At 39.5% G+C, this 115,343-nt stretch carries 112 protein-coding genes, 2 tRNA genes, 1 rRNA gene, 1 other RNA gene and 19 pseudogenes (2 of these 135 only partly in view); 45 read left to right on the forward strand and 90 right to left on the reverse strand.

Translation table 11 applies throughout. The annotated features are described in order from the left end of the window. The 9 genes and pseudogenes from V8V91_RS07955 to V8V91_RS07995 all read right to left on the reverse strand — a co-directional run. A 16S ribosomal RNA gene (locus tag V8V91_RS07955) occupies positions 1-5 on the reverse strand (it extends 1,496 nt beyond the left edge of the window). 625 nt (positions 6-630) lie between these two features. Beyond that, positions 631-1,650 carry a type IX secretion system membrane protein PorP/SprF gene (locus V8V91_RS07960; RefSeq protein ID WP_373399615.1) on the reverse strand — a complete coding sequence of 340 codons (1,020 nt, stop codon included), beginning with the start codon at positions 1,648-1,650 and terminating at the stop codon, positions 631-633. Continuing rightward, positions 1,647-1,811 (reverse strand): hypothetical protein, encoded by a 165-nt coding sequence (locus V8V91_RS07965; protein WP_373399616.1) that lies wholly within the window; start codon positions 1,809-1,811, stop codon positions 1,647-1,649. Before V8V91_RS07965 ends, V8V91_RS07960 begins: the two co-directional genes overlap by 4 nt. Beyond that, positions 1,799-3,298: a PKD domain-containing protein gene (locus tag V8V91_RS07970; RefSeq protein ID WP_373399617.1), complete on the reverse strand. Its 1,500-nt coding sequence runs from the start codon at positions 3,296-3,298 to the stop codon at positions 1,799-1,801. The genes V8V91_RS07965 and V8V91_RS07970 overlap by 13 nt, the downstream gene beginning before the upstream one ends. A gap of 37 nt (positions 3,299-3,335) precedes the next feature. Next, positions 3,336-3,923 (reverse strand): hypothetical protein, encoded by a 588-nt coding sequence (locus V8V91_RS07975; RefSeq protein WP_373399618.1) that lies wholly within the window; start codon positions 3,921-3,923, stop codon positions 3,336-3,338. Between the two features lie 147 nt (positions 3,924-4,070). After that, a pseudogene (locus tag V8V91_RS07980) lies at positions 4,071-5,341 on the reverse strand (adenylosuccinate synthase). Between the two features lie 155 nt (positions 5,342-5,496). Then, positions 5,497-5,844 (reverse strand): STAS domain-containing protein, encoded by a 348-nt coding sequence (locus tag V8V91_RS07985; protein ID WP_373399619.1) that lies wholly within the window; start codon positions 5,842-5,844, stop codon positions 5,497-5,499. Further along, complete coding sequence (locus V8V91_RS07990; protein ID WP_074226581.1) at positions 5,841-6,311, reverse strand: Fur family transcriptional regulator; 471 nt, start codon at positions 6,309-6,311, stop codon at positions 5,841-5,843. The genes V8V91_RS07985 and V8V91_RS07990 overlap by 4 nt, the downstream gene beginning before the upstream one ends. Before the next feature lie 54 nt (positions 6,312-6,365). After that, positions 6,366-8,585, reverse strand: a pseudogene (locus tag V8V91_RS07995) (bifunctional (p)ppGpp synthetase/guanosine-3',5'-bis(diphosphate) 3'-pyrophosphohydrolase). Between the two features lie 165 nt (positions 8,586-8,750). On the opposite strand from V8V91_RS07995, the gene V8V91_RS08000 reads away from it, so the two are divergent. The 4 genes and pseudogenes from V8V91_RS08000 (at position 8,751) to clpX (ending at position 12,225) form a co-directional block, all read left to right on the forward strand. Continuing rightward, positions 8,751-8,835 (forward strand) — tRNA-Leu (locus V8V91_RS08000). An 86-nt stretch (positions 8,836-8,921) separates the two neighbouring features. Further along, on the forward strand, positions 8,922-10,250 hold the full coding sequence (tig, locus tag V8V91_RS08005) for a trigger factor (RefSeq protein ID WP_373399620.1): 1,329 nt from the start codon (positions 8,922-8,924) through the stop codon (positions 10,248-10,250). A 75-nt stretch (positions 10,251-10,325) separates the two neighbouring features. Then, positions 10,326-10,997, forward strand: a complete 672-nt coding sequence (locus tag V8V91_RS08010; protein WP_074226578.1) for a ClpP family protease — start codon at positions 10,326-10,328, stop codon at positions 10,995-10,997. Positions 10,998-11,000: 3 nt separating this feature from the next. Then, positions 11,001-12,225 (forward strand): annotated as a pseudogene (clpX, locus tag V8V91_RS08015) (ATP-dependent Clp protease ATP-binding subunit ClpX). Positions 12,226-12,317: 92 nt separating this feature from the next. On the opposite strand, the gene V8V91_RS08020 reads toward clpX, so the two are convergent. The 11 genes and pseudogenes from V8V91_RS08020 to V8V91_RS08070 form a co-directional block, all read right to left on the reverse strand. Then, positions 12,318-12,620, reverse strand: coding sequence for a glycoside hydrolase family 30 beta sandwich domain-containing protein (locus V8V91_RS08020; protein WP_373400643.1), 303 nt, complete (start codon positions 12,618-12,620; stop codon positions 12,318-12,320). Positions 12,621-12,722: 102 nt separating this feature from the next. Further along, a pseudogene (locus tag V8V91_RS08025) lies at positions 12,723-13,845 on the reverse strand (glycoside hydrolase); the annotation flags it as partial. A 41-nt stretch (positions 13,846-13,886) separates the two neighbouring features. Then, positions 13,887-14,426, reverse strand: a complete 540-nt coding sequence (locus V8V91_RS08030; RefSeq protein WP_373399621.1) for a hypothetical protein — start codon at positions 14,424-14,426, stop codon at positions 13,887-13,889. After that, a complete protein-coding gene (locus tag V8V91_RS08035; protein WP_373399622.1) occupies positions 14,396-15,001 on the reverse strand; it encodes a hypothetical protein in 606 nt (201 codons plus the stop codon). Before V8V91_RS08035 ends, V8V91_RS08030 begins: the two co-directional genes overlap by 31 nt. Positions 15,002-15,085: 84 nt before the next feature. Then, positions 15,086-15,505, reverse strand: a complete 420-nt coding sequence (locus V8V91_RS08040; protein ID WP_074226575.1) for a 6-carboxytetrahydropterin synthase — start codon at positions 15,503-15,505, stop codon at positions 15,086-15,088. Positions 15,506-15,737: 232 nt separating this feature from the next. Then, the gene (locus V8V91_RS08045) at positions 15,738-17,165 is read right to left on the reverse strand and encodes a SusD/RagB family nutrient-binding outer membrane lipoprotein (RefSeq protein WP_373399623.1); all 1,428 of its coding nucleotides are present in this window, start codon (positions 17,163-17,165) and stop codon (positions 15,738-15,740) included. Positions 17,166-17,178: 13 nt separating this feature from the next. After that, complete coding sequence (locus V8V91_RS08050; protein WP_373399624.1) at positions 17,179-20,367, reverse strand: SusC/RagA family TonB-linked outer membrane protein; 3,189 nt, start codon at positions 20,365-20,367, stop codon at positions 17,179-17,181. A gap of 1,006 nt (positions 20,368-21,373) precedes the next feature. Continuing rightward, the gene (locus tag V8V91_RS08055; protein ID WP_373399625.1) at positions 21,374-23,296 is read right to left on the reverse strand and encodes an OmpA family protein; all 1,923 of its coding nucleotides are present in this window, start codon (positions 23,294-23,296) and stop codon (positions 21,374-21,376) included. Positions 23,297-23,300: 4 nt separating this feature from the next. Continuing rightward, complete coding sequence (locus V8V91_RS08060) at positions 23,301-23,927, reverse strand: 7-carboxy-7-deazaguanine synthase QueE (protein WP_373399626.1); 627 nt, start codon at positions 23,925-23,927, stop codon at positions 23,301-23,303. Between the two features lie 111 nt (positions 23,928-24,038). Beyond that, the gene (locus tag V8V91_RS08065; protein WP_373399627.1) at positions 24,039-24,476 is read right to left on the reverse strand and encodes an N-acetyltransferase family protein; all 438 of its coding nucleotides are present in this window, start codon (positions 24,474-24,476) and stop codon (positions 24,039-24,041) included. Between the two features lie 97 nt (positions 24,477-24,573). Next, entirely contained in the window at positions 24,574-26,175 is a 1,602-nt protein-coding gene (locus tag V8V91_RS08070) for an amidohydrolase (protein ID WP_373399628.1), read from the reverse strand. A gap of 173 nt (positions 26,176-26,348) precedes the next feature. Here V8V91_RS08070 and leuS point away from each other — a divergent pair. The 3 genes and pseudogenes from leuS (at position 26,349) to V8V91_RS08085 (ending at position 30,966) form a co-directional block, all read left to right on the forward strand. Continuing rightward, a pseudogene (gene leuS / locus V8V91_RS08075) lies at positions 26,349-29,122 on the forward strand (leucine--tRNA ligase). 102 nt (positions 29,123-29,224) lie between these two features. After that, positions 29,225-30,112, forward strand: a complete 888-nt coding sequence (locus tag V8V91_RS08080) for a glycosyltransferase family 4 protein (RefSeq protein WP_373399629.1) — start codon at positions 29,225-29,227, stop codon at positions 30,110-30,112. 248 nt (positions 30,113-30,360) lie between these two features. Then, positions 30,361-30,966, forward strand: coding sequence for a DUF2202 domain-containing protein (locus V8V91_RS08085; RefSeq protein ID WP_373399630.1), 606 nt, complete (start codon positions 30,361-30,363; stop codon positions 30,964-30,966). 715 nt (positions 30,967-31,681) lie between these two features. Here the strand turns inward: V8V91_RS08085 and V8V91_RS08090 are convergent. Further along, positions 31,682-32,605, reverse strand: coding sequence for a helix-turn-helix domain-containing protein (locus V8V91_RS08090; RefSeq protein ID WP_373399631.1), 924 nt, complete (start codon positions 32,603-32,605; stop codon positions 31,682-31,684). A gap of 177 nt (positions 32,606-32,782) precedes the next feature. Between V8V91_RS08090 and V8V91_RS08095 the strand changes: the two genes are divergently transcribed. From V8V91_RS08095 to V8V91_RS08115, 5 genes and pseudogenes are all read left to right on the forward strand, one after another. Next, positions 32,783-34,309 carry an aldehyde dehydrogenase family protein gene (locus V8V91_RS08095; protein WP_373399632.1) on the forward strand — a complete coding sequence of 509 codons (1,527 nt, stop codon included), beginning with the start codon at positions 32,783-32,785 and terminating at the stop codon, positions 34,307-34,309. Between the two features lie 78 nt (positions 34,310-34,387). Next, positions 34,388-34,786: a DUF779 domain-containing protein gene (locus tag V8V91_RS08100; RefSeq protein ID WP_373399633.1), complete on the forward strand. Its 399-nt coding sequence runs from the start codon at positions 34,388-34,390 to the stop codon at positions 34,784-34,786. Positions 34,787-34,967: 181 nt separating this feature from the next. Then, complete coding sequence (locus V8V91_RS08105; protein ID WP_373399634.1) at positions 34,968-36,011, forward strand: dipeptidase; 1,044 nt, start codon at positions 34,968-34,970, stop codon at positions 36,009-36,011. Beyond that, positions 36,011-36,736, forward strand: a complete 726-nt coding sequence (locus tag V8V91_RS08110) for a VIT1/CCC1 transporter family protein (protein ID WP_373399635.1) — start codon at positions 36,011-36,013, stop codon at positions 36,734-36,736. The genes V8V91_RS08105 and V8V91_RS08110 overlap by 1 nt, the downstream gene beginning before the upstream one ends. Positions 36,737-36,768: 32 nt before the next feature. Beyond that, positions 36,769-37,493 (forward strand): annotated as a pseudogene (locus tag V8V91_RS08115) (DUF5995 family protein). Between the two features lie 33 nt (positions 37,494-37,526). On the opposite strand, the gene V8V91_RS08120 reads toward V8V91_RS08115, so the two are convergent. Further along, complete coding sequence (locus tag V8V91_RS08120; RefSeq protein ID WP_373399636.1) at positions 37,527-38,588, reverse strand: DUF4407 domain-containing protein; 1,062 nt, start codon at positions 38,586-38,588, stop codon at positions 37,527-37,529. A gap of 295 nt (positions 38,589-38,883) precedes the next feature. Here V8V91_RS08120 and V8V91_RS08125 point away from each other — a divergent pair, with 295 nt between their 5' ends. Next, the gene (locus tag V8V91_RS08125; protein ID WP_373399637.1) at positions 38,884-39,546 is read left to right on the forward strand and encodes a GDSL-type esterase/lipase family protein; all 663 of its coding nucleotides are present in this window, start codon (positions 38,884-38,886) and stop codon (positions 39,544-39,546) included. Here V8V91_RS08125 and V8V91_RS08130 read toward each other — a convergent pair. Then, positions 39,501-40,484, reverse strand: a complete 984-nt coding sequence (locus tag V8V91_RS08130) for a glutaminase (RefSeq protein ID WP_373399638.1) — start codon at positions 40,482-40,484, stop codon at positions 39,501-39,503. The two genes, V8V91_RS08125 and V8V91_RS08130, sit on opposite strands and share 46 nt — an antisense overlap. Before the next feature lie 238 nt (positions 40,485-40,722). Here V8V91_RS08130 and typA point away from each other — a divergent pair. Further along, a pseudogene (gene typA / locus V8V91_RS08135) lies at positions 40,723-42,527 on the forward strand (translational GTPase TypA). A gap of 187 nt (positions 42,528-42,714) precedes the next feature. Here the strand turns inward: typA and V8V91_RS08140 are convergent. Further along, the gene (locus V8V91_RS08140) at positions 42,715-43,701 is read right to left on the reverse strand and encodes an aldo/keto reductase (protein WP_373399639.1); all 987 of its coding nucleotides are present in this window, start codon (positions 43,699-43,701) and stop codon (positions 42,715-42,717) included. A 157-nt stretch (positions 43,702-43,858) separates the two neighbouring features. On the opposite strand from V8V91_RS08140, the pseudogene V8V91_RS08145 reads away from it, so the two are divergent. The 4 genes and pseudogenes from V8V91_RS08145 to V8V91_RS08160 all read left to right on the forward strand — a co-directional run. Then, positions 43,859-43,921 (forward strand): annotated as a pseudogene (locus V8V91_RS08145) (twin-arginine translocation signal domain-containing protein); the annotation flags it as partial. Positions 43,922-43,942: 21 nt separating this feature from the next. Next, entirely contained in the window at positions 43,943-44,251 is a 309-nt protein-coding gene (locus tag V8V91_RS08150; protein WP_373400644.1) for a Dabb family protein, read from the forward strand. A gap of 58 nt (positions 44,252-44,309) precedes the next feature. Next, positions 44,310-44,957 carry a hypothetical protein gene (locus V8V91_RS08155; RefSeq protein WP_373399640.1) on the forward strand — a complete coding sequence of 216 codons (648 nt, stop codon included), beginning with the start codon at positions 44,310-44,312 and terminating at the stop codon, positions 44,955-44,957. Next, on the forward strand, positions 44,912-45,628 hold the full coding sequence (locus V8V91_RS08160) for a S41 family peptidase (protein ID WP_373400645.1): 717 nt from the start codon (positions 44,912-44,914) through the stop codon (positions 45,626-45,628). Before V8V91_RS08155 ends, V8V91_RS08160 begins: the two co-directional genes overlap by 46 nt. Positions 45,629-45,704: 76 nt before the next feature. Here V8V91_RS08160 and hisIE read toward each other — a convergent pair whose 3' ends face one another. The 13 genes and pseudogenes from hisIE to V8V91_RS08225 form a co-directional block, all read right to left on the reverse strand. After that, on the reverse strand, positions 45,705-46,301 hold the full coding sequence (hisIE, locus tag V8V91_RS08165; protein ID WP_373399641.1) for a bifunctional phosphoribosyl-AMP cyclohydrolase/phosphoribosyl-ATP diphosphatase HisIE: 597 nt from the start codon (positions 46,299-46,301) through the stop codon (positions 45,705-45,707). Positions 46,302-46,477: 176 nt separating this feature from the next. Beyond that, the gene (hisF, locus tag V8V91_RS08170; protein ID WP_373399642.1) at positions 46,478-47,233 is read right to left on the reverse strand and encodes an imidazole glycerol phosphate synthase subunit HisF; all 756 of its coding nucleotides are present in this window, start codon (positions 47,231-47,233) and stop codon (positions 46,478-46,480) included. Positions 47,234-47,435: 202 nt separating this feature from the next. Continuing rightward, positions 47,436-48,151, reverse strand: a pseudogene (gene hisA / locus V8V91_RS08175) (1-(5-phosphoribosyl)-5-[(5-phosphoribosylamino)methylideneamino]imidazole-4-carboxamide isomerase). Between the two features lie 178 nt (positions 48,152-48,329). Beyond that, positions 48,330-48,926 (reverse strand): imidazole glycerol phosphate synthase subunit HisH, encoded by a 597-nt coding sequence (gene hisH / locus V8V91_RS08180; RefSeq protein WP_373399643.1) that lies wholly within the window; start codon positions 48,924-48,926, stop codon positions 48,330-48,332. A gap of 127 nt (positions 48,927-49,053) precedes the next feature. Continuing rightward, positions 49,054-49,829, reverse strand: a pseudogene (locus tag V8V91_RS08185) (phenylalanine 4-monooxygenase). 348 nt (positions 49,830-50,177) lie between these two features. Then, positions 50,178-51,196: pseudogene (locus V8V91_RS08190) on the reverse strand (bifunctional 3-deoxy-7-phosphoheptulonate synthase/chorismate mutase). 70 nt (positions 51,197-51,266) lie between these two features. After that, positions 51,267-52,040 carry a tryptophan synthase subunit alpha gene (gene trpA, locus V8V91_RS08195; RefSeq protein ID WP_373399644.1) on the reverse strand — a complete coding sequence of 258 codons (774 nt, stop codon included), beginning with the start codon at positions 52,038-52,040 and terminating at the stop codon, positions 51,267-51,269. Positions 52,041-52,124: 84 nt separating this feature from the next. Then, a complete protein-coding gene (gene trpB / locus V8V91_RS08200; RefSeq protein ID WP_373399645.1) occupies positions 52,125-53,303 on the reverse strand; it encodes a tryptophan synthase subunit beta in 1,179 nt (392 codons plus the stop codon). A gap of 22 nt (positions 53,304-53,325) precedes the next feature. After that, positions 53,326-53,957 (reverse strand): annotated as a pseudogene (locus V8V91_RS08205) (phosphoribosylanthranilate isomerase). Then, positions 53,957-54,775, reverse strand: coding sequence for an indole-3-glycerol phosphate synthase TrpC (trpC, locus tag V8V91_RS08210; protein WP_373399646.1), 819 nt, complete (start codon positions 54,773-54,775; stop codon positions 53,957-53,959). Before trpC ends, V8V91_RS08205 begins: the two are co-directional and overlap by 1 nt. A gap of 6 nt (positions 54,776-54,781) precedes the next feature. Next, positions 54,782-55,792 (reverse strand): anthranilate phosphoribosyltransferase, encoded by a 1,011-nt coding sequence (gene trpD / locus V8V91_RS08215; RefSeq protein WP_373399647.1) that lies wholly within the window; start codon positions 55,790-55,792, stop codon positions 54,782-54,784. A 29-nt stretch (positions 55,793-55,821) separates the two neighbouring features. After that, positions 55,822-56,389, reverse strand: a pseudogene (locus V8V91_RS08220) (aminodeoxychorismate/anthranilate synthase component II). 45 nt (positions 56,390-56,434) lie between these two features. Continuing rightward, positions 56,435-57,847, reverse strand: a complete 1,413-nt coding sequence (locus tag V8V91_RS08225; RefSeq protein WP_373399648.1) for an anthranilate synthase component I family protein — start codon at positions 57,845-57,847, stop codon at positions 56,435-56,437. A 242-nt stretch (positions 57,848-58,089) separates the two neighbouring features. Here V8V91_RS08225 and V8V91_RS08230 point away from each other — a divergent pair, with 242 nt between their 5' ends. The 8 genes from V8V91_RS08230 (at position 58,090) to V8V91_RS08265 (ending at position 63,162) form a co-directional block, all read left to right on the forward strand. Next, complete coding sequence (locus V8V91_RS08230) at positions 58,090-58,317, forward strand: hypothetical protein (protein ID WP_074226540.1); 228 nt, start codon at positions 58,090-58,092, stop codon at positions 58,315-58,317. 115 nt (positions 58,318-58,432) lie between these two features. Next, positions 58,433-58,519, forward strand: an RNA gene (gene ffs / locus V8V91_RS08235) — signal recognition particle sRNA small type. 181 nt (positions 58,520-58,700) lie between these two features. Next, entirely contained in the window at positions 58,701-59,360 is a 660-nt protein-coding gene (gene fsa / locus V8V91_RS08240) for a fructose-6-phosphate aldolase (RefSeq protein WP_373399649.1), read from the forward strand. 46 nt (positions 59,361-59,406) lie between these two features. Next, positions 59,407-59,610, forward strand: a complete 204-nt coding sequence (locus V8V91_RS08245; RefSeq protein WP_074226538.1) for a fructose-6-phosphate aldolase — start codon at positions 59,407-59,409, stop codon at positions 59,608-59,610. Positions 59,611-59,613: 3 nt separating this feature from the next. Next, positions 59,614-60,324, forward strand: a complete 711-nt coding sequence (locus tag V8V91_RS08250) for a cell division ATP-binding protein FtsE (protein ID WP_373399650.1) — start codon at positions 59,614-59,616, stop codon at positions 60,322-60,324. Positions 60,325-60,383: 59 nt separating this feature from the next. Continuing rightward, positions 60,384-61,778, forward strand: a complete 1,395-nt coding sequence (locus tag V8V91_RS08255; protein WP_373399651.1) for a S41 family peptidase — start codon at positions 60,384-60,386, stop codon at positions 61,776-61,778. A gap of 158 nt (positions 61,779-61,936) precedes the next feature. After that, the gene (locus V8V91_RS08260) at positions 61,937-62,506 is read left to right on the forward strand and encodes a protease inhibitor I9 family protein (protein ID WP_373399652.1); all 570 of its coding nucleotides are present in this window, start codon (positions 61,937-61,939) and stop codon (positions 62,504-62,506) included. Continuing rightward, complete coding sequence (locus V8V91_RS08265; protein ID WP_373399653.1) at positions 62,503-63,162, forward strand: S8 family serine peptidase; 660 nt, start codon at positions 62,503-62,505, stop codon at positions 63,160-63,162. The genes V8V91_RS08260 and V8V91_RS08265 overlap by 4 nt, the downstream gene beginning before the upstream one ends. A gap of 411 nt (positions 63,163-63,573) precedes the next feature. Here V8V91_RS08265 and V8V91_RS08270 read toward each other — a convergent pair whose 3' ends face one another. The 4 genes and pseudogenes from V8V91_RS08270 to V8V91_RS08285 form a co-directional block, all read right to left on the reverse strand. Next, positions 63,574-64,278 (reverse strand): lipopolysaccharide assembly protein LapB, encoded by a 705-nt coding sequence (locus V8V91_RS08270; RefSeq protein ID WP_074226533.1) that lies wholly within the window; start codon positions 64,276-64,278, stop codon positions 63,574-63,576. A gap of 12 nt (positions 64,279-64,290) precedes the next feature. Beyond that, positions 64,291-65,741 (reverse strand): annotated as a pseudogene (locus V8V91_RS08275) (CCA tRNA nucleotidyltransferase). Continuing rightward, positions 65,738-66,226: a hypothetical protein gene (locus tag V8V91_RS08280; RefSeq protein ID WP_373399654.1), complete on the reverse strand. Its 489-nt coding sequence runs from the start codon at positions 66,224-66,226 to the stop codon at positions 65,738-65,740. The pseudogene V8V91_RS08275 and the gene V8V91_RS08280 overlap by 4 nt, the downstream one beginning before the upstream one ends. Positions 66,227-66,322: 96 nt before the next feature. Further along, entirely contained in the window at positions 66,323-66,667 is a 345-nt protein-coding gene (locus V8V91_RS08285) for a DUF6249 domain-containing protein (protein WP_074226530.1), read from the reverse strand. A gap of 112 nt (positions 66,668-66,779) precedes the next feature. Between V8V91_RS08285 and V8V91_RS08290 the strand changes: the two genes are divergently transcribed. Together V8V91_RS08290 and V8V91_RS08295 are read left to right on the forward strand one after the other, a co-directional pair. Continuing rightward, positions 66,780-67,355, forward strand: coding sequence for an RNA polymerase sigma factor (locus V8V91_RS08290; RefSeq protein ID WP_373399655.1), 576 nt, complete (start codon positions 66,780-66,782; stop codon positions 67,353-67,355). A gap of 70 nt (positions 67,356-67,425) precedes the next feature. Next, the gene (locus tag V8V91_RS08295) at positions 67,426-67,758 is read left to right on the forward strand and encodes a hypothetical protein (protein WP_373399656.1); all 333 of its coding nucleotides are present in this window, start codon (positions 67,426-67,428) and stop codon (positions 67,756-67,758) included. A 47-nt stretch (positions 67,759-67,805) separates the two neighbouring features. On the opposite strand, the gene V8V91_RS08300 is transcribed toward V8V91_RS08295, so the two are convergent. Next, positions 67,806-68,213 (reverse strand): hypothetical protein, encoded by a 408-nt coding sequence (locus tag V8V91_RS08300; RefSeq protein ID WP_074226527.1) that lies wholly within the window; start codon positions 68,211-68,213, stop codon positions 67,806-67,808. A gap of 772 nt (positions 68,214-68,985) precedes the next feature. Here V8V91_RS08300 and V8V91_RS08305 point away from each other — a divergent pair. The 7 genes and pseudogenes from V8V91_RS08305 to lepB all read left to right on the forward strand — a co-directional run bounded on the left by V8V91_RS08305 (position 68,986) and on the right by lepB (position 76,877). Further along, positions 68,986-70,604: pseudogene (locus V8V91_RS08305) on the forward strand (CTP synthase). A 45-nt stretch (positions 70,605-70,649) separates the two neighbouring features. Then, positions 70,650-72,452 (forward strand): membrane protein insertase YidC, encoded by a 1,803-nt coding sequence (gene yidC / locus V8V91_RS08310; RefSeq protein ID WP_373399657.1) that lies wholly within the window; start codon positions 70,650-70,652, stop codon positions 72,450-72,452. 309 nt (positions 72,453-72,761) lie between these two features. Next, entirely contained in the window at positions 72,762-73,544 is a 783-nt protein-coding gene (locus V8V91_RS08315; RefSeq protein WP_373399658.1) for a ParA family protein, read from the forward strand. A gap of 2 nt (positions 73,545-73,546) precedes the next feature. Next, a pseudogene (locus tag V8V91_RS08320) lies at positions 73,547-74,457 on the forward strand (ParB/RepB/Spo0J family partition protein). A 3-nt stretch (positions 74,458-74,460) separates the two neighbouring features. Next, positions 74,461-75,060, forward strand: a complete 600-nt coding sequence (locus V8V91_RS08325; protein WP_373399659.1) for a DUF5683 domain-containing protein — start codon at positions 74,461-74,463, stop codon at positions 75,058-75,060. Between the two features lies 1 nt (position 75,061). Next, entirely contained in the window at positions 75,062-75,784 is a 723-nt protein-coding gene (dapB, locus tag V8V91_RS08330) for a 4-hydroxy-tetrahydrodipicolinate reductase (RefSeq protein ID WP_373399660.1), read from the forward strand. Between the two features lie 16 nt (positions 75,785-75,800). Further along, on the forward strand, positions 75,801-76,877 hold the full coding sequence (gene lepB / locus V8V91_RS08335) for a signal peptidase I (protein WP_373399661.1): 1,077 nt from the start codon (positions 75,801-75,803) through the stop codon (positions 76,875-76,877). Positions 76,878-76,916: 39 nt separating this feature from the next. Here the strand turns inward: lepB and ung are convergent. After that, positions 76,917-77,577: pseudogene (ung, locus tag V8V91_RS08340) on the reverse strand (uracil-DNA glycosylase). Positions 77,578-77,641: 64 nt separating this feature from the next. Between ung and apaG the strand changes: the two are divergent. Together apaG and V8V91_RS08350 are read left to right on the forward strand one after the other, a co-directional pair. Continuing rightward, positions 77,642-78,028 (forward strand): Co2+/Mg2+ efflux protein ApaG, encoded by a 387-nt coding sequence (gene apaG, locus V8V91_RS08345; RefSeq protein WP_074226519.1) that lies wholly within the window; start codon positions 77,642-77,644, stop codon positions 78,026-78,028. Positions 78,029-78,361: 333 nt separating this feature from the next. Continuing rightward, positions 78,362-78,778: an O-methyltransferase gene (locus tag V8V91_RS08350; protein WP_373399662.1), complete on the forward strand. Its 417-nt coding sequence runs from the start codon at positions 78,362-78,364 to the stop codon at positions 78,776-78,778. A 196-nt stretch (positions 78,779-78,974) separates the two neighbouring features. Here the strand turns inward: V8V91_RS08350 and V8V91_RS08355 are convergent, their stop codons facing one another. Further along, positions 78,975-79,385, reverse strand: a complete 411-nt coding sequence (locus V8V91_RS08355; protein ID WP_373399663.1) for a methyltransferase — start codon at positions 79,383-79,385, stop codon at positions 78,975-78,977. Between the two features lie 25 nt (positions 79,386-79,410). Here V8V91_RS08355 and V8V91_RS08360 point away from each other — a divergent pair. From V8V91_RS08360 to rplI, 4 genes and pseudogenes are all read left to right on the forward strand, one after another. After that, positions 79,411-80,339 (forward strand): annotated as a pseudogene (locus tag V8V91_RS08360) (hypothetical protein). Between the two features lie 125 nt (positions 80,340-80,464). After that, complete coding sequence (gene rpsF, locus V8V91_RS08365) at positions 80,465-80,836, forward strand: 30S ribosomal protein S6 (protein WP_074226516.1); 372 nt, start codon at positions 80,465-80,467, stop codon at positions 80,834-80,836. Continuing rightward, positions 80,833-81,083 (forward strand): annotated as a pseudogene (rpsR, locus tag V8V91_RS08370) (30S ribosomal protein S18). The gene rpsF and the pseudogene rpsR overlap by 4 nt, the downstream one beginning before the upstream one ends. Positions 81,084-81,122: 39 nt before the next feature. After that, on the forward strand, positions 81,123-81,566 hold the full coding sequence (gene rplI / locus V8V91_RS08375; RefSeq protein WP_074226514.1) for a 50S ribosomal protein L9: 444 nt from the start codon (positions 81,123-81,125) through the stop codon (positions 81,564-81,566). 54 nt (positions 81,567-81,620) lie between these two features. Here rplI and V8V91_RS08380 read toward each other — a convergent pair whose 3' ends face one another. Further along, positions 81,621-81,866, reverse strand: a complete 246-nt coding sequence (locus tag V8V91_RS08380; protein WP_373399664.1) for a hypothetical protein — start codon at positions 81,864-81,866, stop codon at positions 81,621-81,623. A gap of 314 nt (positions 81,867-82,180) precedes the next feature. Between V8V91_RS08380 and V8V91_RS08385 the strand changes: the two genes are divergently transcribed. Together V8V91_RS08385 and V8V91_RS08390 are read left to right on the forward strand one after the other, a co-directional pair. Beyond that, positions 82,181-82,253 (forward strand) — tRNA-Gln (locus V8V91_RS08385). Between the two features lie 119 nt (positions 82,254-82,372). Then, positions 82,373-83,560: a tyrosine-type recombinase/integrase gene (locus V8V91_RS08390; RefSeq protein ID WP_373399665.1), complete on the forward strand. Its 1,188-nt coding sequence runs from the start codon at positions 82,373-82,375 to the stop codon at positions 83,558-83,560. Between the two features lie 6 nt (positions 83,561-83,566). Here the strand turns inward: V8V91_RS08390 and V8V91_RS08395 are convergent, their stop codons facing one another. From V8V91_RS08395 to V8V91_RS08405, 3 genes are all read right to left on the reverse strand, one after another. Then, a complete protein-coding gene (locus tag V8V91_RS08395) occupies positions 83,567-83,836 on the reverse strand; it encodes a hypothetical protein (RefSeq protein ID WP_373399666.1) in 270 nt (89 codons plus the stop codon). 183 nt (positions 83,837-84,019) lie between these two features. Continuing rightward, positions 84,020-84,538 (reverse strand): hypothetical protein, encoded by a 519-nt coding sequence (locus tag V8V91_RS08400; protein WP_373399667.1) that lies wholly within the window; start codon positions 84,536-84,538, stop codon positions 84,020-84,022. Next, complete coding sequence (locus tag V8V91_RS08405; protein ID WP_373399668.1) at positions 84,499-84,798, reverse strand: KilA-N domain-containing protein; 300 nt, start codon at positions 84,796-84,798, stop codon at positions 84,499-84,501. The genes V8V91_RS08400 and V8V91_RS08405 overlap by 40 nt, the downstream gene beginning before the upstream one ends. 105 nt (positions 84,799-84,903) lie before the next feature. On the opposite strand from V8V91_RS08405, the gene V8V91_RS08410 reads away from it, so the two are divergent. Next, complete coding sequence (locus V8V91_RS08410; protein WP_373399669.1) at positions 84,904-85,068, forward strand: hypothetical protein; 165 nt, start codon at positions 84,904-84,906, stop codon at positions 85,066-85,068. A 181-nt stretch (positions 85,069-85,249) separates the two neighbouring features. Here V8V91_RS08410 and V8V91_RS08415 read toward each other — a convergent pair whose 3' ends face one another. The 38 genes from V8V91_RS08415 to V8V91_RS08600 all read right to left on the reverse strand — a co-directional run bounded on the left by V8V91_RS08415 (position 85,250) and on the right by V8V91_RS08600 (position 112,013). Further along, positions 85,250-85,831, reverse strand: coding sequence for an exonuclease domain-containing protein (locus tag V8V91_RS08415; RefSeq protein WP_373399670.1), 582 nt, complete (start codon positions 85,829-85,831; stop codon positions 85,250-85,252). 58 nt (positions 85,832-85,889) lie between these two features. Then, on the reverse strand, positions 85,890-86,063 hold the full coding sequence (locus V8V91_RS08420) for a hypothetical protein (RefSeq protein WP_373399671.1): 174 nt from the start codon (positions 86,061-86,063) through the stop codon (positions 85,890-85,892). Continuing rightward, positions 86,050-86,727 (reverse strand): hypothetical protein, encoded by a 678-nt coding sequence (locus tag V8V91_RS08425; RefSeq protein ID WP_373399672.1) that lies wholly within the window; start codon positions 86,725-86,727, stop codon positions 86,050-86,052. The genes V8V91_RS08420 and V8V91_RS08425 overlap by 14 nt, the downstream gene beginning before the upstream one ends. Continuing rightward, entirely contained in the window at positions 86,679-88,199 is a 1,521-nt protein-coding gene (locus V8V91_RS08430) for a hypothetical protein (RefSeq protein WP_373399673.1), read from the reverse strand. Before V8V91_RS08430 ends, V8V91_RS08425 begins: the two co-directional genes overlap by 49 nt. Then, positions 88,196-88,576 (reverse strand): hypothetical protein, encoded by a 381-nt coding sequence (locus V8V91_RS08435; RefSeq protein ID WP_373399674.1) that lies wholly within the window; start codon positions 88,574-88,576, stop codon positions 88,196-88,198. The genes V8V91_RS08430 and V8V91_RS08435 overlap by 4 nt, the downstream gene beginning before the upstream one ends. Then, complete coding sequence (locus tag V8V91_RS08440) at positions 88,573-88,830, reverse strand: hypothetical protein (protein WP_373399675.1); 258 nt, start codon at positions 88,828-88,830, stop codon at positions 88,573-88,575. The genes V8V91_RS08435 and V8V91_RS08440 overlap by 4 nt, the downstream gene beginning before the upstream one ends. Before the next feature lie 105 nt (positions 88,831-88,935). Then, the gene (locus V8V91_RS08445; RefSeq protein ID WP_373399676.1) at positions 88,936-91,308 is read right to left on the reverse strand and encodes a hypothetical protein; all 2,373 of its coding nucleotides are present in this window, start codon (positions 91,306-91,308) and stop codon (positions 88,936-88,938) included. A gap of 67 nt (positions 91,309-91,375) precedes the next feature. Beyond that, complete coding sequence (locus V8V91_RS08450) at positions 91,376-92,521, reverse strand: hypothetical protein (protein WP_373399677.1); 1,146 nt, start codon at positions 92,519-92,521, stop codon at positions 91,376-91,378. Positions 92,522-92,568: 47 nt separating this feature from the next. Beyond that, positions 92,569-92,772, reverse strand: a complete 204-nt coding sequence (locus V8V91_RS08455; protein WP_373399678.1) for a hypothetical protein — start codon at positions 92,770-92,772, stop codon at positions 92,569-92,571. A 40-nt stretch (positions 92,773-92,812) separates the two neighbouring features. Then, positions 92,813-93,277 carry a hypothetical protein gene (locus tag V8V91_RS08460; protein WP_373399679.1) on the reverse strand — a complete coding sequence of 155 codons (465 nt, stop codon included), beginning with the start codon at positions 93,275-93,277 and terminating at the stop codon, positions 92,813-92,815. A 40-nt stretch (positions 93,278-93,317) separates the two neighbouring features. Beyond that, on the reverse strand, positions 93,318-93,923 hold the full coding sequence (locus tag V8V91_RS08465) for a hypothetical protein (RefSeq protein WP_373399680.1): 606 nt from the start codon (positions 93,921-93,923) through the stop codon (positions 93,318-93,320). Continuing rightward, the gene (locus tag V8V91_RS08470) at positions 93,841-94,119 is read right to left on the reverse strand and encodes a hypothetical protein (RefSeq protein WP_373399681.1); all 279 of its coding nucleotides are present in this window, start codon (positions 94,117-94,119) and stop codon (positions 93,841-93,843) included. Before V8V91_RS08470 ends, V8V91_RS08465 begins: the two co-directional genes overlap by 83 nt. 154 nt (positions 94,120-94,273) lie before the next feature. Then, positions 94,274-94,987 carry a hypothetical protein gene (locus V8V91_RS08475; RefSeq protein WP_373399682.1) on the reverse strand — a complete coding sequence of 238 codons (714 nt, stop codon included), beginning with the start codon at positions 94,985-94,987 and terminating at the stop codon, positions 94,274-94,276. Positions 94,988-95,344: 357 nt separating this feature from the next. After that, positions 95,345-95,620 carry a hypothetical protein gene (locus tag V8V91_RS08480; RefSeq protein WP_373399683.1) on the reverse strand — a complete coding sequence of 92 codons (276 nt, stop codon included), beginning with the start codon at positions 95,618-95,620 and terminating at the stop codon, positions 95,345-95,347. Further along, positions 95,610-95,762 (reverse strand): hypothetical protein, encoded by a 153-nt coding sequence (locus tag V8V91_RS08485; protein WP_373399684.1) that lies wholly within the window; start codon positions 95,760-95,762, stop codon positions 95,610-95,612. The genes V8V91_RS08480 and V8V91_RS08485 overlap by 11 nt, the downstream gene beginning before the upstream one ends. A 36-nt stretch (positions 95,763-95,798) precedes the next feature. Continuing rightward, positions 95,799-96,236: a hypothetical protein gene (locus V8V91_RS08490; RefSeq protein WP_373399685.1), complete on the reverse strand. Its 438-nt coding sequence runs from the start codon at positions 96,234-96,236 to the stop codon at positions 95,799-95,801. Positions 96,237-96,244: 8 nt separating this feature from the next. Then, on the reverse strand, positions 96,245-96,907 hold the full coding sequence (locus V8V91_RS08495; protein ID WP_373399686.1) for a hypothetical protein: 663 nt from the start codon (positions 96,905-96,907) through the stop codon (positions 96,245-96,247). Continuing rightward, entirely contained in the window at positions 96,904-97,536 is a 633-nt protein-coding gene (locus tag V8V91_RS08500) for a hypothetical protein (RefSeq protein ID WP_373399687.1), read from the reverse strand. Before V8V91_RS08500 ends, V8V91_RS08495 begins: the two co-directional genes overlap by 4 nt. Before the next feature lie 293 nt (positions 97,537-97,829). Then, positions 97,830-98,984: a hypothetical protein gene (locus V8V91_RS08505; protein WP_373399688.1), complete on the reverse strand. Its 1,155-nt coding sequence runs from the start codon at positions 98,982-98,984 to the stop codon at positions 97,830-97,832. A 75-nt stretch (positions 98,985-99,059) separates the two neighbouring features. Continuing rightward, positions 99,060-99,617: a hypothetical protein gene (locus tag V8V91_RS08510; protein WP_373399689.1), complete on the reverse strand. Its 558-nt coding sequence runs from the start codon at positions 99,615-99,617 to the stop codon at positions 99,060-99,062. After that, a complete protein-coding gene (locus tag V8V91_RS08515) occupies positions 99,614-100,021 on the reverse strand; it encodes a DUF5675 family protein (RefSeq protein ID WP_373399690.1) in 408 nt (135 codons plus the stop codon). Before V8V91_RS08515 ends, V8V91_RS08510 begins: the two co-directional genes overlap by 4 nt. Next, entirely contained in the window at positions 100,018-100,500 is a 483-nt protein-coding gene (locus V8V91_RS08520) for a phage holin family protein (protein ID WP_373399691.1), read from the reverse strand. The genes V8V91_RS08515 and V8V91_RS08520 overlap by 4 nt, the downstream gene beginning before the upstream one ends. Next, complete coding sequence (locus V8V91_RS08525; protein ID WP_373399692.1) at positions 100,500-101,489, reverse strand: DUF6712 family protein; 990 nt, start codon at positions 101,487-101,489, stop codon at positions 100,500-100,502. The genes V8V91_RS08520 and V8V91_RS08525 overlap by 1 nt, the downstream gene beginning before the upstream one ends. After that, on the reverse strand, positions 101,486-102,631 hold the full coding sequence (locus V8V91_RS08530; RefSeq protein ID WP_373399693.1) for a hypothetical protein: 1,146 nt from the start codon (positions 102,629-102,631) through the stop codon (positions 101,486-101,488). The genes V8V91_RS08525 and V8V91_RS08530 overlap by 4 nt, the downstream gene beginning before the upstream one ends. Positions 102,632-103,372: 741 nt before the next feature. Then, a complete protein-coding gene (locus tag V8V91_RS08535; RefSeq protein ID WP_373399694.1) occupies positions 103,373-104,146 on the reverse strand; it encodes a hypothetical protein in 774 nt (257 codons plus the stop codon). A 107-nt stretch (positions 104,147-104,253) separates the two neighbouring features. Continuing rightward, positions 104,254-104,841: a hypothetical protein gene (locus tag V8V91_RS08540; protein ID WP_373399695.1), complete on the reverse strand. Its 588-nt coding sequence runs from the start codon at positions 104,839-104,841 to the stop codon at positions 104,254-104,256. Then, the gene (locus V8V91_RS08545) at positions 104,816-105,409 is read right to left on the reverse strand and encodes a hypothetical protein (RefSeq protein ID WP_373399696.1); all 594 of its coding nucleotides are present in this window, start codon (positions 105,407-105,409) and stop codon (positions 104,816-104,818) included. Before V8V91_RS08545 ends, V8V91_RS08540 begins: the two co-directional genes overlap by 26 nt. After that, positions 105,390-105,989: a hypothetical protein gene (locus V8V91_RS08550; protein ID WP_373399697.1), complete on the reverse strand. Its 600-nt coding sequence runs from the start codon at positions 105,987-105,989 to the stop codon at positions 105,390-105,392. Before V8V91_RS08550 ends, V8V91_RS08545 begins: the two co-directional genes overlap by 20 nt. Before the next feature lie 107 nt (positions 105,990-106,096). After that, on the reverse strand, positions 106,097-106,279 hold the full coding sequence (locus V8V91_RS08555; RefSeq protein WP_373399698.1) for a hypothetical protein: 183 nt from the start codon (positions 106,277-106,279) through the stop codon (positions 106,097-106,099). A gap of 3 nt (positions 106,280-106,282) precedes the next feature. Next, on the reverse strand, positions 106,283-106,873 hold the full coding sequence (locus V8V91_RS08560; RefSeq protein WP_373399699.1) for a hypothetical protein: 591 nt from the start codon (positions 106,871-106,873) through the stop codon (positions 106,283-106,285). Beyond that, positions 106,873-107,331: a hypothetical protein gene (locus V8V91_RS08565; RefSeq protein ID WP_373399700.1), complete on the reverse strand. Its 459-nt coding sequence runs from the start codon at positions 107,329-107,331 to the stop codon at positions 106,873-106,875. Before V8V91_RS08565 ends, V8V91_RS08560 begins: the two co-directional genes overlap by 1 nt. A gap of 58 nt (positions 107,332-107,389) precedes the next feature. Next, a complete protein-coding gene (locus tag V8V91_RS08570) occupies positions 107,390-108,517 on the reverse strand; it encodes a hypothetical protein (protein ID WP_373399701.1) in 1,128 nt (375 codons plus the stop codon). Between the two features lie 30 nt (positions 108,518-108,547). Continuing rightward, positions 108,548-108,970, reverse strand: coding sequence for a hypothetical protein (locus V8V91_RS08575; RefSeq protein ID WP_373399702.1), 423 nt, complete (start codon positions 108,968-108,970; stop codon positions 108,548-108,550). Between the two features lies 1 nt (position 108,971). After that, the gene (locus V8V91_RS08580; RefSeq protein WP_373399703.1) at positions 108,972-109,880 is read right to left on the reverse strand and encodes a S49 family peptidase; all 909 of its coding nucleotides are present in this window, start codon (positions 109,878-109,880) and stop codon (positions 108,972-108,974) included. Between the two features lie 114 nt (positions 109,881-109,994). Then, on the reverse strand, positions 109,995-110,213 hold the full coding sequence (locus V8V91_RS08585) for a hypothetical protein (RefSeq protein WP_373399704.1): 219 nt from the start codon (positions 110,211-110,213) through the stop codon (positions 109,995-109,997). Between the two features lie 3 nt (positions 110,214-110,216). Continuing rightward, a complete protein-coding gene (locus V8V91_RS08590; protein WP_373399705.1) occupies positions 110,217-110,396 on the reverse strand; it encodes a hypothetical protein in 180 nt (59 codons plus the stop codon). A 220-nt stretch (positions 110,397-110,616) separates the two neighbouring features. Next, positions 110,617-111,153: a hypothetical protein gene (locus tag V8V91_RS08595; RefSeq protein ID WP_373399706.1), complete on the reverse strand. Its 537-nt coding sequence runs from the start codon at positions 111,151-111,153 to the stop codon at positions 110,617-110,619. 629 nt (positions 111,154-111,782) lie between these two features. Next, entirely contained in the window at positions 111,783-112,013 is a 231-nt protein-coding gene (locus tag V8V91_RS08600) for a hypothetical protein (protein ID WP_373399707.1), read from the reverse strand. Between the two features lie 243 nt (positions 112,014-112,256). Between V8V91_RS08600 and V8V91_RS08605 the strand changes: the two genes are divergently transcribed. Further along, positions 112,257-112,691: a hypothetical protein gene (locus V8V91_RS08605; RefSeq protein WP_373399708.1), complete on the forward strand. Its 435-nt coding sequence runs from the start codon at positions 112,257-112,259 to the stop codon at positions 112,689-112,691. Between the two features lie 49 nt (positions 112,692-112,740). Here V8V91_RS08605 and V8V91_RS08610 read toward each other — a convergent pair whose 3' ends face one another. The 4 genes in view from V8V91_RS08610 to V8V91_RS08625 are tightly spaced (at most 38 nt apart) and all read right to left on the reverse strand, a layout consistent with a single transcriptional unit that may run on beyond the window. After that, positions 112,741-113,109, reverse strand: coding sequence for a DNA cytosine methyltransferase (locus tag V8V91_RS08610; RefSeq protein WP_373399709.1), 369 nt, complete (start codon positions 113,107-113,109; stop codon positions 112,741-112,743). A 38-nt stretch (positions 113,110-113,147) separates the two neighbouring features. Beyond that, complete coding sequence (locus tag V8V91_RS08615; protein ID WP_373399710.1) at positions 113,148-114,305, reverse strand: DNA cytosine methyltransferase; 1,158 nt, start codon at positions 114,303-114,305, stop codon at positions 113,148-113,150. A gap of 24 nt (positions 114,306-114,329) precedes the next feature. After that, positions 114,330-115,325 (reverse strand): hypothetical protein, encoded by a 996-nt coding sequence (locus V8V91_RS08620; protein WP_373399711.1) that lies wholly within the window; start codon positions 115,323-115,325, stop codon positions 114,330-114,332. After that, positions 115,322-115,343, reverse strand: partial view of a hypothetical protein gene (locus V8V91_RS08625; RefSeq protein WP_373399712.1) — the end only. It continues 773 nt past the right edge of the window; 22 of the gene's 795 nt are visible here — the last part of the coding sequence; the start codon falls outside the window, past its right edge — the gene reads right to left on this strand; it ends in the stop codon at positions 115,322-115,324. Before V8V91_RS08625 ends, V8V91_RS08620 begins: the two co-directional genes overlap by 4 nt.

Genomic DNA, 115,343 nt, shown 5'->3' on the forward strand with positions numbered 1-115,343 from the left:
ATTGTAAATTATCATTATATACACTGTCAGGCAAACACGCACTAAGCAATGTCCATCAACCTTCCTCGTCTTTCTCAGGTTATTATTTTTTTCGCCTTACATCGCTTCCGAAAAGAACTGATACCACACCTTTTGTGGCCTCTGTCGATCACTCAAAGCTCCCGTTTCGACCTCAAATTTTTCCCTTCCTTGCTGAAGGGAGTGCAAAATAAGAAGCTTTTTTAATCCGCAACACTCTTTGACTTTTTTATTTTTTAAAAGTTTCAGGAACCTCAATCCCTTCCGCTTTTAACCCCTTCGCTGCCGAAGGGTGCGCAAAGGTAAGTGATCTTTTTTGACTTCCTAACTCTTTTGCAAAATTTTATTTCCTTTCAATTTTCAGACCTCTCAGCCTCCCCGTTTCTTCCGCCGTTCGCGTCGTTTGGGAGTGCAAATATCCTACTTTTATCCGTAACAACAATATCAGATCACAAAAAATATCCCTACTCATCATAAACCCCTGAAACAGAAGAATAAAAATTTTAGGAAAAGATTCTATTGCATTAGAATAAAATAAATAGGCTTGATTTATGTTTTATTTCGAATTTTATCGATAAACCAGATTTAAATTTTATTTGCACCACCTATCAACTAATATCTGAAGGTAGGAAGCTCTGGATAGTACTTTTTAGATGGGTCTTTACTGGAAAAAACATATCTGATCGAAATTTCATGGGCTCCTCCGGAATATTTTTGTCCCAGCTTTGAAATAGAGAAATCAAAGCTGTATCCAAACTCCATTCTATTATCTAACCGAACCCCTATTAAAGAAATTATCGACTCATTATTCGGCAAACTGTACTTTGTCGGAAGACCTCTATACCAAATTCCGAGAACCAAGGGTTCAAAATAAAATTCAGTTCCTATATCCAATTGTGAAAATTGTCCCTGCTTTTTATAATTAAAAGCAAAAGAGAGAGAACGCTCCTGGTCTGTATTATTAAAATAATCATTGATATCCCCAGGAGCCATATCAAATTTCACTCCACCCTGAAGAGAATATTTTATTGGAAGTTTATTTCCATCCATCTCAAGGTAACTGATTTCCGGCCTCAACAAATGAAATGCAGAAATTCCAAACCAAAATTTGTCATCATAATACAGGAGACCAGTATGAAGATCAACATCTCTTAACCTACTATCTCCTTCAAAACCATCTCCGGGAGAACCAAGGATCACTCCTCGATCGATATCCAATTGGGTGCCTAATACCACTTGATCAAATAGTGCGTCTCTGGCTACAAAAGATCCCTGAAAGCCTGCGTGTAAAAACCTACGTTCTCCAAGACGAAGTCTATAACTATATAAAAGCCCAATTTCATGTACTTGGCTTTGCGTGTAGGATTCCCTTGCTCCCGAAATACTAATTCCAATCCCAGAATTATATTTTTCAACGAAATGATCAGCATACGCAGTATATGCAATAAAGCTTTGGTCTAAAGAAGGCCATTGACTTCTAAAGTTTACACCAAGCCTCGTGAACCCTGTACTTCCAACAAATGCAGGGTTCAGATAAAGTGGATTTGCATAAAACTGACTATACTGAACATCCTGCCCCCATGCAGAAGTTATTTGTAAAGCCAAAAGTAAAAAAAGTAACCTTCTCATCATCGGATTAATCTGAATTTACCTGCCTTCGTTACTTTTTCGCCATCGATGGCTACTCCATTAAATCTATATATAAAGATGCCAGCATCTAGCAATTCACCATCTAGTTTTCCATCCCAACCCTCGGTTTCGATAGCATCTGTTTCAAAAATCAATTCCCCCAAGTATTGAATATTAAAAGCTCCATGCTTACGATGCCCTTAAATTTGGGCACAAAAGTGATGTTTTCTGTCTCATTGGGAGTAAAGCCTGAGGGAAACATCACTCTATAACTTCTGGTAATTGAAAGTCTTTTTGTGGAAGTAGCTAAACAACCCAATTCATTTTCTACGGTCAAAACAATATCGTACTCCCCTTTTTCTCCATATATATGCGTTGGGTTTTCTAGGTTACTGGTACTTCCGTCACCAAAATCCCAATTCCAACTTACCGAAGAATCATCTGACAGATTATTAAATTGGATTACATCATCTGGGAAAATCCCTCCATCCATATCCCCTGTTATTCCGGACCCTTGGACTTCAAACTCAAAATCCGAAAGAAGCTCTTCTTCCAATAGGATGATCTCTATTTGTATAGGATTAGAATAACATTCCAGACTTTTTGGCTTTACGGTTAAATCAAAGTTTCCGGAAACTGCAACTTCCTTCAATTGTTCATTTATTAAGGAAACCCCACTTCCAGTAAGCAAATAATCATAGGTCAAAAGATCAAAACCCTCCAAGTAAGATGTCAAGTCAATTGGTTCACCCGGCGTACACCCGACAATTGGATTTTCGATATCATAGGAAGGTGCTTCGGGATAAGTAACTTCAATTTCATTGGAAGAAATAAAACAGCCTCTTTCGTTAAAACCTACAATGGTATAAATTCCTGATTCTTTAACAGTATACTCCAATCCTTCAGCACCAGGAATTTTAACTCCGTCTTTCCTCCACTCTATTTGTGAATAATCAATTTCATTGATCCCCTTCAATAAAACAGTCTCTCCTCCACAAAGAAAAATATCTTCAACAGGCTCCTCTCCTTCTGCCTGAACCAATTCCATTGGAGGTGGAGAATCAAGAATTTTGATGGTCAAAGAATTCCCTTGGGATCGTTTTCCATAATTATCAGTTACGGTATAATAAATAGAAACCTCTTCTCCGACATATTCTAAATTAGGAGTAAATAAAAATCCACCTGGTTCATCAGTTGCCTGAAAAATCCCTTCAGGCATCACAAGCAACCTATTTTCTTCATCGCATTTTGCTTGTTCACAGATATCCTCCGAAATACCTTCTATTTCTTCCATGGTCCTAAAAAATTGCAGACAGGAAATCGAAGCATTTTCATTTAACAATTCTACTTCTTCCTCGGTGATATAAAATGTATTTTCAGTCGCTGCACATGACTCCCAATTTGAAATATCAGAACCTTCTGGGTTCAACAAATCTTCGTCATTTGCCACTTCCACAATTAAGTTTCTTATTTCATGAAAATTTGTAAACCCACCAGTGGAAGCAGAAAAACCTAGTTTCAAATTCTGAGGCGCTTGATAGGGAAAGGGGACATCCTGAAAAATAGTAATGGTCCGATGCTTATTTTGTTCGACGGTATAATCCATCACTAAAGTGATTAAATATCCTACCCCACTTGGATTTGGGGTCAAGGTGATGTTTGCTTTTCTATATCCAGGCTGATTTAAATCAGTTACTCTGCTTGTACCTATTCCACCCGAACTGATCGGAAAAACTGATCTGCAGCCAATCCATCCGGTCCAGATTCCATAGTTCTTTTCCCTTTGATAAATTCATATCCGGAAAATCCATTCCCAGGTCCTCGTATGACAATGCTATTGGGAACATAACTTGTCCCAGCTCCTGGAAAACCACCTGTTTTTCCTTCTGCAGTATTTCCAAAATTGCCAAACTCATCAAAACCCACCCCCATGTAAGCACCTGCAAGCCCTGGCTCTTGTAATCTTTTGGAATAGCCCAGAGACCCCCAAAGCCTCCGATTGAAAAACTAGGAACATTTGCATCAAATAAGAAAAAGGCCAAACCATCCGCTCCGTCCCCTCCATAACTAAAAAATTCAAAGGAAGTCTTAATTCCATAAGCTGAAGAAAAAGGAATATCTATATAGACATAACCTCTTTGGTCGACCTGATTATTGGTAAGTCTCAAAGCCCCATCTACTAGTTGAGCATCTGCTCCAAAAATAGTAGTAGGCTGTGTGGTTTTTGAATCAAACGTCTCACAATACGGAAATCCCGATTGTGCAAAGACATTCATCTTGGCTACAAGTAATAAAAGAGTAAAAAAAGCAATTTTGGTTCTCAAAACACGACTATTTGTGTTTCTAAAATAGGATTAAAAAATCTCAGAAATAAAAAAGCCTTCAGTTTTAAACCGAAGGCTTCCAAATCTTTATTTGAATGGCTATTTAAGGATGGTCTGACTTCTGTCTGGACCAACTGAAACTAAATTAATTGGAACATTTAGTTCCTTCTCTAGATAGCTCACATATTCTTTTAATTCTGCTGGAAACTTTTCATAAGAATCAATTCCTTCCAAAGAACAGTTCCAACCCTTTAGGATTTTATAAATAGGTTTCACTTCTTGTTCCGAGATCTCAAAACTTAGACGATCGATTTTCTCCCCAGATATCAATTCATAATGGGTACAAACTTGAATCTCTTCAAAGATATTCAGGACATCAGCTTTCATCATGAATAACTGAGTCACCCCATTGATCATGATGGAATATTTTAAGGCAGGAAGGTCTAACCAACCGCATCTCCTAGGTCTTCCTGTAGTACTTCCAAACTCATTCCCTTCTTTTCTCATGGCTTCACCCGTCTGATCAAATAGTTCAGTTGGGAAAGGACCACTTCCTACTCTAGTACAGTATGCTTTGAAAATACCGAATACCTCTCCGATTTTTGAAGGAGAAACTCCCAAACCAGTACATGCACCAGCAGTCATCGTGCTACTGCTAGTCACAAAAGGATAAGACCAAAATCAATATCCAATAGTGACCCTTGAGCGCCTTCAGCCAAAATCTTCTTATTCTCTGCAAATGCATCATTAACTACATACTCACTATCAATCAAATTCAAGGTTTTGAAGAATTCAATCGCTGCAAAGAATTGTTCCTCCATTTCTGCCAATGCATCAAGAGGGTAATTAAAATGGGAAAGTGTGTTTTTGTGCTTTTCTACTAAAGCTGCATATTTTTCATTGAAATCAGCACTCATGATATCTCCTACTCGTAGAGCAGATCTTCCAATTTTATCTTGATAAGTCGGACCAATACCCTTCAAGGTAGACCCGATTTTCTTATCGCCTTTGGATTGCTCATAGGCTGCATCCAACAGTTTATGAGTAGGGATAATGATGGTTGCCTTTTTGGAGATTACTAAATTCTTCTTGTAATCAATATTGAATTTGGCCAATCCATCAATTTCTTTCTTGAGAACAATTGGGTCGAGAACAACCCCATTGCCAATAATATTTAATATCTGGGAACGGAAAATGCCAGAAGGGATCTGGTGTAAAACATGCTTTATTCCATCAAATTCAAGTGTATGACCTGCATTAGGTCCTCCTTGGAATCTAGCTACTATTTCATATTGTGGCGCGAGAACGTCTACTACTTTTCCTTTACCTTCGTCTCCCCATTGGAGCCCCAGAAGTACATCCATCTTCATTTGATGTGCGGTCTATCGTTTATGCTAAAACTTTTTGAGGCGTGAAATTTGCAATAAGCCCATAGAAAACCAAGACTTAGACTCAATTTATTATTGCGACCTCTCACATTTGAAGAAATTTCAATTCAAATCTTCTTATTTCAAAAGTAAATGACTTAAGAAGCTTTCTCCTTTCTAAAGGTTTCAACCGAATCATACACTGTAAAAATATTGTTCAGCTTGGTAATGATCAGCAATTTTTTGACATGCTCAGAAGGTGCCGCTAAATATACTTCTCCTCCCACATTCCTCATTTTGGTAAGCATGGTGATCAATAAACCAATTCCGCTGGAAGATATATATCTCACTTCACTTAGGTCTACTACAAAGGTTTTTACTCCATCCTCAATAGCATCCGAAACCACTTCCACTAATTGAGGCCCCGTTTCATCCCCAATTAAATCACCTTTGATAAAGAGGTAAGTTGCAAGATCATCCTTGCTGGTTGTATAGGTTAATTTCATTCTTCAGCTTTTTTATTTTCGCAATTGACCTTTTTACAATTGCCATATAGAATCAGTGAGTGGTGTAAAACCTGAAAATCTAAAATATCAGCAACGGTATTTTGAATGTTTTGGATGCGTGGATCACAAAATTCCAACACTTTATTACATTCAACACAAATCAAATGGTCATGCTGCTTATACCCGTATGATTTTTCAAATTGAGCCAGGTTTTTTCCAAACTGATGCTTGGTCACTAAATCACATTCAACCAACAAATCCAAGGTGTTATAAACAGTGGCTCTACTTACGCGATAATTCTTATTCTTCATACTGATATAGAGTGACTCTACATCAAAGTGTCCCGTTCGGGTGTAAATTTCTTCGAGGATCGCATATCTTTCCGGTGTCTTACGGAGTTTTTGATTTTCCAGATACGCGGTAAATATTTTCTTCACCTCTTCGAAATGCGTGGTATTCAAAGGCATTTTGAGCTATTTTTTTCAAATATAACTTTTGTACGGTAGAAATAATTCAATTGCCTAATCAAACCTTGAAACCTTATGGATTCCTTCTACTTGAGACAAGTTTTTCATAAGCTGGTCTAAATGCTCGGTACTATGCACATATAACTTGATGGTTCCTTCAAAAATCCCGGCGTCAGAATCAACCGTAATAGACCTCATATTAACTTTCAATTCATTGGAAATCACCTTGGTAACGTCATTGATCAATCCTACTCTATCTGTTCCAATAATCCTGAGACCTGCAAGGAAAGCGATTTCTTGTTGGCTGGTCCATCTAGCTTTGATGACTCGATTCCCATGATTGGACAAAAGTTCCAATGCATTTGGGCAAGAGGTTCTATGAATTTTTATTCCTTCATTAACAGTCACAAACCCAAAAACGTCATCTCCAGGGATTGGATTACAGCATTTCGCAAGGATATAGTCTACTACATCCATGTCTTCTCCTATCAGTAACTGATCATGATCAGGCCCTTTCAGACTCTTGATTTCTTTGGTGAAAGTGGATTCATCTTTCACCTTTTCTTGAATCGCTTTACTCTTAAGTTTTTGGTTTTCTTTAAAAGTTTTGAAGGACTTAATTGATTTTGGATCTATGATTCCTTTCCCTAACCTGTAATAAAATTCATTGGCAGTTTTCAATTCAAAATAAGCTCGCAGTTTATCTACCGCCTCAGAATTGAATTCCATTTTCATCTGTTTCAACTTCCGCTGCACAATTTCTTTCCCATCCAAAATTGCTGATTTCTTTTCTTCCCTCAGAGCATCTTTGATCTTTGCCTTTGCTCTGGAAGTAACTACCGTATTTAGCCAGTCCTCGGTAGGCCGCTGTTTATTGGATGTTAAAATCTCTACCTGGTCACCATTTTTAAGTTTATGGGAGATAGGCACCAGTTTCTGGTTCACTTTCGCTCCAATACATTTCGCGCCGATCTCCGTATGGATTTCAAAGGCAAAATCTAAGGCAGTTGAACCAAAAGGCAATACTTTCAAATCTCCTTTAGGGGTAAATACAAAGACTTCTTCATGAAAGAGATTTCCCCGGAAAATCATCCATGAATTCGATAGCCGAACCATCATTGGACTCCAACAAACCTCTCACTTGAGAAATCCAATCATCCAAACCAGCAGTCGATTTGGAACTGCTGTCTTTTTCCTTGTATTTCCAATGGGCTGCATATCCTCTTTCAGCAATCTCATCCATTCTCGTGGACCGGATCTGAACTTCCACCCATTGACCGGTATTACTCATCACAGTAGTGTGCAAAGACTCATATCCATTGGAGCGGGAGGTACTGATCCAATCTCTCAGCCTATCTGGATTTGGGTGATAAAAATCGGTCACGATGGAATAAACCTGCCAACAATCTGCTTTCTCATTCTCTAGGTCACTATCCAAAATAATCCGGATGGCAAACAAGTCATACACTTCTTCAAAGGGAATCCCTTGCTTCTTCATTTTGCTGTAAATGGAATAAACAGATTTAGGCCTTCCTTTGATAACAAAATTAAACTTCTGCCTAATCAACTCATCCTCAATAGGTTGAATAAAGGATTTAATGAATTTATTCCGAATACTTTTAGACTCATTAATTTTCTGAACAATGTCCATATAGGTTTCAGTATCGGTATATTTCAGATACAAGTCTTCCAGTTCAGACTTAATGGAATACAAACCCAGACGGTGCGCCAAAGGTGCATAGAGATACATGGTCTCTGAAGCAATCTTCAACTGTTTGTGTCGAGGCATGCTCTGAAGCGTCCTCATATTATTGAGTCGATCAGCCAATTTGATTAGGATAACCCGTACATCATCAGATAGAGTCAACAGCATTTTCCTGAAATTCTCAGCTTGCTGCGAGCTTCCGTAATCAAAGACTCCTGAGATTTTGGTTAACCCATCAATAATGGACATCACTTTCGGACCAAACTCCCTTTCAATATCCTCCAATTCCCAATCCGTATCTTCTACTACATCATGTAGGAGTGCAGCAACGATTGAGGTGGTACCAAGCCCAATTTCTTCTACGCATACCAAGGCTACCTCTAAGGGATGATATATATAAGGCTCACCCGATTTCCGTCTCATCTCCTTATGCGCTTCTTGGGATACATTAAAAGCTTTTTGATGATTTTTGTATCCCCAGGCTTGAGCACAGGTTTAGCTTGCCTCAACAAACGTCGATAGCGCTTTAGAATCTCTTTTCGTTCTTCTTCTACATCCACTTGGATCATACAAACCTATTTTTAATTCAAAAATGTATGCTATGAAATTATTTGCCTAATTCTTTTATTTTTTTTTCGAGACTTATTGCATTTTGAAAATTACTATTTACCTTTGCATCCACAATCAGGAAACGGAATGAAAATTCCATGATTTTCGCTCCTGTTGTACCATTAGCGGATGTGGCGAAATTGGTAGACGCACTAGACTTAGGATCTAGCGCCGCAAGGCATGGGGGTTCGAGTCCCTCTATCCGCACCAATACCGAACCCTCAATCACTCTACTGTTTCACAACAGGAAGGAGATTGAGGGTTTTTAGTTAATCATCATAATAAATTCAAACGCCTTGGAAATCTCAATAGACAAGCATTCAGCAAATCAAGCTTTAATTAAAATTAAACTAAACGAAGCAGATTACCAACCAAAGGTAGATGCGAAACTGAAAGACTATGCCAAGAAAGCCAATATCAAAGGTTTTAGACCTGGCAAAGCACCGGTTTCCATGGTGAAAAACATCTATGGTACTTCTGTTTTGGTTGAGGAAATCAATTCAATTTTAGGAGAGTCATTAAACAACTACCTGAAAGAGCAAACTTTTAAAGTTCTTGGAGAGCCACTTCCAGTAGAAAAAGAAGACAATTCTATTGACTGGAAAACTCAAAAAGAATTTGATTTTGATTATAAAATCGGTTTTGTAGAAAGCATCAAAGTGCCATTGGACAAAAAGTTCAAGGCTACCAAATATTCCATCAAAGTAGATGACAAGTTAGTAGAAGAAACAATCGAAAACTTGAAATCTCAGTCTGGAAAAAGTACCAACCCTGAGGTAAGCGAAGCAGGTGATCACATCTATGGTGACTTGACTGCCGCAGAAAGCGGTTTCACTAAAACTCTTTCTTTGGACTTATCAAAAATTACTAAAAAGCTTGCTGGCAAATTCATTGGCATCAGCAAAGATACAGTAGTGGAATTTGATTCTAAAGATGTGAAGAAAGCACAATGGAAAGATGCTTTTGATATGTCCGATGAAGAAGTTGAATCTGCACAGGGTGCTCTTACTTTCACCGTAAAAAACATCAATAGAACTGAAACTGCAGAAATGAATCAAGAATTTTTCGATAAAGTTTTTGGTCCAGATGTAGTGAAGTCTGAAGAAGAGTTTGTTGCCAAAGTAAAGGAAACTCTTCAAGGTAATTACGATAGAGAATCTAAAGTATTCACTGAAGAAGAATTGAAGAAAGCGTTAACTGAGTCTGCGAAAGTTGAATTGCCAGAGGAGTTTTTGAAAGAATGGTTAATTCGAGCTAATGAAGGAAAAGTTTCTGTAGAAGACGTTGAGAAAGAATTCCCAATGTACGCAAAACAACTTGTATGGTCATTGATTTCCAATCAATTAGCTACTGAAAACAAAATTCAGGCTGAGCATGAAGATGTGATTGCTAAAACCAAAGAAATGATCCGTGAGCAATTTGCCTCTTCTGGATTAGGTTCTCAAATGGAAGACAGCATGGACATGTTTGTTGACAATTACCTTAAAGGTGAAGAAGGACAAAACTACATGAATATGCTTACTTCAGTTCAGAATGATAAAGTACTTGCTTTTGTTCAAGAAACTGTGGACATGAAAGAAAAAGAAATTTCTATCGATCAGTTTAAGGAACTTTTAGAAAACTAATTTGATTATTGCTATCATAAAAAAGCCCTTATTTAAGGGCTTTTTTTATTTTTGTTTACCACAACAAACTCGAATATGATCAATAAAGAAGAATTCAGAAAATACGCCATCCATAATCAAGGCGTAAATGGTACAGCTTTTGACCAATACACACAGCATATTGAAAACATGACTCGATCTGTGATCGAGGAGCGTCCACAGAATTTCCGTGAAATTGATGTCTTCTCTAGATTGATTATGGATCGTATAATTTTCCTTGGGACAGGTATCGACGATCACATTGCAAATATCATTGTTGCTCAGCTTTTGTTCTTGGAATCGGTAGACTCCAAAAAGGATGTGTTGCTTTATGTCAATAGTCCAGGGGGCTCTGTAACAGCAGGTTTGGGAATTTATGACACGATGCAGTACATTGGACCTGATGTAGCGACTATCTGTACAGGTATCGCAGCATCCATGGGTGCTGTTTTATTAGCCGGAGGAGCAAAAGATAAGAGATCTGCTTTGAAACATTCTAGAGTAATGATTCACCAGCCTTCCGGTGGAATGCAAGGACAATCTAGAGACATGGAAATTTCCTTGAAATTGATTCTTTCCATGAGACAAGAATTGTATCAGATTTTAGCTAATCATACCGGTAAATCCTTTGAAGAGATCGAAAGAGATTCAGATAGAGATTATTGGTTGAAAGCTCCAGAGGCCAAGGAATATGGCCTGATTGATGAAGTATTAGTAAAAAAACCTTAAGTAATGGCTCAAGTTACCTGCTCTTTTTGCGGTAGAAATAAGAAAGATGTAGACCTGATGGTTTCGGGTATATCTGCCCATATCTGTAATTTCTGCATCGAACAAGCTCATTTGATTCTTGGTGAAGAAGATAAAACCAAAAAATCAGAAGGAGCTCAACCTAAATTCAAATTAAAAAGCCTAAGGAACTAACTTCCTTCTTGGATCAATTTGTAATTGGTCAAGACGAGGCAAAAAAGTGCTGACCGTAGCGGTATACAATCACTATAAAAGACTTTCTCAGAAAGACGAAAAGGATGATGTGAAAATTGAGAAATCAAATATCATCATGGTGGGAGATACAGGTACCGGGAAGACTTATTTAGCTAAAACTTTGGCAAAAATTCTTGAAGTACCCTTTTGTATTGCTGATGCTACAGTATTGACTGAAGCTGGTTATGTAGGAGAAGATGTAGAAAGCATCCTGACTAGATTATTGCAGGCAGCAGATTACAATGTGGAAGCGGCTGAGCGAGGTATCGTTTACATTGATGAACTGGATAAAATTTCCAGAAAATCAGACAATCCTTCCATTACAAGAGATGTCAGCGGAGAAGGTGTACAACAAGCCATGTTGAAACTTCTAGAAGGAACGGTAGTAAATGTGCCGCCTCAAGGGGGCAGGAAACACCCAGACCAAAAGATGATAGCCGTAAACACGGAAAACATCTTATTTATTTGTGGTGGTGCTTTTGATGGGATAGCCAGACATATTGGTAAAAGGCTCAATACTCAGCCGATGGGATTTAGTAAGAACAATGCTGGCCCCTCTGCAGACAGAGAGAACTTATTGCAATATGTTACTGCACAGGATTTAAAGGCTTTTGGATTGATCCCCGAATTAATCGGAAGACTTCCTGTACTGACTCACTTAGATCCATTACATAAAGATTCCCTGAAAAGAATTCTTACCGAACCTAAAAATGTCTTGGTAAAACAATATTCAAAACTACTCGCAATGGAGGGAGTGAATATTGTTTTTGAGGATAGTGCCATCGACTTCATTGTGGACAAAGCTGTAGAATACAATTTGGGAGCAAGAGGATTGCGATCCATTTGTGAGGCAATAGTCACCGATGCGATGTATGAAATTCCTTCTGATGATTCTATCAAAGAATTGATCATTGATGGAAAATATGCACAAAGCAAGTTTGACAAGTCGAAATTCAAACGACTTCAAGTTGCTTAATCATTGAATCTTAAAATGAACAAAAGCCCTGCGATGAACTTTGCAGGGCTTTTCTTTTCTCAATTCTTTTTAAATATTGTCAATCCCCATCTTTAATTAAACACTAAGGTCATTACCGATTTTGCTGGCATTTGAAAAATACTCGAAACTGTTAAAGGGGATAAACTTGACTGCTCATTAGTTAGATAGCATTGAATCGAAGTATTTTCGGATCCTTCCCCACCCAAAGAGACCTGTATATCCTTAGCTTCTGGATTCACCAAAACAACCACCTTTTGTTTACTTAATGGATCTATGTAAGCTGATCCCATCAACTTATCCGAATTGATGGAAGCTTCTATCCTCACAAATCCAGGTCTAACAAACCGACTATAATTCCCTAAAGTCCATAGCATTTTACTTTCATAAAATGCCCCATCCTCCTTATTCTTATCAATATAAACCAATCCATCCTTATAATTATAAGGCGAAACGGCCAACCACCAATTCCATGCGGAAGCATTGGATATGGTTAAATCCTGATGAATCACTCTAGCCAAATAAAGGGCTGACTCCATTCCAAGATCCCGTCCATTTCCATTTATTTCACCCTCATTTCCTCCGAGGATGCAATATTCTGTCATCCAATAGTTGAGTCCGGGAATTGACTCCACTTCAGACAAAACTTGAACTCTCAACTTTTCAGATACAGTGGATGGGCTGGTGGTGAAATAACTATGAGCAGAGATCACATTTGAAACATGTCTTAAATTACCCAAATAATTCTCAGAAGATGGGTCAAAAAAGCTTTCACCTGTTCACCTCGCCTTGGCTTATCTGCCAATTCAAAAAGGTAGTTTATTTTACCAGCCTCCGCCACATCAATTTTGGCATTAAACTCATTTTCAGAAAAACTTTGATCCAGGATTTTAACAAAAGATGCTAGTTCATCATTGGTAGCGGGATTTCCTTCTTGCCCACCATCTGACCAGTCCCATTGAGGCTCATTGACAGGACTAATATAGTTAGGATGAAGACCAATATTTTGAAGACCAATTCCGACAGAACTTATATAATCCGCAAAATCCTTTGCCTTATCTTGATCAAGATTGGACTTCCCATCGCTGGAGAATGCTTTCCCATTTTTAGTATATTGAACTAATGGACTATTGGAGAAAAGAAGCAATTTATCCACTCCCCGATCTTTAGCTGCCTGGGCAAACCAAACTTGGCCTTTTGCTTTGGACATGTCAATTTCTCCTTCTGAATTCAGGAAGGACTCTGCCCTTCTCCACTCGTCTTTGATTCCACTTTCCTTTCCTTGCTCTGCACTGCCGGCACCTAAATTGAAACGCCACATGGACAAGCCAATACCTTTGGGCCTTCCATTAACCGCCTCCATACTAAAAAGCAAATCCGCTATTCCATTCTTTTTTCATCTGGCCAAAGTCCTACAAATTGAATGGACCAGGCATCGGAAGCCCCAAAATGATCAATTGTTTGAAATTGATTATTTGAATTTATGCTAAGAATAAGGGATACCTCCTCTTGAGCAAAACTACCATTGCTTAAATATAAGCTGCCAATACTAGTGAGGACAAATAAACAGAGATATCGAGATAAGAGTAAAAGTTGATGCATTTTTAAAAATACAACATACCTTACAAATTCCTTTACAGGAGTTAATTAAGTGTATTCAAAATCAAATCCGCGGTATTCTCAGACGCACTAGTTTCCCCTAATCGCTCTTTAATCAAATCATATCCTTGCAACATATGACCTTTATAAACTGGATTCGACAAGATTAAATTGAGTTCCTTTTTCAAATTTTCGATTGAAAAATCATCTTGAATCAATTCTTTGACCACTTCTTTTTCAGCAATCAAATTCACTAAGGAAATAAAATCAATTTTCACCAGGCGTTTCGCAAAGAAATAAGTCACGGGACTGGTTTCATACACTACAATTTGAGGTACTCTAAATAAGGCTGTCTCCAAGGTGGCCGTCCCTGAAGTCACCACTGCTGCAACTGCATGAGAAAGTAAATCATACGTTTGATTGTACACCACCTTCAATCCGGCACGAATTGCAGGTGTATAAACGGATTCTTCTAAACTATCCACAGCTGCAATGACAAATTGAGCTTGAGGAAATGAGGAAGATAGTTTGATCATTTTATCCAACATGGCTTTTACTTCTTGGGTCCTACTCCCAGGAAGCAATGCAATGATTGGCTGATAATTAATTTCATTTTTTTGAAAGAAAAATCGTGGGGAGTAAACTTTTTGATCTCGTCAAATAGGGGATTCCCTACATAGTTGACATCCATCTCATAAGACTTAAAAAAAGCTGGTTCGAAGGGTAATATTGAATACACATGATCCGTAAACTTTTTTAACTTGAAAGCCCTCTTTTGATTCCAGGCCCAGACTTTAGGCGGAATATAATAATGAACAGGAATCCCATGCCCCTTAGCAAATTCGGCAATTTTCATGTTGAATCCACCATAATCCACCAAAACAATGCCGTCTGGACGGTATTCTAGGATATCTTTTTTCACCAAGTTTAGGTACTTGAGTACTTTTCTAAACCCTAAAACCACCTCAAGGAAACCCATGAGCGCCACTTGGCCATAGTCTACTGCCAACTGCACACCAGCTTCTTTGGAAAACTTCCCCCTGCCTCTTACTTCTATCCTTGGTTCCTTGGCTTTAAGAGCCAACACCAAATTGGAGGCATGCATATCTCCTGACCGCTCTCCTGATATGATGTACAGTTTCAATGATTTCCCGGGCATTTCAGCTATCTCTAAATTTTATCTAAAAAAGAAAAGTAGGTCTTCGAAACCTACTTTTCTACTTACTATTTATTACGAATGAATTCAATCCCCATAATACTCCACAAAATTCCGCGGTGTTTCGTACAAAGTCAATTTATGTAAACCTCCTTCATTGGTGATTTCTTTCACTGCTGGTTCCAAAATCTTCCAAAACTCCATCACTAGATTTTCACAACTAGCCAACTTCCCTTCCATAAAATCCACGTCTACGTTCAGGTTTTTATGGTCCACCTTTTCGATTACAAGCTTTCTAATGATGGTACTTAATTTCTTTAAATCCACTACAAACCCAGTATCGGGATCGGGCAACCCTTTCACCATCACAATTAATTCAAAGTTGTGGCCATGCCAATTCACATTGGCACAAGGCCCAAAAACCTCCACATTTTTCTCATCAGTCCACTTTGGATTCCACAGTTTGTGGGCAGCATTAAAGTGTTCTTTTCGGCAAACGTAAATCATAGCTTTCTTAAATAGGACGCAAAGGTAGCTAAAAGAAAGAAAATAATAGAATTCATAAGAATTTACAAGTCAAAAAGGATCATGAATCCTTCTTAGCTGTAGACTCCCTTGCGACCATCCTAATCTTTTTACAATAAAAAAACCTTCCAGACCAGTTTTTAAATAAAACTAGATCCAGAAGGCTTTCAAGAAAATTAAGGATGATTAATTATCGAACCCTCAAGGAAAGAAATTAATTTACATCCCACCAAAGTTTCGTATCCAATCCATCTTCTCCTTGACGAGCAACAGCTTCCAAATAACTTTCGGAGTTGATATCTCTTTCAGTAGTAGGGTAAGCTTGTCTCACAGGGATCATTTTACTATCGTTCATTGCATCCACCGCTGGAGTTAATTCAGGGTAATCCAACCTTCTCCATTCTGCCCAAGCTTCATATCCTTGAAGAAATAGCGCTACCCATTTTTGAGCGGCAATTTTCTCCATGGCATTAGAAGAATTGAATGCTACTTCTGGTTGAGCTAAATAAGCATCATATGCCGCTTGATCAAATACACCAAATTGTCTGAAAGAAGCTTCAATTCCACTCCTGTAATGAGACTCAGCGCTTTCAGAGATCCAACCTTTCACGGCAGCCTCAGCTAAAGAGAAATGAATCTGTGCCAAAGTAACAATTGGAAGTTCTGCATTTTGCTTTCTTAAACTTGAACCAAGGTAAGAAACCGATGCATTGGTAATACCACCAGCTACTGTGTTAGAAACACCATAAGGCATTGGAGCAATTTCCCCAGTATTTGCTGCAGGATCTGCATACACAGCTAATCTAGGGTCATTCAATGGGTTCATATAGTCATACATGGTGTCAGAAATCGCATAATCTACACGAGTCAAATACCTTGCATACCATGGATTTTGGTTATTTGCTTCTGCCAAATACGGGTACATGAAATCCCCAGTCAGGGCACCATTGCTATATGCTTCCTTGAAATTGGACTCAGCTAATCCTGGTGCAACGTCACTTATACGAAGAGACATCACCATTCTAAGAGAATTGGCAAATCTTCTCCACTGCTCCATATCACCGTTAAACAACAAATCACCCTCTACACCTGCCGTTTCAAAATTAATCTGATCAGCAGATTCTTTCAGCTCTTTCAATAAATCTGTGTAAATGAACTCTTGAGTATCATAAGTAGGTGAAAATTCAACTTCTCCTTGTAATGCTTGAGAATATGGAAGCTCTCCCCATCTATCAGTCATCACACCAAAGAAATAAGCCCTAAGGATTCTTGCTACAGCAATCTGGTTTTCATTGCTACCAGAGCTCAATACATCATCCTTAGTCTCCTCATTTGTATTTAAGTCAATGATTCTTTGTAGGTTCATCAAAGGACCTGTGTAAAAACCATTAAAGTCAAAGTAGATATCCTGATATCTTGAGGATTCAGTGTATTGCTTTTCAGAAAGGTGCTGAACATACAATACACCTGTCGCGTTTCCAACGATGCCGGATACGCTTCTTTCAGCTCCCGTCAACAATCCAGAAGTCAAAGGAGAGGAAGGTCTGTTTGGATCCACATTGATGTCTCCAAATTCTGAACAGGCACTTAGCAAAAGTGTACCTGCTACCAAACCTAAAACTGTATTTTTTATATTTTTCATCTTTTAATTTCTATTATAGTCCAAGTCTCACATTGAATCCTAGGGATCTTACACCTGGTAACTGTCCACTTTCGAAATACGCATATCCATTTGCTCCTGACCCAAATTCACTTGGATCAAGTCCTGGTACATTGGTATGGATCAACCAAAGGTTTTTCGCAATGAATGCCACGTTTACTGTGTGGAATGGAGATCTATCAACCAATCTCGCAGGAAGAGAGTATCCTAATCTGATCTCTCTCAATTTCACATAAGAAGCATCATAGATCCAGTTCTCATGCAATCCGAACATTCCTGAGAAATGATCATAAGCATCCACATAAACAGTGGTAGGAGTTCCGTCCTCCAAAGCACCGTCTACACGTACTCCTCCACCATCTTCAACTGGATCTCTTAAAGGATTGCCTTTGTCATTTAGACCCGCAGTTTCTAAACCAAGACCAGAGTAAGCATTAAACATTTTGGTAACTGAGTAGAATTGACCTCCAGCTTGGAATTCAATAAATGCAGTCAAATCAAAGTTTTTGTATCTGAAAGTGTTGGTAAAACCACCAGTAGCAGTAGGAAGAGTAGTTCCTAAATCTATGTTTCTCTCTTTTACATAAGAACCATCTTCATTGATGATTGGAAGACCATTGTCAGCATATTTGAATCCGGTACCAATCAAAGTACCCCACTCTTCACCAACTTTGGCATTGATACTCATCCCCCAGTATGCAGACTGCAATTGTCTATTGTCTAGACCAGCAGCTAATTCAATTACTTTAGAGGTGTTATGAGCCAAGTTCAAGCTAACATCCCAAGTGAAGTCACGCTTTTGGATTGGAGTTCCACCTATAGAAAGTTCAACACCTTCAGATCTGATGTTACCTGCGTTGACCAAAGCACCAGAGAATCCACTAGAACCAGGAACGGTTAAGTTTAGGATTTGATCTTTGTTGTCATTTCTATAGAAGGTAAGATCAAAGTTCACCTTACCATTCCAGAATCTTAAATCAACCCCAGCTTCATAAGAAGAAGATAGCGCAGGTCTTAAGTTAGGGTTTGCTGCAGTATTCGGGACTTGAAGGTTCGGGAATGAACCGTAAGGAGTAGATACGTTATAAATCTGAGCGATTCTGTAAGGACCGATATCTGATCCTACTTGTGCATAACTTGCTCTTAATTTACCAAAGCTTAGGAAATTTCCTCCTCCACCCATTAGTTCAGTAAAGACGAAACTAGATGTAATTGATGGATATAAGTAGCTATTGTTTGCTTTAGGAAGAGCAGAAGACCAGTCATTTCTCAAAGTAGCATCCAAGAAAATCGTGTTTTGATAACCTAAAGAAACGTTACCATAGACAGAGCGAACTGTTTTGTTACTCTTATAGCTATCTGTAGCAGGTCTGTCTACAGAAGCATCGATGTTGTAATAATCAGGAACAGCCAATCCCCCTACAGTACCTTGGTACATGTAGCTATAAAGATTTCTTCTGATGTTACCACCTGCATTGGCAGTCACAGAGAATTCGCCAAACATCTTATCATACTGGAATAAGATTTCATAGTTATCCTCCCGTCCAATTCTTTGGCTTACAGAATAGGAATCTAAGTCCAAACCACCTGAAGCGATTCTTTCTTCAATTTTTTGATTGTAGAAGTCAGATCTAATAAAACCTGAAACCTTCAATGCATCAGTCAACTTGTAAGTCAAGTTGAAGTTACCAAATACACGGTCACGGCTATCTTCTGGAGCATTTTCATATGCTTCATAATATGGATTGTTCCAGTAAAGTGGTCTTGCATTGGTTGGGCTTCTTAAGTTCCAAGATCTGTAAGTTCCGTCAGGATTTCTGTACTGTGCCAGTCTATCCATATCAATTTGACGCTGGAACCACTGGTTGAACGAGTTTACTGGGTTTCTACCAGTATATCCTGATGCAGGACGACCATTTGCTTTGGTCCCAGTGAAGTTGAAGTTCAATCCAACAGACAATCTATCATTTAACTCCTGAGAGCCATTGAAACTTACATTGTTTTTAGTCAATTCAGATCCTGGCATTACCCCTTTTTGGTTGATGTTGTTCAGGGAAACTCTGAAGTTTGATTTTTCATCACCTGCAGAAAATGCAACACCGGTGTTAGCTGTAACCCCAGTTTCAAAGAAATTTCTTACGTTATCAGGATTTGGATTCAATGCTCTCAATTCACCAAACTGAGGTCCTTCTAACCAAGAATCCCAATGTCTGATCAAGGTTCCATCCATTCTAGGACCCCAAGACTCATCAGCTGCATAGTTCAACATTTTTTGACCATCAAAGCTAGACCAAGACTCTGGGTGGATAGCTGGGTCATATTCAAAAGTCAAGAAATCCTGTGTATAACCACCTGCATACTCATTCTGGTACTCAGGAAGCACATAGACATTCTCTAGTGTAGTACTTTGGTTGATTTCAATACCAAGACCTTTTTTCTTGTTTCCTTTTTTAGTAGTAATGATAATTACCCCGTTAGCAGCTCTATTACCATAAAGAGCAGCAGCAGAAGGACCTTTCAATACAGAAACACTTTCGATATCATCTGGGTTAATGTCCGCAGCAAGGTTACCATAATCACGTCCTGCGTAGTCACCACTAGGTGAAAAAGAACTATTGGAAATAGGTGTTCCGTCTACAACGAATAAAGGAGAACCTCCACCTAAAGTATTGATCCCTCTTAAACGGATATTTTGAGTACCACCGATAGCAGCACCAGAAGATCCAATTACTTGTACACCGGCTACTTTACCAGCTAGGTTACCCACTACATTGGAATTTCTGGTAGCGGTAAGGTCTTCACCTTTTACGGATTGAATGGCAGCCCCAACAGAGCGATCATCTCTAGATACACCCAATGCGGTTACAATTACTTCATTTAGTGCTTTTACATCTGGGTCCAGCACTACATCAATGGTGGATTCATTACCTACAGTAACTTCTACAGATCTCATCCCCACGAATGAAAACTGAAGGACATCCCTACCAGCAGGTAGTTGAATTGTATACTCACCATCAATACCAGTAATGGTACCATTCGTAGTCCCTTTGACCAGAACACTTACCCCTGGCAGTCCTAATCCGTCTTCCGAGGAAGTCACCGTTCCGCTAATAGACTTACTCTGTGCAAAAACACCTTGAGCAAAGAATATCATTAGCAAGAACGCTAGCAAATTTTTCTTCATTATTAATTTGGTTGATTTTAATTAATCGACAATGTTATTTTATTAAATTATATTATCGAAGTAATAGGAGGGAAAATATGATAAACGGTTAGTCAATACATAAAAAATAAAACATACACATAAACAGTTTTATCAAAATTATATTTTACATTTTATTAAATTATAAAAAGCAGATTGAAAAATCATAGTGTTATCGTAGTGTTAACAAAAGTTAATTTTTTTGAACAATTATTCTTAAGGGGAATATATTGACATATATCAAATTCAATATTTTATACTATTAAATAGATATATACCAATACAAAATCTAAGTAATATTATCTAACATCTAATCATTCAATTTCTTTTAAATAATAATACACGCGATTTGTTCTTATTGAATCACCACTGAGGCGTGTTGGGAGCAAAAACTAAAAAATATAGTTTTTCACGCCTTTGATTGGCTTTTTGGTGAATCTTGTCTTTTTCAAATCAAAAAAACGGATATAAATCTGAAATCAATTGATTCAAAACATTCAGAAATACATTTTTTCTCTACAAAACAATTATAAACTATTGATCAATAGAAACAACTTACTATATATCAATAAATTAAATAATTAAAATCTATAATTATAATAGAATATCAAAATGAATTGACATGAAGATATTTACAATTAAATAAAAGAGAATCATTAATATGTAGATCCACTAGCAAAAAGAATAAAATTCTGAAATAGGCAAATCAAAAAATATATTATACACATAAAATCAACTAAATCTACTATTTTAAGCAACTATAGAGAAATAATACATAAAAATAGAGCATACACAACTCCATATTAATTGTTCAAAGGCTATCCTTATAAATAAATTAAAGTTAATCTTACAATAATTAAATTTTATTTATGCTAGCTTCTAATATTAAAAACCAAATAATAAATCATTAATGGAAGTTAGAAGTCCATACATCTAACCTTTTCAAGCATTAAAAAATCCATTTTGGCAAACCTATGCCCGGCAATACTTAAAGCACTTTAATGGTAATCCTTCTGTTTAAAGCTTGGTTTTCTGCCGTCGTATTGGGGACTACAGGCTCTTTATCTCCTTTACCTTCTACCATCACTCTACCTGGGTGCATTCCAGCCTCCACAAGGTATTGCTGTACGCTTTCAGCTCTTTGAAGGCTTAACTGAAGGTTATATCCTGGAGAACCTACGTTATCCGTATGGCCAGTTATTAAAATATTGACATTTGGATTCTCCTCTAAAAATTTAATAAGCCTTTTCAAGGAGGACATGGACTGAGGCTTCAGTTCGTATTTATCAAAGTCAAAAAATATGTTTTCAAAAACGAACTCTTCTCCAGAGGCCACAGGAACTAACTCTACATTCAAATCCTTGACATTTTGAAGCTTATCACGCTCTACATTATAAATCTTTGGCAAGAACCCTTTTTTCTCCACATATAAGCCTGAAATTCCTTTATTGGGATAGAGCATCATGAATTCACCGTTCTTCCCATCGGATTTAAATTCATAAAGCGTACTATCATTGGTCAATGAAACCAAAGACAAGGTTGCATCAATAGGCTCTCCAGTCTTTTCATTAAAAACTTTCCCTCCTGTTACCGTTAAGTTTTCCCCTAAATAGATTTCTTGAGGAAACCTGAATCGGTATAATATAGAGCGATCATTTCCATTGTCACCTGAAGTAAGTTCCGTGAAATAAGCATAATCTTTCTGAGCTGTAATAAATAGAGCTACTTGATCCAAATGATCATTAATCGGTAATCCTAGATTTTCCGGCTCCGAAAACTCCCCATTTTTCACCCTAGAAAGAAAAATATCCATGCCCCCAAAACCTTGATGACCGTCTGAGGCAAAAAACAAGATTTCATTATTAAAAAACATAAAAGGAGAAATCTCATCCTTCGCTGTATTCACCACGCTTCCCAAATTTTTCGCTTCTGCCCAGGACCCATCCGATTGACGAACACTATACCAAATATCATTTCCTCCATATCCTCCTCTTCGATTGGAGGAGAAGAATAAAATTCTTCCATCTGCTGATAAGGAAGGTTGGGAGTCCCAAGATCTCGAGTTCACTTCTTTACCCATATTTTTAGGGCGCTGCCAGTTGCCATTGACTTTATAAGCGATGTAAAGATCACAACTGCCTTGAGAGTCCGGAGCATCGCAAGAAGTATAAATCAGAATATTTCCATCCGCAGTAACAGAGCAGGTTCCTTCGTTGTATTGAGAGTTGATCGTTTGAGCGATACTTACAGGTTTGGTCCAAGTGCCATCTGGTTCCGCGTAAGAAGTATAAATATCCTCTTTATCATAATTTCCAGTTCCATCTCTTTTTGTAAAGAGGATTTGTTCCCCATCCGCAGTGAGCACTGGAAAGTATTGCAATTGAAAATTATTGAGTGGGTCTTCCAGCTTTTCTTTTTCTATAGCCATGGACTTATCTAATTGTGCTGTCAGAAAATCCATGCTTGCCTTCATTTGAACATAGTACATGCTCTTTTTGAAAGTCTCATCGAATAGAGGGTCTGCTTCTTGAAAAGTCTCATAGGCTTCTTGGAACCTTCCTTGAGCCATGTATAGATTGGTAAATAACCATCCAAAATCCGCCTTATTTTTTAGTGTCGCATTTTTCCCTGCTAATCTTTTCTTCCCTGCTAAGGCAACTTCTTCGGCCTGATCTAATTTTCCTTGGGTAATGTAGAGCTGGGACATTTTAATATAAGCTTCCAAAAAAGAAGCCTCTCTATTGATGGCCGCCTTATATTTTGCAATTGCCAAATCATATTGTCTGGAAAGTGTAAGCTCCTCTCCTTCCTGATACAATTTGATCGCCTTTCCATCGATAATGGAATAGGTTTGAGCTTGGCTCAAGCTAAAAACAAAGAAAAAGGTTATTCCTAATAGAAAACGGCACATAAACCTATGGGATGTCCATAAATTTATGAGTTTGAAGCGAAATTTTCCAATTTGGATGGTTTTTCGAGTAATTAATAATCAAAGGAGTGAATTTTTCGGCTTTACTCCATTCTGGCTGAAGTCGTAATTCACAACTTTTTTTCACCTTAAGCGCATGATTTTCAGCAAAGTCAAAATCACTTGCATGAAAAATTACAACTTTCAATTCATCTGCATTATCGTATATGGAAGGATGTGGGGCTTTAAACTTTTTCGGTGAAAAACAAACCCAATCAAAATCTCCAGAGAAAGGATGTGCACCTGAAGTTTCAATATTGGTTGAAAATCCTTTTTGCTTGAGCAAAGCTGTCAAAGGCCCCAAGTCGTACATCAAAGGTTCTCCTCCTGTGATCACTACCAGTTTCCCTGGATATTTTTCTACTTCTGCGACTATTTCTTCTATGGATAAAACCGGCCATTTCCCAACTTCCCAGGACTCTTTGACATCGCACCAAACACAGCCCACATCACAGCCCCCAAGCCGAATAAAATAAGCAGGATGTCCAGTAAATCTCCCCTCTCCCTGAATGGTATAAAATGCTTCCATTACTGGAAGCGAAACGCCTTTTGCAATTAATTCTTTTGTCTTCATGAATTTTTGTTGAAGCGGGCAATTGAACCGCTGGTGAAAATCAAGTGCAAAGGTACGTCTTTGTATTGGAATTTAGAAAGAATATCAAAAGCTTCGCTTAAGGGAGCTTTTTCATAACTTTTTAACCATCACAATCCTAAAATCTTCTACACGATCCTTTCGAATCACCTCCACTATTTTAAAACCCCTACCCAAACCAAATTTGATCATATCAGGAAACCTGTTCCGAGTTTTAAAAAACACTTTCTTAAACCCATTCTTTGTAGCCCAATCTTCTTGAAAATCTGCCAAAGCTGTCGCTGCACCACTTTTCCTGAATGTAGGCCTTACCCCTCCCATCCAAGAGTATAAGACCTCCGGTTTCTGACTTTGATATCCCACTTTAAACCCTATTAGCTCTCCATTTTGCTCTGCAACTAAGGCTAAAAACAGGCGGCCTTTTAGCCGCTCTTTATAGAATTCTATGGCTACCTCTTCATAAAATTCAGGAATCCCCTGATGAACCTGAAAAATCTCTTCGATGCTTCCTTCTCTAACTACAATTTCCATAGGAAAATAAATTCAATCATCCTTAAAAACACAAAAGTGGCAAAAACCGGGGATTATACCGATTCCTGCCACTTGAATAAAACGAAACGTAAAATGTTTACTTTTTCACTGTAGGATAGGTCACTCCTAATTGTTCCAAATAGGTATCATACTTGGTTTCGTCAAAGTAATATTTCTCCAACATCGGACGATATAAATCCATAATCTGTTTGTTAAGATATATAGGAGCCTCATCGGTATCAGAAATCATGGGCTTGTACTGCTCTTCTTTGGTTTGTACATTTTTAAAGTAATCCCAAGCTTCATCCACTAATTCAGGATTTAACAAGAAATCCAAAATGGTCATTGCTTCCGCTTTTGCTCCTGCGGTTACGCCCTTATGGGCAATTGGAGTGGCCATCGCAATGGCATTTGCCCAATGGTGTCCCGGAAGTCCAGGGATATTTGAAGGAAATCTCAAGGTAACAGTAGGCAACACCCAAGACACATCTCCAATATCATCAGAGCCTCCAGAGCGAGGGGTAGTCACAGGCAATCCCAAGGTATCCAATTTGGTAGGAAGACCTTCTACTCTGGTAGAATTTACTTCTTCTTGCACCGCTTTAGCCAAAGTCTGATCTTCTTCAGACCATTCAGGCAAACCTACTTTCAAGATATTGGCATACATTTTTTCTGCAATTACTTTATTAAAGTGTCTAGGCCAAGCGGTTCCTAAAATTTTGGAAGTCATTTCAGTATCAGTCATCAAAGCTGCACCGGCTGCCATTTTATTGGCAACTTCATACATTTCCATTATTCCATCGTATTTCACATCTCTGAAATAGTACCAAATGGATGCTTTGGATGGAACTACATTGGGTTGGTCTCCACCATCAGTAAAAATGGAATGTGATCTTTTCAGAGGATCTAAATGCTCTCTTCTATAATTCCAGCCCACATTCATTAATTCTGCGGCATCCAAGGCACTTCTCCCTCTCCAAGGAGCACCAGCAGCATGAGCTGCCTCTCCACTAAATGTATATTCTACAGAGATCAAGCCGGTACCAGATGCCTGGCCATAGCTTACTCCCAAATTATTTCCCACGTGGGTAAAAATACAGATGTCTATATCATCAAATAGGCCATCTCTTACAAACCATGCTTTGGAAGCTACCAGCTCCTCTGCAATTCCCGGCCATAAGATCAAAGTCCCTCCAATATTTTCTCTTTCCATAATCTCCTTCACCGCCAAAGCCGCAGTGATGTTCAAAGGAATTCCGGCATTGTGACCTTCCCCATGACCTGGAGCTCCTTCAACAATAGGCTTATGATAAGCTACTCCTGGATATTGAGAAGCTTTTGGGATATCATCTACATCTGAGCCTAAAGCGATAACAGGTCCTTCTCCATTACTCCAAGTGGCAAACCATGCTGTGGGGATACCAGATACTCCCATTTTAATTTCAAAACCATTTTCTGCCAAGACCCCGGTTAAGTACTTCGAGGATTCGATTTCTTGGAACCCCAATTCTGCAAAGCTGAAAATCTTATCAACCATCACTTGGCTCAGTTTTGCATTCTCTTGTACAAGATCCAGGGCTTCTTCTTTTAAAGCTTCTTTTTGTTTGGCAGAATATTTTTTCTGCCCAAAAGCAAATTGAGAGATCAACAAGGCAGCACAAACCGATAGGACCGGCCGCCATAGGGTAGAAATTTTCATAGGATTGGTGGTTTGGTTAAGTTGGAAAATACTAAAAAGTAATGAGTTGATTTAAAAAAAATGACCAGTGGATATAATTTATAGACAAGAGGAATTACAGATTTTCATTCCAAACCCAGTCAATTTTTCTATTTTTGCAGGCGTTTAGCTAAAAAAACACGAATATTTCAATCATGGCGGAATACACATTTAAGGAAATTGAGAAAAAATGGCAGGCATACTGGGAAAAGAACCAAACTTTCCTAGCCAAAGTAAATCCTGACAAACCAAAGTTTTATTCCTTGGACATGTTCCCCTATCCATCTGGAGCTGGACTTCATGTGGGCCACCCGCTAGGATATATTGCTTCGGACATCGTTTCCCGTTTCAAAAGTTAAAAGGATTCAATGTATTGCATCCCATGGGCTACGATAGCTTTGGGCTACCAGCAGAACAATATGCCATCCAAACAGGCCAACATCCTGCTATCACTACGGAACAAAACATTGCTCGCTATACCGAGCAACTTAAAAATATTGGCTTTGCGTTTGACTGGAGTAAAGAAGTGAGAACTTCCGATCCCTCCTATTATAAATGGACTCAGTGGATTTTCATGCAACTATTTAATAGCTATTATGATCAAGATGCTGACAAAGCGCTTTCTATTGATTCTCTAATTGAAAGATTTGAAGCGGAAGGAAACGGTCAAGTAAAAGCAGTCTGTGACGATGAAACTCCTATTTTTTCTGCAAATGACTGGCATGCCTTTTCGGAAAAGGAAAAGCAGGAAATACTTTTGAAGTATCGATTGACTTTTCTTGCAGAAACTACTGTCAATTGGTGTGCGGCCTTGGGTACTGTCCTTTCCAATGATGAGGTGAAAGACGGATTTTCCGAAAGAGGCGGGCATCCCGTGGAACGCAAGAAAATGATGCAATGGTCCATGCGAATCACTGCCTACGCAGACCGACTATTGAAAGGTTTGGATAAAATAGATTGGCCTGAACCGGTTAAGGAGATGCAACGAAACTGGATTGGAAAATCCATCGGAGCGGAGGTTATTTTTAAAGTCAAAGACTCTGAAGAAACAATAAAAGTGTTTACGACTCGAGTTGACACCATTTACGGTGTGACTTATTTGGCTTTGGCTCCTGAATCTGAATTAGCAGCTTCTTTGATTACAGAAGATCAAAGAGAAACTGCGGAAGCCTATATTGAAGTTGCTAAAAACCGTTCTGAAAGAGAACGGATGAGTGATGTGAAAACAATCTCAGGAGCATTCACAGGTTCATACGCTATTAACCCTTTCAATGGAGAAGAAATCCAAATATGGGTAGCTGATTATGTGTTGGCAGGGTATGGTACAGGCGCTGTCATGGCTGTACCGGCACACGATGAAAGAGATTACAATTTTGCCAAACATTTTGGTCTGGAGATCAGACAAGTGATCGAAGGATCCATGGAAGAAGGTCTTTTCCCTGGCAAGGATGGATTCATCATCAATTCGGGTTTCATTTCCAACATGTATATGAAGGAAGCCATGATCAAGGCGATCGAGTTTCTGGAGGAAAAAGGTATTGGAAAGGGAAAAATCCAATATAGAATGCGGGATGCAATTTTCACTCGTCAACGCTATTGGGGTGAGCCACTTCCTGTTTATTTCAAAGATGGACTTCCCTATTTGATAGATGAAAAAGATCTTCCTTTGGTATTGCCTGAAGTAGACAAATACCTACCAACTGAAGATGGTGAACCACCATTGGGTCGAGCAAAAGACTGGACCTACAAAACTTCTGAAGGAGAATATCCATTGGAGCTTAGCACTATGCCAGGTTGGGCAGGATCAAGCTGGTATTTCTTCAGGTATACGGATTCTCAAAATGACTCCGAGTTTGCAGACAAGGCAAAAACTGATTATTGGGGTGCGGTAGATTTATACATTGGCGGATCCGAGCATGCAACAGGACACTTATTGTATTCTAGGTTCTGGACCAAATTCCTTTATGATATGGGAGTGGTAAGTATCGATGAACCTTTCCAAAAGATGATCAATCAAGGTATGATCCAAGGAAGATCCAATTTTGTATACAGAGTCAAAGGCACCAATCAATTTGTAAGCAAAGGGTTGAAAGATCAATATGACACCTTTGAAATGCATGTTGATGTCAATATCGTTTACAACGATCAATTAAACCTTGAAAAATTCAAAGCTTGGAGACCAGATTTGGCAGATGCAGATTTCATTTTGGAAGATGGAAAGTATATCTGCGGCGCAGAGGTAGAAAAAATGTCTAAATCCAAATACAATGTGGTCAACCCAGATGACATCATTGAAAAGTATGGAGCAGACACCTTAAGATTGTATGAAATGTTCTTAGGTCCTTTGGAGCAATTCAAGCCTTGGAACACCAACGGAATCGACGGTGTTTTCAAATTCTTGAGAAAACTTTGGAACCTATACCATACCAACAAAGGTGAATTCCAAGTTTCAGATGCAGAACCAAGTAAAGAGGAATACAAAGCCCTTCATAAAGCCATCAAAAAGATGGAGGAAGACATGGCTAATTTCTCCTTCAACACTTCGGTTTCTAGTTTTATGATTTGTGTGAACGAATTAAGTGGGTTAAAATCCAATAAGCGTAAGATTCTTGAACCATTGGCGGTGTTAGTTTCTCCTTACGCTCCTCATATTGCAGAGGAACTTTGGAGTCTATTGGGACATACTACTTCTATCACTGAATCCGCTTTCCCTGCTTTCGATGAACGCTATTTAAAAGAAAGTGCTTTTGAATATCCTGTGATGATCAATGGTAAAATGAGAGCTAAGATCAATTTAGACCTTTCACTTTCCAAAGAGGAAATAGAAAAAGCAGCCTTGGCCGACGAGATCGTTCAAAAATGGCTGGATGGAAAATCTCCAAAGAAAATGATCGTTGTACCAGGGAAAATTGTCAATGTGGTCATATAAATTTTAATGAGTACAAAAGAAAGGAGCAAAGAAACAATTCCTCGGTTTTCTTTGCTCCTTTTCTTTTTAAGGCCTATTTTTAGTTTTGATTCAACCCTTTCTATGATCATCTACACCTATCCTGTACGTACTGCTTTCACAGACCGAGACCTGGAGATGATCCGCCCAGAAAGAAAAATCAAGGCCTTGGAATTCACCCAGAATCCAATCCACCTTCCACTTTTCTACGTTCTACAGTTTTTTCAATTACTTTGGTATTTGCCCAAAACCTCCCAATACCTCTGTTTCTTCGGAGGATATCATTCAGTATTACCTGTTTGGTTTGGTAAAATATTCGGAAAGAAATGTATTATTCAAGCTGGGGGGATGGACTGCATCAATATGCCTGAAATTGGTTATGGAAACTTTAGAAAAAAATGGCTTCGAAAAGCCACCATCTTTAGTTTTAAAAATTGCACATTAATTCTCCCTGTTGCCCAAGCATTGATCAAGCAGCATTACCAGTATGATGGATTGATTTCCCCAAATCAGGGATTGATCAATTTAATCCCAGACTTGACTACTCCTATACAGGTAATTCCAAATGGTTTTGATACTGATTTTTGGAAAAACCTTCAATTAAAAAGAGTCCCCTTATCTTTCATCTCAGTTGCCACCGGTACCTCAAACCCTTCCAGAGCAAAGGTGAAAGGCTATGATCTTATTGAGGAATTGGCTGCAAATCATCCAGACTGGAAGTTCACCTTGGTGGGAGATTCGAGCTATCAATCTAAAAATCCAAACGTATCCATATTAGGAAAAAAAACAGCCTCTGAACTTTTAACTCTTTACAATACCCATCAATTTTATCTGCAATTATCTACTTCAGAAGGATTCCCTAACTCGCTCGGAGAAGCTATGTCTTGTGGCTGCATTCCAATTGGTTCTGCTGTAGGGGCAATTCCAGAAATTATAGAAAAAAGAATTCATATTGGTTCAAAAAGATATTAAAGAGCTTGAGCATTTATTAAGCAAAATCCTTTCAAGCGATTATCTAATGATGCAGGATTTATTTTCTCAAAGAATCCAAACTGTGTACTCTTATTCCAGAAGAAAAACGGAGCTCCTTTCAGTACTTTCACGATAATTATATACTTCTTAGTAAAGGATAAAATTTGAAGTGGCTTTTTTTGAGTGATACATATCACTGAATTACAAGGATTTTTAAAAGACCTTTCTGAAGATAAAACTTCAAGGTCATGAAAAACTTCATGTTTTTTCTAATGCTGATGATTGGTTTTTCTTCCTGTCAGGAAGATCAAAAGCCTTTGATCAACAATTCGATTAATGAGCAAGAAGAGAACTCATTGTTGTACATGAGAGAAGAAGAGAAACTAGCTCAAGATGTATACATGCACGCATATTCCAAATATGGTATTCTGGCTTTTCAAAACATTGCCGAGAGCGAAAACCAACACGTAAACGCTATATTAAATTTGATGGAGATTCATCAAATCCAAGACCCACTCATTGGTTCTGAAACTCCTGGAAAGTTTACCCTTCCTGAAATCCAGACTCTATATCAGGATTTAATAACTAAAGTCAATCTTTCACTGGAAGATGCATTGCTTGCAGGAATGCTTATCGAAGACTTCGATATTTATGATTTGGAAAATGCATTGAAGGATATTGGTAATGCATCCATTCAACGCATTTATCAAAGCCTTCAATGTGGCTCTATGAATCATCTCAGGGCCTTTGAGAACCTGATTCGTTCATCAAACATTTCTTATACACCAGTATATATTAGTCAATCCGATTATGAAGACATCATCAATTCCACCCAATTAAGTTGCAACAATTAATCAAGTTTCAAGAAATAGATCATTACCAAGCTAGACAGTAAACACTTGTCAGCTATTCAAAAGCTCCGTTAGTTGAATTTCAATAAAACTACTAAAGAACATAAGTGGACTTTTTTAGGTTGTTGAAAAGGGTTAATAGACCAGAAAGACCTTCTTAATTTTAGGAAGGTTTTTCTTTGTGCTTGGGTCATATTCTCTCTTTTAATCAATAAGGATTACTAAAATGTTTGATTAATCCCATCCTAAATAAGTCTTTTCTGATTTGACACAAATCAAAAAAGGAATAGAAAATCATTGAATTTCTTTGAAAATAAATTTTCACTCATCATTCTTTTTAGAGCGATTTTGAAAAACCGAAATATTAAAGAAGAATTCAGTCATTTTTCAAAAGAAAAGAGTCATCCGTGATAATTTGGCAGATTTAAAAAATAATAACCTGTTTTTCCATTTTTTACAGTTTCTAAGGCAAAAATCCTGATTTTTTAAACCAGATTTTTTAGATTTTACATTTTATCTATTTAACCGCTTCAAAAAAAAGGGGGCTTTAAAAAAAGCCCCCGCAGTGGGTCTATTGTCAATCGTCTAAAACCAAATAATCTTTGGCAAAGATGCCTGTTGATCTGTTTTTATGACTTATATAATTCCTTAAACTTAATAAAAATGAATTAAATCACACAAAAACAGACAAATATTTTTTAAATATTTTTTCTTGATTTTAACCTACCGAAGATTGAAAGACTTTAGGTGTCAGGCCATATTCTTGCTTAAAAGCTCGAATGAAATAGGTAATGTTCCGAAAACCTGCCATGTAGCAGACCTCTTGAATTTGGAATTGACCAAGTTGAAGGTATTGTTTGGCTAGTTTTAACCTTTCATGTAGTACAAATTCCATGGGAGTTAATCCCATATCTTGTTTAAAGGTTCTTAAAAAATGGGCTTTGCTCATACAAGCCTCTTTTGCTAATTCATCTAGAGAAATCGTTTCTCTTATATTCTTCTTAATGAAATCTACTACATGAGCCATTCGATTTCCTGTAGCAAGCTCTTTGTAGGTTTTTTCCATCATATCTCTCGCCTGAGTCTGGCTTAACCGAATAAGTAATTCTTTCAGTGCTAAGGTGGCAATCAGATCTTTTTCCTTGGAGCCATCTTTAACACCTATTCGTATGAAACGATTAATAATTTCAGAGAGATCCTTGGTATTAATCAAATGAAAATAGCTTAAATCAAGCCCCCAATCTTTTGAAATCATTTTATCTGGAAACTTTTCATTCAATAAATTGAACGTGGCTTCAATCATTTCCTTTGAAATTGAAAGAGCAATGCATTGAGTAGGGTTATCTAACTTTGCTTCAGGAAAATCAATTTTCATCACCTCATTTGGTGGAACAATGACAGATTCCCCAGGAAGGTAATCGAAGCCTGGTTTATCGAACAGGTGCATCACTTTTTTGCCTTTCAACATAGTAGTCAAGACCAAGTCGCCAAAAACCAAATTCACATCATCTGCTTGTTGATGTGTTTCAAAAATATTCAACTCACAATTCTCCAGGGTGTAAGTAGTTCGGTTCTCCACCAGTGTTTTCAAATCTCTTGTATTTCTCCAAGGCACTCCTGCTATAAAGTTATTTTGGGTCATGACTATAAAAATACTAAATATTCAACGCTTCTAATTAAGTAAAGTTTATAGTTCTTAGAATGAATGAATTTCAAAATCCAAGAGAATATCAATTCAGGTGGATGAGATGATGATCCAGTGTAATTTTTTAGAATATAAAATGATGAGATTTGATTTTAACCAAAATAACCGTCTATTATGACAACGCAAACATTATCTCAATCAAAGCCTGTAGACCGCCCATCTGTCAAGGCAAAATATGATCACTTTATAGGAGGAAAATGGGTAGCTCCTGCATCAGGCGAATATTTTGACAATATTTCACCGATTGATGGAAAACCTTTTACCAAAGCTGCAAGAGGAAACAAAGAAGACGTTGAAAAAGCAATTGATGCAGCTCATGCAGCATTTAAAACCTGGTCTAAAACCTCAGCCGCCGAAAGAAGTAGAGTGTTAAACAAAATTGCTGACATTATTGAAGACAATCTTGAAATGTTGGCAAGATTGGAAACCGTCGATAATGGTAAAGCGCTCAGAGAAACCAGAGCTGCAGACTTGCCATTATGTGTGGACCATTTCAGATATTTTGCCGGCGTGATTCGTGCAGATGAAAGTACGATTTCTGAGCATGATGAACACACAGTGAGTATTGCATTACACGAACCCCTAGGAGTAGTTGCTCAAATCATCCCCTGGAATTTCCCACTTTTGATGGCGACTTGGAAAATCGCACCAGCATTGGCAGCAGGATGCTGTACCGTTGTAAAACCTGCAGAACAAACTCCCACCAGCATCATGGTTTTGATGGAATTAATTGCAGATGTTTTACCTCCAGGAGTAATTAATGTAGTAACAGGATTTGGTGTTGAAGCTGGAAAGCCTTTAGCCACATCCAAAAGAGTAGCAAAAGTTGCTTTCACCGGAGAAACTACCACAGGTAGATTAATTATGCAGTATGCATCTGAGAACCTGATTCCAGTAACGATGGAACTAGGCGGTAAATCACCAAATATTTTCATGAAGTCGGTAGCAGATGCTGATGATGAGTTTTTTGACAAAGCTGTAGAGGGTGCTGTGATGTTTGCTTTAAATCAAGGCGAAGTTTGTACTTGTCCATCCAGAATCTTGGTACATGAGGATATATTTGACAAGTTTATGGAGCGTGTAATTGAGCGAACTAAAGCCATTAAAATGGGGCACCCCCTAGCTGAGGACACCATGATGGGAGCTCAAGCATCCAACGATCAATACGAGAAAATTCTTTCTTACCTAGACATTGGCAAGCAAGAAGGAGCCATCACGCTATGCGGAGGAGAAAAAGCAGGATTGAATAGTGGACTGGAAACAGGGTACTATATCAAACCGACCATTTTTAAAGGAAATAACAAAATGCGTGTTTTCCAGGAAGAAATTTTCGGTCCAGTAACCTGTGTAACCACCTTTAAAACTACAGAAGAGGCCATTGCAATTGCCAATGATACCATGTATGGACTTGGAGCAGGCTTATGGTCAAGAGATGCTCATGAGCTGTATCAAGTTCCAAGAGCAATTCAAGCAGGTCGTGTTTGGGTCAACTGCTATCATGCTTATCCAGCTCATGCTCCATTTGGAGGATACAAAAAATCTGGATTTGGCAGAGAAAATCATTTAATGATGCTAGACCATTACAGACAAACCAAAAACATGCTGATCTCCTATAGTAAGGAGAAACTTGGATTCTTTTAATTGTCAATCTAAACAAACCAGAAAAGGCAGAGGAAATATCTTCTGCCTTTCTTCACTTTATTCAAAACCCAAAATAACATGGAATCTATCAAAAGAGTCTTAGTTACAGAACAAGCAAAGGAAGTAATTGACACCCTTCGGAAAAGATTTGGATCTGAGTTGATGTTTCATCAAAGCGGTGGATGCTGTGATGGATCTTCTCCTATGTGCTTCGAAAAAGGTGACTTTAAAGTAGGCAGTCAAGATGTATGGCTAGGGGAAGTTTATGGCTGCGATTTTTTCATGAGTGCTGATCAATTTGAATACTGGAAACATACCCAGCTCACCTTGGACGTGACGCCAGGAAGAGGAAGTAGCTTCTCCATTGAAATCCCAATGGGAATTCGGTTTATGATTCGTTCCAAACTTTTTACTGAAGAAGAGTTAAAGAATCTTAGCCCTACCAAAAGTGGAGAAGAACTTGTAAAAGAAAACTAAACTTATTTGGGGTTCAGGTGGCATTACATTTTTCGCTATCTTCATATGCATAACCCATCGCTATGAAGAAATTATTGTTTGCCCTAGGAATAATCACGATCCTATATTTTATAGCCACTTTTTCGTCCCTCCCTATATTGAAGAACAACGGAACCCGGTAAAATCTCCACCTCCTTATTCGGTGTCCACTGAAGCACAGGAAATTTATGATCGATTGGATTTTATCTCAGACCTTCATTGCGACGCATTATTATGGGGTAGGGATTTAACACAAAAAGGCAGTATTGGACATGTAGATTTCCCAAGGATGAGGGAAGCAAATGTGGGTTTGGAAATGTTTACGATTGTTTCAAAATCCCCTTCGGGACAAAACATGAAAAGCAATAGTGCAGATACTTTCGACAATATCACTCCGCTGACCATTGCGAAGGGAGTAGCCCCCAACCAATGGTTTAGCCTATTAAATAGAACACTTGGTCAAGCTGAAAGTCTCCATCAATTTATCAAAGAAGAGAATGGAAAAGTAATTTTTGTTCATGACAAAAAAAGCTTTGAAGAATTAATCTCTGCCCGAAACACGGATAAGACAGTAGTTGGTGCCATGTTGGGTATAGAGGGGGCCCATGCCTTGGAGGGATCATTGGAAAACTTGGGAAAAGTTTACGAAGCTGGAATTCGAATGATCGGCCCTACCCACTTCTTTGACAACGAACTTGGAGGCTCAGCCCATGGAGAAAATGGTGCTGGTTTGACTGACTTTGGGAAATCAGTCATTAAAAGAATGAATGAGCTAAACATATTTGTAGACTTAGCTCATTGCTCACCTGCCATCGTGGAAGATGTATTGGAAATAACTACCAAGCCAGTCATGGTTTCTCATATTGGCGTACAAAGCGTGCTAAACTCTCAAAGAAATCTGAGTGACGATCAAATCAGGAAAATCGCCGCTAACGGAGGCATTATCGGGGTTGCATTTTTTGATATGGCTATAGGAGTACCAGAAATCGATGGAATTGTAGCAACAATGAAACATATCCGGGATTTGGTAGGAGTCGAGTACATAGCACTTGGTTCTGATTATGATGGAGCAGTAGAAGTACCTTTTGACATCACTGGCTTACCTCTCATTGTAGAAGCACTACTGAAAGAAGGGTTTACGGAAGAAGAAATTCGAGCAATAATGGGAGAAAATGTAAAGCGGTTTTTTCTTAAAAATTTGATCTAATGAACGAATCTCAAATTCATCAGGAGAGTAAGTACTTTCGAAAACTTCAAGAGTATTTAAGTGAGTTTGTATACGGGGGAATCGATGGGGCAGTTACCACATTTGCAGTAGTAGCGGGAGGATTTGGAGCAGATTTAGATGCTGGCATCATCATCATTTTAGGTTTTGCCAATCTATTTGCTGATGGCTTCTCTATGTCCGTAGGAGCTTATCTTTCGGCAAAAAGCAGCAAAGAAAACTTCAAAAAACATGAAGCCATTGAATATTGGGAAATCGAAAATCTCCCAGAAGTAGAACGAGAAGAAATTGTTGAAATTTATAAAGCGAAAGGATTTAAAGGAGAGCTATTAAAGCAAGTAGTGGATCAGATCACTTCCAACAAAAAACTATGGGTTGCTGAAATGATGAAAGACGAACTTAACCTTATGCAGGAATCCAAAAGCCCATTTAAAATTGGTTTGGCCACATTTATTTCATTCTTATCGGTGGGATTTATTCCTTTATTGGTTTACTTATGGACCTATTTTAATCCCTCCGAAATAAACATATTTCTATGGACAAGTATTCTTACCGGAATAGCTTTTATCATCATAGGCTGGCTAAAATCTATCGTCAATCAGACCTCAGAGTTTAAAAGTATTGCCGAAACGGTTGCTCTGGGAGTGTTGGCTGCTGTAGTTGCCTACTATGTGGGTGATATATTAGAAAACTTTTTTCTCAAGTAATCATGAAAACAATCAACGAGGTTTTGTCACACATGGATGAGATTGTGGCGGAATGCGAGCAAAAAAATTCAAGAATTGGCTATTTCGCCATATTGTATAGGCAAGTAACTCGAAGGATTAAAAAGGAATTGAACTCCAGGAGTTTGAAGACAACCCAAGAATGGAGCGACTCGACGTTCTTTTTGCTGGTCGATTTATTGATGCCTATGATACCTGGAAATCTGGACAGGAACCTACCAAAAGTTGGGATATTGCATTTGAAGCTAGTAAATCAAGCTCTCACTTAGTTTTACAGCACTTGTTTTTGGGCATCAATGCCCATATCAATCTAGACCTAGGTATTTCTGCTGCAGAAACTGTGGGCAGCGAACCCTTAGAGGGAATACAAAAAGACTTTAATCAAATCAATTCCATCTTGGCAGAACTGGTAGATGGCGTAAAAGCAAATATTAGTAAAGTATCTCCTGTTTTTGGCTTATTGATCCCTTTGGCAAAAGGACGTGATGAAATGCTCTTGAATTTCAGTATCCAACTAGCTAGAGATGGCGCTTGGAAGTATGCAGGAGAGTACTATTCAGGTGTAGACCGGGAGGCTTTGATCAAGGATCGGGATTTGAATATTTCAAGCTTGGCCAATAAACTGATTCGCCCAGGGAAATTTCTTTCATTTATCGTAAAAGTCATCGGTTTCGCAGAATGGAAATCTGTGAGCAACACCATGAATCAACTAGATATTGTAGCTAAAAAATCGATCTAAAAAAGGGCAGCAACCTGCACTGCCCTATTCAAACTAAATTTTATATTTTGATTCCAATTCTGAAATTTCAGACTCGGTCATCACCTCATTTTTCCGGTTGGTTTTCTTCTTTTTCAAATCGGTTGCATAAAAATGTGTTTCCTGGAAGTAATCAACCCTCGCATTGGATTCACCCATAGCTTTGGTCCATTTTTCACTCTTAAATAGCCTTACTTTGTCTTCATGCAATTCTAGATATTCGTCATAAGGACCTCTTGGAGAAATTAATTTCACAAAAATCGGAGCAGTTTCAATTGCAATAAAAAGAAGCATAATGAAAACATTGGCCATGGCCATGGCTGCACTTTCTTCTGTCAAACTAGACAAGGCATCCATTCTTGCAGCAAGTCCATCAAACCCTTCTATCCCAGGTTGCTGCTTCTCGAATTCCGCTTGCCTCAAGGCCATAAAATCCCTGATTTGAGCTTCTACTCTATCTATCCTCACTTGGTTTCTGGCTCTTAAATCATCCAATGCCAATTGAGCGGCATCTAATTGTTGTTCCTTTTTCTTTGCATTGGTACCAATCCCTACTATTCCACTGGTACTGGCAGTCTTTTCACCAAAACGTTCAGCATCATACTCTTTTTGAACCTGATCCCTAAAAGCTTCTGCATCCAAGATCTCTGCTTTCAAAGTCTCTATTTTCAATTCCAGCTCCTGGATTTCTGGAAATCCTTTCGCTAGGTTTGCTTTCGATTTAGCGATGAATTCGGTTCGTTTCTCATCAATTTTACGATTGATTTCACGCTCAAACATTTTTAGCTCCAGAGGTTTTGAAATGACTAGTGCAAGCAATACAGCCAACACCAATCTAGGTATTGCCAATTTCCATTCTCCCCAGGCACTTTTCCTCTTCCTCATGCTGGAGACGATAAATCGGTCTAGGTTGAAGATCATAAATCCCCATAAAAGACCAAATAACATAGCCGGCCAGACAGATTGGAATACGGTATACAAGGCATAACCTGCTGCCAAAGCTGCGAGGACTCCTGTAAAGAAAACAGTAGCACCAATTCCTATATATTTATTCGATTCAGTGGGCGATCTTTTCAATAATGAAAAATTCGCCCCACTGCAAAACCAGAAAAAACGAGTGAGTTGCTCCATGAAAAGGGTATTTGGAATGATTTGCCTTTATAACGCTAAAACTCCTCCAAAAAACCTGATTCAACAGATTCAAATTTTGAAATGTGACGAAATCATTAAAAAATGGCGTTTAAAGGCCTTTTTCTCTAGAAAAATGTGACGAAATTCAATACGAACAAACCATAAATATGTCCGAAGTGTACGAGAATGAGCATGTTATGGACGGTTTTGACCATTCCCAAAAAGCGAATATCTTTAGTTTATGAAAACAAATCCCCTTTTAGCCTCTATACTTTTTACCCTCTTTATAGGGGTAAATCAACTCTTTGCCCAAGCCAATCGTTTTGATCAAGAAGTTGAAAGCATCAGCCATAAAATAGACAGCATAGGTTGGTCAAAAGGTGAAGTAGTTTTCACAGGAAGTTCCAGCGTAAGAATGTGGAAAAACTTACAAGAACAATTTCCCGATGTGCCAATTATTAATACTGGGTTTGGGGGATCCACAGCCTTGGATTTATCGGAGCAGTTATTTCCCTTGGTTTTAAGGTTGGAACCATCCAAAGTTTTTATTTATGAAGGGGACAATGATATCAATGGAGGCAATACTGCAGCAGAGATTATGGCCACCTTGGATGATATTGTCACCAGAATCCAAAAACAACTCCCAAACACTACGGTTAACTTGATTTCCGCCAAGCCAAGTCCTTCCAGATGGGAATTAAAAAATTCGTATTTGGTCTTAAATGATCTGATGAGGCAATATTGCACTACGCATGAGAATGTCAACTTTGTAAATGTTTGGGATATTATGTTAGATAAAAGCGGAGTTCCCAGAGCTGATATTTTTATAGGCGATAACCTACACATGAACGAAAAAGGTTATGACCTTTGGAAAGAGATATTCACTCCTTTCTTAGAGAAGTAATTTCTATTCAATAAAGTAGAACAATTAAAAAGTGAAAAAGCCAATTTATCTGTCAGCAGCTCCAAAGCCCTGATTGATTTAACGGAATTGCCTTTTTCATTGAGTTCAGGGCTCCAAACAGCAATGCTAAATTTATGAGGCATGACTGCTGCCACTCCTCCCCCTACTCCACTTTTCCCAGGCAAACCTACTTTATATGCAAATTCTCCCGCTTCATCGTAAAAACCACAAGTCAACATCAGGGCATTGACTCTTCGGGCATGGCTTTCTGATAAGATTTCTCTATTGGCATAGATAGAATAACCGTCATTGGCTAAAAAGGAAAAGGTTTTTGCAAGCTCCACACAACTCATTTCCATGGCGCAATGGGAAAAGTAAACATCTAACACCTCTTCAATGGAGTTTTCAAAATTATTATAGGACTTCAGAAAATAAGCTAATGCTGTATTTCTAGCAGCATTGTCTTTTTCAGAATTCATCACCGCTTGGTTAATTCTAACACAATCACAGCCTGCAATCTCGTTGATAAATGCGGATATCTGCTCTAAGGGGTTTTCGAATTTACTGCATAAGGCATCAGTTATCACCAATGCCCCAGCATTGATAAAAGGATTTCTCGGTATTCCATTTTCATACTCCAACTGGGCAATGGAATTAAAAGGATTACCACTTGGCTCGACATTTACCCTTGACCATAATTTTGAATTAAAACGGTGAAATACCATGGTAAGCGTATGAACTTTACTGATACTTTGAATAGAAAAAGGGGTTAGGTAATCCCCAACTCCATAGAGATTCCCTTTAAGATCTACCAAAGCAATACCAAATTGATCGGGGTCTACAGTAGCAATTTCTGGAATATAGTCTGCGACTTTGCCTTTTAGGTTCTCTGCTTGTACCTCTTGATATACTTCCTCTATTAATTGCTGGTAATCCATGTTACAAAAATTAAAAATTAAATAGAGATAAATAGCTTTTGACCAAACAATCTACCTGTCATCAAATAAAAGTGAATATAAATATGGATTTTGCTTAATCACTTTCAAGCTAAGACCAATCTAACCTTAGCGGGAGAAGATTTTTCCAAGGATTTCAGCATTAAGATTTCATCATTAATATTTCCATAACCTAATTCCCAAATTTTATTCGTACTTTTGCGGCTCAATTAGGCAAACCATGCAGAATATTCGGAATATCGCGATCATCGCACACGTTGACCACGGCAAGACAACTTTGGTTGACAAAATCATTCATGCTTCAAAGATCTTCAGAGAGAACCAGCAGTTCGATGACCTGATTTTGGATAATAACGATTTGGAACGTGAAAGAGGGATTACAATTCTTTCAAAAACGTATCTGTTCGTTATAGAGATACTAAAATCAACATCATTGATACTCCTGGTCACGCAGACTTTGGTGGTGAAGTAGAACGTGTATTGAAGATGGCTGATGGAGTTATTCTATTGGTAGATGCTTTTGAAGGCCCAATGCCACAAACAAGATTTGTTCTTGGAAAAGCATTGGACCTAGGATTAACTCCAATTGTAGTAGTAAACAAAGTTGATAAAGAGAATTGTCGTCCTGATGAGGTACATGAGGCAGTTTTTGATTTGATGTTCAACTTGGATGCAACTGAGGAGCAATTGGATTTCCAAACGCTTTATGGATCAGCTAAACAAAACTGGATGGGACCAGATTGGCAAAAACCAACGGATTCCATTATTCCTTTGCTTGATGCAATTGTTGACCATATTCCAGCTCCAAAAATTGACGAAGGATCTCTTCAGATGCAAGTTACTTCATTGGATTACTCCAATTTCGTAGGCCGTATCGCTATCGGAAGAGTAAAAAGAGGGACCATCAAAGAGGGAGCTCAAGTGACGCTTTGCAAAGCTGACGGAGTATTCAAAAAGGTGAAGGTAAAAGAACTTCACACGTTTGAAGGACTTGGAAAAGCTAAAGTGACTGAAGTTGTAGCTGGAGATATTTGTGCAGTTACCGGTATTGAAGATTTTGAAATCGGAGACACTATTGCTGCTGCAGAAAACCCTGAGCCTCTTCCAAGAATTGCTATTGATGAGCCTACGATGAATATGCTCTTCACCATCAACAATTCTCCTTTCTTTGGTAAAGAAGGTAAATTTGTGACTTCCCGTCACTTGAGAGATCGTTTGATGAAAGAGACCGAGAAGAACTTGGCTCTTAGAGTAGAATCGACGGATTCTGAAGATAAGTTCTTGGTTTATGGACGTGGTATTCTTCACTTGTCAGTTTTGATCGAAACAATGAGAAGAGAAGGATATGAATTACAGGTAGGGCAGCCTCAGGTAATATATAGAGAAATCGATGGAGTACATTGTGAACCTATCGAAACCTTGGTTGTAGACGTTCCTGCTGAATCTTCTGGAAAAGTAATTGAATTGGCTACCCAGAGAAAAGGTGAATTGTTGATCATGGAGCCAAAAGGTGATTTACAGCACCTTGAATTCAAAATCCCTTCCAGAGGTTTGATTGGTTTGAGAAACAATGTATTGACCGCTACTCAAGGTGAAGCGATCATGAACCATAGATTTACAGCTTACGAACCATTCAAAGGAGCTATTCCGGAAAGAAATACAGGATCTATCATTTCTATGGAAGGTGGTCCATGTACTGCTTATGCAATTGATAAGCTTCAGGATAGAGGAACCTTCTTTGTAAATCCAGGGGAAGAACTATACGGAGGTCAGGTTATTGGAGCTCACAACCGAGACAATGACATCGTGGTAAACGTTCAAAAGGGTAAGAAATTGACAAACATGAGAGCTTCTGGTTCTGATGATAATACCAAAATTGCTCCTGCTGTGAAGTTCTCCTTGGAAGAATCCATGGAATACATCCAGAAGGATGAGTACCTTGAAATAACTCCTAAAACTATCCGAATGAGAAAAATTTATTTGGATGAGGGTGAAAGAACTAGAATGGCTAAGAAAGAAGCTTAATTACAGCAACTTAAACCATATTTAATCCCGTAGACTTTGGCCTACGGGATTTTCTTTGATTACTTCACTATAAATGCATTTTTTAAAAAGAAAACAAGGGATTATAACCCCCACTATTTTGTAAGTGAATTACTTTCCCATTTTAACAATACACCTTCTTACCTAAAAAACAAATTGGCTTTCTTCCTTACCACAAATGGTGGACTTCCTCTTTAATATATTTTTCATATACGGTCTTTACGACTTCCATCTGTTCTGCTGAAAGAGGTGGTAAATCCGAAACCTTTACATTACTGTCCAATTGTTCCAAATTGGATGCTCCAGGAATCACAGTACTTACCTCTGGAAACATCAAAACCCATTTCAAGGCAAAAGATGCCAAAGAATAGTCCAGGTTCAGCAAAGATTGTAATTCTTCCACTGCAGATAATCCCAATTCAAATGGGACACCAGAAAAAGTTTCCCCTTTGTCAAAGGCTTTTCCCTCTCGATTAAAGTATCTATGATCATCCTTTGGAAAAGTAGACTCTTTTGTGATTTTACCTGTCAATAATCCACTTGCCAGAGGGACCCTTACTATGATCCCAATGTCATTTTTCTTGGCGTTTCTAAATAATAATTCATAGGGCTTTTGCCTGAACATATTAAAAATCACTTGAATAGTAGAAACGATGTCATATTTGATCGCACTTAAGCCCTCCGTGATCTTTTCAACACTGACTCCCATGGCAGCAATCTTTCCTTCAGATCTTAAATCTTCAAAAAGCCCAAAAATTTCATCCCGCTTATACACTAATTCCGGAGGGCAATGTAACTGAATCAAGTCCAGCCTATCCAGGCCAGTATTCCGCAAACTATCTTCCACATACCTTCTTAATTTTTCTGTAGAATAACCTTCATTTACATGAGGCTGTATACGTCGCCCACATTTGGTAGCCACATATATTTTTTCTGACCTTTCCCTTACGACTTTTCCCACTGCAGCCTCGCTTAAACCAGCATCATACACGTCTGCCGTATCAACAAAATTCACTCCCTTATCGAATGCGGAATGTAAAAGTTCCTCTGCAATTTTCGGGTTGAAGGGTTTTCCCCATCCTCCGCCAACTTGCCAAGTACCAAGTCCTATTTCAGATATTTCAAATCCTGTTTTTCCTAATTTGCGATAATTCATGGATGTTTATTATTAAAGAATGGCCTATAAAAAACCTAAGATTCAGGGAAAATTTAAACAGTTATCGAAAAGCAATATAAATTTTTATCTTTAGAATCTTTGAGGATTCTTAAAGCAGTTTTTTATGGAATCCAAAAAGCTTATCAATCCTATTAACATGAAATCAAGAAGACAATTCTTAAAAACCGTAGGCGTAGCAAGTGCTTCAGCCGTTTTACCTTTACATTCAATCGCTAACGAAATGGCAAAACAAAAAATGATCCACCAGGTTTATTTTTGGCTTCATGATGTAGCCAATACCAAAGAGTTTTTAACAGAAGCTGTGCCCATGCTGGGCAGGTGTAAAACCGTTGGGAAATTCATTGCAGGTACACCTGCCGCTACTGCTGATAGAGACGTTGTAGACCACTCTTTTCAGGTTTCTTGTACGTTATTCTTTGACAGTCTGGAAGATCAAGATATCTATCAATCAGATCCTCTTCATTTGGAGTTTATTGAAAAATATTCCTCCATGTGGAAGAAAGTTCAGGTGTACGATATAGCTATTTAAGACAAAACTCATCCTGATTCCAAAGTATCACGTATCTAATTTATAAATTTCTCTAATCATGAAAAGTAAACTTTGGCTGTTCAGTTTGATATGTATCGGATTATTCTCTTGCAACCCAGGAGATGACCCTATACCTAATCCTCAAGGTGAATTAGTAAGAGATGCAATTTATGATGCTATGGAGGAGTGGTATTATTGGAATCAGGATCTTCCTATAAAACCAACGGTAACTGACTTCGATTCCAACGAGGAGTTTTTAGAGGCTATAAAATTTAAACCTCTTGATCGATTTTCATACCTCACCACCCAAAAAGCCTTTAATAATGCATTCGTTGGAAGAAATGCGGGACATGGATTTGGATTTGGATTTGATGCAGAAGATAGACTTTACCTAACCTTTGTATTTCAGGAGGCCCCAGCAGGAAAAGATGGCTGGGAAAGAGGTTGGGAAATAATTGAAATAAATGGAAAACCTATTTCCAATTACAAAACCACTACCGGAGCATTTGATTTCAAATTAGGACCTGCAGATCCCGGAATCACCAACACCTTTACTTTCAAATTACCTGACGGAACCACCACTACAAGAAGCAACACCAAGGCTGAATACCAATCAAATTCCGTTCTGTACAAAAATGTATTTGATATAGGAGAGAAAAAATTGGGTATTGGGTTTATAATAGTTTCAAGGCTACTGAAGGTCTAAATCCCACAAGAAGTCAAGAGGTTCAGGATTCATTTGAATATTTCGAATCTCAAAACATCAGTGATTTAATCATAGACCTCAGATACAATGGGGGCGGTTCAGTAGCAGTAGCAGAACAAATCAATAATTATTTGATTAACGCTTCCAACGGGAACAAATTGATGTACACGAATAAGCTCAATTCATTAAAGCCTAATTTTGAGAAAAGTGTAAACTTTAGAAAAATTGGAGGGCTTAATTTAAATCACATCGTATTCATTACTTCAAGAGGAACAGCTTCAGCTTCCGAACTTATTATTAATTGCCTAGATCCTTACTTAGAAGTCACTTTAATTGGGGATCACACTTATAGGAAACCAGTCGGATCTTTTCCATTGTCAAGTTATTTCCCAATACTGAAAGACAATGATGTTGAACTAGTACCCATCACGTTTGCGACTGCCAATGCCCAGGGTAAAGCAGAATATTTTGAAGGATTCCCAGCAGAGTTTTTGGTAGGAGATTCTCCACAATTCAACTGGGGCGATGAAAATGATTTAAGGCTTGCGACTGCGCTTCAATATTTACAAGATGGAGCAGTTAGTGGAAGGTTAAAGAACTCCTATTTTAAACCAAAATGGGAAATGATCGATGCCTTTACTGGTTTAAAGCAGGAGTTTCCAGCTTTTTAAAGAATGGTCCTTGAAATTTAAATTACCTCCTTATAGTCTAATACTTCAAGAGTGCTAGAACATTTTGAGCCGTTTTTTATTTCTTATGCCGTTCAATTAAAACCTCCATCACTTCATCCAATTCGTATCCTTTGGCCTCCAGTAACACCAAATAATGGTATAATAAATCTGCTGCCTCTCCCATAAACAATTCCTTATTGTCATCCTTGGATTCAATGACTATTTCCACGGCTTCTTCTCCAACCTTTTGAGCTACTTTATTGATTCCTTTTGCAAAAAGCGAAGCAGTATATGACTGGTCAGTTGGATTATTTTTACGGTCTTTTATGATGGCTCTAAGCTGGTCTATAAACCCGGTTTTGGAGGAATTAACCTCAGCAAAACAAGTATCTGCCCCAGTATGACATACAGGACCTCTTGGATTTGCTTTTACTAAAATTGAATCTCCATCACAATCAAAAGCAATAGAAACTACTTCCATAAAATTGCCAGAAGTTTCTCCTTTGGTCCAAAGCCTATTTTTGCTTCTGCTAAAAAAAGTCACTAAACCTGATTTTTCGGTTTTTGCCAAAGCCTCTTCATTCATATACCCTTGCATCAGCACTATTCCACTGAGTGCATCTTGAATGATGGCCGGCACCAAGCCATCCATTTTTTTGAAATCTATTTTCATATCTTCTCAATCAACCTTTTAGGTTACAGAAACCTAGAAGGTTTTGTTAATTATTTACTAGTTTTTTCAAGACCTAGATCTCCATAACTAATCTGGAGGACCGGCCTTACACTAGCTCCATTTCTTGCCTTTAAAGATTCGGTTCTAGCATCTTGATACTTACTTCTAGTTTCTTTTTAATTCCTGATACTGATTTCTGAATCTGCTAAATAACTTTTCAGTTCAGGGATACCAATCTCCTTGAAGTGAAAAATACTTGCCGCCAGGGCAGCATCTGCTTTGCCAAAGGTAAACACATCTCGGAAATGTCCCATAGTACCTGCCCCTCCAGATGCAATCACTGGAATGGAAAGCGCAGAAGAAATCTCAGAAAGTAATTCATTGGCAAACCCCGCTTTGGTTCCATCATGATCCATAGAAGTCAATAGGATCTCACCTGCCCCACGATCACAAACTTCCTGAGCCCAAGCTTGGGTTTTCAACAAAGTTGCTTTACGCCCTCCATGCGTATGCACAAAATCAATCCCATCTACATTTCGGGTATCAATCGCTACGACAATGCATTGAGAACCAAACTCGGCAGCCATTTCATTGATCACTTGGGGATTCTTGACCGCTGAAGAATTGATGGAAATCTTATCTGCCCCGGCATTTAAAAGAACTTTCACGTCTTCCACGGTGGATATTCCTCCCCCAACGGTAAATGGAATATTAATCGCTTTGGCTACTTTGGTCACTAACTCTGCTAAAGTCTTCCTTTTGTCTACTGTCGCAGTGATATCCAAAAACACCAACTCATCTGCTCCCTCATCGGAATAGATTTTAGCAAGTTCGACAGGGTCTCCTGCATCCCGGAGCTCCACGAAGTTCACTCCTTTGACAGTTCGTCCTTCTTTGATATCCAGACAGGGGATAATTCGCTTAGTAAGCATTATTTGATTTCAATTAATATTACTACAATTTTCATTATTAGGAGTTCCTCATTCTAAATCTGGGAAGTACGAAATACGATTTACGAGTCCTGTTTTAGTGTTATCCATCCTTCCCATATTTAGCCTTAATTAATATTGATGATTGAGGTTCATTTCAAAATCGTCCCCGATATTCTATAGGGGCGTACTTCGTAAATCATACTTAAACGAAAGCTGCCAATTCCTCCAGTGTCACTCTCCCCTCATAATACGCTTTCCCAACGATGGTTCCATAAACTCCTATTTTCTCCAAATCCTCCAAATCTTTGACAGAGGATACCCCTCCACTGGCTATTAATTTCACTCCTGGAATTTCTTGAAGAATTTCTTGATACAGTTCCGAAGAAGGGCCTTGCAATAGCCCATCTTTGGCCACATCTGTACAGATTACATAGCTAATTCCTTTGGACACGTAATCCTTAATAAATGGAATCAAGTCTACTGTTGTGGTTTCTTCCCAGCCTCCCACTGCTATTTTTCTGTTTTTGGCATCAGCTCCCAAAATGATTTTCTCGGAGCCGAACTTGGAAACCCAGGTAGTAAATAATTCGGGTTCTTCACAGCTATGCTTCCTCCCGTCACTTGTTTCGCACCTAAGCTAAATGCTTTTTCAATTTCTTCGTCTGCTTGAATTCCACCACCAAAATCAACCTGCAAAGAAGTCCCAGAACTAATTTTCTCCAGCACCTCCCCATTGACAATCTTCTTTGCTTTGGCACCATCCAAGTCTACTAAATGCAATCGACGAATTCCAACACCTTCAAATCGCTTGGCCATCTCCAAAGGGTCGTCGTGGTATTCTTTTTTACTGGAATAATCACCCTGACTAAGGCGAACACATTTTCCTCCGATGAGATCGATTGCTGGGATTATTTGCATTGTTGGGATTTGAAAACTTTTAAAATAGATTATTGAAAAATTACGAAGTACGAAATACCAATTACGAGATTAACTTGAACTCCAACCATATTCTTCTAAGGTTTAACTTTTTTATTTATAAGTCTTAGGTTCAATTTAATGTCGTAATTCTAAAATCGTACATCGTAATTTAATAGATTTAAATACTTAAGAAATTACTTAGCAGCTTCTCTCCTACCAAACCACTCTTCTCTGGGTGAGCTTGAATGGCATAATAATTATCTCGTTGTAAAATAGCCGAGAAATCATGAATATAATGTGTCTGTGCAATAGTCAAGTCACTTAACTCGGCGTAAAAACTATGTACATAATATACAAATGGATTGGCCGGCAAATCCTTTAATAACGGATTGACTACCAAATTCTCCAATTCATTCCACCCCACATGAGGCACCTTAAATTCTTGGGAATTCTCAGGAACAAATCGCTTTACTTGCACAGGGAACACACCCATACATTCCGTATCATTTTCTTCAGAATGCTCACAAAGCAATTGTAATCCAAGACATACCCCAAGAAAAGGCTGCTTCAATTCCTTAATCAATTGATCGAGTTTTCGCCCTTTCAAATATTTCATGGCAGAACTTGCTTCTCCCTGTCCAGGGAAAATTACTTTATCTGCTTTCCTGATTTTTTCAGGATCATCCGTCAGTTCAGCATCTGCCCCTAACCGTTCCAGTGCATAAAGCACCGATTGGACATTACCTGAATTATATTTTATGACTGCTATTTTCATTTTTCATTGACGAACTCCCAGAATAAGGAGATAGAAAAACATATTTTCAATCTACTTTCTCCAGTATTCAATCAGTTTATTTAAATCACTCAAATTGAACATTCTTTGAACACCACATCCGTCCTCTCTATTTCTTACTTGCCAGCATCTCTTCCAATACCTCCTCTATTTCCGGAAGTGATTCATATAGCTGCTCATAATTATCAATCACAAAATATTTATCCTGAAAGTGATCTTTCCAGTACTCTTGATTCAAAATCCTCCTCACATCATATTCATAATGCTTCGGTTCATTTGAAAGGCTGAATTTAGTCTCTCCAGCCGAACTTAAGATACCAGCCCCGTAAATTTTTAACTCTCCATCCTCTTTTATTAACCCAAACTCAATGGTAAACCAATAAATCCTACTCAATAACTGAATAGCCCAAGGATTATCAATATGTTTCAAAGCAATTCCCGATAGCTTTTCCAAAAATCAACATAAGGTTGATTGGTCAACAAAGGCATATGGGCAAAAGCATCGTGAAACATATCCGGCTCCTCCAAATAATCCAATTGCTCCATTTTCCTTAACCAGGTGGAAGAAGGAAATCTTCGATTATTCAATAGCCCAAAGAACAAATCATCGTCAATCAAACCAGGGACTACTTGGACTGCCCATCCTGTACTTCTTTTGAGAATCTCATTCAATTCCTCAAAATTTGCGATTTTATCGGAAGTAAACCCGACTTCTTTCACTCCTTGTAAATAGGCCTTAGAAGCAGCTTTGGGTAAATTGGGCATCTGCCTATCAAAGAGAATTTTCCAAACCTTAAAATCCTCTTCGGTATACTGATCATATTCCTGCCTGAGTTTTTGAAGTCGGGGGTCGCTAAAGACCCAATTTTTAGGTTTTGTGTTCATGGTATTTGGGTATATTCTTGAGTATTAATAACTATTCTATTTGTCATAAGTTTCAGTTGTCCTGCTTCTCCGGAAGCTGGATGAAATTCATACAATCAGATGTTGCTTCTAGAGAAGCGACATATACTGTATCACAGCAACAAAAAGGCCTACTCCAGGAAGGAATAGGCCTCTATATTTTTTACCAAAAAACCATAGTATTCCTACCCCTTCATTGAGAATGGTGGTAAGAATGGTGTACAAAGGTTCTTGGCGTAGGATTCACTGTCGATTACTATTTGAAACTAATAAATCTTGTTTTACAAATACTGCATCTAATTTACAGAGAGTTTTCTCTAAAACAATAATTTAAAGTAATTCGAATCCCTTTCTCATCGCGAAACTCTCTCTAATCCAGGAAATCAATCTAGTACTTTGAGCAAAATCCAATGTTTGTTGACCATCTGAATAGGCTTTCTCGGGAATTTCATGGGACTCATAGATGATTCCATCTGCTCCTGACATCACACCTGCTAAAGCCATCTGAGGAACATAAGCTCTGATCCCAATACCATGAGATGGATCCACTATCACAGGTAAATGTGATTTTGCTTTCAGGATTGGAATCGCATTCAAATCCAAGGTGTTTCTGGAAGCTCTTTCGTAAGTCCTGATTCCTCTTTCACATAGGATCAACTTTTCATTTCCTCCAGAAAATACATATTCTGCAGATTGCAATAATTCTTCAATCGTTCCAGAAATCCCACGCTTGATCATTACGGCTTTATCTACTTTGCCTAATTCATCTAGCAAATTAAAGTTTTGTGAATTTCTAGCCCCCACTTGATATACATCCACATAAGGATACATTTCTTCTATTTGAGAAGTTTGCATCACTTCCGTGACGATCTTTATTCCTGCTTCATGAGCGATTTCATACCAAAGTTTCAACCCCTCTAAGCCTAACCCTCTAAATGCATAAGGGCTACTTCTAGGTTTGAAAACTCCACCCCGCATCATCTTCACATTATTTTCCACACAATGGGCTACCACAGCACGGATTTGTTCTTCGGACTCAATGGAACAAGGACCGGTAATAATGGCCATTTCCCCATCTTTGATAAACACATTATCTCCCAAATCAATGGAAGTAGGTTTTGCTTTCCATTTTTTGAAACCAATTTATATTCATCAGAAACAATGTGGATATCAACAATTCCATCCAACTGGCCTATTTTTCGGATATCAAATTCCTTTTTCCCTATTCCGATTAAGTAATCTCCTAATTGAGTTTTTACTTCAGTAGTCTTATAACCGATACCATTGACTTTTTGAATCAATTTTTCCTTTTGTGCTTCGGAAATATCGGGTTGCAATTGAATAATCATTTCTAAATATGAATTATGAACTATAAAGTACGAATCGAACAATTCAAGAATTCGTACTATAAATCCGCTTTTAATGTAACACCTCTTTTAAATATGCTTGAATATCCTGGTTAAGGTCTTTTGCATTTTTCAATACTTTGATAAATGCTGAACCAATAATTGCCCCATTACTATACTCAGAAGCCTTTGAGAATGTTTCTGAATCGGAAATTCCAAAACCGATCAATCTAGGGTTTTGTAATCCCATCGCCTTCACTCGCTTGAAATAAGCAATTTGTTCCTCAGAAATTCCTGCTTTCGCCCCTGTAATACTATGAGACGAAACCATATAGATAAAGCCATTGGAATGCTCGTCAATTTCACGAATCCTAGCCTCAGAAGTCTGAGGAGATATTAGAAATGTATTCACAAGACCATACTGTTCAAATAGTTCTTTGTATTCATCTAAATATTGCTGCATTGGAAGATCTGGAAGAATTAATCCATCAATTCCCACTTCTTGGCATTTCATGCAAAAAGCCACCATCCCGTATTGCATAATGGGGTTGAGATACCCCATTAATACCACTGGAAGTTTGATTTTTTCACGAAAACCCTCAAGTTGAGCAAATAGCTTTTTCATGGAAATGCCATTTTCCAAAGCAACCATATTACTTTCCTGAATAGTAGGACCATCGGCAACCGGATCAGAATAAGGAACTCCAATTTCAATGATATCAGCCCCTCCTTCCTGAATAGCCTCCATGATGGGCAATGTATCCCCTAGCTTTGGAAAACCAGCTGTGAAATAGATCGAGAGCACCCGGTCTTTTTTTGTATTAAATAGTTTATGTATTCGGTTCATGATTTTAGTGACAATTAAAAATGGCAGGTGACCTGTGATTGAAGAAATTGTTCACTTCAACCTTCTTACATCTTATTTCTGACTTCAATACTTCCCCCATTTAATGTAAGTATCTAGGTCTTTATCACCTCTCCCAGAAAGGTTGATTACTATCACATCGTCTTTAGCATATTCAATTAAATTCAATGCATATAAGGCATGAGCTGACTCAATTGCAGGAATAATCCCTTCAAGCTTACTCAACTCAATCCCAGCTGCCATGGCATCCTTATCCTCCACGGCAACGAACTCACCTCTGCCTACATCGAATAAATGTGCGTGAACAGGACCTATACCTGGATAATCCAATCCGGCAGAAATGGAATGCGGTTCTACCACTTGGCCATCCTCCGTCTGCATTAAGATGGTTTTCGATCCATGTAAAATACCCGGGGTTCCCAAAGCTGTAGTGGCGGCTGACTTCCCAGAACTAACTCCAAGACCAGCTGCCTCCGCCGCTACAAGTCTCACTCCAGGAGTATTATAATAATGGTAAAAAGCACCAGCAGCATTGGAACCACCGCCTACGCATGCGATGACGACATCAGGGTTTTCTCTTCCTTCTTTCTCTTTTAATTGCCACTTGATTTCTTCAGAAATGACAGATTGAAATCTAGCCACCATCTCTGGATATGGATGAGGACCCACTACCGAACCGATGATGTAATGCGTATCGACCGGATTATTGATCCAGGCACGCATGGCTTCATTGGTCGCGTCTTTCAAGGTTTTGGAACCGGAAGTAGCAGGTACTACCGTCGCTCCCAAAATCTTCATCCGCTCTACATTGGGATGCTGCCGAGCAATGTCAACTTCGCCCATATATACGGTGCATTCCATCCCCATCAAAGCACATACGGTAGCCGTAGCTACTCCGTGTTGACCCGCTCCAGTCTCTGCAATAATCCGCTTTTTACCAAGCTTCTTTGCTAAAATAATCTGACCGATCGTGTTGTTTACTTTATGAGCTCCTGTATGACACAAATCTTCTCTTTTAAGATAGATTTTAGCTCCGTATTTCTCTGAAAGTCTAGAGGCGAAATACAATGGAGTAGGTCGACCTACATAATCTTTCAACAGCCCTCTGAATTCATCTTGAAACTCTTGAGAGGCCATAATCGACTCATAGTTCTCCCGCAACTCCTCCACATTGGGATGAAGCATTTCAGGAATATAAGCTCCACCAAACTTGCCGTAAAATCCCTTTTCGTCTACTTTGATCATTTTTATTCTAGTTTATTGGCTTTTAAAAACTGCCAATTAATTTCTTTTTAAAACTTCTCAGTTTTCCAATATTCTTTACTCCAGGAGCATCTTCATATTTTGAGTTCAAATCCACCCCTATTAATTGGGGGAGCTTTTTAGCGAAACCCAAGACTTCTAAAGCTGAATCCTCATCCAACCCACCGCTGAGAATAAAACCTTTCTTAAAAGGATAACTCTCCAATACAGTCCAATTAAATTTCTTCCCGAACCTCCGTACGCCGGGGTTGCTGTATCAAATAGAAAATACTCCACCAAGTCCACATAATCCTTCAAATCATCCCAATTAATTTCCACTCCTACAGAAATCACTTTCCATATCTTTTTATCGGTTTTTGACTTTAATTCTCTGACATATGCCGGACTTTCAATACCATGCAATTGGATAACCGATAAATTAAATTCTTCAATCCTAGAAAGTATAGTTTCAATTGACTCATTCACAAACACCCCTACCTTCGAGACTTCAGTATTTTTCAACTCTTCTGATAATTCTGAAGAAACATACCTGGAGGATTTGGGGTAGAATATCAATCCCATCCAATCGGGTTTAATTTCCTGAAGTAGCTGCCGTACATTGTGGGAATTTCTCATTCCGCAAACCTTGATTTTCATCAGATTCCTACTTTCTCTTCTTCAGCAAGCAGCTTTTTATATTCCTTAATGAAATTGTATGCCGCTTGTTCAGGCCTACTTGATTTCATAAAATTTTCCCCAATCAGAAATCCGTCAAATCCAGCTTGTTTCAAAGTCACAAGCGTAGATGGATTAGATATTCCGGATTCAGAAATCTTCACAAAATTGGAAGGTATTTTGTCCACTAACTCCAAAGAGGTTTCCAAGGAAACATCAAAGGTCTTTAAGTTCCTGTTGTTGACACCTACTAAATCCAACTCATCACAAATGCTTCTTTCTAATTCTTCTCTATCATGTACCTCCATTAGTACTTCTAGTCCCAAAGATTTGGCAAAGGAAGCCAACTCTTTTAACCTGGTAGGCTCCAGAGCAGCAGCAATAAGTAAAACACAGTCTGCTCCTATTGATTTCGCTTCAATGATCTGATACTCATCGATCACAAAATCCTTTCTTAGAATAGGGCAGAAATTGAATTTCCTTGCTTCTTTTAAATCTGCATTGCTTCCTCCAAAGAAATCGGTATCTGTCAAAATAGATAAAGCAGAGGCACCTGCTTGCATATATCCTATACTCACTGCCTCCACTAATGCAGCTCCGTTGATCAGCCCTTTGGAAGGAGACTTTCTTTTGAACTCAGAGATAATTCCGGATTTTTCTGGGTCAGTCACATACTTTTTCATGGAAACCACTTTTCCTTCGAAAAAGATACTTTTCTCCAACATTTTCACTGGAACCAAGCTGCTCTTTTCAGCTACTTCTTCTTGCTTACGAGCGATAATTTTATCTAGAATATTCATGATTTATTAGGCTAATGAGACGCTGGTTTTTGGATTTACTAGGCCTTCAAACACTTCCAGTGCTTTGCCAGAAAGCAAAACTTCTTCGGCTTTTCCGACTGCATCAGCAAAGGACAATCCCTCCTCAGCTGTAACCAAGGCTGCAGCAGAATTGGCTATTACCACCGAATTCTGGCTTTTCGTCCCTTTTCCTTTCAATATATTTTCAAAGATTTTTGCCGACTCTTGAACAGTACTTCCTCCCAAAATTGAATCTGCCCTTAAGGTAGGCAAACCGATATTCTCTGGATTCAACACACGTTCTCCTTCATTGGAAATCATTTTAAATGGACCGGTGAGAGAGATTTCATCATACCCGTCCAAGGCATGAAGGATCGAAAACCTTCCGTTCATATCCTGATATAAATACCCATATAAACGGGCTAATTCAAGACTAAAAACTCCTACAAGCTGCTTTCTAGGAAAGCTAGGATTTACCATAGGACCCAGCATATTGAAAAAGGTTTTTACACCTAACTCTTTTCTGATGGGTGCTACATTTTTCATAGCCGGATGAAACAGGGGTGCATGTAAAAAACAAATCCCAACATCATCCAGACTTTGACGGATTTTGTCGATATCATTTGTGAATTCATAGCCGAAATAGGCTAACAAGTTGGAAGATCCACAAATTGAAGAAACCCCAGTATTTCCATGCTTTGCCACATTTTGACCTGCTCCTGCTACTACAAAAGAGGAAAGTGTGGAAATATTAAAGGTATCTTTCCCATCTCCACCCGTGCCACAAAGGTCCATGGCATCGTATTCCGCAATTTCTACCGGCACACAGAGTTCTAGCATTGCCTCTCTAAAACCTGACAATTCTTCCACGGTGATGCTTCGCATCAGGTAAATGGTCATAAAAGCGGCAATTTGACTTTGGTTGTAATTACCACTGGTTATATTTTTCAATACCTCTTTAGCCTCTAGTTGAGTAAGCGTTTTATGTGCAATGAGGTGGTTTAAAATATCTTTCATGATGGGATTGATTTACGTTAGAAGAATGATTAGGAATTCTCCAACCAATTTTGAATGATTTGTACTCCATTTTCGGTAAGAATGCTTTCTGGGTGAAACTGAAGCCCTCTTACATCCAATGTCTTATGTTTGACTCCCATGATTTGATTATCAGGAGTTTGAGCAATGATCTCCAGGTCCGGCGAAAGGGTGGATTCGTCGATAACCCAAGAGTGATATCTACCTATCTTAAATGTATCGGGAACGCCACTAAAAAGCAAATCAGGCCTCACAGTCACTTGGGAAGCTACTCCATGAAGTACTTCTGACAAGTTGATCAAGCTGCTTCCAAATGCCTCTCCTATGGCTTGATGGCCTAAGCACACTCCCAAAATAGATTTTGTAGCGCTTATTTTTTTAATAATTCAGGCATAATCCCTGCATCTTTTGGGACACCCGGTCCTGGCGAAAGCAAGATTTTGTCATATTGATCGACCTCCTCTAGAGAAATTTTATCATTCCGAATATATCCATCTGATTTCCATACCCTAATTTCCGCACGATGTAGACCAGGTTATAGGTAAAGGAATCGTAATTATCGAGAACTAAAATTCGCATTGTTATTACTTATTATTTTTCTATTCTGTGATTAGCCCTTGACAATTAAATACTTTCTGCTGCTCTTAAAGCCACTCTAAGTGCTTCGAGCTTATTAGAAACCTCTTGTAATTCAGAAGGGATGGAAGATTTTGCGACCACACCAGCACCTGCTTGAAAACGCAAATAGTTATTTTCAGAAACAAAGGATCGGATTAGGATGGCGTGGTTAAAATCTCCGTTAAAGCCCAAGTACCCTATGGCCCCTCCATAAAATTCCCTGGATGTATTTTCCAGTTCGTCTATCAATTCCATCGCCCTATATTTTGGAGCTCCGGAAAGCGTGCCTGCCGGAAATGTATCTGCTACTAATTGGAGTGGATTGGCCCCAGGAGTGAGCTCTCCAGTCACTTTAGAGACCAAGTGGATCACATGGGAATAATATTGAATTTCCTTAAACACCTCCACATTGACATGAATAGAAGATCTGGATAAATCATTTCTTGCCAAGTCCACTAACATCACGTGTTCAGAATTCTCTTTTGGGTCGTCATATAGTTTTCTTGCCAATACCGCATCTTCTTGGTCATTCCCTGTTCTTCTGAAGGTTCCTGCAATAGGGAAAATGGTGGCTTTTTTATTTTTCACTACAATCTGAGCTTCTGGCGAACTTCCAAAAACTTTAAAAGACCCATAGTCGAAATAAAACAGATAAGGAGATGGATTTACAGATCGTAATGCTCGGTAAACATTAAATTCATCTCCTTTGAAGGCAGTTTTAAATCTTCTAGATAAAACTATTTGAAACACATCCCCTTTAAAGCAATGCTCTCTCCCTTCATTAAGGATTTTCAAAAACTCTTCATCAGAATAATTGGAAGTCTCTTCTCCTAATCTTTTAAATGAGTAAGAAGGGATATTTTTATTATTTAACAGGATTTCAATTTCATCTAACTGAGGCTCTTCCTCAAAGCCTTCTACCTGATGCTCAAACATATGCAGCTCATTCTTGTAGTGGTCCACTACAATGATATTTTGATAAACTGCGTATTGAAGCATCGGGACATCACCAGGCTTGGTGTTTTTTAGTTGGATATCCTCGAAATAAGAGACAGTATCATACTGTATATATCCAAAAAGTCCATTCGTACTAAATTTAAAGCCGTCGGATTCTCTTGAAAATTTATTACCAAAAGCCCTAAGACTATCCATAAGCTTTAAATTACTGCTCACAGAATACGTTTCCGTTTCGCCATTTGGAAGCTTTTCTTCTACCTGACCTGCATTAAAAGTAAAAGTTGCCAATGGATTAAAGCAGATATAGGAATAGCTGTTTTCCTGTCCATGGTAATCTGAGCTTTCCAATAAAATCGGATTGACAAATCTATCCCTTATTTGTAAGTAGATACTTACCGGAGTAATGGTATCTGCTAACCGCTTCCGGTAAGATGTGATGATTTGAAAATTTGACTGGGACATTGTTAGGGTTTTTTGATCATAAAAAAAGGCTTACTGGGAATTCCAGCAAGCCTTAATATTTCGTGCAACAATCTTTAGGCACGGGCTTTCTGAGCTTCCCTTGGAAAGAATCGAAATGCCACCACCAATATGTTGCTGCTATTGTTTTCATAAGTTTCGGACAAATTTAGAAACGGATCTGATATAGCAAAACTTCTTTTCAAAATTTTACGCTTATTTTTGAAAAAAATCAAGTTTAATCCATGGCTACCACATTATTTCAGTATTTCAAGAGAGTTTTCGATGATTATCAAGTGCTCGTACAAGTAAATCCAAATGATTATACTGGAACAGAATTGATTATTCACCCGGATGGAAAGGTGGAAAAGACCATCATGGAATTTGACGAAGAGATTTTTGAGGATTTAGAAGAGGATGAATTTAAGACCTGTAGTCCATTGGAATTCCAACTCCATTTATCTAAAACTTGACAGAAATTAGTGGGCGCTTAAATTATTCGCCTGATATTCAGTGTCACCAGCCATAAATTAAGTAAATAATGCGTTTAAGGATTGTAAACCGTAATTTTTGACTTACCTTTGTGGCCTAGCGGCACGACCAGCTCCTGCTGAATCCCCCAGGTCCGGAAGGAAGCAAGGGTAGGCGGTTGTAGCGGTGCGATGCCGCTTCTTTTTTGCCCAATTTTTTGTGAAGCCATAATAATTCTGGTTCCTAATCTTGATTAATCTTCTAACTTTGCTCAGGCAATTAAATCTATTTAACCTTGGATTTCTGCCTTGTTTAGGACTTTCCTGATTTTTGGAACATCCCAAAGGAAGAAAATCAAATTCACACCTATTTTAATTTATCAAACATGAAATTCTTTATCGACACTGCTAATCTGAATGATATCAGAGAAGCTTATGATTTAGGCGTATTGGATGGAGTTACCACCAATCCTTCTTTAATGGCAAAAGAAGGAATCAGTGGCGAAAGCGCAGTAAGAGACCATTATAAAGCGATTTGCGATATCGTAGATGACAAAGTGAGTGCTGAAGTTATTTCCACTGACTTTGAAGGAATGATCAAGGAAGGCAAGGAACTTGCAAAAATTGACGACAAAATTGTGGTTAAAATCCCAATGATTAAAGACGGGGTAAAAGCTATCAAATATTTCCATAGTGAAGGAATCAGAACCAATTGTACATTGGTATTTTCTGGAGGTCAAGCTATCCTAGCAGCCAAAGCAGGAGCTACTTATCTTTCTCCCTTTATTGGAAGATTGGACGATATTTCTTTCGACGGACTTCAGTTGATTGAGCAAATCGTACACATCTATCAGACCTATGGGTATAATACCGAGGTTTTAGCAGCTTCTGTAAGGCATACCATGCACTTGATTAAATGTGCTGAAATTGGAGCCGATGTGGTTACTTGTCCTTTGAAAGTAATTACAGGTTTATTAAATCATCCTTTGACCGATTCAGGATTGGCACAGTTTCTGGCTGATCATGCGAAAGCGGCTGGAAAATAATCTGAAGAAGGCCGACTATTGTCGGTCTTTTTTTTAATTTCCCCATATGTACATCATTAAAGTAAAAGGCAAAGCAAAAATCCCTGATTACATCCAAATACGAGATGAAAATTTCGTATTGGTTGCCTATTTTAGAGCAGATAGACCTTTAAAAAATATTGAGAAATTTGGTCTAGAGGGAAAAGAGGAGGAGTTGGAGTCATTGATTCAGGGACTGCCCTTTGGTAAACTTCAAAAATTAGATCTTTAAATAATGGATTTCAGTACTGATCCGGTATTGCAAATTAGCAATGCCACTATCTTCCAGGGAATAGAACCTATTCTATCTGATGTGGACTTCTCCGTAGAGCCCCATGAGTTTGTATTTTTGATAGGTAGAACTGGAAGTGGTAAAAGTTCACTTCTCAAAACTTTGTATGCAGATCTAGAACTCAAAAGTGGGAAGGTAGAAATCGCAGGGTTTGACCTTACCAAAATAAAAACTAAGGAAATCCCCTACTTAAGAAGGAAAATAGGAATCGTCTTTCAGGATTTCCAATTATTCAATGACAGAACTGTTGCTGAGAACCTCATTTTTGTCATGAAGGCGACAGGATGGAAAGATTCTTCAAAAATTAAAGCTAGAATGGCCGAAGTTCTTTTATTAGTAGGATTAAACAATGCAGCTAGCAAAATGCCACATCAATTGTCAGGAGGAGAACAACAAAGAGTAGTGATTGCCAGGGCATTACTGAATGAACCTTCCATTTTATTGGCCGATGAACCTACAGGAAATCTTGACCCGGATGTAGCCGATGGAATCTTCAAACTTTTTCAGGAGATCAATAAAAAAGGAACGGCTATCTTGATGGCAACCCATAACCATGAGTTATTACGTAAGTACCCTTATAGAGTCTTAAAATGTGAAAATGGAAAATTATTGGATAGTAAAACCCATGATGTTTCTTTTGGATCAACTTATTAAATAAATTCAAACATCCCTCTCCTTATTTCGTTCATATAGAGCCCTTTAACACAAATCATATGAAATTAACCAAATTACTTAAACTATCCTTACTTCTTTCATTAACCGTATTTGGTTGGAGTTGTAAGGATAAAGAGGACACTGAACCAGTAATTGATCAAGAATCAGACACAGCTGTGAACAACTGGATTCTTGATGTCATGGATGAGGTATATTATTGGCTGGACAATCTGGGGACGCCAATAGCTGACGATTCTGATCCAGAAGATTATTTTAATGCATTACTTTATAAGCCCACAGACAGATTTTCTGTCATCTATCCTGATTATCAGGAATTAATCAATAATCTAAGCGGGGTGACATTGGAAGCTGGATATGAATTCCAACTTTACTTAGAAAGTCAAGGAAGCACCAATGTCATTGCAGAAATCTCTTACGTAAAAAAAGGAAGTCCCGCAGAGAGTGCAGGATTAGTAAGAGGAGACATTATCACGAAGATTAATGGCACCCAGATTACCACTGATAACTATCGAGATTTGTTAAGCGAGATCGAATCCCAGCATTCCATCACTTATCTGAGCTTGAACCCTACCACTTTGGTATACGAACAGCAACCTCCATTGACTTTGGAAACTGTTCAGTTGGCTGAAAACCCTAATTATATCGATACTATTTACACGATCGATGGAGAAAAAATTGGATATTTCATGTATAACTTCTTTGCGCCTGGCAATGGAGGAACAAGTACCACTTATGATGATCAGGTAGATGAGATTTTCGCAAAATTCAAATCTGAAAATATCAATCACTTAATAATTGACTTTAGGTATAATGGAGGTGGATATGTTACCTCTGCCACTAATTTGGCAAGTTTGATTGCTCCTGCTGTAACTACCTCAGACATTTTCTCAAAAACTAAATACAATAGCTTTTTGATGTCAGAGATTCCTGAATTGAGTGATGTCAAAACCAACTTTAGAACCAAAACGCAGAATCTAGGTAATATTTTGGATGGCAATAGAGTGTATATTTTGACTTCTCCTCGTACAGCATCCGCTTCTGAATTAGTCATCAATGGATTGAAACCCTATATGGACGTCTTCTTAATTGGAGATAAAACCTATGGTAAGAATGTAGGATCGATTCCATTCGAAGATGAAGAAAATTCGGAGAATCCTTACGGTTTATTACCTATCGTTAGTAGAAGCTTTAATAGTCTTGATCAATCAGATTATACAACAGGGTTTACACCTAACATCTCTGTAAAAGAGTCTTCTGAAAGATTGAGACCACTTGGAGATATTACTGAACTATTATTGAGAACAGCAATATCCCAAATTACAGGAACTCCCTCTTCAGGTAGATTTGAAACCCTTGATCGAGTAGACATAGGAAGTACTTTGGACCGAAAAGTCCGAACAGGAATAATGATAGAAGAACAGATCATCAAATAAATGCATTTTGGCCTCAAGAAATTGAGGCCATTTTTTTTGACTTATTTTTTTGATAGTAATAATTGGTTTTAATTCAAAATTTCATGACATTTTAAACTGTTAAAACCAAATATCAACCAATTAGGTGTCTAAATCACCAATTTTTAACCAAACATCTTATGAGTTACCAAAACAAACTTTGGAGAAAGCCATTGCTATTTGCAGGCTTATCCTTGGGGATTCTGGCATTTTCTTGTCAGCCCCAAGATGAATCGCCCCTTTCATCCGATACCGTAGAATTTATTGGATATAATCATGGAGAAATCATCCCTGGAAAGTTCATCGTGACTTTACAACCTACCGGTTTAAACTTCAGAAAAGACATGTCTTATGACGCTGTACAAGCTGCGATGAGAAAAACTGGTTCTGAACTTCTAGCAAAGTATAGAATCTCGGAAGAGAGTTTAGGATATGTTTACGGAAGCAGTATTGAAGGTTTTTCAGTTACTTTAACGGATGACCAAGCAGAAATTTTAGCAAAAGATCCTTCCATCAAGTCTGTTGAACCAGATAGAGTAATTGCTTTGGCGCCCCTCCAGGAAAAGGACCAGGAAACGGAGGAGGAGGCACTCCTTCTGCGCAAGAAACCCCTTACGGTATCACCCGTGTTGGAGGGGGCCAAACCTATACAGGTACCAAGAAAGCCTATATCATTGATTCGGGTATTGACTCAAGTCATGAAGATTTGAATGTCGACGCCAACCTTGGATTTAATGCATTTTCCAAAGGTAAAGATGCCGACATCGCAGTGGATGGAAATGGTCATGGAACTCACGTTGCCGGAACAGTAGGTGCAATCGATAATGAAATCGGTGTAGTTGGTGTAGCTGCAGGAGTAAAAGTTGTTCCCGTCAAGGTTTTAGACTCTAGAGGATCAGGCTCTTATTCTGGTGTCATCGCTGGAGTGAACTTCGTTGCAGGCAATGCTTCTACTGGAGATGTTGCAAATATGAGCTTGGGAGGTCCTGCATCCTCTGCATTGGATGCCGCTGTTGAAGCATTAGGAGCAAGCGGGGTAAAAGTAGCATTAGCTGCTGGGAATGAATCTTCCGATGCAAATAATTCTTCACCTGCACGTGCTAATGGAAATAATATTTACACTGTTTCTGCAGTTGGGCAAGGAGACATTTATGCCTCTTTCTCTAATTTTGGTAACCCTCCTATAGATTTTGCTGCTCCAGGAGTTGGAGTTTTATCTACTGTTCCTGGAGGATATGCAAGCTATAGTGGTACCTCTATGGCTTCCCCTCATGTTTGTGGAATCCTGATATGGAACAATCCAAGAAATGGCGGAGCAGTTATCGGTGACCCTGATGGAACCATAGATCAGGTAGCCATTAAATAATAGCTATTTAGAAATTAAAAAAAGCGACTCCGATGAGTCGCTTTTTTGCTTATTATCAAATTGTTAAGTTTTAATATTCTGATCTCTAAAACTCTACAGAATTTTAAATTTGTAAAAAAGAGATGGACATGGAACTTGTAGCTAGTTTATTATTATTACTTACTGTTTATTTTTTCGGCTCACTCTCACTCATTCAAGAAGTAATACAACCAAAAGTTTCAATAGAAATTGATCAAGTTTCTCATAAAAAACACATTGTATCTAATTATTCCAAAATTTTGCTTTTAAGCTTTACTACTTCTCTTTTACCTACCACAGTCGCTTACTTTTTATTCTTTTAAATTAAAAATGACATCAAAAAAAGAGAGCTGAATTGAACTCAGCTCTCTTTTTTTATAAAAACTCGACCGTTTATTGTGCCTTTTTCAAATTCTCTTTAGCTAATTCGTAAGTAGAGTCTAATTGAATGGCTTCTTCAAAAGCAGTTTTAGCTTCTGGCTTTGATCCTTTATCCAAATAAATCATTCCTTTCAAATTTAAAGCTGCTGCTTTCATGCTCACTTCTTGAGTAGCACCTTCAGAGGTATTGAATCCAATCTTATCATCCGCTTTTGCATTTTTAATCAACATGTTTGTTGAATTTAAAGCCTCATCATAACGTTTTAGTGAATATTGGATAAATGCTGATTTGTAAAGACTAAAATTATCTCCAGTCAAAAGGTATAAACTTTCAAAATGCGGCAAAGCTCTATCTAAAGCACCAACTTGCTCTAAGGAATATGCTGCTATTTCTAAAGCACCTACACTTTTATCATTTACACTTAATATATCCATTGCCACCAAGGCAGCAGATGTATATAAGTTGTTTTCAAAATATAATCCTGCTAATAGCTCTGGATACCGCAAATCTTCTGGATTCCTCACCATTAATTCATATAGTTTTGTTCTGGCAACCAGTGGATCTGCATAGCGTAATGCCAATTGGTAAGATGCTTGATCTTGGGTATTCAAAACTTTTCTGGTTTTCTGATCCAATCTAGGGATAGAATCTGCTGTTTGGGCAATAATTGGGCTGGCACAAAGGACCAGGAGCAGCATGAATAATACGCGCTTCATTTTTCGATTTATTTATTTTGATGATGATTTTGGAAGTTCACTGACTGGAAATAGGCCTTTTGATTTGGCTATTTCAAACATCAATGCTCTTGCCTTTTCGGGCTTATTTTGAATTTTGCCCTCCAATATAGCTTCTTTAATTTCTTCTTTTATCTCTCCCACGATTTTTGATGGAGATAGTCCGAAAGTTTGCATAATTTCTTCTCCAGAAACCGGAGGTTGGAAATTCCTCACTTGATCTTTCTCTTCTACTTCTAGCAATTTCTTTTCCACTTTATCAAAGTTGTCAAGATATCGCTTTACACGTCTATTGTTTTTTGATGTTACGTCTGCTCTACAAAGCTTCATTAAGGAATCAATGTCATCCCCCGCATCAAATAAAAGTCTTCTAAGGGCAGAGTCAGTTACTTCATCTTTTACAAGGGCAATAGGCCTTAAGTGCAAGCGGACTAATTTTTGGACAAATTTCATCCGGTCATCCATTGGCAATTTTAATCTCCGGAAGATTCCTGGAGTCATTTTGGCTCCTTTGTCTTCATGACCGTGGAAGGTCCATCCTACTTTGGAGTTAAAACGTTTAGTAGCAGGCTTTGCTATATCATGTAAAACTGCAGCCCATCTCAACCAGAGGTCATCGCTCATCTGAGATACATTATCCAGCACCTGTAAGGTATGATAGAAATTATCCTTATGGGACTTATCATCTACGGAATCAACCCCTTGAAGATCCACCATTTCCGGAAAAAACTCATGAAGTAATTTTCCGGCAAACAACAGCTTAAACCCGTAAGATGGTTTAGGTTCCAGTAAAATCTTATTCAACTCGTCAATAATTCTTTCTTTCGAAATTATTTTGAGCCGGGAAGCATTTTGGGTTAGTGCATAAAATGTATCTGCATCAATATCAAAATTTAACTGAGATGCAAAACGGACAGCTCTCATCATTCGAAGCGGATCATCGGAGAAGGTCACATTAGGATCCAAAGGAGTCCTGATAATTTTTCTTTTGATGTCGTTGAGCCCCCAAATGGATCTAGCAGTTCCCCATAGTTTTCCTTATTTAAGGAAATGGCCATGGCATTGATAGTGAAATCCCTTCTCTCAAGATCTTCTTGTAGAGTGCCATCCTCTACAATAGGTTTTCTGGATTCACTACGGTAAGACTCTTTTCTGGCCCCTACAAACTCAAGCTCCCAATCATCTAATTTGATCATGGCCGTTCCGAAATTCTTAAAAACGGAAAGCGGTACATGTTCATCATAGCTCTCTGCCACTTCTTTTGCTAATGAAATCCCACTTCCTACACAAGTAAAATCAATGTCCTTTTTTGATTTTTTATCCCTCTCTAAGATTAGATCTCGGACATATCCTCCCACTACAAATGCTTCCACATTTAGTTTTTCTGCTGCTTTTGCAACTTTTTCAAAGACTTCTATCCCTTCTAAATGTGCTTTAAAATTCATTCTTTTAATATTTTCACATCCCCTTCCGCTCCTAGATACATTTCTTTAGTACTGGTGCTAAATAATGGGAAATAAATATCAGTTTTGACCTCAGGCTTCTCAACAGAATTTAACTTCACTAATACAGGCTGTGAAATTTGAAAAAGTAGTTTATTCCAATTCGGCTCTCGAATCAATGAAAACTTGATCAATTCATTTCCCCTTGGTCCCCCTTTCAAAATCTGATTTGGCTTGCTATGGTAAATCGTTGGTTTTGAAGCAAACTCAACGATATCCAAAGAGACCTCAGAAAAAGGCTCACAAATTGTTCTGATCTGGAATAGATCAAACAATAAATAAACCCAGTCATTCCCAAAGGATGGTGACCAGTGATCCTGAGACAAGATCGTAATGGTATTTCCATTTCCTTCCTGAATGGAAAGCTTACCTTCTTTTCTAAATAACTTTAGATACGCTGAATGGTCCAATGTCTGTTTTTTTGTCACAAAAATAATCAGAATATTGAGAGCAACCCTTTTCTAGCCAATTCAAACAAAAAACCTCCCGATTAAAGGAGGTTTTCAAGTTTAAAACAAGTTGGTTTAGTTTTCCTGTTTCGCAAGTTTTCGATTGATGAAGAAGCTAACCAGCAATCCTAACCCACCGAAAATAAATATGCAGGCAGGATATGAAACATCTGAATCCATTCCCCCTTGCTCCAAGCTAGCTCCAATAAGAACTCCTACACCGATTCCAATTGCAAGCAAAGCAATATTCAAAATACCCTCAGAGAAACTAAATTTCCTTCCAGAATTAAAAACAGAGGCATCTGCCCCCTTTTCAATTAGCGCCAATCTTTCTTTGTTTCTACTTGTTAGGTATACATAGATAATCCCAAATAAAGAGGAGAAGATTATCAAGTTTACAAGAACTGTGGTTGCGTCCATAAGTATATTTTTAAGGTTTTATTTTCTTTGATGGGGGCTACAACACAAAAGGTTACAAAAACTAAAAAAATATTTCGTAACTTCTTAGGAAGTTTTTGCATCTAAAGTAAAAATGCATTTCAAAGAAGACCTCCACTATATAGAAGAGACCTTAAAAGGTAACTTAAATGCTTTTGGGCAATTGATCCAAAAGCACGAAAAGTATGCCTTTACTTTGAGCTATAGAATCTTGAGAAACCATGAAGAAGCAGAGGAAGCTACACAGGATGCATTTATGAAAGCCTATAGTGCGCTCAAGACTTTTGAAAGAAAATCTAAATTTACGACTTGGCTTTATAAGATAGTCTACCATGAGTCTTTGGGTCGATTGAGAAAGTCCAAAAAAGACATGATTGAATTAGACCTGATTCTCGAAACAGAAGAAGCACCTACAGAATTTGTGAATGGGCTAAATCTATTGCATAATCAGGAGAGAAAACAATTGATCAAAAAAGCGTTAAATAACCTGAAGCCAACGGAGTCAGCAGTATTGACTTTATTCTATTTAGAAGAACAAAGCATAAAAGAAATAGAACAAATAACAGATCTGACTGAATCACATATTAAAATACTTTTGCATAGAGGTCGAAAAAACATGTTATCCTCTTTACAAAAGATAACCAAGCAGGAATTAATCAATTTGCTATGAAAAATCTAACTAATCAGGAAGATGCTTTTATGAAAAACCTTTTTCAGAAGCAGGAAGCGAATCCCCTTCTTTGGATTTTCATCAAAGAATACTGTCTCGCATAGAAGCAAATAAAACAATTGCATATCAACCTTTAATTTCACCGAGAATTTTAAAATTAATTGGTTTAGGAATTATTTCTTTAGTATTGATCACTGTTATATTTTTGCCTGGCCAAGAAAGCTCAGCACCTTATTTGAACAATCTATCTAATTTGCTTTCAAGTCCGGTTTCCATCAGTTTACCTAAATTATACTTCCCTAAAATACAATTGGGACCAGTATTTAATACTTCCCTATTTGCTTTTTGTTTTTTATTGGGAACATGGATATTTTATTTAAGGAAAAAATATGATTTGCAATAAAAAAAGGCAGCTCTTGAGCTGCCTTTTAAATGATATTATATTGGATATTAATCTCTTAACCAATTAATAAAAGTTTGATAGCCTACTCCTATCTCTCTTGCAAAAGCCGCTTTGGTCTTCTTTCCTGCAGCTTCGACTTTTTTCCACTCTTCTACTATTTTGCTTTTTTCGGAATCAGAAAAAGTCCTTCTTTTGCCAGACTTTCCTTTAGTAGAACCAGAACCACTTAAAAGGGAAATTAATTCATTTAGGTCATTTAAAAATTTAGAATCTGTTAGATCTAAACCTGCAGCTTCAAGCTTTTTGATTACCTCGCTTTTTGGATTCACTGGAGTTACTGCAATTCCTTTTGCAGCAGCCTCATGTAAATCTATTTTTTCACCTTCAGCAGTCACATAAACAAAGCCGTCACTTTTCTTTAGGTCGCTAATAGATTCTTTAATTAAGTCTTTCATAATTTGAATAGTTTGTCCGATTTTTTTAATTCATGCAATATATATAAATAACTAAATTGAAAAACTCATCTAATAAATTTCAATATAATTAAACTCATTTATACATTATTAAAATATAATTTTCTCAAAAAAGGATCTAAAATGATAACTATTAAACCATCAGTATTCATAAACCCCAATTTAAAATCAATTCAAATCTTATTTTTTATGGACCATTGTATTCAAATTATTTTTCCATGAATTAAAAAGAACCTTCATAATGGCACTTTCAATAAATATCCATTTTAGGTTTGATATTTTTTATTCGTAAACAACATATTCGTTTCAAACGAAGTAACTCTTAAAATTATTTAATTAACTAGAAGATTTTTTAAAAAAATGTTCAAGTATAGATAACACTTACTTCCCCAAATACTTAACATATAAAAGTCATCTAGCATAAAATACAATTCCCATGAATCAATTGATAATCAACACATTTCAACAGGAAAATTAAAAACTTTAATAAATATGAAAATAGAATAATGGTAAAACATCAACTGAAATTGAATGAAGAACTCTTTTAAATCATTGGTATTTGGCACTCCAAATTTTAAAGGAAATAATTTTTGTCACTTATTGTCGAGAAATGAACATGCTTTTTGATTAAGTCCAAGTAAATCCTTTTTCGGAAAATGAGAAAAATCAAAAGGATAAAAGCCCTTAATCGGGAATTTTCCGTAATTTTGAGCCCCATAAGAATTAAACCAAAAATCATTCTGCCTCCATTCTTATGGGATCATCAACAAAATACATATTCATTACAGGAGGGGTTACCTCCTCACTTGGAAAAGGCATCATTGCCGCCTCTCTTGGCAAATTGCTACAGTCCAGAGGGTTTAAAGTAACCATCCAAAAATTCGACCCCTATCTCAATATCGATCCAGGAACATTAAATCCATATGAGCATGGAGAATGTTACGTGACCGATGATGGCGCTGAAACTGATTTGGATCTAGGGCATTATGAGCGGTTTTTGAATATTACCACTTCTCAAAACAATAATGTTACGACCGGGAGAATTTACAACAATGTCATTACCAAAGAACGTAAAGGTGAATTCCTTGGAAAGACCGTTCAAGTAATTCCACATATTACGGATGAAATCAAAACTAATTTCTATAAGCTTGGAGAAGATGGTAAATACGATGTAGTCATCACGGAAATTGGGGGTTGTGTAGGTGATATTGAATCTCTCCCATTTATAGAAGCTGTAAGACAGGCCCGATGGGATTTAGGGGCTAATAATTTTCTAGTAATCCATCTTACGCTAATCCCCTACTTAAAAGCAGCAAAAGAATTAAAAACCAAACCTACTCAACACTCTGTTAAACAACTTCTAGAGGCAGGTATCCAACCAGACATCTTGGTTTGTAGAACTGAGCACCATCTTCCAAATGATGTGAAGAAGAAGTTAGCATTATTCTGTAATGTTCAATTAAACTCCGTTATTGAGGCAATGGATGCCGACTCCATCTACGATGTTCCTTTATTGATGAAAAAGGAAAAATTAGATGAAAGAGTGATGACCAAGTTGAAGCTTTCCTCTAAAGAAAATACAGATCTAGAAAACTGGAAAGACTTCTTGGGCAAACTCAAGAACCCTACTCAAGAAGTAACAATTGGTCTGATCGGTAAATATGTATCCTTACCAGATTCCTACAAATCCATCATTGAATCCTTTACTCATGCTGGAGCTTCCATCGAGTGTCATGTCAACCTCAAGTTGATGTCTTCTGAAGAAATCAATGCAGGAAATTATATGGAGAAGCTTGAGGAATTAGATGGTATCCTTGTAGCTCCAGGTTTCGGTGAAAGAGGTTTTGAAGGGAAAATTGAGACGGTAAAATATGCAAGAGAGAATAAAATCCCATTCTTTGGTATTTGCTTAGGAATGCAAGTTGCAGTGATAGAATTTGCCAGAAACGTCTTGGGCCATGCCAAAGCCAATAGTACAGAGATGGATCCTTATAATCCTTATCCAGTCATTGCTTTGATGGAAGAGCAAAAGAAAATCGACCAAATGGGTGGAACCATGCGTTTAGGATCTTATGCTTGTGATTTGAAAAAGGGAAGCAAGGCTTTCAATGCCTATGGAAAAACTAAAATCCAGGAAAGACATCGTCACCGCTATGAATTCAACAATGATTTCTTAGAGGAAATTGAGAAAAATGGAATGCTTGCAACTGGTAAAAACCGGACACTGGGCTAGTGGAAATCGTTGAAATCAAAAACCATCCATGGTTTGTTGGCGTTCAATTCCATCCAGAATACAAAAGTACTGTTCTAAACCCACAGCCTCTGTTTGTGAAATTCATTCAAGCGGCAATTGATAATAAAAAATTAAAGTAACACAGTTTATTTGCGGGACCTAATTCCCGATACTATCCTATTATTATGGACAAAAATCAAGCGACAGGTTTAATCCTTTTTGCTGCAGTAATTTTAATCTACTCCTTCTTCTTTGCGAGTGGCCCAGAAATTCCAGTAGAAGAGACACAAACTCCAGTTCAAACGGAAAGCGTAACTCAGGAACCTCAACCTGCTATGCAAAGTCAGGTTCTAGCAGAAAGCGACAGCTTAGTTTCAGCGGAAAAAATCGCTAAATATGGTGTTGTAGCCACTTTGACTTCAGGAGAGGAAAGCCAAGTCACCCTAGAAAACGATCTCATCCAGGTTGCAATTTCAACTAAAGGAGCGATAGTCAATGAAGTAAACCTGAAAGAATTCAAGAATTGGAAAGAAGAACCTTTATTGCTTCTTGATGCTGAAAGTTCAAAAATGGACTTTAGCCTAGAAAGTAGAATGGGGAATATTTCCTTGAATGAGCTTTACTACACTTCTGAAGCAAGTACTGAACAGGATGAAGAGGGTGTTACCACCCAAATTCTTACGCTAAGTGCAGCTACAGAAAGCGGGAAAATTTCTCATATTTTCAAGCTTAAAGACGGAACCTATGAAGTAAACAAGTCATTCAAAATTGAACGTTTTAATGGCTTCTTCACTGGTGACAATATCCAATTAGCGTGGTCTGATTTGGTAAAGGCCCAAGAAAAAGATTTAGCTGAATCCAGGAGAAAATCTCAGGTTAATTATTATTTAAGCTCAGGTTCTTATGAAAACTTGGGAGTTGGTGATGACCTAGAACAAGAACAAGTTGCAGAGCCAGTAAAGTGGATTGGATTCAGCCAGCGCTTCTTTACAGCAGGTATCATAGCTGAGGATTCATTTCAGAATGTAAGTCTCGCACAAAGTACTCCTCAGGATAGCTCCATCGTCAGATCCATGGAAGCGTCTTTAAGTATTCCTCTAAAAGATGGAACAGCGAACTACACCTATTACTTTGGCCCTGACAATTATAAAACTTTAAAGAAAGTAACTGAAGGCTTCGAAAAGAATGTCGACATGGGATATTTCTTTGTGAGTTGGGTGAATAAGTACATTATTGTCAACCTATTCGCTTTCCTTGAAAAGTATTTCAGCAATTACGGGGTCATTATAATTCTGATAGTATTAATCATTAAGCTTGCACTATCTCCATTGACCTATAAGTCTTACATAGGGATGGCTAAAATGCGTGTAATCAAACCGGAAATTGATGAGTTGAAGGAAAAATACGGAGATGACCAAACCAAAATGCAACAAGAGCAAATGAAGCTTTTTGGTCAATTGGGAGTTAGTCCAATTTCTGGCTGTCTACCAATGGTATTGCAGATGCCATTCCTGTTTGCCATGTTCTTCTTCTTTCCTAATGCAATACAACTAAGGCAAGAATCTTTCCTTTGGGCAAGTGACTTATCGACGTACGATACTTTTATCAATTTGCCCTTTACAATTCCATTCTATGGATCACACGTCAGTTTGTTTACCTTATTGATGACGGTTTCACAGTTGATCTATACACATTTCAATAATCAACTGACCACAGCTCAGGGACCAATGAAAAACCTTGGGTACATCATGCCGGTAATGTTCATGTTTATCTTAAACTCCTACCCTGCTGGATTGAGTTTCTATTACTTCGTGTCCAACATGGTAACATTTGGTCAGCAGGCATTAATCAAACTGTTTGTAGATGATGATAAAATCAGAGCAAAAGTAGAAGAAAGTAAGGCTAAAAATGTCAATAAAAAGAAATCTAAATTTCAGCAAAAGCTAGAGGAAGCAATGAAAGCTGCCGATGCCAATAGAAAGAAATAAATTAATAGGGAGCTTCCAAAGAGCTCCTTTTTTTATTTAGGCCATTTGGTCCTACATAAAAAGTTCTGACATTAAATGACAGTTTAATAAAATTTCAAAAATTTTGTAGCAGAACATTTTCTGAAAAAGCTCTCTAACACTGTTGCAAAAACTTGATTTATCGATACTTATAACCTCTACTTAAAAAAAACAATCTGCTAAACGAACAAATACCAATTCTATTGTCAGTTCAAAAAAACCGACTTCATCAGCCGTAAAAGAATTGATTTTGCTTAATATTGGTATTCAATTACCCGAGAAAAAATTAACATGGGAAAAATCATTGCCATTGCCAATCAAAAAGGTGGTGTGGGAAAAACCACAACTGCGATGAATCTCGCTGCCAGCCTTGCTGTACTGGAATATAAAACCTTGGTGATCGATGCAGATCCACAAGCAAATACTACATCTGGTTTAGGACAAGATCCCAAATCAATCAATACCAGCATTTATGAATGCATGGTGGATGAAATCGACATCAAAGAAATCATCATTAAAACAGAGCTTGAGTACCTGGATTTAGTTCCTTCTCATATTGATTTGGTGGGAGCTGAGGTAGAAATGATTAATTTGGATAATCGTGAAGAAAAGATGCGTGGGGTAATTGCGAATGTTCGGGAACAATACGATTTCATTATCATTGATTGTTCTCCTTCCCTTGGATTGATTACCATTAATGCCCTTACCGCAGCAAACTCCGTGATTATTCCTGTCCAATGCGAATACTTTGCTTTGGAAGGTTTAGGAAAACTTTTGAATACCATTAAAATTATCCAGACAAGACTGAACCCAGATTTGGAAATTGAAGGGATTTTGTTGACAATGTATGATGTGCGTCTACGACTTTCCAACCAAGTAGTGGAGGAAGTGAGAATGCATTTTAAGAACATGGTGTTCGAGACAATTATACCAAGGAATGTACGTTTGAGTGAAGCACCTTCTTTTGGCCTACCTGCAATTGCCTTTGATGCGGAAGGTAAAGGAGCAGTCGCTTATTTAAACTTGGCGAATGAAATTGCTCAAAAGAATGATCTTCAAAAAGTGAATAGTTAATTATGTCAGACAATAAGCCAAATCGAAAAAAAGTGCACTTGGCAGAGGCCTAGGAGCTTTACTGGAGGATAGTCCTGCCAAGCACAAGTCTGAGGAAATTCTACCGGAAGTAGTGAAAACTGGAATATTCGAAATTCCATTGGATCAAATTCAGGTAAATCCTTTTCAACCTAGAGTACATTTCGATAAAGATGCGCTTAGTGAACTGTCTGAATCCATCAAGGTTCAAGGGATCATTCAACCCATCACGGTAAGAAAACTTGACACCAATGAATATCAGTTAATCTCCGGTGAACGTAGATTCCAGGCATCCAAGCTGGCTGGTTTGGCACAAATCCCTGCTTATGTTAGGACTGCCAATGACCAGCAAATGCTGGAAATGGCATTGATAGAAAACATCCAAAGAGAAAACTTAAATGCTTTGGAAATTGCTCACTCCTATCAAAGACTACTTGCTGAATGCGATTTGAAGCAAGAGCAATTGGGGGATAGGGTCGGTAAAAATCGAACTACGGTTAATAATTACCTAAGACTGCTAAAACTTCCACCAACCATTCAAGCTGCTATCAGAGACCAACAAATTTCAATGGGTCACGCGAGAGCCTTGATCAATATTGAGGATGTTGATAAGCAATTAGCTATTTTTAAAAAAGCTGTTGAGGAAGAATTAAGTGTAAGGAAGGTAGAAGCCTTGGTAAAAGCTTTGAATGAAGGTAAACCTGAGAAAAAATCTGCTCCTGAATTAGATCCTGTAAAGAAGTACGAAATCAGTAAAATTCAACAAAGACTGGCTTCACATTTTGGAACAAAAGTCTCTCTAAAGTCCAATGACAAGAACAAAGGAGAAATCAAAATCCCATTTACTTCAACATCAGATCTAAATCGAATTCTGGAAATACTGGAAATCATTTAACCTTTGAAAACCTTAATTTTTCATAAAATTATCAATATTAAAGCCCCATGGATCTTCATGGGACTTTTGGTTTTGTCCTTATTTGTAACTTGGTCAGCTGAAGCTCAACAAGCGGAAGTAGAATCAAAACCAGTAGAAAAGGAAAAACCTGACTACTCCAATCTTCCAAAAAACCCAAGAAAAGCCACCTTATTGTCTGCTATCCTGCCTGGAGCCGGGCAGGTATACAATAATAAAGCCTGGAAAGTCCCGATTCTTTATGCAGGAATTATGACTGACATTTACTTCATTCGGTTTAATAATCGCCGGTATCAAGTTTTTCGTCAAGCACTATTTGATTTCGATGATGGGATTTCGAATGACTTCCCAAATTTGAATCGAGAGGCATTAGTTCGGAATGTGGATTATTGGAGAAGAAATAGAGACTTATGTTTCTTACTTTTGGCTGGTATTTATGCATTGAATCTGATTGATGCAAATGTGGATGCCCATCTTTCAGGCTTTGATATTTCTGAAGATTTGGCTTTGGGTTTGGAACCTTATATGGAAAACCTCTCCGCGAACAATAATACAATGGGAGTATCTTTAAAACTCAAATTTTAAAATGAACATATTATTACTTGGATATGGCAAAATGGGAAAGATTATCGGCGAAATCGCTGAATCCAGAGGTCATTCCATCGCTGGCAAAATAAATATCGACAACAAGGAGGATTTACAGAAGCTAAACCCTAAAGATGTTGATGTCGCCATCGAGTTCAGCCAACCTGAAGCAGCTTTTGAGAATATCTCATGGGCCATTAACCATGGTGTTCCTATAGTGGTTGGAACCACCGGATGGCTGGACAAAAAATCTGAAATTGAAAAAATGACCCTCGATAAAAACGGAAGCTTTTTCTATGCCTCTAATTTTAGTATTGGCGTCAATATCTTTTTCAAAGTGAATGAATTCCTTTCCAAGTTAATGAATGAGACTACTGGTTATGGAGTGTCAATAGAGGAAATTCACCATACTGCTAAAAAGGATGCACCTTCCGGCACAGCAATCACATTAGCAGAGGGAGTTATAAAAAATCTAAATTCGAAAAACACCTGGAACCTGAATGGAGAAACTCCAAGTAGTGAAGGGTCCGTAGAGATTACTTCAAAAAGGATAGATCCAGCACCAGGCACCCATATTATTAGATACCAATCTCCTATTGATGACATAGAGATAACTCATACAGCTCATAGCAGACAAGGGTTTGCACTTGGCGCAGTATTGGTTGCTGAGTGGATTCCTGAAAAGAAAGGAGTGCTTTCAATGGATGATTTTCTATCTTTCTGAAATTATTTAATTAAAAATGAGCCAACCTAAAAAGAAAAAATCCCCTACCCGTGAATGGGTCGATGCTTTGGTTTTCGCCGTAGTGGCGGCAAGCTTGATAAGATGGCTATTGTTGGAGCCTTTTACTATTCCAACTGCTTCCATGGAGAAATCCCTATTAGTAGGAGACTTTTTATTTGTAAGCAAAATGCATTATGGAACTAGGATTCCTAAAACACCACTTCAAGTACCATTAACACATCAAAAAATTTGGGGGACTGATATTCCATCCTATAGTGATGCAATTCAACTTCCTTATTACCGACTACCTGGATTTAGTGATGTAGAACGCTATGATGTGGTAGTATTTAATTATCCGGTTGAATTTCAATATCCGCCAGATTTGAAGACCAATTACATCAAAAGAGCTGTAGGGATACCAGGAGATGTGATCGAAATAAAAAGTGCTGAATTATTTATCAATGGGGAATCTGCGATGAAGCCAGAGGAGATGCAGTTTTCTTACGATGTGATTACTTCTCGTCCATTGAATGCGGACTTCTTTATGGAGTACGGAGTAAACCCTGAAAGCTTTTTGGCATTTACAGACGGATCTGGATATTTAGTCTTTGCTACCGAGGAAGTCATTTCAAGACTTGAATCCTCTCCTGTAGTTACATCTGTCAATAAAAGGATAGAAAGAGCAGATTTCAGAGACCCTTCCATTTACCCCGCTAACACCAACTACAAATGGAATAGAGATCATTTTGGTCCACTAAAAGTTCCTTCTGCGGGTGAGACGATCCAACTCACACAAGAGAATCTAGAAAAGTATTTCTTGGTAATAGAGAAATATGAAGGACATGATTCAGTGGTGATGCAAGATGGAGCCTTGATGATTGATGGTCAAAAAGTAGAAAGCTATACTTTCAAACAAGATTATTATTTTATGATGGGGGATAACAGGCACGATTCCTTAGACTCCAGATTCTGGGGATTTGTTCCAGAAGATCACATTGTAGGTAAAGCATGGTTTTTATGGTTATCCTTGGATAAGTACGAATCCATGTTTAATAAAATACGCTGGAGTAGATTCTTTAAGGGAATCGAATAAAAAAGCTAAAGGCCGGAAAAGAATTTCCGGCCTTTTTATTTACCATTCAATATGATTTATCCCTTTAGAAATAAGATATTCATTTGATTTAGAAAAATGACCACAGCCCAAAAATCCACGATGCGCTGAGAGTGGACTTGGATGAGGAGCCTTTAAGATCAGATGTTTCGAGACATCTATCAATTCTGCTTTTTTTGAGCATAAGCTCCCCACAGTAGAAATACCACATGTTCTCTCTTCTCGCTGATTTTTTTTATCACCTCATCTGTGAATTCTTCCCAGCCTTTTTTTGATGGGAGCCTGCTTGGTGAGCCCTTACGGTCAATGTTGCGTTTAATAAAAAGACACCCTGATCAGCCCATCGAGTCAAATCTCCATTAGAAGGAAGGTCTTTTCCTAAATCATTTTTTATCTCTTTGAAGATATTCAACAAACTAGGAGGAAATGGGATTCCGGGTTTAACTGAAAAAGAAAGCCCATGTGCTTGACCTGGGCCATGATAAGGGTCTTGACCTAAAATGACTACTTTTATTTGATCCAAAGGACAATGCCAAAAAGCGTTAAAAATATTTTTTCCTTCTGGAAAAATATGCTCTCTTGAATATTCTTCTTTGACAAAAGATGTTAGATTTATAAATGATTCACTTTGGAATACAGGTTCCAATACCTTTTTCCAACTAGGTTCAATTTTTACATTCATGATCAAAATATTGATTTTCCAATTTCCGATTGTATCTTTACATTCTTTTTAAAATAAACAAGTTATGGTTACTGCTATCACAGAAGGAATTCATGTAAATGTAGAGGTTACCTATCAAGCGGAATTTTCCAGTCCGCATCAGCACCATTATGTTTTCACCTACAAAGTAACTATTCAAAATAAAAGCCCATATACCGTTCAATTATTAAGAAGGAAATGGGAGATTTATGATGCAGCAGAAACCCTAAAAATCGTGGAAGGTGATGGTGTGGTAGGTCAACAGCCAATACTAGAAACCGGCGAATCTCATAGCTATGTTTCTGGTTGCAATCTGAAATCTGGACTTGGGAAAATGAAAGGCATCTATTTCATGGAAAAATTATTTGATGGCAAAAGCATTGAAGTAGAGGTTCCTGAATTCCAAATGATTGCGAATATCTTCCAGAATTGATTTGATCAATAATTTCTTCTCTTTTTACTCCTTTTTAAACCATTGGCTTAAAAAGTAGACGGATACTCCCTACAATCCCCATTTGTATTTCAAGTCTATCAGGATTTACAAAACTACCTGAAAACCCAAATTTCGAGTAACCAACAAATAGAGGCAGTAAGGAAACACCTACTTTCCTCCTCTCAAAACATTAAAGTCCTAGATCTCGGAGCTGGTTCTAAAAAAGTTAAAACCGATCAAAGAAAAGTATCAGACATTACCCGGTATAGCACCAGTCCAAAAAAATACGCATTGCTTTACCAGTACTTTTGCCAGCTAACCCCAGCAAATCAGGTGATTGAGTTAGGGACTTGTATGGGGATTACCACTCAATATTTAGCAAAGGTAACCAAAGGTCATCTATACACTTTTGAAGGTTCAGAAGAGATCCTACAAATCGCCCGTTCCACTGCCCAACTTACCAATGCTTCCTATATCCAAGGAGACATTTCCAATAAACTTCCAGAGATATTATCAACTCTAGATCAGATAGACTTTGCATTAATAGATGCCAACCATACCTACTATGGAGCCAAAGATTACTTTGGATTACTCCTTGACAAAATCCACAAGGACAGCATTATAGCCATTGGGGATATTTATTGGTCAACCGAAATGAACAAAGCTTGGGATGAAATAAAAGATCATCCACAAGTCTTTTTGAGTTTGGATTTTTTGAATGTGGAATTCTTTTCTTTAATCCTAAATTAAAAAAAGACCACTTCACTTTAGGTATTTGACTTTTGAATTTGAATAAATAATTCAGCGCCTTGCCTTTCCGGAATTGAATTGTAACAGGGTTCCATTTTCACTTCCTTAAATTTCAAAGAAAATAAAGATTGATATTCTTTCACATCCCCACCGAAAGGAGGGCCTGCTTTCTCAAAATGTTGATTAAATAACACGCCTACCAATTTCCCCCTGGCTTCAACAGATCATACATTTTGTTTATGTATTGAATTCTCAATGTTGGGTCCAGTGCACAGAAAAAGGTCTGTTCCAAGATGAGATCATATTGATGATTATGGTAGAAAAAATCCTCATGATGGATATGGGATTCCGGAAAAGATGGGAATTTCATTTGAAAGCTTTCTAGAGGATGCAAAGAAAAATCCAATAAATGGATGTCTTTAAAGCCATTTTGGAAGGCATAAGCGGCTTCTAGCCCATTCCCGGCTCCAGGAATCAGAATTTCAACCTCCTTATTTACAATTTGGTCTAAATATTGCACAAGTGGATATGAAGGGTATCCAATATCCCAGCCAGTACTACCAGTTAAATAACGCTGAGACCAATAATTTTCGTCTAGATAAGCCATAAAATAAGTCCTATTTCAATTTATTATGAGCACTAATTTCGAATCAGAATCCACAGAAAAGAAAGACCAAGGTAAAAATATTATCATCATTGTATTGGTGCTTTTAGTCATCATCAGTGGGATTAAGCTTTACACTGATTACGTGGATAGAAGCAAAAAGACTGAGGAGATACTATTATTATCTACAGAAAACAACGAATTAAATAAACGATTGGATTCTGTCACTTATCAATTGGATCTTCGAATCCAAGAAATTGAAAAATTAGGGGGGAATGTAAAAGCGCTGGAAGAAGTGAGAGATCAATTGATTGCCGAAAGAAACACTTCAAGACAAAGAAGTGCGAATGAAATCGCCGTTTTAAATGAAAAAATCAGAAGCTATAGCGGATTGATTGAAGAGAAAGATCAAGAAATCTTAGAGCTTCGTGCAATGAATCAACAACTCTATGCCGAAAACCAAGATTTAAGGTCTACTCAAGCTGAAATTGAAGAAGAAGTAGCTCAATTGAATATTCAAAAGAAGACCTACAGGCCAAAGTGAATATTGCTGCCATGCTTAAGGCAGAAAATATCAATATTGCCGCTGTTAACTCAAGGGGTAAAGAACGGGTTGAGACTACCAAGGATTTCAGAAATAGGCAAATTGAACGCATCAAAGTAAGCTTTAACCTTGCTGACAATCAGGTAGCAGAAAAAGGTCCTAGAAATGTTTACGTCCAGATATTGGCCCCTAATTCCCAACCTATTTTCGATGTAGCCAAAGGATCAGGCACATTCATGATGGACGGGGTCGAAGAATTTTACACTGTCAGACAGGACATCATCTTTGATAATACTGAGCAGGAATTGACATTTTACTATGAAAAAGGTTCGGACTATAATTCAGGTACTCACGAAGTCAGGATTTTTGTTGACAACTACCAAATAGGATCAAAAACATTCTCAGTTAAATAAAAACCGCCTCTATCAAGAGGCTTTTTTATTTTTATACTTTTTCATCTCTACATATACTTGGAAAACAGCATGATTTACCCTACTTTTGCGGTCTGTTTATTCAAATTCCTTAAACACATTTAAAAATGTTCCAAAGAAATTACGAGACGGTATTCATTTTAACTCCCGTTTTGTCTGATGTTCAGATGAAGGATACCGTAGACAAGTTTGTGAACTTGCTAAAAGAAGAGGGAGCAGATGTTATTAATGTGGAAAACTGGGGTCTAAAGAAGATGGCTTATGCTATTGACAAGAAGACTACAGGTTTTTATGTTTTGGTTGAGTTCAAGGCCGATCCAACTATCATCAGCAAATTCGAACTAGAATTTAGAAGAGATGAAAAAGTGATGAGATTCTTGACTACTGTTTTGGAAAAGCATGGTATTGCTTATGCCGAAAGAAGAAGAAAAGGAGAGTTTAACAAAAAATCTGAAGCTAAGGAGGAGCAAGCCAAATGACATTAGTAAACGAGCCAATCAATAGAGGCGAAATCAGAAAAAAATACTGCCGTTTTAAGAAGCATGGTATCAAGTACATTGATTACAAAGATCCTAACTTCTTGTTGAAATTTGTGAACGAGCAAGGTAAAATTCTTCCTAGAAGACTTACTGGTAACTCTGCAAAGTATCAGAAGAAAGTGGCTAATGCCATCAAAAAGCAAGACATTTGGCTTTGTTGCCATTCGTAACCGATGGGTTGAAATAATTCGGTCTTGTATCGTCCAATCACAAAAGATCATTACAAATGGAAATCATTCTAAAAACAGACATCAAAGGTCTTGGCTATAAAAATGACTTGGTTGAAGTAAAGCCTGGTTACGGTAGAAACTATCTTATCCCTCAGGGATACGCAGTTCTAGCAACAGGATCAAACAAGAAAATCCTTGCCGAGAACATCAAGCAAGCTGCTCACAAAGCAGAAAAAATTAAAACTGAAGCTGAGAACATCGCTGAGAAACTACAAGCATTGACGCTTGAAATCAAAGCGAAAATCGGTGAATCAGGTAAAATTTTCGGAAAAGTGACTACTCTTCAAATTGCAGACGCTTTAGCTGCAAATGGAATCGACATCGACAGAAAGAAAATCTCTATCAATGTACCAGTTGATGGTGCTGGAGAATTTGCTGCAGAAGTTGATCTTCACAGAGAAGTGAAAACTGACGTTAAATTTGTGGTAGTAGGCGAATAAGCTTATTCCCTATGAATAAAAAAGAAAGCTCACCAAATGGTGAGCTTTTCTTTTTTAACTAAGAGACTTTTCGAAATCTTCAAGTAATTTTTTAGATACAGCTCTACTATTAGTTTCCCTTGCTTCTTTCAAGAGCTCAATAGCCTTCTGAGACTTTTCGATTACTCCCTCAGGATTATGATCATACATAAAACTTCCCCAGCACCAAGTAAGCTCTGCTGCTAAGGAGTCTCCGATTTTTAATTTTTCCAGCTTCTGAACAACTTCAGGAATTGTTTTTTCAAGTTTTTGAATTTGCATTATTAGTAATTTTTTGTTGGATAGATTTTTATATTCGCATCAAAAAAGAATATTAATTTGCAAATAAACAATACTTATAGAAATTTTTTAACATTTCTATAATATAGACAAAATGGAGTTTACATATATAACTTCCATATAAGCCTCTCATAACAGTCAGAAAGCTCTCCTACTAACCTAAATTTTTACCACCTGACTTCAAGAGGGTTAAGTAATAAATCAAAAAATCTTTTTTACACTTCTTGGAAAAAAAGAATTGAAAATCTACCTTTGTGACACTTTAAGAGACACCCACAAGGAGTATCTATTTAAACTGGTCTATGGTGTAACTGGCAACACGTCTGATTTTGGTTCAGAAGAGTCTAGGTTCGAGCCCTAGTAGACCAACAAAATTTTACCATAAGAGTCTTAGAAGCGCGATGAAGTGCTTCTAAGGCCATTGGAGGCCCTTTATTTTTTCGCTGGTATTCAGTGATTGTTTTACAAATGTTTTACAATCATTTATTATGGCTTCCATCACTTCAATCATCAAGAAATCTTATCGCAGAAAAGACGGGAAATCCGCTATTTATCTCCGTATCATCATCGATCGAAGGGTCAAACTGATTCCTCTGAAGGTGTTCTGGTATCCGAAGAAGTTTGTCAATGGTAGATGTAAGGTTCCTACTACCGGTCAAAAGGAAATCAATGAGGCGAAGGATATCAACCTGATCCTTGGGGATGCTGAGGCTCGGGCCAGTGAGATCCTGATCCAGTACCGGCTCAAAAGGAAAACAATCTCCGTGGATAAGTTTCTGGAGGAATATGAACTCGGAAGTCCTTCGGATGATTTCTTGATCTATATGGAGTCAAAAATGAAGCAGCGACTTCGTGAGCATGAAATATCTCTCTCTACTTACAAGACTCAGCTGGTCGCATTAAACCACCTCAAAAAATGGAAGAAGCGGATTCCTTTCGATTTACTGAACGAACGGACTGCTTACCAGTTTGATGACTACCTGACTAAAAAAGCAAAGATCAAAAGCATCAATGGAAGGTTTGGAAGGCATCGGGATTTTAAAACTTACTTGAACCAGGCGAAATCTGATCAGGTACAGTTCATGCATCCCTATGATTTCTTTCGTATCAAATCAGTGATGGGTAGGTTCAAACCTTTACACCGGGACGAACTGATCAGGCTCTGGAATGTGTACCTAAAGAAGGAGCTATCCTTTAGCGATCAGAGTTGTCTTCGTGGGTTTCTGCTTTGTTGCTTTACTGGAATGAGGCACAGTGATGTGAGGCGGTTTTCCTTGGATTGGGTGGATGGTGATTTCTTTGAATTTGAGCCTTTGAAGACTCTAAGGTTTGGTACGAAGGTGAGGGTTCCTGCCACGGATTATGCATTGCGATTGATTGCGGATGAACTGGACTACAATCACAAGAAGGGTCTGTTTAAAAATGTCTGTGAACAAAAGCAGAATGAGTCGGTACGGGATATCGGACAGAATATGGAGCTCTCCACTCCTCTCTGCTACCAGGTAGGTAGGGAGACGTTCGCCACCTTATATATGGAGATGGATGGCAAGCTGGAAGTACTGGCCTCGCTACTGGGTCACACGACTACCAAGATGTCCGAGAAGTATGTGAAAATCCGAGACCAGCGTAAAAAAGAAGAAGCTCGACGGATATCGAACTTCTTGAAGATGGATTAAACAACTTTAATTTTTCAGGAGTCTTAGTAAGGGAGCCTCCATATTTTCCCAAAAGGCATGAAGCTCTTTCATTTCTTCAAACTCCTCTTTGGTAGCAGCGACAAGTAGTTCCTGCCTAATCAGCTTTACATTCAGATAAATAGATTGGAGTTCATAAGATTCCATACTATTAACCAGATGTAAGAAGTTTATGGAATGTTCTCCATTTATCAGCTCGTGGGTACTATCCTGAAAAAGGATTTCAAACCAACGGTAATTTTTGTCAATAGCTTCCAAAACATCTGAGAATGCTTTCTTTCTCTTGATTGGTTTAGAAAAAAGAGCTTAGTGTCCAGTACTCTATCCTCAGAATAGTCTCTGGCGATTTCGAAAATTTCAAGTAAATTTGTCATAGCTTAAATGCTTAAAATGATTTGATTCGTTTTGCCCCTGTAGCTGTCATCTACAGGGGTTTTTCTTTTAGTTCTGTGAGAATTTAAATTCTGAGTAGCGGATGATCTTGGAAAATTGACGCTGCTCCGCTTCCAGGTCTCTGATTTCTTTTACTAGATCGAGGTATTCTTCTTTGACTAGGATTTTTTCAAATCGATTTTCTAAAGCCTTGATATCCTCTTCTAGTTGATCTCTTTGATTCATTAAATCAATCAGTTGATTTCCTAGAGACTCCGAGTCCAATTGAAGACTTTTAACGGTAGGCAAGAAAGTAAGATGATGGATTCTGTTATTGATATCAGATCTCTTACTGATCAAGTCTCTCATTTCTTTTCTTCGATCAGGACCTAGTAGCACCGCCTTGATTCGGTTTCTCTTTCTACGCTTGGTATTTAGTTCCTTTTGAATTCGAGGCATATTCATCACAGCCTCACGGACTAGCTCTGGATTGTTTCCAAAGATGATTTCCCGAACCGTCTTCAATACCCAAACATGGAACTGCGGACTCAGCCACATCGCAAAAGCCAAGGCCAAATCCTCACACATAAAAGTACCTCCGTGATTTCCTCTTTTTTCCTGAAAATTTCATTTTCAAATAGCTCAGATGTGAGCTGTTTGAATTCATTTTTTCTATCCTCTTTGATAGCAGAAATAAGAGCTTTAGTAGTATCAAGTCTAAGCCAGTTTCTAACTCTCTTTCTAAATGGCCGAGCCATCTCCGTTGCATTGACCATTAGGTCTCCTCTAAATAAGTCGAAAGCAATCTCTTGCTCTTCAAACTTCTCGATGATTGTTTCTGTGTTCATTTTATTGTAATTTGTTGTAGATCACAACAAACATAAATAAACTATTGTTAAAAACAAATGATTGTGAATTATTTTTAATTGTTGTAGAATGGTGTAGATTTGGATATGAAAAAAATCACAATCACTGTAAGCGATGAAGTCCACGCGGAGTTATTAAAGATCCAATTGCAAAAACGATTGGATGAAAAAAAGAAAACTTCGCTTGCGGAAGTTGTTTCAAGTGTTCTAGAAGATTTTCTAGTAGATCAAAAAGAAAACCCGACCAAATAGGCCGGGTTTTTTTACTTTTTAATTTTTGGTCTTATCCATTGCTCTTTTAAAACTTGCTCATCAACTAAAAATTGAAAAACTTTTCCTGTCAAAATAACATCTTGATTTGCATTATGTGATATAAAATCACTCTCTGCCCCACCATATAGGAGTGTACACATATAAGGCAAACTAGGAAATCTTATATATTCTCCATATTGTCTGGTAATTCCAGAACCATACTTGAGAGTACATATTTTTCGCTTGCGATAGACTCTTCTTTTTTTCCAAGTCGAAGCAATTCCGCATCAATTATTGGGACATCAAAATCTAAATTGTGGGCTACAAGAATTTCAGTAGTTTCTAAGTCATTAAGGAATTCTTCCATTACTTCATTAATAAGAACTCCTTCTGTCTCTGTTTTCTCATTTGTAATACCATGAATTTTAATTGCTTCTGGATCTATTTCAAAATTAACTTTTATATATCTGTCTTTAATCTCCACCAGTTTAAAATCAGAATCCAATATCATCCAGCATAATTGCACAATCCTTGGCCAATTATCTAAATCATTTGGATCACCATTTTTATCTATTGGAAGTCCATCTGTTTCAGTATCGAATACCATATAATGCTTAAATCCTGTATCAGAATCATCGTATCCAATGGAAATTGTTTTTTGTTCTTCTCGAGAAGGGATATTTGGAATAATCTCTGGCTTTTTCTTTTTCTTAAAAATGAAGTAAAGAACAATCAAAGCAATAACTATTAAAAAAAGAGTCATAAATAAAAAGGTTAGTTCTCTTAAAACTAACCTTTTATCATATGATTACCAATAGGTATTATCGAATGATTCTTTTCCCAAGTACCTTTCCACACTGATTGCAGACTTCTGCATCTATCCTTCCTCTAGGCGTAGTATCATATCCTTCGATCACCCGCGTGTCTTGATGATCGCAGGGGCCTAGCTTCCCGATCACATTAAACTGTAAGCCGTGTATCTTAGATTCTCGCATCTTCTTCGATTTCGTTTAAGTCCTGGATCTCTTTTCGGATTCGTGTCGTCGTGAGCACCGGCTTCTCTGCTGTGGCCCGTGTATAGGCGGCGATCTGTGCCAGATACATCTCGATTAGCTGCGTGGATATGGCACTATTCCCTCCATTGAGTAGCTGGTTTAATTCTGGTCGATTTGCAGAACTAGTAGGGGTATTGGTAGGCTGGATTCCTCTATCCTGTAAGACTGGACCGCCCAACGCAAATCGTCTGCCTCCTCCCATGGCATTGAGATCGGAAGCTAGCCCTCGAAGAACCGGATCTTCATAGACTCCTTTGGTAAGGATGATCTCGTTTCCTTCCATCTCATATCCTCCCTTGCCCCGTACCGAGAAAGGAATTCCTCCTGCATTATGTGAAGGTCCAAATACGGGACCTCCATCGGCAAATACCTCACCACCACCTTGTATTTCGGTAGAGTTGATTCTGGCAATCGCTGAGGCTCCACGAGCGGCAGCGATGGCAGCCTGGACAATAGCCAAAGCCTGACCAAATGGACCCAGTGCAGAGTAACCTTTGAAGATATTGGAAATTTCCGTAGTGGTATTGGCGGCGATTTCAGCAGCCTGGACAGCCTTCAGCACCGCAAAGTTTTTCTTTCTGGCCTTGGCATTTTCACTGAGCAAGGTCGCAAGCCCTGCAAAACTCCCGCTGCAGCGGAAAGTCCCTGCTGCATGATCTGCTTTCTTTTCGCCTCTTCCTCCTCCATATCCCGAGTCTTTCCCGCCTCATATTCGTAATTGATCCGTGCCAGTTCGGTGTAGATTTCTTGGTATTGCTCCACTTCGGTACTTCCCAGTCTGGCCAGTTCTTCCAGTCGCTGCTCCAAAAATGATTTCTCATTCTCGAAAGCGATCTGACGAAGTTCATCCTCCGTGATCTGACCTGTAAAAAACTGCTCTTCCAGTTTGGCCTGCCGCATATTGAACTCCATATCCAGCTGCTCCATTCTCCCTGCGATGGCTTCCTCCCGGATTTTCTTTTTGTCTTCTTCTGCTTGAGCTGCGGCCTTAACTTCTCTCGCTACCTGCTTATCCAATGCGGCAAACTCTTTTTCCATGTTCTCCGACACGACATAGAATTCCTCCTTGGCTAGTTTTTCCGCTTCTACAGCCCCTGCTCGCTTGAGCTCATTGATTTTATTCTGTAGCTCTGTTTGCTTCGTATAGGATTCCTCTCGAAGATTATTCAGTTCGATTTCTGCATCATAGGCACGGTTCAGATCTTCATCTGTACTCGTTCCCTGTGCATTTTGTTCGTTGATCAGATCCAGCTTTCTCTGCTGTAGTTCGATGCTCTGATTGAGCAAGGCATTCTCTAGATCGAATGCTTTCTGAGCTGCCGCTAATCGTTCATTTTCAGATCGTGACTGATCCTCTGCCGCCATCTTCAGCTTTTCGATTTCTGCCCGGCTTCTGGATCGTTGGAGTTCGATTTGCTTCTCTGCACGTATAATATCCTGCATAGCCCCTTCCATTTCCCAAGCTGCTGTAGTTTCTGTTTTTAACTCTTCACCTAATCCGGTAAAACTAGCTTTCAATCCATCTACAGCTGCAGACCAATTACCTGAGAATAGATCCGCCATTGCTCCTGCAAAAACCAGAACTCTATCAATGATAATTTGAAAAGCAGCACCTGCCGAAGCGGTGACTTTACCCACAAAGTCCATCCCTTTCTGGGTTTTTGTCAACCAGGTAACGAAGGAACCTAATAGTACTACTAAAGCCCCTATTCCAGTGGCTGCAAGAGCTACTTTCAGAAGTTGAGCCATTGAGCTTGTGTTTTTCAATGCTGAACCTACTCCTTTGACTCCAGTGGCCAGTTTTCCAAATTCAGACTGAAAAGGAACCATATCTCCAAAAGTGGAATTCAAGAAACTTTGAGCTTCAGCAGTATCGAATGCCTCTTTTTTGACATTCTTCAATTGACCAGAAATCATTTTGAAATCCTGCGATCTTTCCACCCATTCCTCAGAGCCTACTTCCAGTTTTTTGATTTCACGCGCGAGCTTTGCAGACTGAGCGGTGAGTTCATTAATGGTCCTTCCTGCTTCCTGACCATTGGAAAGTTGAATATTAATCTGTGCTACGTTGCTCATACGATTTGGCTAAAGGTGTAGGCGATGGTATTGGGGATGATCTGTGCCATTTCTTCCTCGATCAACTTAACAAGATGTCCGATGCTGGTTCCGAGGTTACCTGGTGCAGATTTATTTGATTTTGGGTTTTGCCATATTTTCTTTCGCTTGTACTTGGCCCAGTTATTTACCGGCTCTCTGGCTGATCCCATGGCATAAGCGACTCCGAAAGCGATCCGCTGGATTTGCTTTTCCTGTGAAATACCGGGAGTGCTTCCTTCTTTGTATCCAGGCACGTAGAATTTACCGGGATAGTAGCCCTTTCGCACCCAGTTCTCAATAGCTTCGATATTAGGCATCTTGGTCCAGAAGAGCATTTTCATATCTCTGAACTTCATATAGGCTGGAAACTCGAAGGTGATTCCATTGTCATTAATGGAATAGAAAATCTTATTTCCGGAGTACTTGGCTTTTGGGCATTATCAAAAAGCTGTGTTGCTGTTCCCTTCGCCCAGCTTCGGACGAGTTTTTCAAAATCTCCTTTAAAAGGAGTTTCTACTCCCGGAAGATTGGAAGGTACACCGATGTTTTGATTCAATCCCATACTCGAAAGAAAGTAAACCTGTAGGTTGATTTTTAGGACGGTTAGCAACGTCATTGCGAGGAGGGACGACAATCTAGATTTATTTGACGAGATCGCCGCGGTCGTCCCGATAACTATCGAGGACTCCCTCGCGATGACGGTACGCGATGACGATTATATCAAAGTCCTAGTGATGATCACTCTATTGATTTTGGTTTCGTCAAAGTTTGCATCTCCCAAGTTGATCGTTCTATAAGTCAGATTGATCGGGTCGGTGCCTGGAGGTCCTGCGTTGTTAGGTCCTACGGTTCGGGTCGCTTCATAGATTTTGGTGGTGTTTTGGTACACTTCCACCTTCCAGAGGTACACATTGTTTTTAGGATTGCTCGCGGTCACTATATCTACCTGCGTAGTCGCTCCCATCGGATACGGATAAGGGAACGGATTTGGTCCGTTGGTTCGTAGGGTGTACTCGGTGCCGTTGATGCGAACTTTCTCCTCGTTTGAATTGATGGCAGGATTCATAATGATATAGAGATTCCCTGATGTATAGCCACCAAATGAAACGGGACAAGAAACAAAGTCTTCCACCGGAGCTACATAATCCGGATCGCTTGGCGCATTGAGTTTGGTCTCTCCCGTCGGTAGGTCTGTCTCGGTAAAGTACTCCTCCAAGAAATCATAAATCGCCATCCCGGTATTGATATTATTGGCATCACGCTCACATCGTAGCGAAGATTCCAATACTCTCCATGCAGTAGAAGGTGGCACGGGCTCCTCACCATCCACAAAGGTGGGCAGCTGGACAAATAGACAATCGGCGGCACTTACTCCATTGGATCGAAGGGTCACGCCAAAATCCACCAATAGGAAATCATTCCGATCGATTCTCCATCGCTTGCCCCATCGGGTGGCAAAAATATCGTTTCGAGGCATCCTCCAAGTGGTGGAGATGGTCACAGGGTTGTTTTCCAAAGAAATAGAATCCGCCCAGTAGCTCTCGATCAATCCTCCTGTGGCCTCCCATAAGAATGGTCTGGAATCTAAATAGGGTTCGTCTCCATCCACATATCGTGCGAATCTTAATCCAAACTTGGTATCGTATGGAATCTCTGCCCAAAGCGTCAGCAAAGCCGCGTCCTGAGGCCAGTCTGCTTTCGAGGTGTGCGTTCGCATGCCATAGGTCCCGAATCCCGCTTGGATCGTTCGCTCTCCCTCGTCAACCAGGTAATCCGAAGGAGTTTGATCTGCATCGGTTACTTTATCCTTGCCGTCGTTTTGCAGGGAAAAGCGCAGCCCCTTCTTGATGGCCAGCTGAACATCAGAAGGCTCGGAGCATTGCTCGGTGATATCCTCGTAGGTTCGATCGGTGATAAATGGTTGCCGGTGCGCAATGGTCAATATCTTTTGATCGGGATCAAAGTCAACCAATGCATTAAATCCCACCTGTAGAGCCTTCAGAAACTCATTGACCGTAATATCAGGCACGATCTGGTTGAGGTTGAATGATCGCTGGTATAGAATCAAACTTTCACCATTAAAGAACTTCACCGGCACATCCAATGTCCAAGGGCAGACCATCACATCATCTGCATCCAATGCAAAGAAATTAATAGTGATGCCGTAATAGGTTTCTATCGCTTCGATCATCGCTCCAATCGTCAGCGCAGGAGCCAAGGAGCTGAAGTTCTCCATTTCTGAATTGGGAACGGCTGCATTTCGGTATTGGTTGGCCTGAAAAATCCCGCCTGTGATGTAGTTAATGATGGGCCAGTCCTTGACCGCTCCTGGGACTTCGGTTTTATTTCCCCAGGTACCAAATCGGATTTTCTTATCATCCCGAGCGGTAGAGAGGTGGTCTGTGATAAAGTCTTCGTATGCCGTTTTGTAATCTATCATCCAAAGTGGCAAGACTCCAGAAACGACGGCATTGGAATCGGGATCTGCTTCTACATAGAAGGGGATAAACTCACCAGGATCATCCATGGTCAGGGTGAGTACATCCGATGCGCCAGATGCGGTGTAGTTTGCCGCTGGGTCTGCATTGATCGTGGAGATCAGGGTAGTAAATACCGTTTCATTGTATTCGTTTCCATTCACTTTGATCTTGTAAGTACCGCCAATGTTGAAAATGATGGTAATTGACTTATAGATCGTTTGGGAGTGGATGGTGATGGTTTCGTCAATCACCTCAGCCAGTTTCCTCACTTTGATATCGTCTCCGATCAGAGAAAGCCCCGCGACAAAGTTGGCGGTGATCACGTTTTTATTGATGGGGTTTTTGGCGCGGATCTCTCCGGATAGTCTTGGCACTCCATTGTACCAAAGTCGGGCAGTCCATTTCGGGCGAAGTCTGGATGCGTTCTCTACGATATGCGGGAAATTGAAAAGCCGTTTGTTTTTCGGAGTATTTGGAAACTTGATCGGGAGGGTAAAATTCCCTTGGACAAAACCGTCAAATTGGAATAAGGTACTCGCCCTCTGTAGTTCTACAGATGGATTGTCGGGTAGGTCGAGGAATTCACCGTTTATTTCGAAGCCGATCATTAATTAGTGGTCAGTGGCTTCGACTCCGCTCAGCCTGACAGTCAGTCCGAGCGGAGTCGAGGACCAGTTAAAGACTTGAATATTTAGTATTATTATAAGCCAAGGTCGCGCTGAACCGTAGGAACCAGCGGAAGTTTTTGTCTTGGCTTGGATTGTAATCGTTGGTGGTGATGCGGTACGGGATACGCTCATCCACCGTCAGTAGGAATACTTTCTCAGCAAGGAGAATTTCCTTTGCCCAGTGGGCCTCTAGTCTGCTGTCCAGGAATCCCGTGGAAATTTCCAAGGATTCAGTCATTCCCAGTACTCGGCTTTGAATTTCTCCAATGGTTCGATCGTAGCCATTAGGCAGGTAGTTAGTTGAAATCTCCCTATCTACTTTGTTGACTTCTGTAGCCCTTCCTTCTGTGCGCATGATTTCGAATACTCCCAGTGAGTTGGTAAATAACCAGAACCTAGTCTCCGGAGTATCCAGGTAATCCATGGCAAAGGTTCGGACTTCCGACACGGTTGCATCTGCCTGATCAGTCAGCCATAGCTCGTATTTCTTCACCGTCTTTGATGCTGCAAGAGTACTTAATCCCAAAAGCGTATATCCTGCGGGTAATCTATAAAGCTGCTCCTCCTCTACTCCTGTCACCGTATCGATGGTGTGGGTACTGTCAGTACCATCAGTGAAGTATAATTTCACCAGGAGATTCAGCTCCGTGATCAGATCATTGTAAACCAAGAAGTGAAGGATTTCAGGCTGTGCTTGCGTTACTCGCTTTCGTACCGGGTGCCAGGTTAAAAACTGCTTGGTCACTGGTAAGATTTCGGTCATGAAGTCCTCACTGATCTGCTTCGGTATTCCTCCATTCAGTGTATTAAAGGTATCCACTAAACTCAGGGTTTGGATCACTTGAGGATCCCCATAAACTTCCGCTTGGTAAAACTGGGCTTTGACCACGTTGTCCGTGATCGCTTGCATCCCTACTACTCCGTAGGGGTTGAAGTCTGTGAATGGGAAAAAATCCGCGAGACCATCCTGAAGCTGGAATACGCAATTATCAGAACTGTCGGGAGTGATCTTAGCCGTCAGTGTTTGGGTATAAGCCCCTGAACCTGGCACCTGCTCCACCCTCAGTTCTCCATAGAGTTGGTAGTTTCCCAGTCCATAGTTGGCAGGGTTAGCAGCGACGGTTCGGTATATTTTATTGGCACTTAGCTCCATGATCTATTTTTTTAAGTCTCCCGCAAAGGCGCAAAGCCGCAAAGGGTTTATTTCATTTTTACTCCTAACACATCAGCCATAGCTTTCATCATTTCCTCGATATTTTTCCAATCCTCATCTTGATTTTCTTCCACTTTATGGAATGATATCTTTTCTCTGATCTTCTGCTTGGCATCTTCCTCAGACTTTGCCATGACATTAGCCTTTAGCTTCTTATTGAAAATTTCAAAATAAACTGTGTACTGTTTCATTTTCCTATCTGTTCACTGATCACTTCCTACTGAATACTGCTCACTCAGTCCAATCCCCAGCATCAAAAGCCATTAAACTATTGATAGACTCCTCATAGGTGAAATTGATCGCATAGCCGGTCCACCCTCCTACGATCGGAGCGACTTCTTCTCCTGACCAGTTGATGATATCCAATGTGATCGTTCCTGCACGACTGTCTCTCTTCATCTGCCCCATTACTTTGTAGCATAGTTTCTCACAGGCATCTGCGACGGTCGCGTATTCTCTACCTAAGTCTGAATCATAGGGTTTAATAATGATAAACATCCCTCTCCTACTGGCCAGTGCATTATCGTTCTGGTTTTCCGATATCGGATTTTCATAGGGTTCCAAAACCATCACCGTGTTTTCCGCTTCGTCTGAGTTCTCCTTGAATTCATCGTGCGTATAGTAGAAGTGATCGATGAATGTCGCTTTCGTCGCAAGAGCTTGAAAATAAGAGACGTATTCTAGTGTAGTCTTCATTAGGTGATGGATTTCCTATTACTAAGTGAGCAAAAGTTCCTCATTTCGTTCCTGTATTTTTAAGACGGTCAATTTGCTGTGATATTTTTAGCTGCTCAGCATCGAAGTAAGGGAGAGCCTCCCAAGCTCTGGCTTGTTTAGCCAGGTGCATTCCAGGATAGCCCGGAGTATTACTCAGTTCAAAGAGCATCTTTTGCCATGCCCGAGATGGGTCGCCTGCCCCTCGACTCCGCTCGGGGTGACTCTTAGATCCGTCAGACTGAGCGGAGTCGAAGTCATTAGGAAATAGGGTGCTGCAAACTTTTCTCAGTTGGGTAAAGGACCCGATAAAGGAGCGGATGTGGGCGATGGCTTCGTGTGCCGGGATCTTGGAAAGAAGCGCGGCATTGGTATCGATCACTCCATCGGTGAGCACTTCTCCTTTGACGGTGTAGAGCATGGCCAGAAAGTGACCTAAATAGTGATTCTTTTGAGAATGGATAAATCGGTAGAGTGCGACATCCGCCTCCATCAACCGCTCGACATCGATATCCGCGAGAGCTTCTGCAGGAGCATGAAAGGTTTTATTTCCCAGCCGGTAGGATTTGATGGGGAAATGCGTGCTGAATTCCTGAATCCATCCGAGCTCCTGGGTGAATAGATCCACCCGCTGCTCCGGAGTAGTGGCGAGGTAGATTTTTGGACTTGAAGAGCTGCTTGAGCAGGAAATTTTTCGCGTAGGTATTCGAGGCAGAAGTATGATTATCCCATCGGATCAATGGAAGAATCTGGAGGATCACTTTCAGCTTTCGGAAGGGGATTTCCTCCCAAGAGGTATAGAGTATATCGGAGACTTTGAGCATTTTCTTAGTATTCAGTAGGCCTTGACTGCGTTCAGCCTGACAGTGGTCAGTGATCAGTTTTAGAGAAATATCGTCATGTCGAACGAGTGAAGAGAGGAGATATCTGAGATTTATCCTTGCTGTCGAAATGACAAAAAGATAAAATAGCTTCCTATCAAATCACTACCCACTGACCAGATACCACACCAGGTGCATAGATATTAGCATCCACAGTGGATTCCCAGTTCTGAGCTTGATAGGATACTTTATCACCGATATTATAAGCATCATGTGCGCCTGTAGGCTGTACCCATGGAAGGATCTGACCTTCTACGGCCACTCTTTTGAATAAAGCTGGCACAGCAGGTGGATTCCAGTCTGCTTGTGTGGTGTGAGCCTGTATCACTTCGTAAAGTTTCAATTCAGTACCATCAAAAGCCTGGTATTTCTCACCCAATTTCACCTCTACTGCATCAGGAGACCAGAAAGGATAAATGGATTGATTTGCTAATGCTTCAGCAGGATCAGTGATGGATTGGTAGGAATCCATGATAGCTTTCTCCTGAGCTTCTTGGAGCTTCTGAAATCGATCTATTTCAGCCTGAGCTAGTACCTGATTCTTTGTTCTTTCTTCAATCTCTTCAGGTGTGAAATCAATCACCTGATAAGTGACTACATCATTCTGATCATCATAAATCAAAACTCCTCTCCTTTGAGTTTCAGTGTTGATCTGAGGATCTATAACATCTCTGAATCCATCTTCAAAGTGAATAGAGGGTTTAGCTAAGTGATAACTCATGAGGTGAGGCCGTGGACTCCCTTCTCTTCTGATATAATTTAAAATATCAGAGTAGGTTTTAAGTGGAAGTGTGTTAATGTTTGCGATCATATCTTCAATAAGTATCGTTCATGATGTTATAAATTTCATTTGCTTTTGCAGAAAGATCAGAACCCCATCCAAAATATGAAAATCCCTGATCTCAACTACCAGAAGTACTACCATTTTCATTACCACAAAAAAGATATAAGTCTAAGTTTGAGAAAGCGCCTGGGCCATTTATACCAGAATTAGTATATACTTGACTTCCATTTTCATAAATTTCTCTAAAGTTTGAACCTCTGTTCCAAAGTTGATGATTGTCTGTATCTGCGAATGTTGATCCTTCCTCCTGCGGTTGTTGCGATTCTATGTAAAAATGTACTTGTAGAATACGCTAATCCGATTTGGTTTATATTATTAGTTGTTCTAGCCCATGCGTAATAAAGTATTCCAAGACTCAACACTATCATATCCTTTAAAAATGAAAGAATTGTCATTATTCAAGAAATTAACCGCATCAGTTGAGGCATTCCAATTAGTATTAAAGCCTAAACTTGTACCTCCCTTAAATCCCCTTCCTGCTTCAAAAGTTGGAATTGAGTAGGTAGGTGCAGCCGTTAAATAGAAATTAGCAGGGTCTTTAAAATTGATCCTTGCAAAGTCAGAACACTGCGCTTTGTTCGAATTTGTTCTAAAACACATCCAATTCACTCCAAACTCCTTCTGTTTTTAAGTTTGCTACTCTATTACTGTCTCTGGTTTGAGTTGCGCTATCAGGTAAGGTGTACCCCTGCAAAACAGCGTAATCAATTACAGCCTGGTAGTCTGGGTCTAAAGTACCCACTCTTCCTCAATAATCCTGGTATTACTCTTCTTAGTGTCATGCGCCTCCATCATCATGTGAACAATGCACATGCACAATCTCTGAGCTGGCAGTTTTGTCCACGAGTACAAAATGTAAATAATTAGGGATGTCTGTTCGGATTCCATGAACCGGATCAGTGGTATCAAACTGATATACTGCCTCGGTAGGAATGGTGAAAGCACTCGCATCGGAATGCTTCATGATGGTGACTGCTCCAAGTTTGGCACCTGTGAAATTGAATGTGATGTTTCCAGTCCTAGCGGCTGCGTTGATTCCAGTGATGTAGTCTCCTGTGAAAAGCACTTCATTATCTTCCCGGTGTGTGGCTTCTTGATATCCTGAGTTATACCCAGCACTGGCATGATCTCCCCAACCAAAAGCGGTATCTGCATTACCTAGTGATGCGATCGCTGCTGAATTAAGATTTACCACTGGGTTGGCGGGATCAGTCACATCAACATCTATCCCAGTACCTGCTCCGACGGAGGATATCCCACCACCTCCCCTCCAAGGGCGAAGTAGTCTGTAATATCTCCGACGGTTGTGCCTAAATATACATAGATCGTCGCTCCTCCAAAGTATAAATAACCTTCTACCTGCGAGCCTTGTGCTGCGATCATCGTGGCACTGTCTGCGTAGGTATTGGCGACTGGCTTGGTGTCTGGAAGTAAATTGATCCAATCTCCAGCTGCGAGTTCTGCCGCGAAATCTGTAGATACATAAGGATCAGTTCCTACTGCATCCCGATCAAGGAGGTACAGTTTATTATCTTTGATCACGATCGTCAAGGTGCCGAGGTAGACTCCATTGACTTCGTAAATAGACAGCACAGTATTAAAAGCATTGACCGGATCCCACTCGGTAGGGCTCGAGTCTGGGGTATTGTTCAAGTTGGAATTGACCAACGAAAGGAACCAGGAGCTATCATAAATCACCGGGTCATCTATACTATAACTGAATACAGGATCATATACAAATGGCGCGGTATCTGCTTCTCCCTGTGAACTCACCACAAAATCTGCGATTGCTTTCATCACCTGCCGCTCTTTGGCAGGAGTGATCAGTCCCGTGGTATTATCCGCGAGATTGAGATCGATGAGGGCTTTTATTTCTGCTAATGTCATGAGGCGATGATTTGATATCCAAAGGAATAAGGAGAAGTGATCACGACGGTACTCCCTGCCGGAGCGACTGCCAGAATAGGCCCTTCAGAATCTCCTCTCCGAATAATCACGGAAGGACATCCTGAGAAATCGGTTTCCCCATCTCCCAAGGTGTGGGGATAGATCAAGATGCTGTCAGGGCTTTCGGAATAAAATCGGCAGTTGTATTGGTTGCGGTCCCTTCCTGAACCGGTATTCAAGTCAAAAGCAAATCGAACAGGCTTTTCTTTGGACCCGAATAGATAGCGGATTCCATTGAAATCCTCCGCCAATACGACGAACTCGTCTTTTTCAGCTTTGCGCAGCATGACCGTATTGGCCTCTGTGACTCTAGGAATAATGAACGGAAGCTCCTGTCCTGAGGAAACTCCTTCTATGCTGTCCTGTGATCTGGAGGTGAGTCCCGAAGTGGAATACGTCGCCACCCAAGAAATCCAATCCCTTCCTGATACAAATACAATCTCTTCCTGAGCGATGCCTTCAAAGTTTTCTGGGTATTGATCGACATCAGATGCCTTGATCACCCAGATGTATTTGAGTCCGGATAGGTTGTCCGAATCGAGGGCTTGTATAGGGACTAGGTAGGACAATGGAATTAAGGTTTATGATTTATGATGTAAGATGTGGATTGTAGGATTTGAATTTTAGGACGCTTCGCCTTAGATCAGCGCAGGCTGTTTACCTATACACTTAAAGGGTAGAGTTTAGGTGCGGATGGAGGCGAGCCAATCGGTGAAGTCCTTCGGGACGGGTGGACGGATGCCCAAGTATTCCCCTGGACTAAACTGATCCTTGAATCCTTCGCAGTCTTCTAGGTAGTATCCATGCGATGCACCAACCGGAGAGTCCGTCTGCCTGTAAAATCCTAAATGCTGGACCTTCTTCATGAGCATCGAGATTTTCTTTTGTGGTAGGAAAGGACTCCGTAGGGATTGGATTGTAGGATATAGTCCAGACCAAGATCTGTGTTCGTCCCAGTCCAAAAGTGCTTATCATACTTGAAGATCATATATCCCTCATATCTTCCTGATCCTACCAACCGGTCGGCTCTAGAGTGAATGACTTTGATCAAGTAGTTTTCCCCTGGTACCAAGCCAGAAATATCAGGAATCTTATAATCCTGAGGGTAGTTTCCGTTTTGATAGGCAGGGTTTACCATTCGGTCCCTAGCGATGATTTCCTGTTCTTTTCCCAGTAGCTCGATTAGATCTCCTGCCTGAAGCTGTACCTCATTGGAAGAAAGAAACTCGCCATTGAAAGTCATAGAGAATTTATCCCCTACCTTTGGAATTCGAGCGATCACGGAGCTATTGACCCCGAGTCCAGGGCGGAGTTGGAATACCATACCCTCGCAGTAGATAATATTGGAGGAGTTGCCCCATCCATCAAAGATCGTGTCGATGAAGGTGAAGGGTTTGGAAGAAAAAACCTCGTTTTGGGAAAAGGAAAATGAGGCGGAGAAGTGCGTGGATGGTTTGGTTTGTTGCAGTACTGAATCTATTCCATATAGCAGGATTCCTCCTCCAAAATTAGCTTTGATCTCAGTCCACATGAATCCTTTGAACTGGACCTTCTCAAAGTAGATGACTTGCTGTATTTCTTGTTGACCTGAGTAGAATAATCCCAGCTGCATATCAGTGGTGCAGTTGATCAGTGCGATAAATCCGCTTTGATTTTCGGTAGGATTGTTCTTGAATAGTGCTCGGTGGAAGGGCTGCGCCTCATCGACCAGCGCGGCATTTCGAAGGTGAATATTTTGAAAGGAAACATTGCATTTCCAATCTCCAAGATCAAACTGAAATCTCGGATGAATGGGGGACTCACCATCTGCCCATTGGGAATAATTGGGAGTTCCGAACATGATTGTGGCAGGTTCGGGTCCTGTCGTCTTGACCATGATGTCCTTAGTGACCGGATGTATGGGCTTTTCCTTCCAGTAGTAGGTTTTTCCAGATTCCAAGATGATCGTGCCATCATTCCAATCAATGGTTTCTACCGGCTCAGGTGTGGGCGTAGGTTTTGGGAGACTTGGCTCCACGGATACGGGGAGTCTCCGGAGCTGGAACCGGGACCACGGAATCAGGAAGCTCTATATATCCCTCAAATTTGACTTTCATAGCTTTTTGATCAGGTGTAGTACAAAGAGGATGATAAAAAATGTAATGATCAGTAGATCCCAGGCATCTTTGATGCGCTGGAAGAAGCCCGGAGGTTTGGTGATCGTGGTGGTCGTTTGGATAGAAGAGAGGCGGGTGATTTCTTTTTCCAAGAGTTGGATCTGCTGATCCTGTATTTCGCATAAAGCGGTAAGGTTCCCCAGCTCATCGATTAATATACCTACACGGTTTTTTGTGACAGGGTCCTCGCGTATGGTGGTCTTTTCGATCACGGAGGGAGGAACGCCAGCTCTGAGAAGTGCGGCCAGTGAGTCAATGTTGATGCTCTGCGAGATCAGCGTGTCTCCTGGTATTTCGATCAAGCGGGGAATTTCTTTGATGATGGTGGTATCGGAACGGATGGTGTCTGTTACGACCTGAGGGGTTTTGCAGGAGAATAATAATATCACCGTCATTGCGAGGAGGAACGACGAAGCAATCCAGTTATAACGAGATTGCTTCGCTTTGCTCGCAATGACGGTTAGCAATGACGGGTCAAATTGTGGATAGTTCATAATACGATGAGTTTGTCTCCGTTGGAGATCAGTGGGAGTAATCGCTCCAGTGCTTTTCTGGAATTGGCTACATCTGGCACTCCATCTCCATTGATATCCATTCTTTTTTCTCCTACAGCAATACATCCCCGTAGCTGGGTGACAAAATTGGCGGGATGGATCAAGATATAGGACCTACCGGGGACTTCCATCACGTGGATATGGTCTCCGTATTTAGGACTTCTTCGATGTGCGAGACGGTATTCTCCGGGAGGAATACAGGACTTACCCACTTGATTATCCATCCATGGAAGCTCCAAGGTGTAACACTCATAGATACACTGGCCATGCTTATCCATCAATCGGAATCTGCCTTGCGTTTGGATGAGGGATTTAACCTCTCGGTTGAGAATCAGTCGGTTCATAGCTCAGGATCTACCTTATTTTTCTGTCGGTTGTAGTAGATTTCCAGCTTTGCGAGTATCAGCTTGATGGGTTCGAATGGATAGATGCGATAGATGTTTTTCAACACAGAAGCACCCTCGAAGGCCATCAAAACCGCATAAGCTCCAGCATCTACAATTCCTTCTAGCCAGTTTGCACGACCGGCAATCAATGTATTATCCATGATACCGATACAGATCACCGTAAATGTGTAACCTATCAGCTTCATACCGAACATTTTTGCACCTTGGGAAGGCTTGAATTTTCCTTCTACAATACTGGCGATAGAGCCTACCACCGTATCCATGAAAAAGAGTAAAATGAGAGAAACTAAGAAATCCCAATCATCGAACACATACTTCTCAAAAAGGTATAGCAATGGCGTACCGTACATCGCCATGTGAATACCAAAAGCGGATTTTTGAGAAAGTCCAATAGATGCAAATAGTTTCGATGGCATCAGATTCCGAAATGTTTATTCGTCACGTCGTTGTCATATCGTACTTCGAGCGTGCGGGGTGAGGTGCTATAACAGTCTGAATTCGCGTATTCTGGATAGTCGTCGATATTTTCATTTAGGAACGCGAGTAAATCCTGACGGGCTTCCTCATACATATCCTTATACATTTCTGATTGACTTCTGGCTTCAGCCGCAGAAAGTCCCTGTTTGGTAAGAGTACCGTCTGCATAAGTCCAGGACATCACATCTTCACCATATCGGTAGAAAGGAACGCGAAGGATGCCATTGATCATCGTTTCGTAGGCGATCATCGGGCGGAGATAAGGAAGTAAGGCAGTGATGGCCGCATCTTCAGCGACATCTCCACTCATCTGATCCAAGATCGCAGCGTATAGATCGGAGCAAACCGTTCTTTTGACGTTTTTTTCTGCTCTTCTTCGGAATGGATCCAGTAACTGGAATACCCTGGAAGAGCAGCCAATCTTAACAAATTGATTGAACTGATCCGCATTCTGGATGATCAGGGATTTGTTTTGCGAGAAATACGCAGAGGTTTCCCAGTCTGGATAGTCTGCGACATTGTCCCGAAGGAATGCGATCAACTCATCGAGGGATTTGTCCGCAGTGCAGATCAGTTCCTCTTTGAGGAGATCGATCTCCCATTTTGCGGGTTGCTGGGAGTGATCAAAGTTCTTTTTGTAGAATCCAGCATGTGAAAGTGACCCAACCGGCTTCTTGAAAAACCGATAGTAACCGTTCCAAGCGAGCGGTTTCTGAAGATAAGGAAGGATCGCAGTGGTGGCAGCTGACGGAGTAACTTCAGCTAAGTCAGTAATTAACGTATCGTATAGATCCTGACCCAATACCGGAAGAAGATAATCTCTTTCGGATTCATCAATTCGCGGGGTTAGGACTTCGATTTTGGTATTCTTATCGATATCCAGTCCTGCCTCCTGTATTTGTGCGATGGTGGTTAAGATCGTGCTCATTTCTGGTCAGTAGTTGGTGTGGATTCGTTTTCTACCGCATAGCCGGATTTGTTTTCGTTGACGGATTGGAATACGATGTTTCGGTATCCAAACTCTACCTCTTCAGGCCACCCGTTGATTTTCTTGACCAGGTATAGCCACTCGAGTGTGGTCTGTCTCGGAACTTCTGTATGCAGTTGCATGTAGAAGTTGAAGGATTCACGGATATTTGATCCTGAACCTCCTCCAAATCCTTTGGAAAGTGAGAGCCCCACTAGATCAAGCGGTGCATTGTGCGCGTTGGCAATGGCTGCGGCACTCGTATCAAAGGCAGGAAGGTAGGCTTCGTGGTTGGTTTGGATGTCTATGACCTTAATTTCAAAGCCTAGTTTCCTATCCGGATACCTTGGATCCACATCAAATGCGGAGTGGAAGTACTTCCCGACGTTGGCACTACCCGATAAAACCTCATCAATCGCAGCAAACAGGGAAGCCTTTTCCGCTTTGATTGCTGCTATCCAGTCCTCCTCCAGATTGTAATTTGCTCTAGGACAAATTTTTTCAAAATAAGATGATGGATAGGTGATGTGGTACTTGATGTTGATTGAGTTATTGATATTGCTCAGAATCCAGGTACTAATCTCTAAGGATAGGTTTAGGAACTTATTGTTCGATTGCCAAGCAGGTAGTGGATAGTATTGGCGGTCAATGGATGACTGTTTTGCAACGTGTACGGTCTTTCCTCCTGCGAATGGCTTATCCAGGAATATCTTTCTTCGGTCGATGATTGGGATCGAGTCCGTTTTGACAGGTTCCTTCTTACCTCCAAACTCACCGGATACATAGATCTCTTTTATTTTCCCTGATTGCTTATCCTGCAAACCCATTCGGGCATTGATGGTGGGTATTCTATTTGCATATAGAATCTGATTGTTTGCTGCATTAGGGATGAGCTCTACCACACACCAGTTCCACCATTCAAAATCGGAGATGATTCCTTGCTGAAGGTTTTCAATATCACTCAAGATAAAGAAGTCCTTGATGGGTTTGTAGGCTTCATCATTTAGACTTAGTGGAACTTTATTTTCCTTTCCGTCTCCCGTGACCTCATTCTTAAAAATGTAGATTCCTTTCCCATAGTGGGCTTTGATCTTGAAATTCAAACAGGCGGAGGAGGTGGTATCTTCTATGTTGGCATCTACAATGTCCTGAGGGTATCGATTGTCTTTTCCCCATTTTGCATAAGGAGTAGATCCTCCGGATTCAGATGGTCTGTAAGGACTAGAATCGGGCTCCTGCCCTTTTCTTGATATATCAAACTGGACAGGACCTGCTATGGAACTAGCTCCAGCGCGAGTGATTTCACGTACTTCTGTGATTTTTTTACGTCAGTCTTACTGGTATCCATGTTGTAGAATTATAGTCTCTAAATGCGATAATATCGGAGAAGAATGGTTCACGAAATTGCCTCAGATCCTCGTCATATACTTGGACCGTTCCTGAGAACTTCTTATTACTTCTGCCGCGATTATTAGTGGGGGTAGATTTGGATTGATGCTTGGGCTCTTTTACTCCCTTCCTGGCATTGTATATCTCCCGAAACCCTTTTTTGTGATAAATCTCAGACCGTATGTTTTCACCCGATCAAGCTCATGATCATAGGTATCATTCATCTTCATCAATGCGCTGGCTGTATCAATCTGATTCATGCCTCAAAGTATCAAGGCACCTATTTTTTAATTAGGACGGGCTTTTTTAGTGCAAAAAACAGAATTATAAAAAGCTGTTTATCAAATAGTTAAAAATTAGACCCCTTCTAAATCAAAAACCTGTCTTTTTCCTCTTTCCCGACCGCATTAACGAGGGACGAACGCCGATTTGCTCTTTTTACGATATGTGAATGGCTACCTGGCACCGGCACGATCGTGGTCCATCGATCCCTTCTCCAGTCCTTTAAACTTAGGGTATAGCAGGTAATCCAGGGCATCACCATAATGGGGTGCATGCTTCTGCTCGATGTTCTGTCGCTCTGGTCTCTTATCCTTCTTTCCATCGATCATTTGGGTGGTCTCCAGTGCTATCTTGGCATCCTTACAGTTCGCCTTATTGAACTCAATTGATGGTAGTCTTTTGTTCTCTTGCCTGAGTAGTTGGTTGATGTAGTCGTGTCTGTCTAGGTGGTCCACGTCACCGGAGTATTCGAAGTGTACTCTAAACCCATGCTTGAGAAGAATCCTCTCTATGGTTTCGAACTGTGTCCACCTGGTATTCCCTCCCTTGTAGTTTCCCATCTTATCGCCATAGATACATACCAGGCGATTGAGCTTTGGGGCATAGTACTCACAGAACTTCTCTACTACATCATCCAGTATCTCATTGTCCTCAGTATGGAATGTATTGATCAGCTTATAGGTATGCTCGAGCTTATGCTCCTGCCCCACCCACATACAGGTGAAGTTCCCGAAGTCAAAGCTCAGGTCCATAGGCTGGGAGAAGTCGCAGTCCAGGTCAAACCTACAGTCTCTCTTAATTGTGGGATCTAAACCTAACCCATCTATATAATCATAGTTACCGGCATCCTCATAGAAGTGGTCTTCCGTTAGGCTCTTATAGAAGCGATTCCCTAGGTTAAAAACCCTTTTATTCATTACCTCTATGCTGTAGCGTATAGGGCTCATGGATTCTTTCCATCGTAGGATGGTCTCATCACCAAGTACTTTTCTATTGTGCCAGGATGTACCCTCGAAAAACCCATATTTATTAGGCTCTCTTTTCGCCTTTTCCTCTAGCTCGAGTATCCACTTCCCTTATCTCCATAAGGCATAGAGCTGGTAAAGTGTTGGTGGAGCATTTTAGGTTTTCCTTGTAGTCGGATACTGGATGGTCTTAATGTTGGAATCACTACCTCATCATAGACATCCTTATTGATCAGAAGGGATTCATCTGATTTCACTCCATCATTAGACCCTCCTCTCATCAATTGAGGTCTGTCGAAACTTGCAAATACCATCGTATAACCATTCCAGGCCGTGAACACGTTTTCATATCGCTCGGGCTTTTGGTATGGCGTTGCAAATCCTTTAGGAGGCTTTTTCCCAATCACATAATGGATATCACGGATATATCCCATCGTTTCAAGGGCTGAAGTGACAGGCAGTAGGATATTGGTGTAAATCTGGGTATAGGTAATCCCCAAAAACATGGTTTTTGCCCTTGGAAGTCTTTTAATATCATCAAATAGGTCAAGCCCATTCACAAATGACTTTCCAAAACCTCTACCAGCAATCAAGGCTTTTACTCCAGATTGGCAACCGTAATACAGCTGGGCAATCGGATTTAGATAGAATTTACGCTTCTTCTTCGCTGGTTTCATTCGTCAAATCTTCAAAATCCACACCTTCCATCAATTCATCAGCTTCTTTCCATAAAACTGAAGGATCTGAGCTTATTACTATTTCACTAGGAGGCAGACTTCGAAGAATATCCGCCATCTCATTGGTTTCCTTATTGAAATCGTAAGTTTTACCAAGTGTTTGGGCGATTTGTGCCCATGCTTTCCATTCACCCTGATCTGCACACTTTTTCAAGCCAAATTTTAGGGTTTCAATGAATATTTTCTTCTCCAAACTGACCGGCATCTCCTTGACATTGCCAAAAAGGTCAATCGCATCTCGGATATGGTTGTAGCAGGTCCGAATACTTAGTTTTTTCTCAGTTTTCTCTAAAAAATGGGTTTGGATCGCTTTTGCTGCCTCTCCATTGGAGAATCCCATCGTGATCTGCTCCCAAGCAAACTCATAAATCTCCAATCGTGATTTTTGAAGGTCAGTGAGGATGATATCGGTATTGACATCGTGGTAATGTCTCCAAATCGCCAAAAATGGGTCATCCTCTTTCCTTCGAGGAAGGTTTCCGTGATCTTTAACGGCTGAGAATGGCATCTTGCTGTATGATTTTGATTTGGTGACTCAGATTAAGGATCTTCATCTCGATCTGATTTACTTCTGATTCCAGGGATTGGACTCGGGCAGCATTTCCCTTGATTTCCGCTTCCTTGATCTTTTTCTTCTTTTTGGCGATCAGTTTATAAGCATTAGACCGCTCGTGTTTCATCGATCCCAATCTTGCGAGGTCCGCATCCGTCATGAATTTGGGTTGCTGGAGCGAACCGGTAGCTTTCACCTGCTCCTTCTTCAGCCAGATAGATTTTAAGCGATCTTGGTGCACCCGCATCTCCTGGTATATTTCCGAGAAGTCGGCTCCCTCTATTGGGAGGAGATCCGGTCCCAACAAATCAAAATAACGTTGGTGGGTCATCGCCCGAAGGTATCGCTCATGATTATCCTCTTCTTCCAACTTCCAGAGCAGCTTCTCCCCTTCTGTTTTGATGGGATTGGGAGCGGTGACCGGTTTGGTTTCCTCTGGAGGAGCGACGGATATCAAACCCGCACTCCTCGGAGGGTTGGGTGGTGTTACATGAGCTGGACGTTTTTGGTCTGTATCTAGATCGATGATCAACATGAACTCTAATCTACCCGCGAAATCTCCCGAAAAATTTGACGCAAAAAATCCGCCCCATCAGAGCGGATTTTTCCATTAACAATAAACCCAAAATAACCTATAATAAATTACTCTTGTTCTTTCTTTTTAGCTGAAACCTTCTTCAGGTGGCCACTTTTCACCAGCTTCTCAGCCATAGGATCATTGATGGTTTCCAAGTCGATTTTACCAAGTATTCCATTGATAAACTTCTGACTGGTCACTTTATCAGTGGCCTCATACTTTCCTTTCAATGCTGGGTTGATCTTCATGGCTTAGGCGTTTACAGGTAAATCACCATCCATGAACAGAGGTGCATGAGGAGCATCAGAAATGATTTCGAATATAGTTCCTTTACGGTCTCCGCCTCTAGTGCCAGAGGTACCATTCATCGTACTTACACGAGCCGGCATATCCAATGATGCCACAAATCGATCATTGACTACATCAGCCTCGCCTTCCCATTTAGGATTCTCAGCTGCCCAGATACCAGCCACTCTAAAGTTGAAATTGGTATCCTTATAAATCCATATTCCAGGAGTATTTCTCAATGCTCTCTTCTGTGACTCCAATATCTTATCGGATCCTGGGGTGAAGAATGTCAAAGTATGTTGTGCATACTTCCCATCGATATCACCCTGATCTGCATCTGCTGAAGAACTTGCATTCTCAGTAGCGTAGATTTCGATGATTTTACCAGATGCCGTCAAGGCTATATTTCCAGTCAGTGTCACTCCATCATCCTCAATCGTACAAGCGGATAAATCCACTCCTGATTTGGCGATGAAGTAGCAAGGACCTACTAGTCCAGGCATATTATCCTGCCCCTCTGTCCAAGACCTATCTACAAATGCGATTCTGCTCATTATTTCTCAGATTTAAATTTTTCGATTTCTTTCAAAAGAGTCTCAGCCTTCTTATTACCTGGCTTATTTCCAGTCAGTTCCTCGTACTGCTTTTGCAGTTCCTCTAATTTTGGAGAATCACCCTTCTTAGGATGTGCAGCTTCGTATTCAGCCACTACTTGCTTCGCCGCTTCATAGGCTGCCAGATCCTTGGCATCCTGCTCGGCTTTGGCATCTGCCTCGGCTTGTGCTTTTGCCTCATTCTCCTCAGCTACTGCTGCCTGGTATTCTTTCTCACTTACTTCTTTGAACACCTTCTTAGCGGGTCCGTTCTTAAGCAGGGAAGTCAGAGCAGTAGGATGATTGATCAGTTCGTCAGGAGTCAAAATCCCATAAGGAGGAATATGGATCTTCTCTCGAGTGATCTTCAGGTAAGATTCCTTACCATCTTTCTTAATTGCAAAAATATGTTTGCTCATAACGATTTAGGGGTTTAGAAGAGCCCTGGTTTCCCAGGGCTCAGGGTGATAAGTCAACTTATACTAATCCGTCAGAGACCAATTCATTCACAGAAATCGCAAGATTTCCAGCGGTGCCTAATTGGTGTAGTTCTACACCCGCCTTGAAGTCTCCCAATACTTTGAGAGTTCTATCAAACTTCTGGATATCCATCGTCGCAGTGGCGAAGGTGTCACATCCATACGCTAGGTTTTCTTTTCTGGTAGCGATCATTCTTAGGCTTGTGCCCATTCCTGGCTCACGTACCAACTCACACATCGTACCATCGATCAAGGTTCTACCCATCTTCATGCCCTCATAGTTATTATTAGGACCGTGAAGAGCTCGGTATCTTCTAGTGTACCAATCGTACACGGTAGGAGATACTTTCATCTCAGTAGGTACACCTTTGTAGGCTTCACCCAATCCGTCATATACTGCTTCCACAATGTCAATCACAGTAGTAGAAGTAGGATCTGCCACAGAAACCGGTACGATATCAGTCGATGCGATCAGGTTAGTGATCAAGGTATTGATTCCTGTCATGGTAGCTACCGGAGTAGTTCCAGCCGCATTGTAAGAACCATTAAACATCGCCTGTAGGTACAATTGATTTCTGGCAGCTTCAGATATTTTATTCATGATGAATGCCTCGAATGGCAACTCAAAAGGATCTTTGGAACCGTCTGATCTTCTCTTGGTGGCATTGTACCCTAACCACTGCTTATGCAATACAGAAGGAACCAACTGCAAGTCAAACTTCACGTCTCTTACCTTCAAAATTCTGGCATCAAATGCTAGAGCATCAGCGGTAGGAACGAACGTCTTCACTACTCCAGGCTGTAGGATATTTCCGATTTCCATTTTAGGAAGTGGCAATTCATCGGTCACATTATCGTACACCGTGAACTTATCCGTCACTGCTGGATCCAATAGTAATTCGGAAGTCAGGATATTTCTATTTTCTCGGTAATAATCCCCGCAGGCAGTAGCCAAGTCGGCGATATCAATAGCGGTCAAAAGGGATGCTTCTGGTCTACTTACAAAGAAAGATAACGCGAAGATCGCCGCAAATACTGCCAATGCAGGCAGACCGGTAGCAGCTCCGATTAGGAGCGAGAACAAAGCGGAGGCTAATACTCCTAGGATTGCTTTTTGTGTTTTCACTGTATGGTGGTTTTTAGTTGGTGACTTGATTTAGGAAGGCATGATTTCCCAGCTTCTCAGCTGCTTCTTATTACCTCCGTTATTTTCTTCGGTTTCCTTCACGACCGGAGTATCTTCCGCTCCTGGAGCTTTGGATAATTTCTCGTTCAGGTCACTTACAGAAGCCTCTAGCTCAGCGATGCGAGCATTGGCAGTTTCCAGATTGGAATTCGCCTCATCCAAAGATGCTTGGGTACTTTCCACAGATTCATTGGCAGTTGCCAGTTCTCCTTCTAGTTCCTCGATTCTGGTATTGGCAGTGGCAAGATTCTCCTCTGCGGTAGCTTGTGCAGTTTCTGCTGCATCCAGTTGCTCGCTGACCTTTGACAGGTTCGCCTGCTCAGCCTCGCTCATCTTCTCAAATCTCTCTGAAGAAATTCCGATCAGTGCGAGAAATGTTTCTTTGATTTTCATCTTATGTGGTGGTTTTGGTTTTTGCTTTTCGAGACAATAATCTAGCAGTTGCAATCGCATCCTCTAAGGTGCCTATCCGGTCGATCATTCCCAGTGCCAAGGCCCGCTTCTGATCGTACATCTTGCCGGTGAAGATGTCCTCTCCATAAGTGGCTAGTTTTCCATTCCTACCTTTATTCACTGCCCTGATAAAATCGGAATTAATAGAATCCAGGTATTGCTGATATTCTTCCAATGAAGCCTCAGGCCATTCCTCAACAGTATTCAATCGAGCTTTATCGACTGATTTAGTAGCTCTCATGATTTCCACTTTTATACCTTCCTTTTTCAGGTATTCCCTTTCATTAGTCATGATGGCTAAAGTGCCAATAGACCCTACTTCTGTATAGTTTAATGGATTGGTGACAATGTGAGAGGTTTGTGAAGCGATCCAATAGGCAGCAGATGCGGCCATGCTATCTACAAAAGCTACTACCGGCTTAGAAAGACCGGCGACAATACTTGCAAACTCTGGTGTCCCATCCACGGAACCACCAGGAGAGTCAATTTCGATGATATGTGCAGAGACATTTTTATTTTCATCTGCTATACGAAGCTTTTCTCCTAGTTTTTTAGTACCATAAGAACAAGCCCCTCCATCTTTAGTGACTGTACCTTTTAGTAAAGTTCTACTGATTGCTGTTTCATTATCACCTAGGTAGTGATATCCATTTTCGGATGAATAGTGAAGATTGGTTCCCACTCGATAGACCTGACCGGCTTCTACTTCTGGCTTATCCAATTGGTCTTGTTTGGTGATCAGAGAGGTCAAATCACGACCTTCACTTAATCCTCTAAGGACGATAGGAGCCATCCGATTAAAGAATCGGGTTTCAAGGGCCCAGGCTTTGACAGATAGGATTTCGATCATGCCCAAATCTGCCTAAAACAAACTAGGTCAGGTAGGACGGATTATTTCAAAAAATTAAAGGAGGATAACTAACGCTAAACGCCATCCCCTAAAGGGACAGCGTTAAGCTATGTGTTATCCTCCAATAAACCCATCAAACCAACTCAACACGATCACCACCGCCAGTACGACCAAAAGGACTTTGAGTATCCCTTGGGCTTTGCCTCCTATCTTCCCGTACTGGGGTCGCTGGACAAATACTTTCTTCAATACCTGGATGGATTGGCCTCTTCCCGATCCGCGTAGGGATTTCGGGCGAACTTCGATCAGTCTGTTTTCAATTTTTAAGGGCATGAATTATTTATTTTTTATTTCTCTTACTTCTATTGTTTCCATTGGCTTCTCAAGAAATGCATCAAGCAGTTTTTCAGAGAATTTTCTCATATCTTTCAAATGCTCCAAAGAGGCATTGAGCTGTCCCTCAATCAGAAACTCATCTCTTGTCTTGACCCCTTGACTTGAGGTAAACCTTGACATGGCGTGCATGAATTGGGTAAAAATATTTTTGGAAGAACCATAAAAGGTTTGATGTCTTCTGTCGATCTTTCACCAAGTTTCACATCGACTTGCACTTCGGTTATTTTTCCATCGACGATTTGATAGTTTATGAATCCTTCATAATTCTTTCTTCTCATCCATACTTCGACTGACCACAGATCAAATCGATCATTTACAACAATCTCTAATTCTTCGTTCATTATACTTTCTCTAAATAGTGTACATCATAAAAGGCTTTGAGGTGCCTGTTCACATCCTCCGAAAAATCAGGGAAGTCCGTCCCGATCGCATGTTTATTGTACCGGTCAAAGTACCTCCTGAAATGCTCCTGGTCATAGTCCTCGTCTGTCAGCCCCAATAGGTCCCAAGTAATACGGATCGCCTGTGCACAGTTCACACATGGCAAAGTCGTAAACAAAGCCACCTGAAAGCAGAGCTCCTGCTGTGCCAAGTCCTTTAGCATATCAGATAGGTTCTCATAGTCCTGCTTGGTCAGTCCGTGCCGGTTATAGGTACCAGGTAGCCAAATCCTCAGGTGGGAGGTCTGAGGAATCCCTACATACCATGGGTCAAAAAACGTCTTTCGCATATACCCAGTGACCAGCTTACCAAGGAAATCCTTCGCGGTTTGGTGGATGCTGATTCCGTCTTCTGCCAGCTTATGACGCTGGCGGTGCAGGTAGAACTTCACTGCCCATGCAGGAAGAGGAATTCTTACTAGACATTTATTGCTCATATTTTCGGTGGATTTTTCTTTACATAAATTTACAGTTTTTTACTTTTCGTCAAACGGATTTAGACTTATTTTTTCATTTTTTAACTATATCAATAGAAAATTGAACTATTAGACTGACGTTTTTTTACGTGTTGCGTGAATTCTACAGAAATGAAAAAACCTATAGCAACTCCAAGCAACCGAGCAACTAGAGGCATAATCTGCTCATATAGCCTTTAAATAAACTTTTTTGGTTGCTTGAGAGCCGTTTTGGTTGCTTAGGTTGCTTCTAAAAGGCGTAAACTTGACGATTTTTTACGATTTGACGGATTTTTACGGGCTTGGTTGCTTTTGGTTGCTTCACTATTTCAAGATTAGCAACCAGAAAAACAGCCGTACAAAAAACATAACTATCTAATAATTAAAGATTTATATTATATTCTTTTTTATGGTTGCTTGGTTGCTTTTGGTTGCTCGCTTTTTTAATGGTCTACAAATTTGATTTTGTTTTTTCTTTTTAGGCTCATTCCCTAGAAAACCTCCCTCCTTTAAAATGCTCCCTCCTTGGCAACCACGCAACAGGCGGAGCAAAAAAAAACCGAACGCTTCGCATTCGGTTTGGATACAGTGTGGTAGTTACGTGGGTGGGTTTAGAAATCGACTTTCTCGGGCTGGAGATAGATATGCATTTCACCGATGGGCTCCTTTTCCTCATTGGCTTTAATGCGATGGACAATATTTACCACTTGTGCAGAACCATGCTGTGGAAGGTGATCTATAAAAATCGATTCACCTATTCTCGGGATCACATGTGGGCAAAAATCAATGATCACCGGATCGCTCTCGTCATAGAAGAGCTTCGTCAAAAACTGTCTGGTCATATCTATAAAATTTAGGTGCCCTAAAATAAATTTTATGTAGAGAAAAATGCAGGACGTGTCGTGAATTGACGGTCAACCGATTCAAATTTATTTGAGTGGTAGGTATAATTATTCTAAAGAAAAATAATCCAGATATCCAAAAACCAAAAACATGATAAAAATCATATTCCGAGTCTTTGGGGATTTGGTTTTTCAACATGATAGGGTCTTCTTAACTTGTGAAATCAGTTTAATAAACATAAAATGGAAAAAGACCAATTAGAGTACCTAGAAGTAGCGTTTAGCCTAATCAAAGAAAAAAAGGCTGATTTTTTATTTAGAATGCACAGTCTTATTGCTGACAAAATATATACTGAAACTGGAAAAGTAATAGGCCCTTTGAATGGATTTATTTTTCTATTCCATTTCATGGAATCGATGAATTTAATCAAACTATCAAAAAAGGATGATGGAAATATCTCTTTGGTAATAACGATGCACGGGCTCTCTTTTAAAACTTTTGAAGATGCTTACATCTACCATGAACTTCAGAATGAAGAAAAATCTAAGTTCTTTCAATTAGAAATTAAAAGAGCAAACTGGGATATACGTACAGCAAAATTTGGATGGTTAGTAGCTGGGCTTGCAGGTGTTTTCCTGAAAGATTTATTGATTTTGGTTTGGGATTTGATAAAATAAAAAACCTCGGAAAAATCCGAGGTTGCTAATAATACTCCTCTGATATTGATCAGCTCAATGATTTAACACATTGCCCTATTATCCATTCCTGCACAGGAGGAGTGACAGCATTCCCACACTGCTTAACCTGGTCCCGGCTGTTTCCTAGAATCACATATTCCTTATCAAAAGCCATAGAAGCCTTTACTTCTGGAGCCTTTATCATACGGTAGAAACAATCCTCAATTCTCGGCTTTTGGTAGTTTACTACATAGGCTCTATCTCTAGTGTTCATAGTATCTATTGCCTCGGTTACTTTAGAGGATTGATTGGTGCCATAGTAATATTGGATAAAGCTATTCCAAGCCTCATGTGTCACTAATCCATTATTGATATTGGAGGTTTGAACTGGCATTGGATCCGTTGATTTCTTTGACATAGATTTACCTTTGTTCTGAACTATCAAGGGGACTCCCATTACTGCGTGATTGATTCCCCCTGATGTAATAGTAGAAGTTGGGTTAGAAGCTGGTTTAGCTTCCCCGTTCTATTCATTTCAATTATCCATGGAGTTACTATTCCAGCTGCTTGAGCGGTAGTTTGAGTCCCGAATGTTTCTAGTGAACTTTTGGCAGTTTTTAATTGACTTCCATTTTCAGTATTTATTACAAATGGCGAAGCAATTGCATGGCTCAATTCTGCACACTGAGTTCCTATTGGTTTTTCAAATACACTTTTCACCCTACCATTTAACCCACTGGTTTGTCTAGTCTGAATTAATAATGGATCATTCCCATACTTATCTAGTCCCCATTGAATTCTTGCTACTGTTTTTTCCGATAAGGGCTTTTTTCTATCTCCTATTCGCTGACCTAAATCACTCCAATCTATGGCGTTAAAAGCTGCATAGTAATAAGGTTCAACCACCGTTCCATCTACTGGACAGGAATACACGTATTGAAATTTATACTTTCCAAATTTCTTCTGACTGTTTTTCCAAGTTTGAACTGCATGCACATCTTTTCCGCAGCATGTGCAGTATGCTAATGGCATGTAATCTAAATCAGGAGATTTGTTTCCTTTCTTCCAAAATACGATATACATCCTATCTCTGCTTTGAGGAGTAGGCCAAAAATGCATTGAATTTAGATAAAGGCATTTGTGATTATATCCGAGCCGGTGCATCGCTTGAAGCCAAACTTCAAATAAAACCCATTGTGTTCTTGCTTCCACCACATTCTCAACCACTACTATTTCATAATTATGATATTCAGCAAATCGGCAAACATCCCACATTGTTGCTCGGCTTCTTTCGGTAGCTGGATCGATGATTCCTTTATCAAATAGATCCATCGTTTCCTTTACTTTCTTATGCCTGTTTCCACCTGCTGGAGAATGCGTGGTACATTCCGGAGAAGTGATCAGAATATTGGTACTTGGATATCTCCTTGGGTCACATGCGGAGATATCGGTACAATCGTGATGGGTATCTGGAAAATTGGTATTATGAGTTTCTATTGCCAACTTCCAATGGTTCAAAGCCATCTTTACTTCTACTCCTGCATTTCTAGCTCCTTGCGAGCTGCCACCAGCTCCACAAAACTGATCAGTGGCCGTGATGTATGAATTTTTCATTTTACATTTTTAAATTTTAAACTTTTAATTCCCTTCTCCTTCCACCATTATTTCCAGATTCAATTTGTCATAGTCGAAGACCATGCAGGTTGTCGTCGTTTGCTTGGGGTTGCCCTGATCGTCAAACGTCCCGGTCTTAAACTTCTGCTTATCCTGCCCGATGTATGCCTCGGAGTTTTCCAGGTACCAGATCAGTGATTCCTTCGCCAGTCCGAGCGTGTTCGTCTCGTGCCGGTGCTGTACCGCATAGGGTGAGTACACATTGCTGATCCGTACCAGGATCTGTCTGTCCCTGAATCGGAAATCAATCTCTTCCTTGATCGTGCCCATCCGTACCAGTCCGCTGAAGATGTTCCAGAAGATATTCGCATCCGTAGACTTGCTGATCTTCTCGTGCTGCTTTACGATCGTGTCCAGAATAACCGTCGCCACTTCCTCCATGGTATAAGGCAGATCGAGGTGATCCTTCAGGATAAAAATCGGAGTGATCAGCATCGTTGCATTGTGGATCATTCGGTCATCCATGGCCAGTCCTTCCGTGGCTCCTTTGAAATACTCCCTATAAATCTTGTAGGCCACCATCACCTCGGCAGAGATATTCGGGCGATACTTCATAAAACCAAGCGTGATATGCACGAGCTCAGTCTTCTCGATTTCCTTCAGTCGCTCATAGGCTTCGTGATTTCTGTTCTTGGCATAAAACTCCAGCATGATAAATCTCGTAAACAAGGCATTATCTACCGTGGGCATTTCCTGACCTCCCACGATCACCGCCGAATTAGGCTTGGTCGTGCGGGTCTGGTTGTCATTGCTGAGTTTGCCAGTGGTACGCCCCATGCCGTCATAGATTCCCTTCAGCATGCCGATGGCTTTGCGGTCGAGACTGTTTTTGTATTCATCGAGGCAGTTGATCGTATTATAGAAGCGTGCCAAAGTTCGGATCACACCGATCACGGAGCTCGGGTTTTCCAGTGAGATGGAATCCTGTGGCTCTCCAAAAAGGTATTTGAAGGAGTTCATAAAGGTGGACTTTCCTGA

The organism is Algoriphagus halophilus, from assembly GCF_041729275.1.
GTDB classification, from domain to species: Bacteria; Bacteroidota; Bacteroidia; order Cytophagales; family Cyclobacteriaceae; genus Algoriphagus; species Algoriphagus halophilus_A.

Excerpts from the sequence above, each read along its gene's own strand:
- V8V91_RS08255 (WP_373399651.1), top strand. The coding sequence starts at position 60,384 with ATGAAATTAACCAAATTACTTAAACTATCCTTACTTCTTTCATTAACC.
- V8V91_RS08245 (WP_074226538.1), top strand. The coding sequence starts at position 59,407 with ATGTACATCATTAAAGTAAAAGGCAAAGCAAAAATCCCTGATTACATC.
- V8V91_RS08450 (WP_373399677.1), bottom strand. The coding sequence starts at position 92,521 with ATGGAGCTAAGTGCCAATAAAATATACCGAACCGTCGCTGCTAACCCT.
- V8V91_RS08080 (WP_373399629.1), top strand. The coding sequence starts at position 29,225 with ATGATCATCTACACCTATCCTGTACGTACTGCTTTCACAGACCGAGAC.
- fsa (WP_373399649.1), top strand. The coding sequence starts at position 58,701 with ATGAAATTCTTTATCGACACTGCTAATCTGAATGATATCAGAGAAGCT.
- V8V91_RS08230 (WP_074226540.1), top strand. The coding sequence starts at position 58,090 with ATGGCTACCACATTATTTCAGTATTTCAAGAGAGTTTTCGATGATTAT.
- V8V91_RS08010 (WP_074226578.1), top strand. The coding sequence starts at position 10,326 with ATGATCAATAAAGAAGAATTCAGAAAATACGCCATCCATAATCAAGGC.
- V8V91_RS08225 (WP_373399648.1), bottom strand. The coding sequence starts at position 57,847 with ATGTCCCAGTCAAATTTTCAAATCATCACATCTTACCGGAAGCGGTTA.
- V8V91_RS08100 (WP_373399633.1), top strand. The coding sequence starts at position 34,388 with ATGGAATCTATCAAAAGAGTCTTAGTTACAGAACAAGCAAAGGAAGTA.
- V8V91_RS08405 (WP_373399668.1), bottom strand. The coding sequence starts at position 84,798 with ATGAACACAGAAACAATCATCGAGAAGTTTGAAGAGCAAGAGATTGCT.
- V8V91_RS08495 (WP_373399686.1), bottom strand. The coding sequence starts at position 96,907 with ATGACATTAGCAGAAATAAAAGCCCTCATCGATCTCAATCTCGCGGAT.
- V8V91_RS08250 (WP_373399650.1), top strand. The coding sequence starts at position 59,614 with ATGGATTTCAGTACTGATCCGGTATTGCAAATTAGCAATGCCACTATC.
- V8V91_RS08090 (WP_373399631.1), bottom strand. The coding sequence starts at position 32,605 with ATGACCCAAAATAACTTTATAGCAGGAGTGCCTTGGAGAAATACAAGA.
- V8V91_RS08460 (WP_373399679.1), bottom strand. The coding sequence starts at position 93,277 with ATGAAGACTACACTAGAATACGTCTCTTATTTTCAAGCTCTTGCGACG.
- V8V91_RS08615 (WP_373399710.1), bottom strand. The coding sequence starts at position 114,305 with ATGAAAAATTCATACATCACGGCCACTGATCAGTTTTGTGGAGCTGGT.
- trpC (WP_373399646.1), bottom strand. The coding sequence starts at position 54,775 with ATGAATATTCTAGATAAAATTATCGCTCGTAAGCAAGAAGAAGTAGCT.
- trpA (WP_373399644.1), bottom strand. The coding sequence starts at position 52,040 with ATGAACCGAATACATAAACTATTTAATACAAAAAAAGACCGGGTGCTC.
- hisH (WP_373399643.1), bottom strand. The coding sequence starts at position 48,926 with ATGAAAATAGCAGTCATAAAATATAATTCAGGTAATGTCCAATCGGTG.
- V8V91_RS08415 (WP_373399670.1), bottom strand. The coding sequence starts at position 85,831 with ATGACTCTTTTTTTAATAGTTATTGCTTTGATTGTTCTTTACTTCATT.
- trpB (WP_373399645.1), bottom strand. The coding sequence starts at position 53,303 with ATGATCAAAGTAGACGAAAAGGGATTTTACGGCAAGTTTGGTGGAGCT.
- V8V91_RS08390 (WP_373399665.1), top strand. The coding sequence starts at position 82,373 with ATGGCTTCCATCACTTCAATCATCAAGAAATCTTATCGCAGAAAAGAC.
- V8V91_RS08150 (WP_373400644.1), top strand. The coding sequence starts at position 43,943 with ATGGCAAAACAAAAAATGATCCACCAGGTTTATTTTTGGCTTCATGAT.
- trpD (WP_373399647.1), bottom strand. The coding sequence starts at position 55,792 with ATGAAAGATATTTTAAACCACCTCATTGCACATAAAACGCTTACTCAA.
- hisIE (WP_373399641.1), bottom strand. The coding sequence starts at position 46,301 with ATGAAAATAGATTTCAAAAAAATGGATGGCTTGGTGCCGGCCATCATT.
- V8V91_RS08545 (WP_373399696.1), bottom strand. The coding sequence starts at position 105,409 with ATGCCATTCTCAGCCGTTAAAGATCACGGAAACCTTCCTCGAAGGAAA.
- V8V91_RS07975 (WP_373399618.1), bottom strand. The coding sequence starts at position 3,923 with ATGAATGTCTTTGCACAATCGGGATTTCCGTATTGTGAGACGTTTGAT.
- V8V91_RS08355 (WP_373399663.1), bottom strand. The coding sequence starts at position 79,385 with ATGGCTTATCTAGACGAAAATTATTGGTCTCAGCGTTATTTAACTGGT.
- V8V91_RS08580 (WP_373399703.1), bottom strand. The coding sequence starts at position 109,880 with ATGATCGAAATCCTATCTGTCAAAGCCTGGGCCCTTGAAACCCGATTC.
- V8V91_RS08535 (WP_373399694.1), bottom strand. The coding sequence starts at position 104,146 with ATGAGCCCTATACGCTACAGCATAGAGGTAATGAATAAAAGGGTTTTT.
- yidC (WP_373399657.1), top strand. The coding sequence starts at position 70,650 with ATGGACAAAAATCAAGCGACAGGTTTAATCCTTTTTGCTGCAGTAATT.
- V8V91_RS08585 (WP_373399704.1), bottom strand. The coding sequence starts at position 110,213 with ATGCCCTTAAAAATTGAAAACAGACTGATCGAAGTTCGCCCGAAATCC.
- V8V91_RS08470 (WP_373399681.1), bottom strand. The coding sequence starts at position 94,119 with ATGCTCAAAGTCTCCGATATACTCTATACCTCTTGGGAGGAAATCCCC.
- dapB (WP_373399660.1), top strand. The coding sequence starts at position 75,062 with ATGAACATATTATTACTTGGATATGGCAAAATGGGAAAGATTATCGGC.
- V8V91_RS08475 (WP_373399682.1), bottom strand. The coding sequence starts at position 94,987 with ATGATCGCAAACATTAACACACTTCCACTTAAAACCTACTCTGATATT.
- V8V91_RS08435 (WP_373399674.1), bottom strand. The coding sequence starts at position 88,576 with ATGAAGTTCAGAGATATGAAAATGCTCTTCTGGACCAAGATGCCTAAT.
- V8V91_RS08520 (WP_373399691.1), bottom strand. The coding sequence starts at position 100,500 with ATGCCATCGAAACTATTTGCATCTATTGGACTTTCTCAAAAATCCGCT.
- V8V91_RS08040 (WP_074226575.1), bottom strand. The coding sequence starts at position 15,505 with ATGATTTACGTTTGCCGAAAAGAACACTTTAATGCTGCCCACAAACTG.
- V8V91_RS08555 (WP_373399698.1), bottom strand. The coding sequence starts at position 106,279 with ATGAAGATCAACCCAGCATTGAAAGGAAAGTATGAGGCCACTGATAAA.
- apaG (WP_074226519.1), top strand. The coding sequence starts at position 77,642 with ATGGTTACTGCTATCACAGAAGGAATTCATGTAAATGTAGAGGTTACC.
- V8V91_RS08045 (WP_373399623.1), bottom strand. The coding sequence starts at position 17,165 with ATGAAAAATATAAAAAATACAGTTTTAGGTTTGGTAGCAGGTACACTT.
- V8V91_RS08050 (WP_373399624.1), bottom strand. The coding sequence starts at position 20,367 with ATGAAGAAAAATTTGCTAGCGTTCTTGCTAATGATATTCTTTGCTCAA.
- V8V91_RS08575 (WP_373399702.1), bottom strand. The coding sequence starts at position 108,970 with ATGAAAATCAAAGAAACATTTCTCGCACTGATCGGAATTTCTTCAGAG.
- V8V91_RS08060 (WP_373399626.1), bottom strand. The coding sequence starts at position 23,927 with ATGAAGACAAAAGAATTAATTGCAAAAGGCGTTTCGCTTCCAGTAATG.
- V8V91_RS08540 (WP_373399695.1), bottom strand. The coding sequence starts at position 104,841 with ATGAAACCAGCGAAGAAGAAGCGTAAATTCTATCTAAATCCGATTGCC.
- V8V91_RS08260 (WP_373399652.1), top strand. The coding sequence starts at position 61,937 with ATGAGTTACCAAAACAAACTTTGGAGAAAGCCATTGCTATTTGCAGGC.
- V8V91_RS08055 (WP_373399625.1), bottom strand. The coding sequence starts at position 23,296 with ATGTGCCGTTTTCTATTAGGAATAACCTTTTTCTTTGTTTTTAGCTTG.
- V8V91_RS08125 (WP_373399637.1), top strand. The coding sequence starts at position 38,884 with ATGAAAACAAATCCCCTTTTAGCCTCTATACTTTTTACCCTCTTTATA.
- V8V91_RS08455 (WP_373399678.1), bottom strand. The coding sequence starts at position 92,772 with ATGAAACAGTACACAGTTTATTTTGAAATTTTCAATAAGAAGCTAAAG.
- V8V91_RS08035 (WP_373399622.1), bottom strand. The coding sequence starts at position 15,001 with ATGCCCGGGAAATCATTGAAACTGTACATCATATCAGGAGAGCGGTCA.
- V8V91_RS08480 (WP_373399683.1), bottom strand. The coding sequence starts at position 95,620 with ATGTGTTTTAGAACAAATTCGAACAAAGCGCAGTGTTCTGACTTTGCA.
- V8V91_RS08285 (WP_074226530.1), bottom strand. The coding sequence starts at position 66,667 with ATGGACGCAACCACAGTTCTTGTAAACTTGATAATCTTCTCCTCTTTA.
- rpsF (WP_074226516.1), top strand. The coding sequence starts at position 80,465 with ATGTTCCAAAGAAATTACGAGACGGTATTCATTTTAACTCCCGTTTTG.
- V8V91_RS08410 (WP_373399669.1), top strand. The coding sequence starts at position 84,904 with ATGAAAAAAATCACAATCACTGTAAGCGATGAAGTCCACGCGGAGTTA.
- V8V91_RS08430 (WP_373399673.1), bottom strand. The coding sequence starts at position 88,199 with ATGAGCAACGTAGCACAGATTAATATTCAACTTTCCAATGGTCAGGAA.
- V8V91_RS07960 (WP_373399615.1), bottom strand. The coding sequence starts at position 1,650 with ATGATGAGAAGGTTACTTTTTTTACTTTTGGCTTTACAAATAACTTCT.
- V8V91_RS07990 (WP_074226581.1), bottom strand. The coding sequence starts at position 6,311 with ATGCCTTTGAATACCACGCATTTCGAAGAGGTGAAGAAAATATTTACC.
- V8V91_RS08550 (WP_373399697.1), bottom strand. The coding sequence starts at position 105,989 with ATGTTGATCATCGATCTAGATACAGACCAAAAACGTCCAGCTCATGTA.
- V8V91_RS08620 (WP_373399711.1), bottom strand. The coding sequence starts at position 115,325 with ATGAACTCCTTCAAATACCTTTTTGGAGAGCCACAGGATTCCATCTCA.
- V8V91_RS08595 (WP_373399706.1), bottom strand. The coding sequence starts at position 111,153 with ATGAGCAATAAATGTCTAGTAAGAATTCCTCTTCCTGCATGGGCAGTG.
- V8V91_RS08300 (WP_074226527.1), bottom strand. The coding sequence starts at position 68,213 with ATGAAAGACTTAATTAAAGAATCTATTAGCGACCTAAAGAAAAGTGAC.
- V8V91_RS08445 (WP_373399676.1), bottom strand. The coding sequence starts at position 91,308 with ATGATCGGCTTCGAAATAAACGGTGAATTCCTCGACCTACCCGACAAT.
- lepB (WP_373399661.1), top strand. The coding sequence starts at position 75,801 with ATGAGCCAACCTAAAAAGAAAAAATCCCCTACCCGTGAATGGGTCGAT.
- V8V91_RS08600 (WP_373399707.1), bottom strand. The coding sequence starts at position 112,013 with ATGACCAGACAGTTTTTGACGAAGCTCTTCTATGACGAGAGCGATCCG.
- V8V91_RS08610 (WP_373399709.1), bottom strand. The coding sequence starts at position 113,109 with ATGTCAAAGAAATCAACGGATCCAATGCCAGTTCAAACCTCCAATATC.
- V8V91_RS08565 (WP_373399700.1), bottom strand. The coding sequence starts at position 107,331 with ATGAGCAAACATATTTTTGCAATTAAGAAAGATGGTAAGGAATCTTAC.
- V8V91_RS08315 (WP_373399658.1), top strand. The coding sequence starts at position 72,762 with ATGGGAAAAATCATTGCCATTGCCAATCAAAAAGGTGGTGTGGGAAAA.
- V8V91_RS08020 (WP_373400643.1), bottom strand. The coding sequence starts at position 12,620 with ATGCTATGGACTTTAGGGAATTATAGTCGGTTTGTTAGACCTGGATTT.
- V8V91_RS08110 (WP_373399635.1), top strand. The coding sequence starts at position 36,011 with ATGAACGAATCTCAAATTCATCAGGAGAGTAAGTACTTTCGAAAACTT.
- V8V91_RS08605 (WP_373399708.1), top strand. The coding sequence starts at position 112,257 with ATGGAAAAAGACCAATTAGAGTACCTAGAAGTAGCGTTTAGCCTAATC.
- V8V91_RS08525 (WP_373399692.1), bottom strand. The coding sequence starts at position 101,489 with ATGAGCACGATCTTAACCACCATCGCACAAATACAGGAGGCAGGACTG.
- V8V91_RS08155 (WP_373399640.1), top strand. The coding sequence starts at position 44,310 with ATGAAAAGTAAACTTTGGCTGTTCAGTTTGATATGTATCGGATTATTC.
- V8V91_RS08070 (WP_373399628.1), bottom strand. The coding sequence starts at position 26,175 with ATGAAAATTTCTACCCTATGGCGGCCGGTCCTATCGGTTTGTGCTGCC.
- V8V91_RS08140 (WP_373399639.1), bottom strand. The coding sequence starts at position 43,701 with ATGAATTATCGCAAATTAGGAAAAACAGGATTTGAAATATCTGAAATA.
- V8V91_RS08065 (WP_373399627.1), bottom strand. The coding sequence starts at position 24,476 with ATGGAAATTGTAGTTAGAGAAGGAAGCATCGAAGAGATTTTTCAGGTT.
- V8V91_RS08290 (WP_373399655.1), top strand. The coding sequence starts at position 66,780 with ATGCATTTCAAAGAAGACCTCCACTATATAGAAGAGACCTTAAAAGGT.
- rplI (WP_074226514.1), top strand. The coding sequence starts at position 81,123 with ATGGAAATCATTCTAAAAACAGACATCAAAGGTCTTGGCTATAAAAAT.
- V8V91_RS07985 (WP_373399619.1), bottom strand. The coding sequence starts at position 5,844 with ATGAAATTAACCTATACAACCAGCAAGGATGATCTTGCAACTTACCTC.
- V8V91_RS08510 (WP_373399689.1), bottom strand. The coding sequence starts at position 99,617 with ATGAACTATCCACAATTTGACCCGTCATTGCTAACCGTCATTGCGAGC.
- V8V91_RS08400 (WP_373399667.1), bottom strand. The coding sequence starts at position 84,538 with ATGTGTGAGGATTTGGCCTTGGCTTTTGCGATGTGGCTGAGTCCGCAG.
- hisF (WP_373399642.1), bottom strand. The coding sequence starts at position 47,233 with ATGCTTACTAAGCGAATTATCCCCTGTCTGGATATCAAAGAAGGACGA.
- V8V91_RS08130 (WP_373399638.1), bottom strand. The coding sequence starts at position 40,484 with ATGGATTACCAGCAATTAATAGAGGAAGTATATCAAGAGGTACAAGCA.
- V8V91_RS08085 (WP_373399630.1), top strand. The coding sequence starts at position 30,361 with ATGAAAAACTTCATGTTTTTTCTAATGCTGATGATTGGTTTTTCTTCC.
- V8V91_RS08095 (WP_373399632.1), top strand. The coding sequence starts at position 32,783 with ATGACAACGCAAACATTATCTCAATCAAAGCCTGTAGACCGCCCATCT.
- V8V91_RS08420 (WP_373399671.1), bottom strand. The coding sequence starts at position 86,063 with ATGCGAGAATCTAAGATACACGGCTTACAGTTTAATGTGATCGGGAAG.
- V8V91_RS08380 (WP_373399664.1), bottom strand. The coding sequence starts at position 81,866 with ATGCAAATTCAAAAACTTGAAAAAACAATTCCTGAAGTTGTTCAGAAG.
- V8V91_RS08515 (WP_373399690.1), bottom strand. The coding sequence starts at position 100,021 with ATGAACCGACTGATTCTCAACCGAGAGGTTAAATCCCTCATCCAAACG.
- V8V91_RS08560 (WP_373399699.1), bottom strand. The coding sequence starts at position 106,873 with ATGAGCAGAATCGCATTTGTAGATAGGTCTTGGACAGAGGGGCAGGAT.
- V8V91_RS08270 (WP_074226533.1), bottom strand. The coding sequence starts at position 64,278 with ATGAAGCGCGTATTATTCATGCTGCTCCTGGTCCTTTGTGCCAGCCCA.
- V8V91_RS08590 (WP_373399705.1), bottom strand. The coding sequence starts at position 110,396 with ATGTCAAGGTTTACCTCAAGTCAAGGGGTCAAGACAAGAGATGAGTTT.